General features: G+C 57.3%; 102 protein-coding genes, 2 tRNA genes, 1 other RNA gene and 1 pseudogene (1 of these 106 cut by a window edge). 68 read left to right on the top strand and 38 right to left on the bottom strand.

All coding sequences use genetic code 11. The features are described 5' to 3' along the window. The 3 genes from DA915_RS16335 to DA915_RS16325 form a co-directional block, all read right to left on the bottom strand. Nucleotides 1-521 carry the 5' portion of a class I fructose-bisphosphate aldolase gene (locus DA915_RS16335; RefSeq protein ID WP_003506191.1) on the bottom strand. 505 nt of this gene lie to the left of the window's left edge, so the window shows 521 of its 1,026 coding nt (coding positions 1-521); the start codon lies at nt 519-521; the stop codon falls past the left edge of the window. A 191-nt stretch (nt 522-712) separates the two neighbouring features. Next, nucleotides 713-1,915, bottom strand: coding sequence for a phosphoglycerate kinase (gene pgk, locus DA915_RS16330; RefSeq protein ID WP_020810343.1), 1,203 nt, complete (start codon nt 1,913-1,915; stop codon nt 713-715). Between the two features lie 74 nt (nt 1,916-1,989). Then, complete coding sequence (locus DA915_RS16325; RefSeq protein WP_192886577.1) at nt 1,990-3,855, bottom strand: potassium/proton antiporter; 1,866 nt, start codon at nt 3,853-3,855, stop codon at nt 1,990-1,992. A gap of 476 nt (nt 3,856-4,331) precedes the next feature. Here DA915_RS16325 and DA915_RS16315 point away from each other — a divergent pair, with 476 nt between their 5' ends. Then, complete coding sequence (locus DA915_RS16315) at nt 4,332-4,508, top strand: hypothetical protein (protein WP_020810341.1); 177 nt, start codon at nt 4,332-4,334, stop codon at nt 4,506-4,508. A 181-nt stretch (nt 4,509-4,689) separates the two neighbouring features. Here the strand turns inward: DA915_RS16315 and gap are convergent, their stop codons facing one another. Beyond that, nucleotides 4,690-5,700 carry a type I glyceraldehyde-3-phosphate dehydrogenase gene (gene gap, locus DA915_RS16310; protein ID WP_003506200.1) on the bottom strand — a complete coding sequence of 337 codons (1,011 nt, stop codon included), beginning with the start codon at nt 5,698-5,700 and terminating at the stop codon, nt 4,690-4,692. Between the two features lie 63 nt (nt 5,701-5,763). Further along, entirely contained in the window at nt 5,764-7,746 is a 1,983-nt protein-coding gene (gene tkt / locus DA915_RS16305; protein ID WP_107676603.1) for a transketolase, read from the bottom strand. Nucleotides 7,747-8,071: 325 nt separating this feature from the next. On the opposite strand from tkt, the gene DA915_RS16300 reads away from it, so the two are divergent. The 7 genes from DA915_RS16300 (at nt 8,072) to DA915_RS16265 (ending at nt 12,933) form a co-directional block, all read left to right on the top strand. Next, nucleotides 8,072-8,344: a DUF4164 domain-containing protein gene (locus DA915_RS16300; RefSeq protein ID WP_003506205.1), complete on the top strand. Its 273-nt coding sequence runs from the start codon at nt 8,072-8,074 to the stop codon at nt 8,342-8,344. Nucleotides 8,345-8,354: 10 nt separating this feature from the next. Next, complete coding sequence (locus DA915_RS16295; RefSeq protein ID WP_003506206.1) at nt 8,355-8,732, top strand: cell division protein ZapA; 378 nt, start codon at nt 8,355-8,357, stop codon at nt 8,730-8,732. 79 nt (nt 8,733-8,811) lie between these two features. Continuing rightward, nucleotides 8,812-8,970, top strand: a non-coding RNA gene (ssrS, locus tag DA915_RS16290) — 6S RNA. Between the two features lie 229 nt (nt 8,971-9,199). Next, nucleotides 9,200-10,462, top strand: coding sequence for a hemolysin family protein (locus DA915_RS16280; protein WP_003506208.1), 1,263 nt, complete (start codon nt 9,200-9,202; stop codon nt 10,460-10,462). Further along, the gene (locus tag DA915_RS16275; RefSeq protein WP_107676602.1) at nt 10,462-11,079 is read left to right on the top strand and encodes a 5-formyltetrahydrofolate cyclo-ligase; all 618 of its coding nucleotides are present in this window, start codon (nt 10,462-10,464) and stop codon (nt 11,077-11,079) included. Before DA915_RS16280 ends, DA915_RS16275 begins: the two co-directional genes overlap by 1 nt. Nucleotides 11,080-11,151: 72 nt before the next feature. Next, nucleotides 11,152-11,976 carry a TIGR00282 family metallophosphoesterase gene (locus DA915_RS16270; protein WP_003506212.1) on the top strand — a complete coding sequence of 275 codons (825 nt, stop codon included), beginning with the start codon at nt 11,152-11,154 and terminating at the stop codon, nt 11,974-11,976. Nucleotides 11,977-12,090: 114 nt separating this feature from the next. Next, nucleotides 12,091-12,933, top strand: coding sequence for an MBL fold metallo-hydrolase (locus tag DA915_RS16265; RefSeq protein ID WP_107676601.1), 843 nt, complete (start codon nt 12,091-12,093; stop codon nt 12,931-12,933). Between the two features lie 38 nt (nt 12,934-12,971). Here DA915_RS16265 and DA915_RS16260 read toward each other — a convergent pair whose 3' ends face one another. After that, on the bottom strand, nt 12,972-13,475 hold the full coding sequence (locus DA915_RS16260; protein WP_003506216.1) for a pyridoxamine 5'-phosphate oxidase family protein: 504 nt from the start codon (nt 13,473-13,475) through the stop codon (nt 12,972-12,974). A 196-nt stretch (nt 13,476-13,671) separates the two neighbouring features. Here DA915_RS16260 and DA915_RS16255 point away from each other — a divergent pair, with 196 nt between their 5' ends. Then, nucleotides 13,672-14,418 (top strand): YebC/PmpR family DNA-binding transcriptional regulator, encoded by a 747-nt coding sequence (locus DA915_RS16255; RefSeq protein WP_003497595.1) that lies wholly within the window; start codon nt 13,672-13,674, stop codon nt 14,416-14,418. A gap of 52 nt (nt 14,419-14,470) precedes the next feature. On the opposite strand, the gene DA915_RS16250 is transcribed toward DA915_RS16255, so the two are convergent. Continuing rightward, a complete protein-coding gene (locus DA915_RS16250) occupies nt 14,471-15,472 on the bottom strand; it encodes an LLM class flavin-dependent oxidoreductase (protein WP_031233679.1) in 1,002 nt (333 codons plus the stop codon). 144 nt (nt 15,473-15,616) lie between these two features. Beyond that, on the bottom strand, nt 15,617-17,926 hold the full coding sequence (locus DA915_RS16245) for a methyl-accepting chemotaxis protein (protein WP_107676600.1): 2,310 nt from the start codon (nt 17,924-17,926) through the stop codon (nt 15,617-15,619). A 251-nt stretch (nt 17,927-18,177) separates the two neighbouring features. Here DA915_RS16245 and ruvC point away from each other — a divergent pair, with 251 nt between their 5' ends. From ruvC to DA915_RS16125, 24 genes are all read left to right on the top strand, one after another. After that, nucleotides 18,178-18,690, top strand: coding sequence for a crossover junction endodeoxyribonuclease RuvC (gene ruvC / locus DA915_RS16240; protein ID WP_020809619.1), 513 nt, complete (start codon nt 18,178-18,180; stop codon nt 18,688-18,690). A gap of 32 nt (nt 18,691-18,722) precedes the next feature. Beyond that, on the top strand, nt 18,723-19,340 hold the full coding sequence (gene ruvA, locus DA915_RS16235) for a Holliday junction branch migration protein RuvA (protein WP_003506224.1): 618 nt from the start codon (nt 18,723-18,725) through the stop codon (nt 19,338-19,340). A gap of 126 nt (nt 19,341-19,466) precedes the next feature. Further along, a complete protein-coding gene (gene ruvB / locus DA915_RS16230; protein WP_046799901.1) occupies nt 19,467-20,507 on the top strand; it encodes a Holliday junction branch migration DNA helicase RuvB in 1,041 nt (346 codons plus the stop codon). Continuing rightward, nucleotides 20,508-21,428: a metallophosphoesterase gene (locus tag DA915_RS16225; RefSeq protein ID WP_107676599.1), complete on the top strand. Its 921-nt coding sequence runs from the start codon at nt 20,508-20,510 to the stop codon at nt 21,426-21,428. A gap of 110 nt (nt 21,429-21,538) precedes the next feature. After that, entirely contained in the window at nt 21,539-22,120 is a 582-nt protein-coding gene (locus DA915_RS16220) for a DinB family protein (protein ID WP_003506229.1), read from the top strand. After that, a complete protein-coding gene (locus DA915_RS16215; RefSeq protein ID WP_003506231.1) occupies nt 22,117-22,641 on the top strand; it encodes an NUDIX hydrolase in 525 nt (174 codons plus the stop codon). The genes DA915_RS16220 and DA915_RS16215 overlap by 4 nt, the downstream gene beginning before the upstream one ends. Then, nucleotides 22,638-23,174: an NUDIX hydrolase gene (locus tag DA915_RS16210; protein WP_107676598.1), complete on the top strand. Its 537-nt coding sequence runs from the start codon at nt 22,638-22,640 to the stop codon at nt 23,172-23,174. The genes DA915_RS16215 and DA915_RS16210 overlap by 4 nt, the downstream gene beginning before the upstream one ends. Continuing rightward, nucleotides 23,171-23,611, top strand: a complete 441-nt coding sequence (gene ybgC, locus DA915_RS16205) for a tol-pal system-associated acyl-CoA thioesterase (protein WP_107676597.1) — start codon at nt 23,171-23,173, stop codon at nt 23,609-23,611. Before DA915_RS16210 ends, ybgC begins: the two co-directional genes overlap by 4 nt. Before the next feature lie 261 nt (nt 23,612-23,872). After that, entirely contained in the window at nt 23,873-24,592 is a 720-nt protein-coding gene (tolQ, locus tag DA915_RS16200) for a protein TolQ (RefSeq protein ID WP_003497570.1), read from the top strand. Between the two features lie 61 nt (nt 24,593-24,653). Continuing rightward, on the top strand, nt 24,654-25,115 hold the full coding sequence (tolR, locus tag DA915_RS16195) for a protein TolR (RefSeq protein WP_003506238.1): 462 nt from the start codon (nt 24,654-24,656) through the stop codon (nt 25,113-25,115). A gap of 9 nt (nt 25,116-25,124) precedes the next feature. Next, nucleotides 25,125-26,294 (top strand): hypothetical protein, encoded by a 1,170-nt coding sequence (locus tag DA915_RS16190; protein ID WP_107676596.1) that lies wholly within the window; start codon nt 25,125-25,127, stop codon nt 26,292-26,294. Nucleotides 26,295-26,314: 20 nt separating this feature from the next. Next, nucleotides 26,315-27,622 (top strand): Tol-Pal system beta propeller repeat protein TolB, encoded by a 1,308-nt coding sequence (gene tolB, locus DA915_RS16185; protein ID WP_003506242.1) that lies wholly within the window; start codon nt 26,315-26,317, stop codon nt 27,620-27,622. 213 nt (nt 27,623-27,835) lie between these two features. Beyond that, nucleotides 27,836-28,369: a peptidoglycan-associated lipoprotein Pal gene (gene pal, locus DA915_RS16180; RefSeq protein ID WP_026364038.1), complete on the top strand. Its 534-nt coding sequence runs from the start codon at nt 27,836-27,838 to the stop codon at nt 28,367-28,369. 158 nt (nt 28,370-28,527) lie between these two features. Next, nucleotides 28,528-29,547 (top strand): tol-pal system protein YbgF, encoded by a 1,020-nt coding sequence (ybgF, locus tag DA915_RS16175; RefSeq protein WP_003506245.1) that lies wholly within the window; start codon nt 28,528-28,530, stop codon nt 29,545-29,547. A gap of 27 nt (nt 29,548-29,574) precedes the next feature. Continuing rightward, nucleotides 29,575-30,912, top strand: coding sequence for a tRNA lysidine(34) synthetase TilS (gene tilS, locus DA915_RS16170; RefSeq protein WP_107676635.1), 1,338 nt, complete (start codon nt 29,575-29,577; stop codon nt 30,910-30,912). Between the two features lie 154 nt (nt 30,913-31,066). Further along, nucleotides 31,067-33,013, top strand: coding sequence for an ATP-dependent zinc metalloprotease FtsH (gene ftsH, locus DA915_RS16165; RefSeq protein ID WP_003506249.1), 1,947 nt, complete (start codon nt 31,067-31,069; stop codon nt 33,011-33,013). Between the two features lie 189 nt (nt 33,014-33,202). Beyond that, nucleotides 33,203-34,555: a phosphoglucosamine mutase gene (gene glmM, locus DA915_RS16160; protein WP_003506251.1), complete on the top strand. Its 1,353-nt coding sequence runs from the start codon at nt 33,203-33,205 to the stop codon at nt 34,553-34,555. A gap of 188 nt (nt 34,556-34,743) precedes the next feature. Next, entirely contained in the window at nt 34,744-35,589 is an 846-nt protein-coding gene (locus DA915_RS16155) for an outer membrane protein (RefSeq protein WP_003506253.1), read from the top strand. A 212-nt stretch (nt 35,590-35,801) separates the two neighbouring features. Then, entirely contained in the window at nt 35,802-36,980 is a 1,179-nt protein-coding gene (locus tag DA915_RS16150; RefSeq protein ID WP_107676595.1) for a phosphoserine transaminase, read from the top strand. An 83-nt stretch (nt 36,981-37,063) separates the two neighbouring features. Further along, on the top strand, nt 37,064-38,659 hold the full coding sequence (gene serA / locus DA915_RS16145; RefSeq protein WP_003506257.1) for a phosphoglycerate dehydrogenase: 1,596 nt from the start codon (nt 37,064-37,066) through the stop codon (nt 38,657-38,659). Between the two features lie 222 nt (nt 38,660-38,881). Next, complete coding sequence (locus DA915_RS16140; RefSeq protein WP_107676594.1) at nt 38,882-39,949, top strand: Tim44 domain-containing protein; 1,068 nt, start codon at nt 38,882-38,884, stop codon at nt 39,947-39,949. 490 nt (nt 39,950-40,439) lie between these two features. Then, nucleotides 40,440-41,630 (top strand): OpgC family protein, encoded by a 1,191-nt coding sequence (locus tag DA915_RS16135; RefSeq protein WP_107676593.1) that lies wholly within the window; start codon nt 40,440-40,442, stop codon nt 41,628-41,630. A 207-nt stretch (nt 41,631-41,837) separates the two neighbouring features. Then, entirely contained in the window at nt 41,838-43,034 is a 1,197-nt protein-coding gene (gene mnmA / locus DA915_RS16130; protein ID WP_060723158.1) for a tRNA 2-thiouridine(34) synthase MnmA, read from the top strand. A 135-nt stretch (nt 43,035-43,169) separates the two neighbouring features. After that, nucleotides 43,170-43,246 (top strand) — tRNA-Met (locus DA915_RS16125). 606 nt (nt 43,247-43,852) lie between these two features. Here DA915_RS16125 and DA915_RS16120 read toward each other — a convergent pair. Continuing rightward, nucleotides 43,853-43,927 (bottom strand) — tRNA-Gly (locus DA915_RS16120). Between the two features lie 253 nt (nt 43,928-44,180). Between DA915_RS16120 and DA915_RS16115 the strand changes: the two genes are divergently transcribed. The 6 genes from DA915_RS16115 to pbpC all read left to right on the top strand — a co-directional run bounded on the left by DA915_RS16115 (nt 44,181) and on the right by pbpC (nt 54,300). Further along, nucleotides 44,181-44,690 carry a prolyl-tRNA synthetase associated domain-containing protein gene (locus DA915_RS16115; RefSeq protein ID WP_077998630.1) on the top strand — a complete coding sequence of 170 codons (510 nt, stop codon included), beginning with the start codon at nt 44,181-44,183 and terminating at the stop codon, nt 44,688-44,690. 54 nt (nt 44,691-44,744) lie between these two features. Next, complete coding sequence (trxA, locus tag DA915_RS16110; RefSeq protein WP_107676592.1) at nt 44,745-45,713, top strand: thioredoxin; 969 nt, start codon at nt 44,745-44,747, stop codon at nt 45,711-45,713. 68 nt (nt 45,714-45,781) lie between these two features. Then, on the top strand, nt 45,782-46,453 hold the full coding sequence (locus tag DA915_RS16105; protein ID WP_003506267.1) for an LON peptidase substrate-binding domain-containing protein: 672 nt from the start codon (nt 45,782-45,784) through the stop codon (nt 46,451-46,453). Between the two features lie 10 nt (nt 46,454-46,463). Next, the gene (locus tag DA915_RS16100; protein WP_003506270.1) at nt 46,464-46,652 is read left to right on the top strand and encodes a Trm112 family protein; all 189 of its coding nucleotides are present in this window, start codon (nt 46,464-46,466) and stop codon (nt 46,650-46,652) included. 116 nt (nt 46,653-46,768) lie between these two features. After that, nucleotides 46,769-52,225, top strand: a complete 5,457-nt coding sequence (locus tag DA915_RS16095; RefSeq protein WP_107676591.1) for an alpha-2-macroglobulin family protein — start codon at nt 46,769-46,771, stop codon at nt 52,223-52,225. Continuing rightward, entirely contained in the window at nt 52,222-54,300 is a 2,079-nt protein-coding gene (gene pbpC / locus DA915_RS16090; RefSeq protein WP_192886574.1) for a penicillin-binding protein 1C, read from the top strand. Before DA915_RS16095 ends, pbpC begins: the two co-directional genes overlap by 4 nt. 89 nt (nt 54,301-54,389) lie before the next feature. Here pbpC and DA915_RS16085 read toward each other — a convergent pair whose 3' ends face one another. From DA915_RS16085 to DA915_RS16065, 5 genes are all read right to left on the bottom strand, one after another. Continuing rightward, nucleotides 54,390-54,689 (bottom strand): hypothetical protein, encoded by a 300-nt coding sequence (locus tag DA915_RS16085; protein ID WP_035213555.1) that lies wholly within the window; start codon nt 54,687-54,689, stop codon nt 54,390-54,392. 410 nt (nt 54,690-55,099) lie between these two features. Then, a complete protein-coding gene (locus tag DA915_RS16080; RefSeq protein WP_107676590.1) occupies nt 55,100-56,941 on the bottom strand; it encodes a TniQ family protein in 1,842 nt (613 codons plus the stop codon). Between the two features lie 21 nt (nt 56,942-56,962). Beyond that, nucleotides 56,963-57,937 (bottom strand): ATP-binding protein, encoded by a 975-nt coding sequence (locus DA915_RS16075; protein WP_107676589.1) that lies wholly within the window; start codon nt 57,935-57,937, stop codon nt 56,963-56,965. A 1-nt stretch (nt 57,938) separates the two neighbouring features. Beyond that, a complete protein-coding gene (locus DA915_RS16070; protein ID WP_107676588.1) occupies nt 57,939-60,140 on the bottom strand; it encodes a DDE-type integrase/transposase/recombinase in 2,202 nt (733 codons plus the stop codon). A gap of 47 nt (nt 60,141-60,187) precedes the next feature. After that, nucleotides 60,188-60,832 carry a hypothetical protein gene (locus DA915_RS16065; RefSeq protein WP_107676587.1) on the bottom strand — a complete coding sequence of 215 codons (645 nt, stop codon included), beginning with the start codon at nt 60,830-60,832 and terminating at the stop codon, nt 60,188-60,190. 633 nt (nt 60,833-61,465) lie between these two features. Between DA915_RS16065 and DA915_RS16060 the strand changes: the two genes are divergently transcribed. Beyond that, nucleotides 61,466-64,789, top strand: a complete 3,324-nt coding sequence (locus DA915_RS16060; RefSeq protein ID WP_107676586.1) for a metallophosphoesterase — start codon at nt 61,466-61,468, stop codon at nt 64,787-64,789. Between the two features lie 440 nt (nt 64,790-65,229). On the opposite strand, the gene DA915_RS16055 is transcribed toward DA915_RS16060, so the two are convergent. Both DA915_RS16055 and DA915_RS16050 read right to left on the bottom strand, forming a co-directional pair. Next, the gene (locus DA915_RS16055; protein WP_107676585.1) at nt 65,230-65,436 is read right to left on the bottom strand and encodes a hypothetical protein; all 207 of its coding nucleotides are present in this window, start codon (nt 65,434-65,436) and stop codon (nt 65,230-65,232) included. A 215-nt stretch (nt 65,437-65,651) separates the two neighbouring features. Then, nucleotides 65,652-66,737, bottom strand: a complete 1,086-nt coding sequence (locus DA915_RS16050) for a hypothetical protein (RefSeq protein ID WP_153064578.1) — start codon at nt 66,735-66,737, stop codon at nt 65,652-65,654. 274 nt (nt 66,738-67,011) lie between these two features. Between DA915_RS16050 and DA915_RS16045 the strand changes: the two genes are divergently transcribed. Both DA915_RS16045 and DA915_RS16040 read left to right on the top strand, forming a co-directional pair. Continuing rightward, nucleotides 67,012-67,677, top strand: a complete 666-nt coding sequence (locus DA915_RS16045; protein WP_153064577.1) for a hypothetical protein — start codon at nt 67,012-67,014, stop codon at nt 67,675-67,677. 165 nt (nt 67,678-67,842) lie between these two features. Then, nucleotides 67,843-68,427: a hypothetical protein gene (locus DA915_RS16040; protein WP_107676582.1), complete on the top strand. Its 585-nt coding sequence runs from the start codon at nt 67,843-67,845 to the stop codon at nt 68,425-68,427. 140 nt (nt 68,428-68,567) lie between these two features. On the opposite strand, the gene DA915_RS28715 is transcribed toward DA915_RS16040, so the two are convergent. Together DA915_RS28715 and DA915_RS16030 are read right to left on the bottom strand one after the other, a co-directional pair. Next, the gene (locus DA915_RS28715) at nt 68,568-69,065 is read right to left on the bottom strand and encodes a hypothetical protein (protein ID WP_192886571.1); all 498 of its coding nucleotides are present in this window, start codon (nt 69,063-69,065) and stop codon (nt 68,568-68,570) included. 382 nt (nt 69,066-69,447) lie between these two features. Then, nucleotides 69,448-70,365, bottom strand: coding sequence for a CAAX protease (locus DA915_RS16030; protein WP_107676580.1), 918 nt, complete (start codon nt 70,363-70,365; stop codon nt 69,448-69,450). A 384-nt stretch (nt 70,366-70,749) separates the two neighbouring features. On the opposite strand from DA915_RS16030, the gene DA915_RS16025 reads away from it, so the two are divergent. The 3 genes from DA915_RS16025 to DA915_RS16015 are packed head-to-tail and all read left to right on the top strand — an operon-like array spanning nt 70,750 to nt 74,113. After that, nucleotides 70,750-71,430, top strand: coding sequence for a VWA domain-containing protein (locus DA915_RS16025; protein WP_107676579.1), 681 nt, complete (start codon nt 70,750-70,752; stop codon nt 71,428-71,430). Beyond that, the gene (locus DA915_RS16020) at nt 71,427-72,197 is read left to right on the top strand and encodes a PP2C family serine/threonine-protein phosphatase (protein WP_107676578.1); all 771 of its coding nucleotides are present in this window, start codon (nt 71,427-71,429) and stop codon (nt 72,195-72,197) included. The genes DA915_RS16025 and DA915_RS16020 overlap by 4 nt, the downstream gene beginning before the upstream one ends. Beyond that, nucleotides 72,194-74,113, top strand: a complete 1,920-nt coding sequence (locus tag DA915_RS16015; RefSeq protein WP_244600746.1) for a helix-hairpin-helix domain-containing protein — start codon at nt 72,194-72,196, stop codon at nt 74,111-74,113. Before DA915_RS16020 ends, DA915_RS16015 begins: the two co-directional genes overlap by 4 nt. Before the next feature lie 56 nt (nt 74,114-74,169). Here the strand turns inward: DA915_RS16015 and DA915_RS16010 are convergent, their stop codons facing one another. The 4 genes from DA915_RS16010 to DA915_RS15995 form a co-directional block, all read right to left on the bottom strand. Next, the gene (locus tag DA915_RS16010) at nt 74,170-74,658 is read right to left on the bottom strand and encodes an HIT family protein (protein WP_107676577.1); all 489 of its coding nucleotides are present in this window, start codon (nt 74,656-74,658) and stop codon (nt 74,170-74,172) included. 103 nt (nt 74,659-74,761) lie between these two features. Then, nucleotides 74,762-74,896, bottom strand: coding sequence for a hypothetical protein (locus DA915_RS16005; RefSeq protein WP_371412718.1), 135 nt, complete (start codon nt 74,894-74,896; stop codon nt 74,762-74,764). A 91-nt stretch (nt 74,897-74,987) separates the two neighbouring features. After that, nucleotides 74,988-76,601 (bottom strand): hypothetical protein, encoded by a 1,614-nt coding sequence (locus DA915_RS16000; protein ID WP_107676576.1) that lies wholly within the window; start codon nt 76,599-76,601, stop codon nt 74,988-74,990. A gap of 9 nt (nt 76,602-76,610) precedes the next feature. Continuing rightward, nucleotides 76,611-79,052 (bottom strand): hypothetical protein, encoded by a 2,442-nt coding sequence (locus DA915_RS15995; RefSeq protein ID WP_153064575.1) that lies wholly within the window; start codon nt 79,050-79,052, stop codon nt 76,611-76,613. Nucleotides 79,053-79,387: 335 nt separating this feature from the next. On the opposite strand from DA915_RS15995, the gene DA915_RS15985 reads away from it, so the two are divergent. After that, nucleotides 79,388-79,630, top strand: a complete 243-nt coding sequence (locus DA915_RS15985; protein ID WP_107676573.1) for a hypothetical protein — start codon at nt 79,388-79,390, stop codon at nt 79,628-79,630. Between the two features lie 138 nt (nt 79,631-79,768). Here DA915_RS15985 and DA915_RS15980 read toward each other — a convergent pair whose 3' ends face one another. The 4 genes from DA915_RS15980 to DA915_RS15965 all read right to left on the bottom strand — a co-directional run bounded on the left by DA915_RS15980 (nt 79,769) and on the right by DA915_RS15965 (nt 84,140). Then, complete coding sequence (locus DA915_RS15980) at nt 79,769-81,364, bottom strand: hypothetical protein (protein WP_107676572.1); 1,596 nt, start codon at nt 81,362-81,364, stop codon at nt 79,769-79,771. Between the two features lie 224 nt (nt 81,365-81,588). Further along, nucleotides 81,589-82,113, bottom strand: coding sequence for a GNAT family N-acetyltransferase (locus DA915_RS15975; RefSeq protein WP_107676571.1), 525 nt, complete (start codon nt 82,111-82,113; stop codon nt 81,589-81,591). 466 nt (nt 82,114-82,579) lie between these two features. Then, the gene (locus tag DA915_RS15970; protein WP_107676570.1) at nt 82,580-83,377 is read right to left on the bottom strand and encodes an NYN domain-containing protein; all 798 of its coding nucleotides are present in this window, start codon (nt 83,375-83,377) and stop codon (nt 82,580-82,582) included. Nucleotides 83,378-83,507: 130 nt separating this feature from the next. Next, on the bottom strand, nt 83,508-84,140 hold the full coding sequence (locus DA915_RS15965; RefSeq protein WP_107676569.1) for a hypothetical protein: 633 nt from the start codon (nt 84,138-84,140) through the stop codon (nt 83,508-83,510). A 124-nt stretch (nt 84,141-84,264) separates the two neighbouring features. Here DA915_RS15965 and DA915_RS15960 point away from each other — a divergent pair, with 124 nt between their 5' ends. Continuing rightward, on the top strand, nt 84,265-84,789 hold the full coding sequence (locus tag DA915_RS15960; protein ID WP_107676568.1) for a hypothetical protein: 525 nt from the start codon (nt 84,265-84,267) through the stop codon (nt 84,787-84,789). Here the strand turns inward: DA915_RS15960 and DA915_RS15955 are convergent, their stop codons facing one another. Then, nucleotides 84,790-85,482, bottom strand: coding sequence for a helix-turn-helix transcriptional regulator (locus tag DA915_RS15955; RefSeq protein ID WP_107676632.1), 693 nt, complete (start codon nt 85,480-85,482; stop codon nt 84,790-84,792). It abuts the gene before it with no gap. 239 nt (nt 85,483-85,721) lie between these two features. Here DA915_RS15955 and DA915_RS15950 point away from each other — a divergent pair, with 239 nt between their 5' ends. From DA915_RS15950 to DA915_RS15940, 3 genes are read left to right on the top strand one after another with little or no spacing between them, the layout of a single operon-like run. Beyond that, nucleotides 85,722-86,207, top strand: a complete 486-nt coding sequence (locus DA915_RS15950; protein WP_138983492.1) for a hypothetical protein — start codon at nt 85,722-85,724, stop codon at nt 86,205-86,207. Between the two features lie 32 nt (nt 86,208-86,239). Next, the gene (locus tag DA915_RS15945; protein WP_003506635.1) at nt 86,240-86,983 is read left to right on the top strand and encodes a hypothetical protein; all 744 of its coding nucleotides are present in this window, start codon (nt 86,240-86,242) and stop codon (nt 86,981-86,983) included. Nucleotides 86,984-86,995: 12 nt separating this feature from the next. Next, complete coding sequence (locus DA915_RS15940; protein ID WP_153064574.1) at nt 86,996-87,865, top strand: hypothetical protein; 870 nt, start codon at nt 86,996-86,998, stop codon at nt 87,863-87,865. A gap of 145 nt (nt 87,866-88,010) precedes the next feature. Here DA915_RS15940 and DA915_RS15935 read toward each other — a convergent pair whose 3' ends face one another. The 4 genes and pseudogenes from DA915_RS15935 to DA915_RS15920 all read right to left on the bottom strand — a co-directional run bounded on the left by DA915_RS15935 (nt 88,011) and on the right by DA915_RS15920 (nt 90,999). Next, entirely contained in the window at nt 88,011-88,853 is an 843-nt protein-coding gene (locus DA915_RS15935) for a hypothetical protein (protein WP_107676566.1), read from the bottom strand. 525 nt (nt 88,854-89,378) lie between these two features. Then, nucleotides 89,379-89,741, bottom strand: a complete 363-nt coding sequence (locus DA915_RS15930; protein ID WP_107676565.1) for a hypothetical protein — start codon at nt 89,739-89,741, stop codon at nt 89,379-89,381. 162 nt (nt 89,742-89,903) lie between these two features. After that, a pseudogene (locus tag DA915_RS15925) lies at nt 89,904-90,071 on the bottom strand (flagellin); the annotation flags it as partial. A gap of 277 nt (nt 90,072-90,348) precedes the next feature. Continuing rightward, entirely contained in the window at nt 90,349-90,999 is a 651-nt protein-coding gene (locus DA915_RS15920; RefSeq protein WP_153064573.1) for an AsnC family protein, read from the bottom strand. 171 nt (nt 91,000-91,170) lie between these two features. On the opposite strand from DA915_RS15920, the gene DA915_RS15915 reads away from it, so the two are divergent. Then, nucleotides 91,171-91,749, top strand: a complete 579-nt coding sequence (locus DA915_RS15915) for a recombinase family protein (protein WP_107676562.1) — start codon at nt 91,171-91,173, stop codon at nt 91,747-91,749. Between the two features lie 35 nt (nt 91,750-91,784). Here the strand turns inward: DA915_RS15915 and DA915_RS15910 are convergent, their stop codons facing one another. Next, nucleotides 91,785-92,267, bottom strand: coding sequence for a hypothetical protein (locus tag DA915_RS15910; RefSeq protein WP_107676561.1), 483 nt, complete (start codon nt 92,265-92,267; stop codon nt 91,785-91,787). Nucleotides 92,268-92,363: 96 nt separating this feature from the next. Between DA915_RS15910 and DA915_RS15905 the strand changes: the two genes are divergently transcribed. Further along, the gene (locus DA915_RS15905) at nt 92,364-93,926 is read left to right on the top strand and encodes a hypothetical protein (protein ID WP_107676560.1); all 1,563 of its coding nucleotides are present in this window, start codon (nt 92,364-92,366) and stop codon (nt 93,924-93,926) included. An 82-nt stretch (nt 93,927-94,008) separates the two neighbouring features. Here the strand turns inward: DA915_RS15905 and DA915_RS15900 are convergent, their stop codons facing one another. Further along, on the bottom strand, nt 94,009-94,488 hold the full coding sequence (locus tag DA915_RS15900; protein ID WP_107676559.1) for a hypothetical protein: 480 nt from the start codon (nt 94,486-94,488) through the stop codon (nt 94,009-94,011). 117 nt (nt 94,489-94,605) lie between these two features. Here DA915_RS15900 and DA915_RS15895 point away from each other — a divergent pair, with 117 nt between their 5' ends. After that, entirely contained in the window at nt 94,606-95,274 is a 669-nt protein-coding gene (locus DA915_RS15895; RefSeq protein WP_153064572.1) for a hypothetical protein, read from the top strand. 73 nt (nt 95,275-95,347) lie between these two features. Further along, nucleotides 95,348-95,911, top strand: coding sequence for a hypothetical protein (locus tag DA915_RS15890; protein WP_192886570.1), 564 nt, complete (start codon nt 95,348-95,350; stop codon nt 95,909-95,911). 74 nt (nt 95,912-95,985) lie between these two features. On the opposite strand, the gene DA915_RS15885 is transcribed toward DA915_RS15890, so the two are convergent. From DA915_RS15885 to DA915_RS15875, 3 genes are read right to left on the bottom strand one after another with little or no spacing between them, the layout of a single operon-like run. Further along, entirely contained in the window at nt 95,986-96,852 is an 867-nt protein-coding gene (locus DA915_RS15885) for a protein-L-isoaspartate O-methyltransferase (RefSeq protein ID WP_107676557.1), read from the bottom strand. 55 nt (nt 96,853-96,907) lie between these two features. Then, nucleotides 96,908-97,423 (bottom strand): hypothetical protein, encoded by a 516-nt coding sequence (locus DA915_RS15880; RefSeq protein WP_137453711.1) that lies wholly within the window; start codon nt 97,421-97,423, stop codon nt 96,908-96,910. After that, nucleotides 97,395-98,366 carry a hypothetical protein gene (locus DA915_RS15875; RefSeq protein WP_244600745.1) on the bottom strand — a complete coding sequence of 324 codons (972 nt, stop codon included), beginning with the start codon at nt 98,364-98,366 and terminating at the stop codon, nt 97,395-97,397. Before DA915_RS15875 ends, DA915_RS15880 begins: the two co-directional genes overlap by 29 nt. Before the next feature lie 157 nt (nt 98,367-98,523). Between DA915_RS15875 and tssI the strand changes: the two genes are divergently transcribed. The 8 genes from tssI to DA915_RS15835 all read left to right on the top strand — a co-directional run bounded on the left by tssI (nt 98,524) and on the right by DA915_RS15835 (nt 107,528). Then, nucleotides 98,524-100,791 carry a type VI secretion system tip protein TssI/VgrG gene (tssI, locus tag DA915_RS15870; RefSeq protein WP_107676555.1) on the top strand — a complete coding sequence of 756 codons (2,268 nt, stop codon included), beginning with the start codon at nt 98,524-98,526 and terminating at the stop codon, nt 100,789-100,791. 13 nt (nt 100,792-100,804) lie between these two features. Further along, nucleotides 100,805-101,920 carry a DUF2169 domain-containing protein gene (locus DA915_RS15865; RefSeq protein ID WP_107676554.1) on the top strand — a complete coding sequence of 372 codons (1,116 nt, stop codon included), beginning with the start codon at nt 100,805-100,807 and terminating at the stop codon, nt 101,918-101,920. Next, nucleotides 101,917-103,620 carry a DUF4150 domain-containing protein gene (locus DA915_RS29280; protein WP_244600744.1) on the top strand — a complete coding sequence of 568 codons (1,704 nt, stop codon included), beginning with the start codon at nt 101,917-101,919 and terminating at the stop codon, nt 103,618-103,620. Before DA915_RS15865 ends, DA915_RS29280 begins: the two co-directional genes overlap by 4 nt. A gap of 15 nt (nt 103,621-103,635) precedes the next feature. Next, entirely contained in the window at nt 103,636-104,805 is a 1,170-nt protein-coding gene (locus DA915_RS15855) for a hypothetical protein (RefSeq protein ID WP_236773526.1), read from the top strand. Nucleotides 104,806-104,843: 38 nt separating this feature from the next. Then, entirely contained in the window at nt 104,844-105,050 is a 207-nt protein-coding gene (locus tag DA915_RS29400; protein ID WP_107676553.1) for a helix-turn-helix domain-containing protein, read from the top strand. A 160-nt stretch (nt 105,051-105,210) separates the two neighbouring features. Next, nucleotides 105,211-106,218, top strand: a complete 1,008-nt coding sequence (locus DA915_RS15845) for a serine hydrolase (RefSeq protein WP_107676552.1) — start codon at nt 105,211-105,213, stop codon at nt 106,216-106,218. Nucleotides 106,219-106,363: 145 nt separating this feature from the next. Further along, nucleotides 106,364-106,828, top strand: a complete 465-nt coding sequence (locus DA915_RS15840; RefSeq protein WP_107676629.1) for a GNAT family N-acetyltransferase — start codon at nt 106,364-106,366, stop codon at nt 106,826-106,828. Nucleotides 106,829-106,964: 136 nt separating this feature from the next. After that, complete coding sequence (locus tag DA915_RS15835; RefSeq protein WP_107676551.1) at nt 106,965-107,528, top strand: chloramphenicol phosphotransferase CPT family protein; 564 nt, start codon at nt 106,965-106,967, stop codon at nt 107,526-107,528. A gap of 34 nt (nt 107,529-107,562) precedes the next feature. Here DA915_RS15835 and DA915_RS15830 read toward each other — a convergent pair whose 3' ends face one another. Continuing rightward, nucleotides 107,563-108,642 (bottom strand): NAD(P)/FAD-dependent oxidoreductase, encoded by a 1,080-nt coding sequence (locus DA915_RS15830; RefSeq protein WP_244600748.1) that lies wholly within the window; start codon nt 108,640-108,642, stop codon nt 107,563-107,565. Nucleotides 108,643-108,863: 221 nt separating this feature from the next. On the opposite strand from DA915_RS15830, the gene DA915_RS15825 reads away from it, so the two are divergent. The 6 genes from DA915_RS15825 (at nt 108,864) to DA915_RS15800 (ending at nt 114,648) form a co-directional block, all read left to right on the top strand. Beyond that, the gene (locus tag DA915_RS15825; RefSeq protein ID WP_107676549.1) at nt 108,864-109,262 is read left to right on the top strand and encodes a hypothetical protein; all 399 of its coding nucleotides are present in this window, start codon (nt 108,864-108,866) and stop codon (nt 109,260-109,262) included. A 250-nt stretch (nt 109,263-109,512) separates the two neighbouring features. Further along, nucleotides 109,513-109,743, top strand: a complete 231-nt coding sequence (rpsU, locus tag DA915_RS15820; protein WP_107676548.1) for a 30S ribosomal protein S21 — start codon at nt 109,513-109,515, stop codon at nt 109,741-109,743. 245 nt (nt 109,744-109,988) lie between these two features. Then, nucleotides 109,989-110,615: a DUF930 domain-containing protein gene (locus tag DA915_RS29270; protein ID WP_244600742.1), complete on the top strand. Its 627-nt coding sequence runs from the start codon at nt 109,989-109,991 to the stop codon at nt 110,613-110,615. Nucleotides 110,616-110,745: 130 nt separating this feature from the next. Next, complete coding sequence (locus DA915_RS15810) at nt 110,746-111,846, top strand: flagellin (protein ID WP_107676547.1); 1,101 nt, start codon at nt 110,746-110,748, stop codon at nt 111,844-111,846. 165 nt (nt 111,847-112,011) lie between these two features. Beyond that, nucleotides 112,012-112,629 (top strand): hypothetical protein, encoded by a 618-nt coding sequence (locus DA915_RS15805; RefSeq protein ID WP_107676546.1) that lies wholly within the window; start codon nt 112,012-112,014, stop codon nt 112,627-112,629. Between the two features lie 45 nt (nt 112,630-112,674). Beyond that, nucleotides 112,675-114,648 carry an AAA family ATPase gene (locus DA915_RS15800; protein ID WP_107676545.1) on the top strand — a complete coding sequence of 658 codons (1,974 nt, stop codon included), beginning with the start codon at nt 112,675-112,677 and terminating at the stop codon, nt 114,646-114,648. Here the strand turns inward: DA915_RS15800 and DA915_RS15795 are convergent. Continuing rightward, entirely contained in the window at nt 114,604-115,179 is a 576-nt protein-coding gene (locus DA915_RS15795; protein WP_153064571.1) for a type II toxin-antitoxin system VapC family toxin, read from the bottom strand. The two genes, DA915_RS15800 and DA915_RS15795, sit on opposite strands and share 45 nt — an antisense overlap. Nucleotides 115,180-115,343 lie beyond the last annotated feature (164 nt).

Genomic DNA, 115,343 nt, shown 5'->3' with positions numbered 1-115,343 from the left:
GGCACGATATCCGCCTGCTGGCAGAGAGCGGCGTAACGGGCGAGCGACTGGGAGTTTGCCTTGATAGAACCCCAGCTCGGACGCTGTTCACCGATGGTGATGACGCCGCGCCACTTGGCGAAGCGGGCACCGGCGTCATGATATTTGCGCAGGCGTTCGTAAAGACCGTCGAGGCCTTCGGTGATGAATTCGTGCGGGTGGAAAGCCATCGGCTTCGCGCCGATATCCACCTTGATGCCGGGCAGGCTGCCGGCCGCCTTGATGATATCAACGAAAGGCGTGCCATCGGCGGCCTTCTGGAACAGGGTCTCTTCGTAGAGGATGACGCCGGAGATGTATTTCTTCATGGCGTCGTCGGAGCGGAACAGCATTTCGCGGTAGTCGCGGCGGGCGGTCTCGGTGGACTCCAGATTGATGCTGTCGAAACGCTTCTTGATCGTTCCTGTGGATTCGTCGGCTGCGAGCAGGCCCTTGCCGTCGGCAACCATTTTGATGGCGATGTCTTCGAGACGTTCGGTCATTTGCTATTCTCCCAAGGCACAATAAATTTCCGATAACAGAAGTTCCAGGGCAGGGAAATGGCACGCTAACTCATTGAAACGATTGAAATCATTTCAATCGTTTGAAACTTTTCCTCAAGGTGCCGCTTACCAAAAGACAAGGCCGGACAAGCATGGCTTGTCCGGCCTTGTGTCAGGCAAGTGGGGTAAGTTTACTTGGCGGCGGTCAGGATGGCAACGCCCGGCAATTCCTTGCCTTCCATCCATTCGAGGAAGGCGCCGCCTGCCGTCGAGATATAGGTGAAATCGTCCGAAACGCCGGCATGGTTGAGTGCGGCCACGGTGTCACCGCCGCCGGCGACGGAGACGAGCTTGCCGGCCTTCGTGCATTCCGCTGCGTGTTTTGCAGCAGCCACAGTCGCCGCGTCGAAGGGCTCGATTTCGAAAGCGCCGAGCGGGCCGTTCCAGACCAGCGTTTCCGCGCGGGAAATCCAGGCCTTGATGCTTTCAACCGATTTCGGGCCGACGTCGAGAACCATGGCGTCGGCGGGAATGGCGTTGATATCGACGGTTTCATTGGCCGCACCGGCCTTGAATTCGCGGGCGACCACGCCGTCTTCCGGCAGAACAATCGCACAGCCGGATGTCGCGGCTTCGATCATGATCTGCTTTGCGGTCTCGGCAAGATCGTGTTCGCAGAGCGATTTGCCGACTTGTGCGCCGCGTGCGGCAAGGAAGGTGTTGGCCATGCCGCCGCCGATGACGAGGGCATCGACTTTCTTGACGAGGTTCATCAAGAGATCGATCTTGCTCGAAACCTTGGCGCCTCCGACGATGGCGACCACCGGACGGACCGGCTGGCCGAGGCCCTTTTCCAGCGCCTCAAGCTCGGCCTGCATGGTGCGGCCGGCATAGGCGGGCAGGTGGCGCGCAAGACCTTCGGTGGAGGCGTGGGCGCGGTGGGCGGCGGAGAAAGCGTCGTTCACATAGATATCGCCGTTGGCCGCCAGAGCCTCGACGAAGGCGGGATCGTTCTTTTCTTCGCCCTTGTGGAAGCGGGTGTTTTCCAGAAGCAGGATATCGCCGTCGTTCAGTTTCGCGACGGCATCCGCCGCAGGCGCACCGACGCAGTCGGTCGCGAAGGAAACGGCGTGATCCAGCACTTCCTCGACGGCGGGCACGATCTGGGAAAGCGACATGTCGGCGACCGGTTCGCCCTTCGGGCGGCCGAAATGTGCGAGCAGGATGACTTTCGCGCCCTTTGAGGACAATTCCAGAATGGTCGGCGCAACACGTTCGATACGGGTTGCGTCCGTCACCTTGCCATCCGCGACCGGCACGTTGAGATCAACGCGAACGAGAACGCGCTTTCCGGCAATGTCGTTGAGGTCGTCGAGGGTCTTGAAAGCGGGCATAGGTCGATCCTGATTTGTTGCGAGTTCGGCACGGACCATACTATGCCTGATTGACGACGCAAGCCGGTCAGGCCTCATTTTCTCTCACTGTATTGGCCGGGGCGGGGGGCACTTTCTTCAACGCCGGCGAGGCGTGGCTGACGCTTCTGCGCCAGATAATCTCGCACACGGTTGAGGATTTCCGAAAAGCTGATGAAGATCGGCAGGCTGGTGGCCGGCTCCACCGGTTCGAGCGAGATTCCGACGCCGGTGATTTCCTCATGCTCGTCCAGTGTGCGGACGATCAGGACGATGGAGCCGAGGCGCACACGGTCGGCATAATCGGCCTTTCCGGCAAGGCGCGCCTCGATGAGTTCGGCGACGCTCATCGCCTGTTCGGCGGGCGAAAGCAGGCCGGGGCCATAGGCCGCGTCCAGTTCCTTCGCCGGGCGGGCGGGCGAGATCGCGAAGGTGCCGAAGAAATCGGCGTCGTCATCGGCAACCGGCAGGGCGCTGGCGAACAGCCGGTCGATCAGGCGGGAATAGCCGGGTGCGATGAAAAGATAGACGAGATCGTTTTCACGCAGCCGCCCGGCATATTGGTAGCGGATCGACTTGCCGTCGCGCACCACCAGCGAGGGCATGGCCCAGCGGGGAATACGTTCACCCTGCATGATGGCGCTGCCCTTGGCGACCCGGTAGGAAATCAGTTCATGATTGGCGGTGCCGGGAAGGTCCACCTCGAGCTTGTCCACCTCGCCCATGCGCGGCGGCACGATCAGCCCGAGCCTTGTTGCCACAGGCTTGATGGTCCAGCCCTGCACAAGCAGCGAGACCAGCACGATGATGAAGGCGGCGTTGAAATAGATCTGCGCATTATCAAGCCCGCCGAGAATGGGCATGATGGCCAGCAGGATGGAGACCGCGCCACGCAGACCCACCCACGCCACGAAGGATGTTTCCTGCTGGGTATAGTTGAAGGGCATGAGGCTTAGCCACACCGCGAGCGGGCGGGCGACGAAAATCAGGAACAGCGCAAGCAGGACGGCGGGAATGGCGATTGCCGGAAATTGCGACGGCGTGGCGAGCAGGCCGAGCATCAGGAACATGATGATCTGGGCAAGCCAGGTCAGCCCTTCGTGGAAGCGGCGGATGGTTTCCTTGGCGAAAATCCTGCGGTTGCCGGCAACGATGCCCGCCACATAGACCGCCAGAAAACCACTGCCGCCAAGCGTGCCGGTGAAAGAGAAGACGAGCAGCGCCAGCGCCAGCACGAATATCGGGGCAAGCCCGCGGTCGGCGGCGAAACGGTTGACGACGGTGGCGATCATGACGCCGCCAAGCAGGCCGAAAATCAGGCCGAGGCCCATTTCTTCGACGAAGAGCAGCAGGAAACCGCTATCGATACCGGCCAGCCCCTGACCCTTGGCAATGATCTCGACCAGCGCGACGGTGAGGAAGATGGCCATCGGATCGTTGGTGCCGGACTCGACCTCCAGCGTCGAGCGGACCTGATCGCGGATATGAATGCCGCCGATGCGCAGCAGGAAAAAGACGGCCGCCGCATCCGTGGAGGCGACGATGGCGCCGAGCAGCAGCCCCTCCAGCCACGAGAGCCCGAGCAGCAGGGCGGCTGCGCCCGCGAAGAACACGGAGGTCAGGATGACGCCGCCGGTGGCGAGCGCCACGGCAGGTGCTGCCGAAAGCCGGAAGGATTGTATCGACGTGCCGAAACCGGAATCGAAAAGGATGACGGCGAGCACGAGCGAGCCGAGCATATAAGCGAGCGGATTATTGGTGAACTCGATGCCAAGGCCATCCACCCCCGCCGCCAGGCCGATAACAAGGAAAAGCAGCAGGAGGGGCGCGCCGAAGCGGAAGGCGATGAGGCTCGAAAAGGCTGCGACGAGAACGAGAACAGTTGCCACCAGCAACAGAAGATAAAATGATTCCACGTCCATCGCCTCATTCAAACCGCGTTGACCGCTGCAATGAATGCTCTGCGCGTCTGCAGTCAATGCGCCACGGGTTGCGGTCTGTCAGCGCTGTTTCGGGTGGCGTTGAAAGGCGACGCAAGGCGGGTGTATCGAATGATACGGCAGGGCCGAAGTGCATTGCGCACGACCGTTATCCCTGTGTCTCTTGTCCGTCTCAAAGTGGACCAGACAAAGGCAGGAAATGGGAATTTTTTCGGCTCGCGGGCGAAAAAATGGATGGCAAGGAGAGCGGCAGATACCCCCGCAGAAACAATTCATCTTCCGGCGTCTCAACGTAACATAGAGACAATGCAGCTGCGTTAGTTCTCTCGTCCGAATTGCTTTTCAACATTACCGGAGCGATCGGATGAAGCGGATAAATATTACTGGACTTATTATAGTATTGGCGGCGGGCTCGATTGTTTCGGGCTGCTCGAGCACGGAAACAGACGGCTGAAAACATGGCCGCGCAACGCGAGCGCTGCCGCTCCTTTGGTTACCCCGAAGGCTCGCGGGATGCTGCCGACTGCATGATGAAGCTTTCCATGCAGCAAAGCGAGTTGAGGCAGCAGACTTTCGATACGATCTGGAGCAATGCCGGCTCGCGGGACCCAATCATCATCAACAACAGAAGGTGACGGTTGCGCGCCGGCGCTGGCAGCGGGTTGGCCCCTCTTGCCCAACGATGGTTTCGATCCGAAGCGCCCCGCCTTGCTTCCGGATCGATGCCGACGGGTTTCCTCGTTCCCGTCGGCATTTTTACAAATAAAAAGCCGGCAGGATTGCTCCTGCCGGCTTTTTGATCGAACTGAGTTCCGCTTAGATGGTCTTCGCGAATGCGACGGCCGTGTCCGACATGCGGTTGGAGAAGCCCCACTCGTTGTCGTACCAGGACAGGACGCGCACGAACTTGCCTTCCATGACCTTGGTCTGGTCGATCGCGAAGATCGAGGAATGGCTGTCATGGTTGAAGTCGCGGGAGACCAGCGGCTCTTCGGTGTAGCCGAGGATGCCCTTCAGCTTGCCATTGGCGGCGGACTTGATCGCTTCGTTGATTTCCTCAACCGTCGTGTCGCGCTTGGCGATGAACTTGAAGTCGACGACCGAAACGTTCGGGGTAGGAACGCGGATCGACGTGCCGTCCAGCTTGCCTTTGAGGTGCGGCAGAACGAGGCCAACGGCCTTGGCTGCACCCGTCGAGGTCGGGATCATGGACAGGGCTGCGGCGCGGGCGCGGTACAGATCCTTGTGCATGGTGTCGAGCGTCGGCTGGTCGCCCGTGTAGGAGTGGATCGTCGTCATGAAGCCATGATCGATGCCAACGACGTCATCGAGAACCTTAACGACCGGCACGAGGCAATTGGTGGTGCAGGATGCGTTGGAAATGACCAGATGGTCCTTCGTCAGCTGGTCGTCATTGACGCCGAAGACGACGGTGAGGTCTGCGCCGTCAGCCGGAGCAGAAACGATAACACGCTTTGCGCCTGCCGTCAGGTGAGCAGCGGCCTTGTCGCGGGCGGTGAAGATGCCGGTGCATTCTAGCGCGATATCGACGCCGAGTTCCTTGTGCGGCAGCGTTGCCGGATCGCGAACGGCCGTCACCTTGATCGGCTTGCCGCCGCCAACGATGATCGTGTCGCCTTCGACCTTTACGTCGGCAGGGAACTTGCCGTGGATCGAATCGTAGCGAAGCAGATGGGCGTTGGTTTCAACCGGGCCGAGGTCGTTGATGGCAACAACTTCGATATCGGTACGGCCGGATTCGACGATGGCGCGCAGGACGTTGCGGCCGATGCGGCCGAAGCCGTTAATGGCAACTTTTACAGTCATTTACAGTCTCCCGAACAAGATATGTGCTTGGTCTTTGCGGAAATGTGAGGGCTTGGGAAGCCCTCACGCAAGTTTTGCCTCGACTGCGGCGACGACGGCTTCCGCCGTGATGCCGAAGTGCTTGAAGAGATCCTTCGCCGGGGCAGATGCTCCGAAGGAATGCATGCCGACGAAAGCGCCATCGTTACCGATGAAATAGTCCCAGCCCTGACGAATGGCGGCTTCGACCGCGATTTTGACCGGAGCCTTGCCGATGATGGCGTTGCGATAGGTTTCCGGCTGTTCCTTGAAGAGCTCGAAGCAGGGAACGGAAACGACGCGGACGGAAACGCCGTTGTCCTTCAGCGTTGCGGCGGCCTTGAGCGCCACTTCGACTTCCGAACCGGATGCGAAGATCGAAACCTTGGCGTCGCTGGCGGATACGAGTTCGTAAGCGCCGTAAGCGGAAAGGTTCTTCTCTTCATATTCCTTGCGCGAGGGTGCAAGGTTCTGGCGGGTGAGTGCCAGGGCAGACGGACGATGCTTCTGCTCAAGCGCCAGCTGCCAGCATTCCGCCGTCTCGGTTTCATCCGCCGGGCGGAAAAGGAGGAGGTTCGGAATGGCGCGCAGCGCTGCAATCTGCTCCACCGGCTGGTGGGTCGGGCCGTCTTCGCCGACGCCGATGGAATCATGCGTCAGAACGTGGACGACGCGGATACCCATGAGTGCGGCAAGGCGGATCGACGGACGGCAATAGTCCGAGAAGATCAGGAAGCCGCCGGCATAGGGGATGAGGCCGCCATGGAGCGCGATGCCGTTCATCGCCGCCGCCATGCCATGCTCGCGGATGCCGTAATGCAGATAACGGCCGGAGAAATCCGTCGGGGTGATGGACTTCATCTGGCTGGTCTTGGTGTTGTTGGACGGCGTCAGGTCAGCCGAGCCGCCGATCATTTCCGGTAGGATGCCGTTGATGACTTCAAGCGAGTCTTCGGAAGCCTTGCGGGTGGCGACGGTCGGGTTGTTCTCGATGATCTTCTTCTTGAAGGCATCGATGGAGCTATCGAAATTGCCGGGCAGGTCGCCGGCGAAACGGCGCTTGAACTCGGCCTTCTTGCCGGCTTCAGCGGCCTCGAGACGGGCTTCCCAGTCCTGGCGGGTCTTGGTGGAGCGCAGGCCGGCGAGACGCCATGCATCGAGCACATCTTCCGGAATGACGAAAGCTTCCGCTTCCCAGTTGAGGCTCTTGCGGGCAGCGGCGATTTCTTCGGCGCCGAGCGGGTTGCCGTGTACCTTGTGGGTGCCCTGCTTGTTGGGCGCGCCGAAACCGATCACGGTCTTGCAGGCGATGAAGGTCGGGCGGTCGGATTTCTGCGCGGCCTCGATGGCGGCAGCAATCGCATCCGGATCATGGCCATCGACGCGGATGGTGTTCCAGTGAACGGCCTGGAAGCGGGCGATCTGGTCGGTGCTGTCGGAAAGACCAACTTCACCGTCGATGGTGATGTTGTTGTCGTCCCAGAACAGAACGAGCTTGTTGAGCTTCAGGTGGCCGGCAAGCGCGATGGCTTCGTGGCTGATGCCTTCCATGAGGCAGCCGTCGCCGCAAAGCACATAGGTAAAGTGGCTCTGCAGGTCGGAGCCGAATTCCTCTTCCAGCTTGCGTTCAGCGATAGCCATGCCGACGGCGTTGGCGATGCCCTGGCCGAGCGGGCCGGTCGTCGTTTCGATGCCGGTCGCATGGCCATATTCGGGATGGCCGGCGGTCTTGGAGCCGAACTGACGGAAACGCTTGATCTCGTCGATCGTCATGTCCTCGTAGCCCGTCAGATAGAGCAGCGAGTAAAGCAGCATCGAACCATGGCCTGCCGACAGCACGAAGCGGTCACGGTCAGCCCAGAGCGGCGCCTTGGGATCGAATTTCAGGTAACGGGTGAAAAGAACGGTGGCGACATCAGCGGCGCCCATCGGCAGACCGGGGTGGCCTGAATTGGCCTTCTCCACTGCATCCATGGCAAGAAAGCGGATCGCGTTTGCCATCCGGTTGTGTTTGTCGCGAGAAATCATGGCTTTTCCGTCTGTTTCCGGGTGAAAGGAGATAGTTTTACGCAACTATCCAAAAAGCGGGTTGATCCATAGCAGGTGAGGCAGGCAAGTCAATAAATCCACGGGCGTTTGCGGTTCCCTTAGGGAGAAAAAATCGTTTAGAAAATCGGGTGTCCTGACAAAATCCGTGCGATATGTGTCGCCGCCTCTTCGTTCATCCACAGAGCAAAACGCCTCAATGCACTGGTTTGATTGACGGGATGGTAAATCGGGTAATAACCTCGTGATTGTTGAAAAGGCCTGAAACCGGACGATTCGGCCGGTGGCGTGCAAGTTGGAAAAAACGATGTCGGCTGAGAAGACCGTACAATCTGCGCTGACGGAGCTGAATGCTGCCATCACAAATCTCGAAAATGCCATCGATATGCGTATCGAACGGCAAAGGGAGACGGGCGAGATCGATAATGAGGTCAAGCGGGTCCATGTCGACCGCGCAAGGCTCGCACATGAGCTTGATCAGGCCGAATTTCGCGCCAATCGTCTTGAAGAAGTCAACCGCGAGGTTTCCCGCCGGCTGGTAACGGCCATGGAGACGATCCGCGCGGTGCTGGATCGATAGGAGCGGGTTCATGGCGCAAGTCACAGTTATGATCGACGGCAAGGCCTATCGCATGGCGTGCGAGGCAGGGCAGGAAGACCATCTGACCGATCTCGCAACCAGGTTCGACCGGTATGTCGGGCACCTCAAGAGCCAGTTCGGTGAAATAGGCGACCTTCGCCTGACCGTCATGGCCGGCATCATGGTGATGGACGAGCTTTCCGAACTCAACCGCAAGATCGAGAAGCTGGAAGGAGAGGTCGCATCCCTTTCCCGCAACCGTGACGGCATGGCCGAGCACAGGGCGAAATCGGATGAAGTGGTGGCGCTCGCCATCGGCGATCTGGCCGACCGGTTGAACGGCATTACCGAAAAACTGCTGGCGCGGCCGAAGCCCGCGGCGCATTGACTGCGCAAAGAGTTCTGAGGCGGCAAAATTTCGCTCGGTGCCCTCTGGTGGTTTCCCCCGATCCGTCCTATATCTTGGATGCGTTCTGCGCTTCCCGACAGGAACCACAATCCCTGGGGCCATACTCGATCCAAAGGGAGCTGTCCCTGGCCAGTCCCGTGGGACTGGACACACGGCGCCCACCTACTTTTGTAGGCACCCAGGATCGTAAATCTCCATCGGTCGCCGTGGATCGCGCTTGAAGTTTCGGATCAACCCCGATGCTTCACCATATCCTTGATATATTCGACAGTGATTTTTCATAACTGCCGGACGCGGCTTTTTTATATTGCCGTCATTGCAATGGCGGAACAATTCCCTATTATTCGGATTGGTATGTCTGTCATGCCCTTTAAAAAAGGGCGCTGCGGCCAAAACCGCGACGTGCCGTTCAACAGCCCAAAGAGCTAAACTTGTTTACTGAAATTATGATCGTGGTCCTGCTCACCGTATTGAACGGTGTGCTTGCCATGTCCGAGCTTGCCGTTGTCTCCTCCAGACCGGCGAGGCTCAAGGTGCTTGCCGCGCAAGGCAGCAAGGGCGCCACCATGGCGCTCGGCCTTTCCGAAAATCCCGGACGCTTTCTTTCCACAGTGCAGATCGGCATCACGCTGGTCGGCGTCCTTTCCGGCGCTTTTTCCGGTGCCACGCTCGGTGCCCGCTTTACGGCGTGGCTTCTGGAACAGGGTGTTCCCGACCGTGCCGCCGATGCGCTTGGCGTCGGCTCGGTGGTCGTCGCCATTACCTATCTGTCGCTGATCGTCGGCGAACTTGTGCCCAAGCAGATTGCGCTGCGCGATCCCGAAAAGGTCGCCGCCCGCGTCGCACCCACCATGATGCTGCTGTCCAAGGTCGGCGCGCCGCTGGTATGGCTGCTCGACAAGTCGGGCAAGACGGTTCTTGCCCTTCTCGGCCACAGCGGCGAGTCCAACGCATCGGTCACCGATGATGAAATCCGCACGGTTCTGGCCGAAGCCCATAGCGCTGGCGTGATCGAGACCGAGGAATCGGCGATGATCACCAGCGTCATGCGCCTTGCCGACCGCAATGCGCGTGGCCTGATGACACCGCGTCGTGATGTCGAAGTGGTCGATATCGAAGACAGCGCCGAGGAAATCCGAGAGCAGCTTCGCCAGACGCAGCGTTCGCGCCTTCCGGTACGCAACGGCGCTTCGGATGAAATTCTCGGCGTGCTTTTCGCCAAGGATGCCTTCGATGCGCTGGCCTCCGGCAAGGAGCTCAACATTCGCGAGCTTCTGCGCGAAGTTCCTGTCGTGTCGGATCTGACGAGCGCTGTGGACGTCATCCAGTCGCTGCGTCGCTCCACCGTACACATGGTACTGGTCTACGACGAATATGGCCATTTCGAAGGTATCGTCAGCTCTGGCGACGTTCTGGAGGCCATCACCGGCGCCTTCCAGGAAGATAATGACGAGGAGCCGGCCATAGTCGAGCGCGAGGACGGTTCGTTCCTCGTCGCCGGCTGGATGCCCGCCGATGAGTTCGCTTATCGCATGGGCTTCAAGATCGACGAGGATGCCGAGTTCGAAACCGTTGCCGGTCTGGTTCTGGACGAGTTCCGTCGCCTGCCGGAACTGGGCGAACATGTGACCCGCAACGGCTGGCGTTTTGAAGTCATCGACCTCGACGGCCACCGCATCGACAAGGTTCTCGTGAGCCGGGCTGCCTGATGCCCGGCGATGTTGCCGAAAAAGCGAGGCTGCGCGGCGAAAGGCTCGCCGCGCGCGATGCGCTAACGCTGACGGAGCGGCAGCAGAAGAGCCAGTCTATAACGGCCCATGGCGCCTCCGACATTGCCTTTGCGCGTGGCACCGTGATTTCCGGCTTCATGCCGATCCGATCCGAGGCCGATACACGGCCGCTGATGGAAGCATTGCGGACAAGGGGCGGGCGTCTCGTTCTTCCCGTTGTGCTGGATCGTGAAACCATCGTCTTCCGTCGCTTCGAGGCGGATACGCCGCTGGTGAAAACCGGCTTCGGCACGACTGGCCCGGGCGAGGATGCGGAGGTTGTCGATCCGGATATTCTGCTCGTGCCTCTCTCGGTCTTCGATGGGCGAGGGCAGCGGGTCGGTTATGGCGCGGGCCATTATGACCGCGCCATTGCGCGGTTACACGCGAGGGGCAAACAGCCAGTTCTCATCGGCGTCGCCTTTGATTGTCAGGAAGTGCCATTCGTACCGGCGGAGCCGCATGATGTGTCGCTTCACGCCATTCTGACGGAAAGTGGCCTGCGCTGGTTTTCCGCTCCGTTGTCGATCTCCGATAGTGGGCAAAAGGCGCTTTAGCACTTTTTAAAAGATGGATTACCCGCTAGAGGGGACGAAATATAGAAACATGCGCAAGATCGGGGCGGGTGAATGAGGCTTCTTTTTCTCGGAGATATGGTTGGCAAGACCGGACGCACTGCTGTCTGGGAACGATTGCCGGGGCTGATTTCCGATCTGAAGCTCGATTTTGTGATCGTAAACGGTGAAAACGCCGCCGGCGGCTTCGGCATCACCGAAGATATCTATCTCGAGACCATCAATGCCGGCGCCGATGTTGTCACGACCGGCAACCATGTCTGGGACCAGAAGGAAGCGGTTTCCTTCTGCGAGCGCCATGACCAGTTCCTGCGGCCCGCCAATTATCCTGACGGTACGCCGGGCAAGGGCTCGGGCCTTTTTTATGCCCGCAACGGCGCACGCATATTGGTCGCCAACATCATGGGGCGGGTCTTCATGCATCCGGAACTGGACGATCCCTTCAAGTCTGCGGAAAATATTCTTGCCGCCTGCCCGCTGAAGGAACAGGCCGACGCCATCATCTTCGATTTCCATGCGGAAGCGACGAGTGAAAAACAGTGTTTCGGCCATTTTGTGGATGGCCGCGCGAGTTTCGTTGTCGGCACCCACACCCATGTCCCGACGGCGGATGCGCAGATCCTTAATGGCGGCACGGCCTATATGTCGGATGCCGGCATGTGCGGCGATTATGACAGTTCGCTCGGAATGGAAAAGGAAGAGCCGATCAACCGCTTCATTTCCAAGATGCCGAAGGGCCGTTTTGAGGCTGCCAGCGGACCGGCGACGATCTGCGGCGTCGGCGTCGAAATCTCCGACCGCACCGGGCTTGCAGAAAAGATTGCGCCGCTGCGCATCGGTCCCCGGCTCTCGGAAACCCTGCCCTCCTTCTGGGCGTAATCTCTCCCTGAAGCGTTCACAATGACGAGAGTGTGAGCCTTCCGGCACTCTTGTAACTGGACGCTCCGCAAAACCTGCCTCATCCTCCCAACCTTCGCAAGTTCAGGGAGTGGCATGATGCTGCGCGTGCTAATGCTTGCAATATCGGGGTTGATCGCCTCATCGGGAGCGGCCTTCTCCCAGACGGAAAGCCGCCCGCCCGTCAGTCAATGCCAGGCGATCGCCAGCAACATTCCCGGCGTCATGTTTGCGAGCTTCAGTCCGCCGGGTGTTCAGCTGGCTCAGGCGGCGGCGAAGGAAGAGGTGAAGATCAGCTTCATCGGCCATTCCACATATCTGATCGAAAGCCCAGGCGGGGTAACGATCGCCACGGACTATAACGGCGTCTATCGCCCGCCGGTCATGCCGACGGTAGTAACGATGAACCGGGCGCATTCGACCCACTTCACCCTTAGTCCGGACCCTGCCATTCAATATGTGCTGCATGGCTGGAGCAATACGCCGGGAGAAAAGGCCGAACACAAGGTTCTGGTAGGCGATGTCTATATTCGCAATGTCGCAACCGATATCCGCAACCGCTGGGGCGATTATGAATCCTTTCAGGAAAATGGCAATTCCATCTTCATCTTCGAGGTTGCGGGCCTGTGTATCGGTCACCTCGGCCATCTACATCATGAGTTGACGGATACGCATTATGCCGAGATCGGCCGTCTGGATGTGCTGATGGTGCCGGTGGATGGCGGCTTGACCATGGGCGCTGACAGCATGAGCCGGGTGGTCAAGCGCCTGCGCTCGGCGCTGATCCTGCCGATGCACCGTACCGGCCCGCCGCTGGAGCAGTTTCTGACAATGTTTGGCGAAAGTTTTCGCATTGCCTATGCGACCGACCCGGTGATCCGGGTTTCGATGAGAAATCTTCCCCGCCAGCCGCAGATACTCGTGCCGAAAGGCATGTAACATGGCGGTGGCGAGGAAAGGCCGTAGGAGATGTTGGATCAGGCAAAGTTGAGATGCTGGCGAACGCCGACATCTGGCGTCTTGTCATCCGACATGTTCGCCTTGGCGATTTCCCAGCCGAATTTAAGCGTGCTGTCCGTCGAAGCCCAGATATCGGCATCGTCGACATGCAACGCCAGCATTGTCAGCTGTGGATCGCTCTTGCCATGTTCATACCAGGCGGCCGTGACGGAATTCCAATATTCCTCGATCTTGGTTTTGTCGTCGCGCACTTCAAGAATGCCTGAAAGGCAGGCATGGTAGTCATGGTCCTTCCCCACCACGCAGAAATGCGCCCGGGAACCGGATTTCAGCGACTTCACCAGATCGGTGTCTTTTTTGGAGAAGAACCAGATCGTGTTGGTCTTGGGATCAGCGTGAGGCGCCATGGGCTGCATGTGATTATGCAGGCCTTCAAGACCGAGCATGCCGGCGTGGACGGAGTTGATCTCGTCCCAGAGCTGACGGGCCGGGGCTTCTCTTGCTTCAGTCAGGCTGACCATTTGTTTTCTCCTTCCGGTCTGATGCTGCGATGAAGAGAAATCATGTGCCCTTCCGTCGCGTTCATGAGCAGAACGAAGAGCGGATAAATCAGTTCCTTCTGTTGTTGCGGCAAGAGAAAGCGCTTGCGGGGTTGAACGGCGGGCGTATCGCACTTATAAGGCCCGCAATCTCCAAATTAAGACAATCAGGTTTTCCATGGCTGGTCATTCACAGTTCAAGAACATCATGCACCGCAAGGGCAAGCAGGACTCCGTACGGTCCAAAATGTTTTCCAAGCTTGCGCGCGAAATCACCGTTGCGGCAAAGGCGGGCATGCCCGACCCGAACATGAACGCGCGCCTGCGTCTGGCGATCCAGAACGCCAAGGCCCAGTCCATGCCGAAGGACAATATTGAGCGCGCCATCAAGAAAGCTTCCGGTGCAGACAGCGAAAACTACGATGAGGTCCGTTACGAGGGTTACGGCCCGGGTGGCGTCGCCGTCGTCGTCGAGGCCCTGACCGACAACCGCAACCGCACCGCCTCAAACGTACGCTCCATCTTCACCAAGGCTGGTGGTGCACTCGGCGAAACCGGCTCGGTCTCCTTCTCTTTCGACCGCGTAGGCGAAATCACCTACAAGGCGGAAGTGGGCGACGCCGACAAGGTCATGGAAGCGGCCATCGAAGCGGGCGCTGACGATGTCGAATCTTCCGAAGACGGCCACACCATCATCTGCGGTTTCGAAGCGATGAACGAGGTTTCCAAGGCGCTGGAAGGCGTGCTCGGCGAAGCCGAAAGCGTCAAGGCCATCTGGAAGCCGCAGAATACGGTGCCGGTGGATGAAGAAAAGGCGCAGTCGCTGATGAAGCTCATCGACAATCTCGAAGACGATGACGACGTGCAGAGCGTCTATTCCAACTTCGAGGTTTCCGAAGAAATTCTCGCCAAGCTTTCCGCCTGACGTTTCATGTTTCAAAAAAGCCCCGGCAGCGATCCGCTCCGGGGCCTTTTGTTTACGCGGCCTTCTTTATGGAGGTTCGCACGTCGGCAAAAATCTCGACCGACCGCAGCCGCTTTTCGATGTCATGGATCGGCATCGAGACAATCAGCTCGTCCGCCTGCGTTTCCGCCAGGAAGCCATCGAGATGGCGTTCGATCGTCTCAGGCGAGCCGACGGCCGCGAAACGCAGCGTGTGTTCGACAGAGAACCGCTCCATCTCGTTCCAGTAATCGTCCATGCTGTGAACCGGTTTCGGAAACTGCGTGCGCACATTGCGGCGCAGGTTGACAAATTGCTGCTGCGACGAGGTGAAGAGATGCTGCGCCTCCTCGTCCGTATCTGCGCCGACACCCATTACACCCACCATCACATAGGGCTTGTCCAGCACTTCAGAGGGCTGGAAGCGCTCGCGATAGATATGGATCGCTTCCATCAGCATATCGGGCGCGAAATGCGAAGCGAAGGAATAGGGCAGGCCGAGCGCTGCGGCGAGATGCGCGCTGTAGGTGCTGGAGCCGAGCAGCCATAGCGGCACGTTGGAATTCATGCCCGGTACGGCAAGTATTGCCTGATCCGGCTGCGGCGGACCAAGATAACGCTGGAGTTCGACGATATCGTGCGGGAAGTTTTCCGCGCCGGCATCGAGATTGCGGCGCAGGGCTCGCGCTGTGCGCATATCAGTTCCCGGAGCGCGGCCTAGACCGAGATCAACGCGGCCGGGAAGGAGCGCTGCAAGCGTGCCGAACTGCTCGGCGATAACGAGCGGGGAATGGTTGGGCAACATGATGCCGCCGGAACCGACGCGAATATGTTTCGTGGCCGCGCCCACATGGGCGATGACGAGCGACGTTGCCGCGCTGGCAATGCCGGGCATGCCGTGGTGTTCCGCCAGCCAGATGCGGTTATAGCCGTGTTCTTCGGCCTTGATCGCCATTCGGCGGGAATTTTCGAGCGCCTCACTGACGCTCTCGCCTTCGCCGATCGGCGAAAGGTCGAGAATGGAAAAGGGTATCATCCGACGCTCCTGCGAAATTTAAATCTTTGCTGCGGATGTAAGGCGCGTGTCCCGATTTACCAGTGAAGTCGCGCAGAATTGAAGGATGGTTCAAAAAAATTGGGGCCTCCGAAGAGGCCCCGGTATTTTGCCGGCTGGCCTGTCTCAACCCATCCGCCTGAATTGCCTGTCCTCGCGATGCCCCGCGGCCTCGTTCTCCGGAGCCAATACGAACTGTCCGAGCCTGCCGTCCATTTCACCCGCTTCGGAAGCGAGATTGTGAATGGCGGCCGTCGTCTCTTCCACCATGGCGGCGTTCTGCTGGGTCATGGTGTCGAGGCTGGAGACGGTACTGTTGATTTCCGAAAGCGTGTGCGCCTCCTCGCGGGTAGACTCCATGATCTCTTCGATACGCGTGCTGATGGTCTGCACGTGTTTGCCGATGCCGGTCAGCGAAGCACCTGCCTTTTCCACCAGCACCACGCCCGAGGAAACCTCGTCGGTGGAGCGCTTCAGCAGGCTGGTGATTTCCTTTGCGGCGGCGGCCGAGCGCTGCGCCAGTTCGCGCACTTCCTGGGCCACGACCGCAAAACCCTTGCCTGCGTCGCCTGCTCGCGCCGCCTCCACGCCGGCATTCAGCGCCAGAAGGTTGGTCTGGAAGGCGATTTCGTCGATGACGCCGATGATCTGGTTGATCTGGCGTGATGAGGTCTGGATCGCCTCCATGGCGGCGATTGTCTGCTCCATGACGCGGCTGGATGCCGTTGCCTCCGTGCTGGCGTCGCGGGCGATCCGCGTTGCCTGTTCGGCGCGTTCGATCTGGTCGCGGACGGCTTCGGTGATCGCCTTGATGGCGCTTGCCGTTTCGGTGATGGAGGCTGCCTGCCGTTCGGTACGTTCGGCGAGCTGGTCGGCCCCCACCCGCATTTCCTCGGAACCGCCACGAATGGCGGCGGAATTGCCGCCGATGGCCTGCATGGTTTCGCTGAGCCGGGCAAGCGCCGTGTTGAAGTTATGGCGCAGGCTTTCGAGATCGTCGGGGAAAGCGGTCTCGATACGATAGGCGAGGTTGCCATTCGCCAGCCGGTCGAGCCCCTCATCCAGAGATTGCACGACCATTTGCAGGGTGCCTGCCTCGGCCTCCCGTTCCGCAAGATGCGCGCGCCGGGCTGTTTCGGCTTCTTCCCGTGTGCGTGATGCGGTCTCTTCCATGTCCCGCTGCAGGATAAGTTTTTCACGGAAACTGCCGAGCGCACGCGCCATGCGGCCGATCTCGTCCTTTCGATCCTGATTGCCGATTTCCGCATCGAGACGGCCTGCGGCCACTTCGCCGGTCAGTCCGGCAAGCTTTTCCAGCGGGGCGAAGAGACGCCGCGCGAAAAAGGCCGTCGCTGCACACATGGCGGCCAGAACGCAAAGGCCGATCACGGCAAGCGTGCCGGCAATCGAGATGGAGCCGGCGTTCAACTCGCTGCGCAGCATGCTTTCCACCGCGAGATATTTTTCGTCGGCGAAAGAGAAGGGGCGGGCATAGGCATTGGCTTCGCCATCCGCGCGGTCGATCTTGGCAATGGTCATGCCCGCCGCGTTCAGGGCCTCGCCGTGGAAATCGTAGATGGCCGGGTCAAGGCTGATCAGCCTGTCGCCCTCAACACCGATAACCTTGCCATCGGCTGATATGATCGCGGATTGTTCCGAACTGCCCGCCGCGATGCCTTTCGTCAGAATCTGACTGAAAACGCCTTCCTTGACCTGGAAGAGGACGATGCCCTTGAACGCGCCGAATTTGACAACCGGAACGCCGAAATAAATACCGGCCTCTTTCGTCGCAGCATCAATCCGCAGGCCGGAGAAACTGGTCTGCGCCACGTCGTTGACCGCCTTTTCGGCGTTCGCCGCGCCGCGGGCGAAGGCCGTGCCAAGGCCGCTTTCCGCCCAGGCGCCGCCTTTGACGGTTTCCCCGAAGGCCGGTCCCTTCAGATAGGAATAATAGACCGTACCGGCGGGATCGATGAAGAGAACGTCGCTGAACGGCGTTCCCTTGATATAAGCGCCTATATCCGTCTGGGTCTTCTCATGGGTGGAGTAATAAAAGCCGCTGGGGCTTTCCGGCTTGATCAGCTTTTCCTTTTCGCCGAAGGGGTTTTCCTTGACGAAGACGCGCTGCAGTTCTGCCTTTGCGTCGCCGGAGTTTTTCTGCACGGTGGCCCAGCCGCTGCGCATGGAGACAACAGCCATCTGCAGGGATTCGATCTTGGCAATGGAATCCGCCTGCGTTTTCAGCTGCTCTAGGCGTTCCTGAAGCATATCGCCGCGGAAAACCAGAATGCTCTCCATGGATCTCGACGCCTGCTCCTCAAGAACGCCGCTGCTGCTTTGATAGCCGAGAAGTGTCAGAGCCCCGGTCGAGATCGCCATCAGCGCCAGGAAAATCGCGAGCACTTTGGTGGATATGGAATGAAAACGGTTCAGCATGGCCGATGCAGCCCTCAATGCCGGATCAGTTCCCGCGCCATGCATGGATGGATGGCGCCATTGGACGGCTGATATGGCGAACATATTGTGCTGCGGATCATCATGTCCGCAGCTCCCCTTTTTTGATTTTGTGGAGAACAATGCGGTACGCGGTTTAAGCAGAGGTAAATGCTGCACTGCAAATTTGATCAATGTTGTCGTTTTGTTCACTTATCGCTGGCAGGGTCGCAGCCGGAAAGATAAGGTGCCTCATGCAAAAGACGATTCGAATCATCGGCATTGACCCCGGATTGCGGCGCACCGGATGGGGTGTCATCGACACCCTTGGCAACAGCCTGCGGTTTGTCGCCTCCGGTACCGTGACCTCGGATGGCGATATGGATCTCGCCTCCCGGCTGTGCCAGCTGCATGACGGGCTGGCTGACGTCGTGCACAGCTACCAGCCCGACGAGGCGGCGGTGGAGCAGACTTTCGTGAACAAGGATGCGGTTGCAACATTGAAACTTGGTCAGGCGCGCGGCATCGCCATGCTGGTTCCGGCGCGGGCAGGACTGCCGGTGTTTGAATATGCGCCGAATGCGGTGAAAAAAGCCGTCATCGGCGTCGGGCACGGCGAAAAGCAGCAAATTCACATGATGCTGAAAATCCTGATGCCGAAGGCCGAATTCAAGGGTAACGATGCGGCGGACGCTCTCGCCATCGCAATCTGCCACGCGCATAATCGCGGCGGCGACAGGATGGCGCGGCTTTTGGCGGCCGGTTGAATATTTAAAGTCTCATTGCAGCGGGCGGCATCATGATCGGAAAACTGAAGGGCAGCATCGAGGAAATCGGCGCGGACTATGTGCTGGTGGATGTGCACGGCGTCTGTTACGTCGCTTATTGTTCGGCGCGCACGCTGTCGAAAATCGGCTCCGTCGGGGAGGCGGTGGTGCTGTTCATCGAAACCTATGTGCGTGAAGACCAGCTGAAGCTCTTCGGTTTTCTTTCGGCATTGGAGCGGGAATGGTTCAACCTGCTGCAGAGCGTGCAGGGCGTGGGTTCGAAAGTGGCCTTGGCCGTCCTTTCCACGCTTTCGCCCTCCGAACTCGCCAATGCCATCGCGCTTCAAGACAAGGTGATGATTTCGCGTGCGCCAGGCGTTGGGCCGAAGGTGGCGGTGCGTCTTGTGACCGAGCTTCGCAACAAGGCGCCTGCCTTTGCGGGAGAGGCTTCCGCCTCGATCGGGCTCAAGCAGGAGCTTGGTGAAGGCGTTGCATCCGCGCCGGTGGCGGATGCCGTTTCCGCGCTCACCAATCTCGGCTATTCGCGCGACCAGGCCGCCAATGCGGTTGCTGCCGCGCTGAAGAATGGCGGGGAGGGCGGTGACAGCGCCAAGCTTATCCGCCTCGGGCTGAAGGAGCTTTCGCGGTAAGGCCGCCTGGCATGCGGACGTGGAGCCCCGGTTATCCTGAATTTCGTGAAGCGCGTTGATGCGATAGTCGTGATATAGGGGCGGTGACCACCTGATGAATTCGGTTAGAACAATGGAATGCCCTGAATGAGCGATGCGGAGAGACTGATTACCCCGGAAAAGCGTGGCGAGGATATCGACACCACGCTGCGCCCGCAGTCGCTGGATGATTTTACCGGCCAGGCGGAGGCCCGTGCCAATCTCAAGGTGTTCATCGAGGCCGCCAAGAACCGTGGCGAGGCGCTGGATCATGTGCTGTTCGTCGGCCCGCCCGGCCTCGGCAAGACCACGCTGGCGCAGATCATGGCCAAGGAACTTGGCGTCAATTTCAAATCCACCTCGGGGCCTGTCATCGCCAAGGCGGGTGATCTCGCCGCACTTCTCACCAATCTGGAAGAACGCGATGTGCTCTTCATCGATGAAATTCACCGCCTCAATCCTGCGGTGGAAGAAATCCTTTATCCTGCCATGGAGGATTTCCAGCTCGATCTCATCATCGGCGAGGGGCCGGCGGCGCGCTCGGTGAAGATCGATCTTTCCAAATTCACCCTCGTTGCCGCCACCACCCGCCTCGGCCTCTTGACGACGCCGCTGCGCGATCGTTTCGGCATTCCCGTCCGGTTGGCTTTCTATACAGTTGACGAGCTGGAACTGATCGTCCGGCGCGGCGCGCGACTGATGGGGCTGAATATGACCGATGAGGGCGCGCGCGAGGTGGCAAGGCGGGCGCGTGGCACGCCGCGCATCGCCGGGCGGCTGTTGCGCCGTGTGCGCGATTTCGCCGAGGTGGCGCGGGCGGAGGCCGTTACCCGCGAGATCGCCGACGAGGCTTTGACGCGGCTGCTTGTCGACAAAATGGGCCTCGACCAGCTCGACATGCGTTATCTGACCATGATCGCCGTCAATTTTGGCGGCGGCCCGGTCGGCATCGAAACCATCGCCGCCGGCCTCTCGGAGCCGCGCGATGCGATCGAGGATATCATCGAGCCCTATATGATCCAGCAGGGTTTCATCCAGCGCACACCGCGCGGGCGCATTTTGACGGGCACAGCCTGGAAACATCTGGGCATGCAGCCGCCCAAGGATCTCGAGGCGGCGCAGTTCCGGCTGACGCTGGAGGAAGATTGATTGATTTCCCGCCGTGCCTTTCTGAAGGTTCTTGGGGGTGGCTTTGCGGGTGCCATGGCGCTCGGTTCTTATGCTTTCGGCTTCGAACCACTCCTTCGGCTTAACGTGACCCGCTATGCGCTGATCCCGCCCGGCTGGCCGTCGGGTCTCAAACTGCGGCTGGTGGTGCTTGCCGATATTCACGCCTGCGAGCCATGGATGTCGGCCGCCCGGATTGCCGCGATCTGCAATCATGCCAACAGTCTCGACGGTGACGTAATGCTGCTGCTCGGTGACTATACCGCTGGCATGAATCTCGTGACGCGCTATGTCCATTCGAGAGATTGGTCGAAGGCTCTTGCGGTATTAAGGGCACCCCTCGGTGTTCACGCGATCATGGGTAATCATGACTGGTGGGAAGACCGGTCGGCACAGAAGGCCGGTGGCGGTGAAACATTCGGTCACAAGGCGCTTGCCGATGTTGGCATTGCCGTCTACGGCAATCGCGTCTTGCGGCTGGAGAAGAATGGTCAAGGTTTCTGGATCGCAGGACTGGAGGACCAGCTTGCGTTGTTGCCGGGCAAAAAATGGGATCGCCGAAGTATGCGCGGTCTAGATGATCTCGACGGCACGCTCGCGCAGGTGACAGACGAGGCGCCGGTGATCCTTATGGCGCATGAACCGGATATCTTTCCCAAGGTGCCGCCGCGTGTGGCCTTGACGTTGTCCGGGCATACCCATGGCGGACAAATACGGTTTTTGGGACGTTCGCCTGTGGTACCGTCGCGCTACGGCAATCGCTATGCCTACGGCCATGTGGTCGAGGATGATCGCAACTTGATTATCTCGGGCGGCCTTGGTTGCTCCATCGCGCCCGTCCGATTTGGCGTTCCGCCGGAAATCGTGGTCGTCGATCTTGGGCATCGGCCTGAGCTTTTCTGAGCCGTTCGCTAATCGAACAGGAAGACGACGCAAAAGTTATGAAAAACAGATCGGAGCTTGAACGCGCTGATTGAATGACGCCATCATTCGGCGTCAAGGGAGGGATGCCGATGCCTTACGATCCGCTGCGGGTTTTCCGCAAACTTGCACGCAACAACCGGCTGGCCAATTTCCGGCTGCATCAGGCCTGTCTTCAGCTTTCGCAGGAGGCGTTTGTCGCTTCCCGTGTCAGTTTCTTTCCCACGCTCAGGGCGACGCTGAACCACATCTACACCGTCGACCGGTTTTATATCGATGCCCTCCAGGGCGGCACGCTCGGCCTTGCCGCTTTTGCCGAAGAGGAGCCCTTCGCCACCATGTCGGATCTGCGAGCCGCTCAGATGGAGCTTGACGAGGCGCTGATCGCATTTGTCGATGGTTTGGACGAAGACGGCCTTGCGGCCGACGTCAATATTCACCGCGGCAGGCGTATCCAGCGGGATCGCTGTGACGATGTTCTGTCCCATCTCTTCCAGCACCAGACGCATCATCGCGGGCAGGCGCATGCGATGTTATCAGGGACCACGGTTAAGCCGCCGCAACTGGATGAATTCATTGTGGGAGATGATGCAAAGACGAGAAAAGACGAGATGGATGCGTTAGGGTGGACAGAAACCGATTTGATGTTTCCAGCCCGCAGGCCAGCACCATGACACACGATACCAAGCAGGACACCCGCATCCGCATCAAGTTCAAGCCGAAGCGCATTTTCCAGATGCGTGTCGCGGGACTGGCGTTTCGTGATGGCCATGTGCTGGTGCACCGGGCGTCGCATGAAAAATTCTGGACCTTTCCGGGTGGCCGTGCCGAAATGGGCGAACGCTCCGAAGAAACGCTGGCGCGTGAAATGGTCGAGGAGCTTGGCGTTGAAGCCAAGGTGGGACGCCTTCTCTGGGCGGTCGAGAATTTTTTCCACTACGAGGGCAAGGACTGGCACGAACTCGGGTTTTATTACCTGATGGACCTGCCGGAAACGCTGGCCTTTCATCCGACTGACATCATTCACCGCGTTCAGGACGGCGATAACGAACTGGAGTTCCGCTGGGTTGCGGCAACCCGGCAGGCATTGACGGAGCTTGATATTCCGCCCTATTTCATCGCCGACGAAATAGAACACCTGCCGAAGACCACACGACACCTCGTCTGGCATGACGGCGATCTGGACGATAAATGATCTCTGCGCCTGAACGCCACATGATCCGGCTGGACCGGAAACCGCAGCTTTTCAGCATGCGGGTTGCGGCGCTGATCTTGCAGAATGGCCATCTTCTGGTCCAGCGCGGCACGAAGGACAGCTACTGGGCCTTGCCCGGCGGCCGTGCCGAAATCGGCGAAAGCTCCGAGGAAACCATCATCCGCGAGATCGGCGAGGAGCTTGGCCGGGATTGTTCGGTCGAGCGTCTCCTTTGGTCGGCCGAAAATTTTTTCGCCTATGACGATTATGCGGCGCATGAACTGGGATTTTATTATCTTATTTCGCTTCGCCAGCCTCTGCCGTTCCATGAAAGCGATATCGTGCATCGGGTGCTGGATGGCGTCGAGGTGGAGTTCCGCTGGCTGCCCACGCAGCCATCAGCGCTTTTGAAGAGCGATCTGAGGCCCCGTTTCATCGCGGAGCGTATCGAGGCGCTGCCTCAACGGCATGAGCATCTTATCATCCGCGAAGGTCGTTCCGATGCTGCCGAAATTCTCAAGGAGATAGTATGAGCGAGCTTGTGGTTTCGCTTTCGGGTGAACTGATCGAACATGGCCACCGCCTGACGCAACGGGTCTATTATGAGGATACGGATTTCTCCGGCCTCGTTTATCACGCCCGTTATCTGCATTTTCTCGAGCGCGGCCGCACCGATTACCTGCGTTGCCTCGGCTGCGAACAAAGCACGCTTTTGACCGCCGATGAGGAGGGGCTGGTCTTTGTCGTGCATCGCATGGAGATCGATTTCAAAAGCCCGGCGCGGATGGATGACGTGTTGACGATCACGACCATCACCGAAAAGGCCGGCGGCGCGAAAATGGTGCTCAATCAGGAAATCCGGCGGGGCGAAACCCTGCTGGTCGCGGCCAAGGTCATCATCGCCGTCATCAATGCCAATGGCCGCCCGAGGCGTCTTCCGGAGGCGGTTGCCGAAAAATTCCTGAAGTAATTGACGGCTCCGTCCAGTAAATCCATCCGGCGTGGCTCGGCTGTAACACTCCTTTAACCATAATGGTGTCTTACTTTAGCAACTGGCATTTGTGCGGCGCACGCCTTCCTTTCACCAAATTTATTGGCAAGTAAGGCTTACTGGCAAGTATCGGGGTATGGCTAAGGGGTTGGCGGCTGCGGCTGCAGGACTTCGAGCGTTAACACGCGTTTGAATCGCCCGGTCCCGTACCGGGCGTTTGGATTCGGGGATTGGATATTTATGGAACAGGCAGGTTTGGCAGCGGCGACGCACGATGTAAGTCTCTGGGCGCTGTTTATGCAGGCGGGCCTCATCGTGAAGCTCGTGATGATCGGACTTATCGCCGCCTCGGTCTGGACGTGGGCGATCGTCTTCGACAAATATGTGAGCTTCGGCAAGGCAAAGCGCCAGTTCGACCAGTTCGAACAGGTCTTCTGGTCGGGCCAGTCGCTCGAGGAGCTTTATCGCACGCTGGCGGAACGCCAGAATGGCGGTCTTGCGGCAATTTTCGTTTCCGCCATGCGGGAATGGAAGAAATCATTCGAGCGCGGCGCGCGTTCGCCCATTGGTCTGCAAATGCGTATCGACCGGGCGATGGATGTGACGATCGCGCGTGAAGGCGAACAATACGAGGCGCGCCTCGGTTCGCTCGCCACCATCGGTTCGGCTGGTCCCTTCATCGGTCTCTTCGGTACGGTTGTTGGTATCATGACCTCGTTCCAGGCGATTGCCGGTTCGAAGTCCACCAACCTTGCGGTCGTGGCGCCGGGTATCGCTGAAGCGCTTCTGGCAACGGCCATCGGCCTTGTCGCGGCTATTCCGGCGGTTATCGCCTACAACAAGTTCACGGCCGACGCGCACAAGCTTTCCGCCCGCATGGAAGGTTTTGCCGACGAGTTCTCCGCGATCCTGTCGCGCCAGATCGATGAAAAACTTCAGACGCGGCAGGCCGCCCAGTAAGCGGCCGCACGATGTGCATGCTGTGCAGTAATTTGCCGCAAGGCAAAATGGAGTAGATGATATGGGTATGTCAGCAGGTGGCAGCGGCGGCGGTTCCGGTGGACGCCGGGGTGGGCGCGGCGGACGACGCAAAGGCGGCGCGATCAGCGAGATCAACGTCACGCCGCTGGTCGACGTCATGCTCGTGCTGCTCATCATCTTCATGGTGGCGGCGCCGATGATGACTGTCGGCGTGCCGATCGACTTGCCGCAGACCTCCGCCAATGCGTTGAACTCGGACACGCAGCCGATCACCATTTCCGTTAATGCCAATGGCCAGATCCATCTGCAGGAAACGGAAATTCAGGCGGCCGAAGTGGCCGACAAGCTGCAGGCGATCGCCACGACTGGTTATAACGAACGCATCTTCGTGCGTGCGGATTCCGTTGCCGCCTATGGCGTCGTTGCCGACGTGATGGCGCGTATCCAGGCGGCGGGCTTCAAGAATATCGGCCTTGTGACCCAGCAGAAACAGGACAATTGACGTAAAACGATGAAGGGCAGCCTTACCACATCCGCGATCGTGCACGCGTCGCTTCTGGCTTTCGCCCTCGTTTCCCTGGGCTCGCCGGAACCGCTTGACGTGTCGCAGGCCGAGGCCCTGCCTGTCGAGCTGGTGCCGATCGAGGAATTGACCCAGATCCAGCAGGGTGACAAGAAGGCACCGAAGGCCGAAAAGTCCGCTCCTGTTCCGACCACACGTCCTGACATCATCGAGAACGCCCAGAATGTCGGCAACAACACGGCCGATCTTGACGCGCCCCCGACGCCTACCACCAAGCCTAACGACAATATTAGCGCGGCGGCTCCGCCCAAGCAGGAGAAGCCGCAGCCGGTCGTCGATACCAAGGCGAACGAGGTGAAGGAAATCGTCAAGGAAGAAACCTCGGCTCCCAAGCCGCAGGAAATGGCCGCCTTGCCGCAGACCAAGCCTGAAATCGCGCCGCAGCCGAAGACGGAACCGCCGCCGCAGGAAACCAAGGCCGAAGAGCCGCCGCCCGCAACGCAGGAGCCGGCCGAAATTCCCGTACCGCAGAACGTGCCGCGTCCGAATTCCCGCCCGGAGCCGCCGAAGCCGGAGGAGCCGAAGCAGGCCGAGACCAAACCCGCCGAGCAGAAGCCCACGGAAAAACCGGCCGAGACCAAGCCGGATCAGGCGAAATCCACCGATAAGCCTTCCGACAAGAAGCCGGGTGAGAAGAAGCAGGAGACTGCAAAATCCGCCTCTTCGAAGGAAAGCGATTTCAACGCTGACGATGTTGCAGCGCTTTTGAACAAGCAGGCGCCTTCCGGCGGCGGCGCCAAGCGCTCCACCCAGCAGGCAGCCCTTGGCGGCAAGAAATCGACCGGCGGCTCTACACTCAGCCAGACGGAAATGGATGCGCTGCGCGGCGCAATCCAGAAAAACTGGCAGATCATTCCCGGCATGGCGGATGCCTCGGACGTTCGCGTCCGGGTCACCATGAAGCTTGACCGTGATGGAACCATCATCGGTCGGCCCGAGATCGAGGCAACCGGCGGTTCGGAAGGAACGCGCCGTGCTCTTTCCGGCGGAGCCTATCGCGCCATCATGCGTTCTGCTCCGTTCACGAACCTTCCTGCCGACAAATATGACGCATGGAACGAAGTCGTCGTGAACTTCGATCCCAGTGAATTGCTATGAATGCTGAAAGGCCTGGCAACATGAAGATATTTTCGCCGATCCGGCTGGTGCTCGCTGTCGCGGCCCTCATGTCGGTTTTCTCCGCACCGGCTTTTGCGCGGGTGGAAATCAACATCAACAAGGGCAATGTCGAGCCGCTGCCTATCGCCATCACCGACTTCATGTCGAGCGATGGTATCGGTGCGCAGGTTTCCGCGGTCATCGCCGCCGACCTGCAGCGTTCCGGCCTCTTCGCGCCGGTCAACAAGAACGCCTTCATCGAAAAGATCAGCAATCCGGATCAGCAGCCGCGTTTCGAGGACTGGAAGGTCATCAACGCCCAGGCGCTCGTGACCGGCCGTGTCACGCGTGAAAGCGATGGCCGCCTGCGCGCCGAGTTCCGCCTGTGGGATACTTTCGCAGGCCAGCAGATGACCGGCCAGCAGTTCTTCACGCAGCCGGAAAACTGGCGCCGTGTCGCCCACATCATCGCCGACGCGATCTATGAGCGTGTCACCGGTGAAAAGGGTTACTTCGACACCCGCGTCGTTTTCGTCTCCGAAAGCGGCCCGAAAACCGCCCGCAAGCGCCAGCTCTCGATCATGGATCAGGACGGCTTCAACGTCCGCAATCTTACCAACTCGAACGACATCGTCCTGACGCCGCGTTTTTCGCCGAACCGTCAGGAAGTGACCTACATGTCCTTCGAAGGCCAGCAGCCGCGCGTTTACCTGCTGCAGCTGGAAACCGGGCAGCGCGAAGTGGTCGGCAACTTCCCCGGCATGACGTTCTCGCCGCGCTTCTCTCCTGATGGCCAGAAGGTCATCATGAGCCTGCAGCAGGATGGCAATGCCAATATCTACACCATGGACCTGCGCTCGCGCACCACGACGCGGCTGACCAATACGTCGGCGATCGATACGGCGCCGTCCTATTCGCCTGATGGTCAGCGTGTCGCCTTCGAAAGCGACCGCGGCGGCCGCCAGCAGATCTACGTCATGAATGCCGATGGTTCCGGCCAGCAGCGCGTCTCCTTCGGTGATGGTTCCTATTCCACGCCGGTCTGGTCCCCGCGCGGCGATCTGATCGCCTTCACCAAGCAGTCGGGCGGCAAGTTCTCGATCGGCGTGATGAAGACCGACGGTTCGGGCGAGCGCATTCTGACCAGCGGGTTCCACAATGAAGGCCCGACCTGGGCGCCGAACGGCCGCGTGCTGATGTTCTTCCGCCAGAACGCCGGTGCCGGTGGTCCGCAGCTCTATTCGATCGACCTGACGGGCTATAACGAACAGCTCATCAAGACGCCGACCTTCGCTTCGGATCCGGCATGGTCGCCGCTTCTGGACTGATATGACTGTCATGATGGCGCCGGCATGAACCGGCGCCATCATGTGTTTTACTTGATACCATGGGGAAGTGTGCCTCTTTCTTGCCGCAAAGTGTTGTGAGGGAGCAAAAAAACTGGGACATTTCCTTTCTGTTAACCATAAGCGTTTGCCGGCTATTAACCGCGATCAGTTAGTGTCCGGAAACGTTATTGAAATCCTAAGGAGAGACCGGCGATGAGCCGTACACACACTTCGGCACTCAGCCCCATGCAGAAACTGGCCCGTAACCCGGCTGTCATCGCCATGACGCTCGCGCTTGCTCTCGCAGGCTGCGCGAACAAGAAGAACATGCCGAACAGCGCCGGTGAACTCGGCCTTGGTGGCGCGGGCTCCGCAACGCCGGGCTCCCAGCAGGACTTCACGGTCAACGTCGGCGACCGCATCTTCTTCGACACTGACTCCACCTCGATCCGCGCCGACGCCCAGCAGACCCTGCAGCGCCAGGCCCAGTGGCTCGCCCGTTATCCGAACTACGCCATCACCGTTGAAGGCCATGCCGACGAACGCGGTACGCGTGAATACAACCTTGCGCTCGGCGCCCGTCGTGCGGCTGCAACCCGCGACTTCCTGGCTTCCCAGGGCGTTCCGGCAAACCGCATGAAGACGATCTCCTACGGCAAGGAAAAGCCGGTCGCGGTTTGCGACGACATTTCCTGCTGGTCGCAGAACCGCCGCGCCGTGACGGTTCTCGGTGGCGCGGGCATGTGATTGCCTGACGTTATTGTGATCTTGAATGGGAGGCGGTCTTCGGGCCGCCTTTTGTTTTTTTCATAGTTTGGCCGAAGTTAAGTTGCTTTTTCGGTTGATATGGAAAAAATCCGGCTTGCGCCATTCCGGTGCAAATCAGTTAAGGCAGGACGAATGAGATGAAGAAACTTGTCGTGGCGGGAATGCTGGGGCTTGCAGCCTGCACCGGCTTGAGCGGCGCAGCCGTTTCGGGTCCGCTGTTCGGTGCGGGGGGTAGCTTCGGCACGATCAACTCTCAACAGCAGCTCCCGGTCGTCCGGGTTCAGGCCAATGAAGCCTATAGGGTTCAGCAGCTTGAAGAACAGATCCGGCAGCTCAATGGCCGTATCGAAGAAATGAGCTTCCAGCTTCTGCAGATGCAGGAAACGATCCGCAAGGCGCAGGAAGACAACGAGTTCCGCTTCCAGGAACTGGAAGGCGGCAATGCCGGCGGCAAGGGTGCAAGCCCGACCGCTGCACCGAAAAAGAAGGCGGAAGCCAGTCCGGTCAATCCGGCCTCGCCGCCGACCGACGACGTTGCAACGATCATCGAAACGCCACCCGAGGGTGGCGCTTCCGTTTCTCCCTCTGCTCCCTCCAGTGCTCCGACAGGCGCACCGGGAGAGACAACGCTCGGCTCGATCGAGCTTGATTCCAAGGGAATGCCGATTGGCGGCACGCTCAATTCCGGCGCCAGTAATTCCTCCGGCAACCTTCCCGGTGTGACCACCGGCAACAGCGCCCGCAAGACCGATCCTGTCAACACGGCGGCGCTGACCAGCGAAGGCGACATCTATCAGGCCGCCTACGGCCATGTCCTTTCCGGTGACTACAAGCTGGCGGAACAGGGTTTCCAGCAATATCTGCAGGGTTACCCCAAAGGCACCAAGGCCGCCGATGCGAGCTTCTGGCTGGGCGAGGCGCAATATTCCCAGGGCAAGTTCAACGAGGCCGCCAAGACCTTCCTGAACGGCCATCAGGCCTATGGCAAGTCTCCGAAAGCGCCGGAAATGCTGATGAAGCTCGGCATGTCACTTGCCGCTCTCGACAATACTGAAACCGCCTGCGCCACGCTGCGCGAGGTGCCGAAGCGCTATCCCAATGCTTCGAAGACCGTGCTGACCAAGGTCGCCAGCGAACAGAAACGGCTGAGCTGCTGATTTTCCCCTGCCATGGCGGGTATTTCCATGCCGGTTGATGCCCGCACTCCGAATGAAAAGACAGTTGCGCCGCTCGCGGCGGCACAGTTTTTTGTCGGAAATCTACAAAACCCCGCCCATATCCTCGTCGCAATCTCCGGCGGCAGTGATTCCACCGGCCTGTTGCTGGCATTGCATGAGGCAACGGCGGGAGTGGGTAAGGACCGTTTGCGGCTTTCCGCCGTCACGGTCGACCATGCGCTGAGAGCGGAATCCGCCGATGAGGCGTGCAAGGTCGCCATGCTCTGCGCCGAACTTGGCATCCCCCACGTTACCCGCCGGTGGGATGGTGCCAAACCGGCCTCCGGCCTTTCCGAAGCCTCCCGACTTGCCCGCTACCGCCTGATTGCCGAGGTCGCCCTTGAGACTGGCGCCGATCTTGTCGTGACGGGGCATACAATCGGCGACCAGCGTGAAACCGTGGCGATGCGCGCCGCCCGCAACGGCGGCAGTGATAATCTCGGTCTCTCCGGCATGGCGGACGCGGTTTTATACGATAGCCGCTACTGGGTCATGCGGCCGTTCCTGATGTGTGAGAGACAGGCGATCCGTGACTACGTGTCGTCCCGCGAGCGCGGTTGGTTCGACGATCCGAGCAATGAAAATATCAGATATGAGCGGGTGCGTGTTCGGCAGGCGCTTCCCGTCTCCCCCACGTTGATCGATGCGGAGGCCTCTTTCAAAAGACGGGCGCTTTCCGACAAAACAGCCGTTTTCCTGCGCGATCACACGCAGATTTTCCATGCTGCTCTCGCCAGACTGGCCGACGATGCCGTCAATCCCGATCTTCCCGAGTTCCGGCACGGGTTGGCGGCGCTGATCGCCATCCTTGGCGGAAGGGCATATTTTCCGGCCGCAAGCGGCATGGAGCGCGTTTTGCGGTTTCTCAAAACGGGTGAAAACGGGCGAATGACAGTTGGCCGTGTTCTTCTCGATCGGCGGCGGGATGGGCTTTATTTGTTGCGCGAGCAGCGAAACCTGCCGGAGCTTCATGTCGGCGCGCATCAGCAAGGGCTGTGGGACGATCGTTTCCTTGTGAAGAATGGATCGGCTTTTCCAATCCTTGTCAAAGCGGGCAGGGTTGGTGATGCCGTGGAAATGGCCGCGCATTTTCCGTCGGCGCCATCAGGGGTGACAAAACCGGTGATGGCGGGTCTGCCGCAAATTGCCGCAGCGGCCGAAGGGGAGGTTTCCATGCCGCAGGCCGTCACCATCACGCCGAGGCTTGCACCTTTCGATCTTTTCCTGCCGCGCTTCGACCTTGAGTTGGCAAATGCAATCGCCAATTTATTCGGACGGACGGCCTATCCACAGCCACCGGTTTAAATCCGGCCTCTTTTTCGTGAATTGCCATGGAAGAGTTTTTACACCAAAACGCATCAGATAACGCGCTTTGCCTTGGCAACGGCGGATGTCGTCCTTATGTTAGGGGCACATAATAGCGGGCAGCAGATATGCCCGTGTGAGTTCGGGGAGTTCGATGAACCCAAATTTCAGAAATTTCGCCTTGTGGGCCGTGATCGCCCTCTTGCTGATCGCGCTGTTCAGCATGTTCCAGACCTCGCCGACGCAAACGGGCTCGCGGGAAATCCCGTACTCCCAGTTTCTTCGCGATGTGGATTCCGGGCGAGTTCGCGACGTGACCGTCACCGGCAACCGGGTTCTCGGAACCTATACCGAAAACGGCACGGCCTTTCAGACCTATTCCCCCGTCATCGACGACAGCCTGATGGAGCGCTTGCAGAGCAAGAACGTCACCATCGTGGCGCGTCCCGAAAGCGATGGTTCCTCCGGTTTTCTGAGCTATCTCGGCACGCTTCTGCCGATGTTCCTCATTCTCGGCGTCTGGCTGTTCTTCATGCGGCAGATGCAGGGCGGTTCCCGTGGCGCGATGGGCTTTGGCAAGTCCAAGGCCAAGCTTCTGACGGAAGCGCATGGCCGCGTGACGTTTGATGACGTCGCAGGTGTGGACGAAGCCAAGCAGGACCTCGAGGAAATCGTGGAATTCCTGCGCGACCCGCAGAAGTTCCAGCGCCTCGGCGGCAAGATTCCGCGCGGCGTGCTGCTTGTTGGCCCTCCGGGTACCGGTAAAACGCTTCTGGCGCGTTCCGTCGCCGGCGAAGCCAATGTGCCGTTCTTCACCATTTCCGGTTCGGACTTCGTGGAAATGTTCGTCGGCGTCGGCGCAAGCCGCGTGCGTGACATGTTCGAGCAGGCTAAGAAGAATGCACCCTGCATCATCTTCATCGACGAAATCGACGCTGTCGGCCGCCATCGCGGCGCCGGTCTTGGCGGCGGTAACGACGAGCGCGAGCAGACACTGAACCAGCTGCTGGTCGAGATGGACGGTTTCGAGGCGAATGAAGGCATCATCCTCATCGCTGCCACCAACCGTCCCGATGTTCTTGACCCCGCACTTCTGCGTCCAGGCCGTTTCGACCGTCAGGTCGTCGTGCCGAACCCTGATATCGTCGGCCGCGAGCGCATCCTCAAGGTGCATATCCGCAACGTGCCGCTGGCGCCGAATGTCGATCTCAAGATTCTGGCCCGCGGCACTCCCGGTTTTTCCGGTGCGGACCTCATGAACCTCGTCAACGAAGCCGCCCTGATGGCTGCCCGCCGCAACAAGCGCGTGGTCACCATGCAGGAATTCGAAGACGCCAAGGACAAGATCATGATGGGTGCGGAGCGCCGCTCCTCCGCCATGACCGAGGCCGAAAAGAAGCTGACCGCCTATCATGAGGCCGGCCATGCCATCACCGCGCTGAAGGTTGCCGTGGCCGATCCGTTGCACAAGGCGACGATCATTCCGCGCGGCCGTGCACTGGGTATGGTTATGCAGCTGCCGGAAGGCGACCGTTATTCCATGAGCTACAAGTGGATGGTGTCGCGCCTGGTCATCATGATGGGTGGCCGCGTTGCCGAAGAATTGACCTTCGGCAAGGAGAACATCACGTCAGGCGCGTCTTCGGATATCGAGCAGGCCACCAAGCTTGCCCGCGCCATGGTCACGCAATGGGGCTTCTCCGACGCTCTCGGCCAGGTGGCCTATGGTGAAAACCAGCAGGAAGTGTTCCTTGGCCATTCCGTCTCTCAGTCGAAGAACGTCTCCGAGGCGACAGCGCAGACGATCGACACCGAAGTCCGACGTCTGATCGACGAGGCCTATACCGAGGCACGGCGTATCCTCACGGATAACCACGATGGCTTTGTCGCAATTGCCGAGGGTCTTCTCGAATACGAAACCCTGACGGGCGACGAGATCAAGGCGCTGCTGAGGGGTGAGAAGCCGGCGCGCGATCTGGGTGACGATTCTCCGGGCAGCCGTGGTTCGGCGGTGCCGAAAGCCGGTGCCAAGAAGGACGGCCCGAGCGAAGCAAAGGGTGACGGTGAGGCCGAAGGCGGCATGGAGCCGCAGCCGCATTGATCGTCCACGCATGTTAGAAATTGTAAAAGGCCATCCGGGTTTCCGGGTGGCCTTTTCATTTTGGTAACAAGATATAAGCCATTTTTGCGGTAATTTACGTGCTGTTTATCGTGGTTTGTGGCATTTAGCCAAAAACGCTTCCGGCTGTTTTCAGTTTTTGCCGGAATGCCCGAAAGATTTGGAGTTCAAATGGCACGCCGTTATTTCGGAACCGATGGTATCCGCGGACAATCGAACGTATTCCCCATGACGCCTGATCTGGCGATGCGTGTGGGCATTGCCGTTGGAACGATCTTCCGCCGTGGCCATCATCGTCATCGTGTGGTCATCGGCAAGGATACGCGGCTTTCCGGCTATATGCTGGAGAACGCACTGGTTGCCGGTTTCACCGCCGCCGGCCTTGATGTCTTCCTGCTCGGCCCCATCCCGACGCCCGCCGTTGCCATGCTGACCCGGTCGCTGCGCGCCGATATCGGCGTGATGATCTCGGCTTCGCACAATCCCTTCTCCGATAACGGCATCAAGCTTTTCGGACCTGACGGATACAAGCTCTCTGACGAGCTGGAACTGGAGATCGAGGATCTTCTCGACAAGGATATCTACGCCCAGCTCGCCAAGCCGAGCGAGATCGGCCGCGCCAAGCGCGTGGATGGTGACATCTATCGTTATATCGAATTCGTCAAACGCACCCTGCCGCGCGATGTGACGCTGAGCGGGCTTCGGATCGCGATCGACTGCGCCAATGGTGCTGCCTACAAGGTCGCACCCGCTGCGCTCTGGGAACTCGGTGCGGAAGTCGTCACGATCGGCAATGAGCCGAACGGCATCAACATCAATCTCGAATGTGGCTCCACCCATCCGGAAGCTCTGCAGAAGAAGGTGCATGAAGTGCGGGCCGATATCGGCATTGCTCTCGACGGTGATGCGGACCGTGTCATCATCGTCGATGAGCGCGGCGAGATCGTCGATGGTGACCAGCTGATGGCTGTCATCGCTGATAGCTGGGCCGCCGACAACACGCTGCGCGGCGGCGGCATCGTCGCGACTGTCATGTCCAATCTCGGGCTGGAGCGCTTCCTCGGCGACAAGGGCCTCACCCTTGCCCGCACCAAGGTGGGCGACCGTTATGTCGTCGAGCACATGCGCAACCACAATTTCAACGTCGGCGGTGAACAGTCCGGCCATATCGTGCTGTCGGACTACGGCACGACGGGCGATGGCCTCGTCGCGGCATTGCAGGTTCTCGCCAAGGTCAAGCGCTCCGGCCTCACGGTCAGCGAAGTCTGCCGCAAGTTCGAGCCGGTGCCGCAGCTTTTGAAGAACGTGCGTATCTCCGGCGGCAAGCCGCTGGAAAATCCTGTTGTGCAGCAGGCGATTGCGGATGCGGAAAGCGCATTGGCCAATAATGGCCGCCTCGTCATCCGCCCCTCCGGCACCGAGCCGCTGATCCGCGTCATGGCGGAAGGTGATGACAGCGCGCAGGTGGAGCAGATCGTCAACGATCTCGTCGGCGTCATTGCCAATGCTCGCTCGGCCGCGTGAGCCGAGGCGTCAGTAATGTCCTAACAAAGCCGGCTGCCCAGCCGGCTTTTTCTTTGACTGTTTGCTAATAAATATAGTGAATGATCGTGGTTAATCGGGACTTAACCATTTTATGTCAATCTCCATGACTGAACAGTTCACTGGCATCTGCTGCCGAAACCGCACGTGCCTCTTCTGGAGTGGAAGTCATGAAAAACGCCCTGGCCGGATTTCTGGCCGTCCTGCTGACCGGTACCAGCGCTATCGCTGCCGATCTTTATCAAGCCGAGCCCGCGCCGGCCTATGTCGAGGCCCCCGAGGTCGCGATCACCCAGGCGAGCGGCTGGTATCTGCGCGGCGATGTCGGTTATTCCTTCAACAAGCTGCGCGGCGCCCATTATTATCAGGGTGGCCCGGGTGGCTATCTGCAGGATTTTGATACAGCGACAATCAAGGACAGCTATGTCATCGGCGGCGGTGTCGGTTATCAGTTCAACAACTATTTCCGCAGTGACGTGACCTTTGACTATATGGGCAAATCGGATTTCAGAGGCTCCACGAGCGGCTTCTGTGGCTCTGTTCCCGGTCGTTGCGTCTCGGCGGATCTTAGCTCCCTGCGAGCCTACACGCTGATGGCCAACGCCTATGTCGATCTCGGCACCTATGGCCGCGTCACACCCTATGTCGGCGGCGGTATCGGCGGCTCTTACGTGAAATGGGACAAGCTGCGCAACACGTCGTGCAGCGTCAATGGCCTTGGCTGCGACCCGACCACCGAACATGGCGGCAAGGGCAAATGGCGCTTTGCCTACGCTCTGATGGCCGGTGCGTCCATTGACGTCACCTGTAACCTGAAGGCCGATATCGGTTACCGTTTCCGCCACATCAACAAGGGCGATATGTTCGCTTATGAGAATGGCGGCGGTCCGGGCCGCGACAAGGGCCTCTATTCGCATGAAGTGCGCGTCGGCGGCCGTTATGTCTTCAATGGCTGCGACACTGCGCAATACATGCCGCCCGCTGATATTCCGCTGCAGCCTGCCGTTTATAAATAAACGTCACGCACCGCTGGTACTTTCAGACCGTCCGCATCCTCCGGGTGCGGGCGGTTTTGTTTTACCGGCATCGGACACCGCGCATGACGCATATGGACCAAAATTCTTCTGCGCAGCGACATATTCCGCTTGACTGGGATCGGCGACAGGAATAGCAACGGCGTCAGGACACTCCACCCTAACGTGGAGCGCCTATCTGGAAGGGTAGTCAAATGACAGATATAGTGAAGCCGGACGTGCGTCCGGGCAATACGCATTTTTCCTCTGGTCCCTGCTCGAAGCGTCCCGGTTGGTCGCTAGATGCTCTCTCCGATGCACCGCTCGGTCGCTCGCATCGCGCCAAGGTTGGCAAAGCCAAGCTGAAGCAGGCCATCGATCTCACCCGTGAAATTCTTGATGTTCCTGCCGATTATCGTATCGGCATCGTTCCCGCATCCGACACCGGCGCTGTTGAAATGGCGCTCTGGTCGCTGCTGGGCGAACGGGGCGTCGATATGCTCGCCTGGGAAAGCTTCGGCGCTGGCTGGGTTACCGACGTCATCAAGCAGCTTAAGCTGAAGGACGTGCGCAAGTTCGAGGCCGATTACGGTCTGCTGCCGAATCTCGCCGAAGTCGATTTCGACCGTGACGTCGTCTTCACCTGGAACGGCACCACCTCTGGCGTTCGCGTTCCCAATGCCGACTTCATCCCTGCCGACCGTAAGGGCCTGACCATCTGCGACGCCACCTCGGCGGCCTTCGCGCAGGACATGGACTTTACGAAACTCGACGTCGTCACCTTCTCCTGGCAGAAGGTTCTGGGCGGCGAGGGCGGCCATGGCGTCATCATTCTTTCGCCCCGCGCCGTCGAGCGCCTGCTGAGCTACGCGCCGGCATGGCCGCTGCCGAAAATCTTCCGCATGGTCTCCGGCGGCAAGCTGATCGAAGGCATCTTCACCGGCGAAACCATCAACACCCCGTCCATGCTCTGCGTGGAGGATTACATCGACGCGCTGCTGTGGGCGAAGAACCTCGGTGGCCTGAAGGCGCTGATCGGCCGTGCCGACGCCAACGCCAAGGTCATCTACGACTTCATCGAGAAGAATGACTGGATCGCCAATCTGGCCGTCAAGCCGGAAACCCGCTCCAACACCTCCGTCTGCCTGAAGATCGTTGATCCCGAGGTGCAGGCGCTGGATGCGGCCGCACAGGCCGATTTCGCCAAGGGCGTCGTTGCCCTGCTCGAAAAGGAAAATGTCGCCCTCGATATCGGCGCTTACCGTGACGCACCGTCCGGTCTGCGCATCTGGGCCGGCGCGACCATCGAGACGGCCGATATGGAAGCCGTCATGCCCTGGCTCGCCTGGGCTTACCAGACGCAGAAGGCAGCACTTTCCAAGGCTGCCGCCTGATTTTGATACCGGCCCTGCGCTGATGCAGGGCCGCCAATTTCCCGCTTTTAAAACTGCACCGCTTTTCAAGGAGCCCGTGAACCATGGCACCTCGCGTACTCGTATCCGACGAACTGTCGGAAACCGCCGTCCAGATTTTCCGTGATCGTGGCGTCGAAGTCGATTTCCAGCCGAAGCTCGGCAAGGACAAGGACAAACTTGCCGAAATCATCGGCAATTACGATGGTCTCGCCATTCGTTCCGCCACCAAGGCGACCGAAAAGCTGATCGAGGCGGCAACCAACCTCAAGGTCATCGGCCGCGCCGGCATCGGCGTCGACAATGTCGATATTCCGGCAGCCTCGCGCCGCGGTATCATCGTCATGAACACGCCGTTCGGCAACTCCATCACGACTGCGGAACATGCCATCGCGCTGATGTTTGCCGTTGCGCGCCAGCTTCCGGCCGCCGACAGCTCTACGCAGGCCGGCAAGTGGGAAAAGTCGAAATTCATGGGTGTCGAAATCACCGGCAAGACGCTCGGCGTCATCGGCGCCGGCAATATCGGCTCCATCGTCTGCTCGCGTGCGCTTGGTCTCAAGATGCATGTTCTGGCCTATGACCCCTTCCTGTCGCCGGAGCGCGCGCAGGAAATGGGCGTCACCAAGGTTGAGCTCGACGAACTGCTGGCGCAGGCCGATTTCATCACCCTGCATGTGCCGATGACGGACAAGACGCGCGGCATCCTCAATGCCGAAAACCTTGCCAAGACCAAGAAGGGCGTGCGTATCGTCAACTGCGCCCGTGGCGGTCTGGTGGATGAAGCGGCTCTTGCCGAAGCCATCAAGTCCGGCCATGTCGCCGGCGCCGGTTTTGACGTGTTCGAAGTCGAACCCGCCACCGAAAGCCCGCTTTTCGGCCTGCCAAACGTCGTTTGCACGCCGCATCTCGGCGCTTCTACCACAGAAGCGCAGGAAAACGTCGCTCTTCAGGTTGCCGAGCAGATGTCGGATTATCTGGTCAAGGGTGCCGTCTCCAACGCCATCAACATGCCGTCGATCACGGCGGAAGAAGCACCGCGTCTGAAGCCGTTCATCCGTCTGGCGGATGTTCTCGGCTCCTTCGTCGGCCAGGTGCAGGAAAGCGCCACCAAGGAAATCGAAATCCTTTATGATGGCGCAACCGCCAACATGAACACCAAGGCGCTGACCAGCGCCCTCTTGGCCGGTCTGATCCGCAGCCAGGTTGCAGATGTGAACATGGTTTCGGCCCCGGTCATGATCAAGGAAAAGGGCATCATCCTTTCTGAAGTCAAGCGCGACAAGACCGGTGTTTACGACGGTTACATCAAGCTGACGGTCAAGACCGAAAACCAGATACGTTCGGTTGCCGGCACGGTGTTCTCGGATGGCAAGCCGCGCTTCATCCAGATCAAGAACATCAACATGGATGCGGATGTCGGATCGCACATGATCTACATCACCAACACCGACGTTCCCGGCATGATCGGCTTCATGGGCACCACGCTCGGCGAAGCTGGCGTCAACATCGCCAACTTCCAGCTCGGCCGTGAAAAGGAAGGCGGCGACGCCATCGCGCTGCTCTATGTTGACGGCCCGGTTTCCGAAGAGGTGCTGGACAAGCTGCGCGCCAACCCGGCCATCCGCCAGGTCAAGCCGCTGACGTTTAACGTCGACTGATCTATCGTTCCTCCCAAGGGGACAATAAGGACCGGTGCAGGGGCAACCCTGCGCCGGTTTTTGTTTCTCCAGTTGCCCATTTTATGGCAATCCGCGCCGGTCTCGCGCTTCGGTTGCATATCACAAAAAATTTAAGCCGAGTGCTCTAAAAATGATGATCATGAGTTGCTATATCGCCTGCTGAGATGCCGCTCATGGGAGGGCGGCCAACAGGAGATAACGATGTTTGCTGCCTTTCGGCGCTTCAAGGGTTTGTTCGCAGTCGCCGCGCTTGGTATCGCGGTGTCTTTCGTAGCTGTTGATATGGCAGAAGCACGCCGCGCCAGCGGCGGTTTCGGCAGCCGCGGTACGCGGACCTATTCGGCTCCGCCTTCGACCAGCACCGCACCCGGCCAGACCGCGCCGATCAATCGCAGCATGACGCCCAATACCAATCAGGCAGCACCGAGTGCTGCTCAGCCGGCCCGTCCCGGCGCGCAGGCACCGCAGCAAAATCGCGGCCTGTTCGGCGGTATGATGGGTGGTTTGATGGGCGGCCTGTTGATGGGTGGCCTGTTCGGCATGCTTCTCGGTGGTGGCTTTGGTGGCATGGCCGGTTTCTTCGGCATGCTGCTGCAGGTGGCGCTGATCGGTCTCCTCGTTATGCTCGCCATGCGTTTCTTCGCATCGCGCCGTCAGGGTCAGCCCGCTTATGGCTCGGCCGGCGGTTCGCAGCGCACGGATCATTCAAGTTCCTCCTATAATGGCAGTTCGCAGGCGGGTCCTTCCGCATCCTCGTTCAAGATTCCGAAGATTGGTGCTCTGGCCGGTGCTGCGGGTGGCGCTGCGGCTGCAACGGCAAAGCCCGTGCCCCACGCCAATGCCATCTCGGAAGGCGATGAAATCGGTATCACGCAGGGTGACCTCGAAACCTTCCAGAAAATGCTGGAAGATGTGCAGGCTGCCTATGCGGCCGAGGATTACGGCACGCTGCGCAAGCTGACGACGCCGGAAGCCATGTCCTATCTCGCGGAAGAACTGAGCGACAACGCGACCAGCGGGGTGAAAAACGACGTGCGCGACGTGACGCTGCTGCAGGGCGATGTCGCCGAAGCCTGGCACGAAGAAGGGCAGGATTACGCAACGGTTGCGATGCGTTACTCCGCCATCGACGTGATGCGTGACCGCACGTCCGGCAAGGTAGTCGAAGGCGATGAACAGCATCCGTCCGAAGCGGTCGAGATGTGGACCTTCGTCCGTCGCCCCGGCAACGATAACTGGCAGGTCGCCGCCATTCAGGCCGCTGCCTGAGGCAACAGCCCGAGTTTTATCGAACGAAATGGCCCGGAGGTTCACGAACCTCCGGGCTTTTGTTTATCAGGACGCAAAGACGTCGACCGTCCTGAAATTTCGTCCCGGATACTCCTTGCCCTGGGCAGACGCGGCAGGGCAAAAAACCGATTGATAAATCTAACGGGTGATATCTCCGCCGATCATTGGCTGCAATTTCCGCTTCACCCTGCTATGCAGGGCTTTGAGCCCTGTTTGTCGTGGCATGTCGCCGGTGCATGGCTCGACCGCTTCACGGAATTGCCTTTTTTCATTCATCCGGCATTCAGTCCCCGCATCCTAACCAGAAAGCATACACGTCAATGTGACTTTTCGCGCCGGTTCTAAACCGCTTTGGGAAGGGAACCACAGCCGCAAAACAGCGTTGACAATCCAATTCCCGGCCCGCCTCCCGCAAGCCGGGCTGGGTGGCCGGGCAATGCACGGCCCGCGAGAACGGAGAGCTATCGAGATGAAACGCTTTGACCTGATCGACGGGATGCGTGGTTACTTCCTCGTCTTCATGCTGATCAACCATCTGGTGTTTGCCGGCGGCTTCTGGCTGGTGGAAATCAATCACCGGCAGTTTGCCTTTGTCGAGGACGCGCAGGGCTTCGTCTTCCTGTCCGGCCTGCTGATCGGCATGGTCTATGCGCGCAAGATGATGAAATATGGCTATGACGCCGGCAAGCAGATGATCTGGAACAGGGCGATGGAGCTTTATCGTTATGCGATGGGTCTCGTCATCGCCGTGCTGTTCTTCCGCATGGTCATCCCGCATGCGCCCTATATCTGGTACAATTGGCTGGGCATGACGACGTTCGACGATCCGCTGCGTCTGGCGGCGATTGCGACATTCCTCTTCCAGCCGACCTTCATGGATATTCTGCCGCAATATATCGTCTACATGTTGTTTGCGCCGGTCCTTGTTAAGCTCTGCCTTGACGGCAAGTGGGCCTATGTTATGGCCGGTTCCCTGCTGGTCTGGATGGCGGGCCAGCTTGGTCTTCAGCAGATCGTGACGACGCCGCTCAACGAAGTCGTCAAGGGTGCGGACGAGCAGGGTATCCGCGTCAGCTTCAACCTGCTCGGCTGGCAACTGGTTTTCTATTCGGCGCTGGTGATGGGCGCGATGACGGCGCAGAACCGCATTCCGTGGAAGGCGATCTTCTCGCCGCAGCACACATGGCTTCCAAAGGCTGCGCTTGTCATCTGCCTGTTCTTCATGCCGCTGCGCATCGCCACTGCCTGGGGCCTGATGCCGGAATTCATGATGGGCAAGTTCTCCACCATGGAAATCCGCGCCGATTTCGGCCCGGTTTACCTCATCAACTTCCTGGCGGTTGGCGTTGGCCTGACCTGGCTGGTGATTGCCGGTCCGCACCACCACCGTCCGCTTGTGCGCTCCATTGCCGAGGGCGTCATCTGGGTGCTGTCGTTGAAGTTCCTGCAACTGCTCGGTCGCCATTCGCTGCAGGTCTATGTCTGGCATGTGGCGATCGTCTACGGCGTCTATTATCTCGACGGCCGCACGGCGGAACTGTCGCAGCTGAACAAGACGCTGATCGCTTTCACGGCCATCGGATTGCTGGCCTTGCCGGCCCTGTGGCGGGAGCGCGAAAAGTGGTTCGGCAGCAGCGGCCAGAAGACGGCCGGCGCTTAACAGCCTGTCGCGGACCGAATCTGATTGCTTTGCGTGGCGGTTTTCCGCCCCGTACTTGCGTGCGCGGCCATTCCTTTCTATATGCAGCCCTTAAATCCGCAGGATGGCGAGACAGGACGGCCCGATTGATGGCCATGGTTTCTCGCGGCGGATGACCGACAGGCGGCGGGGCCTTTACCCCCGTTATGACTGACGATGGGAAAAAACGTGAATACGCTCGATTTTGACAAGAGGCCGGAAGATACCCGGATCGTTGTCGCCATGTCCGGTGGCGTCGATTCTTCCGTGGTGGCCGGTATCCTCAAGCGCGAGGGCTATGATGTCCTCGGCATTACCCTCCAGCTTTACGACCACGGTGCCGCCGTGCACCGCGCCGGCTCCTGTTGCGCCGGGCAGGATATCGACGATGCGCGCAGGGTCTGCGAAACGCTCGGTATCCCCCATTATGTGCTGGATTACGAAGCGCGGTTCCGTGAAACGGTCATCAACCCTTTTGCCGAAGCTTATGCGATGGGTGAAACGCCGATCCCCTGCGTCGCCTGCAACCAGACGGTAAAATTCGCCGATCTGCTCGCTACGGCACAGGAACTGGGTGCCGATGCACTGGCGACCGGCCATTATATCCGCTCGCGCCCCAATCCCGTTGCCGGACAGCCGGGCCGTCGCGCGCTCTATCGCCCTATCGACAGCGACCGTGACCAGAGCTGGTTCCTGTTTGCGACGACGCAGGAGCAGATCGACTATCTGCGCTTCCCGCTGGGCGGTCTCTCCAAGGCCGAAACGCGGGCGCTGGCGGAAGATATGGGGCTTGTCGTCGCCAAGAAAGCCGACAGCCAGGACATCTGTTTCGTGCCGCAGGGCAAATACACTGATATCATCAACAAGCTGAAGCCGAATGCGGCATTGGCGGGCGACATCGTCCATCTGGACGGCCGCGTGCTCGGCCGCCATGACGGCATCGTGCATTATACTATCGGCCAACGCCGTGGCATCGGTGTCGCGACCGGAGAGCCGCTCTACGTCGTGCATCTCGATGCGCGGGGCCGCCGGGTCATCGTTGGCCCGCGCGAAGCGCTGGAAACCCGCCGGGTCTATCTGCGCGACATGAACTGGCTGGGCGATGGCGAGCTGGTAAATGATGCAGGGCAGGGCTTTGCCTGTTTCGCCAAGGTGCGCTCCACCCGTCCGCCAACCGAAGCGATGCTGCATGCAGACGAAAACGGCATCTATGTGGATCTGATGACCGGTGAGGCCGGCGTCGCTCCTGGCCAGGCCTGCGTGCTCTATTCCGCACCGGGGGCCGATGCCCGCGTTTACGGCGGCGGTTTCATCGAACGGTCGGAACGCTCAGTGGATGCCGAGGCATCGCTCAAGGCGCTTCTGGAAAAGCCGGTTGCCGCCTGAAACCATTCGCTTTTTGCAGCAATGCGGAAAGCGAATTTTTTGCGCATCTTGCGCTTGACACTTTGGGGAGCGGCACCTTATAAGCCGCTCATCCTGATGGAACGGCCGGTCACATGACTGTCACGTTTCCACTGTGGCGGGGTAGCTCAGGTGGTTAGAGCAGCGGAATCATAATCCGCGTGTCGGGGGTTCAAGTCCCTCTCCCGCTACCACTTTCCTTCATATGAAAAATCCAAACCGCGTCGTTCTGCGCCCGTGTTTCGTTGCTTTTCCGAGCGGGAAAAACGATGGATCAGATGGTGTTTGCCAGTAAGTTTCGCCCAAAAAAAGGGAAACCCGCTTACTACAAAAATGCAGCCAGCGGGTCTCAACCTCTACCCCCTCCCACAAGGGCGGCTGCACAAAAGCACATTGAATGAATTATGGCAAGATCAAGGCGACCATATTGTTGCGGTGGAGGGCCCTGTTCTCCAGTTTATTGGTGGATGGCAGAGGACATGGCTCTTCCCCTGTTTATCAACGCAGGAGAACGTCCGGCGCATATGAGCCGTTCCAGGGTTGATGCTGTTATTTTCGCGCGTGGTGACGCCAGCAAAAAAAGATGCCCGCTCAAGGCGGGCAATCAGAGGGGAACTGAGGTTAGGAGCCTCGTGTCTGAAACGGACATCTTCAACATAAGTTCCGATTGCGGGATAATTTCCGCAGCGTCGTGCCGACAGGAGTGCTGCGAAGGCAAAGTATTCCAGGCCGCATCGCCCGGAACGATTCGGTGTGCGGAAAAATGGCACTTTCCTGAGGATTCAATCTTTAGGGAAATTTGGAGCGGGCGAAGGGATTTGAACCCTCGACCCCAACCTTGGCAAGGTTGTGCTCTACCCCTGAGCTACACCCGCTCAAATCCACCGGTCCGGGGTAGTTCGCTGAACCGTGGGCCGCCAAGCGGCGACGGGCGCTATATCGCTCAATCGATTCTGGAATGCAACAGGGAAATGACAAAAACGCGAAAATTTCTTTGAGAAATGCGACAAGCGGCGGAAATGATTGAGAATTTTTCATTCCGCTGTTTTTTCCTGCGTTGCCAAGCCTCAGTTACCCCCTTAATCAGGAAACAAGGAAAACGGAATCGACAGAGGCGGGCGGCAGGATATGGCGGAAAATTCCCAGAAGACGGCAACGGAACTGTTCGAGTTTCTCGACGGGCTTGGCATTTCCCACACCACGAAACAGCATGAGCCGGTGTTCACCGTCGCCGAATCCCAGTCGCTGCGCGACCTCATTCCAGGCGGTCATACAAAGAACCTCTTTGTAAAGGACAAGAAGGATCAGTATTTCGTGCTGACGGTTGAGGAAAATGCGGCCGTGGACCTGAAAAGCGTTCACAAGACCATCGGGGCGGCAAGTCGCGTGTCCTTCGGCAGGCCGGAAAAAATGTTGGAATATCTGGGCGTCGTGCCGGGTTCGGTCACGGTGTTCGGAGCCATCAACGACACGGACAGGCAGGTCACATTCGTGCTCGACAGCGATCTTCTGGAAAACGAGCTGGTAAACGGCCATCCGCTTTCCAACGACCAGACGACAACGATCGCGTCCAAAGATCTCATTCGCTTTCTCGAGGCAACCGGACATGCGCCGCTTGTCTTGAAAGTCAGCGAGTGAGATACGATCTTTGCTTCAAATAAGACAAATGACAGAAGTTTACGGGAGACCGGCATGAGCGGCGACAATAATCCTTACGGCGGTTCCTATAGCGGGCAGATGACCGCAAGCGCGCATCACAATGGCGAGCTTAACGGTGCGGCCTCCGGCCACATCAAGGACACGACGACGGCTGCCTTCTCCAAGGACGTTCTTGAAGAATCCCGTCGCCAGCCGGTTCTGGTGGACTTCTGGGCGCCCTGGTGCGGCCCGTGCAAGCAGCTGACGCCGGTGCTCGAGAAGGTCATCAACGAGGCGAATGGCCGTGTGAAGCTCGTGAAGCTGAACATTGACGATCATCCGTCCATTCCCGGCCAGCTCGGCATCCAGTCCATTCCGGCAATCGTCGCCTTTGCCGACGGCCGGCCCGTGGATGGCTTCATGGGTGCCGTTCCGGAAAGCCAGATCAAGCAGTTCATCGAAAAGATTGCCGGACCTGACGCGGGCGATCCCAAGGCTGAGATCGAGGCCGTTCTGACCGACGCGAAGCAGCTTCTGGCAGATGGCGATTTTAACGGCGCAGCGCAGCTTTTCGGCGCCGTCATGCAGGCTGATCCGGAAAATCCCGCAGCGATTGCCGGTATCGCCGAATGCATGATCGCGGTCGGTCAATATGAGCGGGCCAGCGAGCTGCTCTCGTCCCTGCCTCAGGAACTCAATGACGATGCGGGCATTCAGCTCGTTTCGAAAAAGATCGCGCAATATGAGGAAGCCCGCAAGATCGGCGACCCCGTGGCGCTGGAGCGCGAGCTGGCGCTTGATCCCGATCAACACGAGGTGCGGGTGAAGCTTGCCAAGGTGCTGAACGCGCAGGGCCGACGCGACGAGGCGGCGGATCATCTGCTCTACATCATGCGCAAGGACCGCACCTTTGACGATGACGGCGCGCGCCGTCAGCTTCTCGAGTTTTTCGAGGCCTGGGGTTTCAAGGATCCGGCAACCATTGCCGGCCGCCGGAAGCTTTCGGCGATACTGTTTTCGTAATGCGGGCATATCCCGGCCAGGGCGGTTGCTCCGCCGGCCGGGCAGCAGTGAACAGGGGGCTTGATCCCATGCACGTCGGAAATGCGAGATATGTGAAGAACGACGACCTGCCGGAAACCGTGCCGGTCTTTCCACTTCCCGGTGCCCTGCTGCTGCCGGAAGGCCATCTTCCGCTCAATATTTTCGAGCCGCGATATCTTGCCATGATCGACACGGCACTGGCGGGTCACCGGCTCATCGGTATGGTGCAGCCGGCGCTTCACGTCATCGAGTCCGGTCTTGAAGGCGGGCCTCTGAGCGCAGTCGGATGCCTCGGCCGTATCACCTCCTTTTCCGAAACCGGCGATGGCCGTTACATCATCTCGCTCACCGGTGTGTGCCGTTTCCGCCTGCTGGAAGAGGTTGGGGTGGGCGAGCCCTATCGCAGCTTCCGGCATGCGCCTTTCATCGCCGATCTCTCGGGCGAATACGACGAGGAGGCCGTGGATCGTGAAAACCTGCTGCGGGTATTCCGCTCGTTTCTGGATGCCAACCAGCTGGAAGCCGACTGGGAAAGCGTTGAAAGGGCCGGCAACCGTGTTCTCGTCAATTCGCTTTCCATGATGTCTCCATTTGGACCCGCCGAAAAACAGGCGCTGCTGGAAGCGCCTGATCTGAAGACGCGAGCCGAAACATTGATCGCCATCACCGAGATCGTTCTTGCGCAGGGATCGGGTGAGGGCGGCAACGTGCTGCAATAGGATCGCCGCCATGGACGACAGGATGAGCAGTGTCGACCCCAAGCTGCTGGAGCTTTTGGTCTGTCCTTTGACGAAGGGGCGTCTTTCCTATGATCGCGCCCGTAACGAGCTCATTTCCGAAAGCGCCAGACTTGCTTATCCAATCCGCGACGGCGTGCCGATCATGCTGATTTCGGAAGCGCGCAAGATAGAAGACTAACCTCCCGGTCATCACCTCCACACATTGCGTGTCGCGAATTGACGAAGATGCGTTGACAACCATGCGTGGATTTGACCAGAGTCCGGCCCGACATATCTGATGCGGGGAGAATACTGATGTCGTTGCGCGCGCTCGTCCGGATTTCGTTGGTTGCGGCCTCGGCCGCCCTCATTTTTCCGCCAGCCATGGCGGCGGAGCCCTCCCGCAAGGTTGTTACCACCCAAAACGGCGATTATTTCGGCTTCGATCTTCGCACTGAGCAGAATGTCTCGCTGGAGCAATGCGGCGAGATTTGCGTTGGCGATACCGTCTGCAAGGCCTTCACCTACAATCCCAAGGTGAAATGGTGCTTCCTCAAATCGGATTTCAATCAGCTGAACGCTTTCCCCGGCGCGGTTGCCGGCAAGATCGTGGAAGTGGTAGCGGAAACCGATATCGGCGCGCCGCAACGCCTGTCCTTCGTCACTGACAGTCTGCAGCAGGAAGCGCGCCGGCTGAAATCCGGCCTTGCGGCGAATGACGGTGAAGGCGGACAGGGCGTGGAAGCCCTCGTGCAGACGGCGCGGCAGCAGGCAGCCGCGGGCAATATTCCCGATGCGGTCACGACCTATAAACAGGCGCTTGCTATCACGCCTGACGACGGCGCGCTCTGGGCGGAGCTTTCCGAAAAGGCGGCGCAGGTCACCGATAATTATTCGATTGCCGGGCAGGCCGCTTCCGCCGCCATCAATGCCTACCAGCTGAGCCGCACCGTCAGCGCCCGCACCGAGGCCCTGAACCGGCTGGCGAAGGCTTTCGAAAGAACCCAGAATTATCGCGCAGCACTCAATGCCTATAAGGAGAGCCTTGCGCTTACCGACAATGCGCAGACCAAGGCGGCCTATGCCGATCTGCGCACGCGACAGGGTTTCCGCGTCATCAATAATACCGTGGATACGGATAGCGTCAGCCCGCGCGCCTGCGTGCAGTTTTCCGAGCCGCTGGTGAAGAACAACGTCGATTATTCCTCCTTCATCACGCTGGATGGGGCAGCCCCCAAGGCCATCGAAGCGAAGGGCAGCGAGATTTGCGTCGAAGGCCTCACCCATGGCCAACGTTACAAGATCGCGCTGCGCGCCGGTCTGCCTTCCTCGGTGGAAGAACCGCTGGAAAAGCAGGTCGATCTCGATATTTACGTGCGTGACCGTGCCGCCAGCGTGCGCTTCACGGGTGAGAATTTCGTGCTGCCGGGTACTGCCCGTCGTGGCATTCCAATTGTCTCTGTTAACGCCGACAAGGCTGACCTGAAGCTTTATCGCGTTGGCGACCGCAACATCACCTCGCTGCTCGCAAACTCGCAGTTTCTGACGCAGATGGACGGCTACAATGCCGACCGCATCGAAAACGAGATCGGCGAACTCGTCTGGCAGGGCTCGATCGATATCCAGCCCGATCTCAATAAGGATGTGGTGACGAGCTTCCCGGTGGATGAGGCCTTGCCGGAGCGCAAGCCCGGCATCTATGTGCTGACCGCCGTGCCGCCTGGCACCGCGCCGGAAACGTGGGATTCACGCGCCACACAATGGTTCCTGGTCTCCGATACCGGCATCACCACCTATGCCGGAACCGACGGTCTGAATGTGTTCGTCCGAGCCCTTGGCAGCGCCAAGCCGCTTGCGGACGTGGATTTGCAGCTGCTCGCCAAGAACAACGAGGTGCTGGGCACGGCAAAGACCGATGCGGACGGCCGCGCGGTGTTCTCGGCCGGCCTGATGCGCGGCACTGCGGCGCAGGCGCCTGCCATCCTCACCGCGCGTAACGGCGACAAGGACTACGTTTTCCTTGATATGACCCGCGCAGGCTTTGACCTCTCGGATCGCGGCGTGACGGGACGTGCAGCGCCGGGCGCGATCGACGTGTTCAGCTGGACCGAGCGCGGCATTTACCGCGCCGGCGAGACCGTGCATGCCGCAGCGCTTGCCCGCGATGTCGACGGCAAGGCAATCGAGGATCTGCCGCTCACCTTCATCTTCTCGCGCCCGGACGGTGTCGAAGACCGGCGCTTCGTCAGCGACGGCAAGGCGCTGGGCGGCCATGCGGTCGATCTGCCGCTGCAGGCGAATGCCATGCGCGGCACCTGGACATTGCGCATCCATACCGATCCGAAAACGGCTGCGATCAGCGAAAAGAGCTTTCTCGTCGACGATTTCGTGCCTGACCGCACGGAATTCGACCTCTCGAGCAAGGCGAAACAGATCGATCCGGGCGCGGAAACGGCAATCGACGTCGATGGCCGTTATCTCTATGGCGCGCCGGCCGCCGGTCTGACGCTGGAAGGCGAGGTCGCGATCAAGCCGACGCGCACCAGCGCCGATTTCGAAGGTTATTTCTTCGGTCTGGCTGATGAGGAAAGCGAAGAGGAAAACCGCACCGCGCTTGCCGATCTGCCGGTGCTGGACGAAGAGGGCAAGGCGAGTTTCAATGTTGACCTCACCGATCTGCCCTCCACCACGCAGCTTCTTTCCGCCAACATCACTGTGCGCATGCGCGAAGCCGGTGGCCGCGCCGTGGAGCGCTCGCTGACGCTGCCTATCAAGGCGGAAGCCTCTGTTATCGGGATCAAGCCGCAGTTTTCGGGCGATCTCGCCCAGAATTCCGTCGGCCGTTTCCATATCATCGGCGTCAGCGCCGATGGCGCCAGGCAGGCGATGAACGGCCTCAACTGGAAGCTCATCAAGGTCGAGCGGAACTATCAATGGTATCGTCAGGGCAATTCCTGGCGTTATGAGCCGGTGGAATATACCAAGCAGCAGGAAGCGGGCACCTTGTCCGTCGATGCCAATGGCGGCGAGATTTCCGTGCCCGTTACCTGGGGCCGCTACCGGCTGGAAGTGGAGGGCGCGGGTAATGGCGCACCGGTTTCCAGCGTCGAATTCGATGCCGGTTTCTACGTCGAGGCAAGCTCGACGGAAACGCCGGATGCACTGGAAATTGCCCTCGACAAACAGAGCTACAAGATCGGCGATACGGCCAAACTCAAGGTGTCCTCGCGTTTTGCCGGTGAGTTGATGGTGACATCAGGTTCGGAAAAGCTGATTGCCGTGCAGAATGCCGAGGTCGGTGAGGATGGCGGCGAGATCGACATTCCGGTCACCGAGGAATGGGGTGCGGGCGCTTACGTCACCGCCACGCTGTTCCGCCCCGGCGACGCGCAGGAAAGCCGCATGCCGATGCGCGCCATCGGTATCAAATGGCTCGCCGTCGATCCGGCTGAGCGCAAGCTTGCCGTAACCCTCGGCGCGCCGCAGAAAACACTGCCGCGCCAGCCGCTTGAAATTCCGATCACGGTTGCGGGCGCTGGCGTCGGCGAAAAGGCCTATGCCATCGTTGCGGCCGTCGATGTCGGCATATTGAACCTCACCCGCTATGAACCGCCAAAGCCCGATGAATGGTATTTCGGCCAGCGCCGGCTGGGGCTGGAAATCCGCGACCTCTATGGCCGGCTGATCGATGGTTCGCTTGGCGCCACCGGCCGGCTGCGCACCGGCGGTGATGGCGGCGGGGCGGCCCTTCAGGGCAGCCCGCCCACCGAAAAGCTCGTAGCCTTCTTTGCCGGTCCGGTCGAACTCGACGCTAACGGCAAGGCGACGGTGAGCTTCGATATTCCGCAGTTCAACGGTACGGCCCGCATCATGGCGGTGGCCTGGACGAAGACAGGCGTAGGACATGCCGTCTCCGATGCCATCATCCGCGATCCCGTGGTAGTCACGGCCAGCGCGCCGAAATTCCTCGCCCCCGGCGATGTCTCCCAATTGCGGCTCGATATCGCCAATACGGATGGCGAGGCCGGCGATTACCGGCTGGATGTGACCAGCAACACGGCCTTGACCGTCGATCAGGGAGAGATGTCGCAGACATTGGCGCTGCAGAAAGGCGGCAAGTCTTCGCTGACGGTTCCGTTAACAGGTGAACAGCCCGGCAATGGTGCGATCACCATCAAGGTTTCCAATGCCGCGGGTGTTTCGCTGGAGCAGGTTCTGAACGTTCCTGTGCGTCCGGCTGTCCTGCCGGTGACGACACGGCGCGAAATCAAGATTGCGCCGAACAGCAGCCTGACGATCAATGGTGATCTTCTGGCCGACAGCATGCTGCTCGGCTCCTCCGTCGCCGTCAACGTCACGCGCTCGCCCGCCTTTGATATTCCGGCGCTGGTGATGATGCTGGACAAATATCCTTACGGCTGCGCCGAGCAGACGACGAGCCGCGCTTTGCCGCTGCTTTATGTCTCGGAACTGACGAAGGACAGCGGCATGGCTGAGGACCCTGATACCCGCAAGCGGGTGCAGGAAGCGATCTACCGTGTGCTGTCCTTCCAGTCGAGTTCGGGCAGTTTCGGCCTCTGGTCGCCTGGTTATGGGGACCTGTGGCTGGATGCCTATATCAGCGACTTCCTGACCCGGGCGCGCGAGCAGAATTACGACGTTCCCGAAGCGGCCATGGTGCAGGCGCTGAACAACCTGCAGAACGGTCTTTCCTATGACAGCAATGTCAAGGATCGCGGCAACGAGATCGCCTATTCGCTTTATGTGCTGGCGCGCAACCGCAAGGCGGCGATCAACGATCTCAGATATTACGCGGATACGGCGCTCGCCGATTTCCCGACGCCGCTTGCCAAGGCGCAGGTTGCCGCAGCCCTTTCGCTTTATGGCGATCAGGCCCGTTCGAAGACCGTGTTCGGCGCTTCGCTCGATATGGCAAGCCGCGCCACCAATGTCAGCTTCGCACGCGCCGATTATGGCTCGGCCCTGCGTGATGGTGCGGCGACACTGGCGCTTGCGGCCGAAAGCCGTCCGGTTCCGGCCGTCGTGCCGCAGCTTGCCGGTGCCGTGGCCAAGGAATGGGAAAAGAAGCCCTATACCAGCACCCAGGAACAGGCATGGATGCTGCTTGCCGCCCGCGCGGTCAAAGGCGAGGACAAGGATATCCGTCTCGATGTGAATGGTGATTTGCAGACTGGCGGTTTCGGCAAGCGGATGAGCGGCGATGAATTGCTGGCAGCTCCCTTGAAGATCGCCAATGCCTCGGCCGATCCAGTCACGGCTGTTGTCACCACCGTGGCCCCCCCGGCCCAGCCGCTCGCTGCCGGCGGCGAAGGCTTCACCATCACCCGCACCTATTATTCCATGGATGGCGAGGAGGTGAATCCGAGCGAGGTCACGCAGAACGAGCGTTATGTTGTGGTGCTGAATATCGTACCGAAGAATAACTGGCAGTCGCGCATTCTGGTGACGGATCTGCTGCCCTCCGGCTTCGAAATCGACAATCCCAGCCTCGTCAATTCGGCGGAACTGTCGAATTTCGACTGGTTGCCGGAAACGGAAGCGGCCCATACCGAGTTCCGTTACGACCGTTTCGTGGCGGCCTTCGACCGCTCTGCCGGTGACAGTTCGGAGATTGCGCTCGCCTATGTGGTCCGTGCTGTTACCCCCGGCACCTATGATCATCCGGCAGCTTCGGTTGAGGATATGTACCGGCCGCAATTTGCCGCCCGCACGGCAACCGGCCGCATGGAGGTGCGCTCGGCAACCCCATGAGCCGGAAAAAGGCAATCATCGTTGGCATCGTGACGGCCGCGTTGCTTCTGGGCGGCGCGGCTTTCGGTCTCGATGCGCTGGACAAGGCCTATCCGCCGCCGCTGGAGGCCGCACGGCAGCGATCTTTCGAGGTGCTGGATCGCGATGGCAAACTGCTGCGGGCCTTTGCGACAGCAGATGGCCGCTGGCGGCTCAAAACCACGGCGGCCGAGGTCGATCCGCAGTTCCTGCGCATGCTGGTCGCTTACGAGGATCAGCGTTTCTACGATCACCACGGTGTCGATCCCTGGGCGCTTCTGCGCTCCGCGTGGCAATTGGCCAGCAACGGCCGGATCGTTTCCGGCGCATCGACGTTGTCCATGCAGGTGGCGCGGCTGATCGAGCCGCGCGCCGACCGGTCATTCTCGGCGAAATTGCTGCAGGCCGTGCGTGCGCTCCAGATTGAAAGAAGGCTCAGCAAAGCTGATATCCTCGATCTCTATCTGAATATCGCGCCCTATGGCGGCAATCTCGAAGGCGTCAGGGCCGCAAGCCTTGCCTGGTTCGGCAAGGAGCCGGGCCGGCTGGATACGGCGGAGGCGGCTCTTCTGGTGGCGCTGCCGCAATTGCCGGAAAAACGCCGCCCGGATCGTTTTCCGGAGGCGGCGAAGCAGGCGCGGGAGCGCGTATTGCAACGGCTTGCCGTCGAGCGAGTGGTGGGGGACGGGGAGGCGGAGCGGGCGACTCTTGCGAATGTGCCTTCCAGCAGGCGCGATCTTCCGTCCTATGCGCCGCATATGGCCGTTGCCGCACGGGCGAAATTCCCAAATACTGCCGAAGTGCGCTCCACGCTGAGGCTGCCGATTCAGCGGGAACTGGAAGATGTTGCCCGCCATGCAGCGGAAAAGCTGAGCGACAAGGTCTCCGTCGCCATCGTCATGGCCGACGCGCAGACCGGCGATATTCTGGCGGAGGTTGGTTCGGCGGATTATCTCGATACGGCAAGACGCGGTTTCGTGGAAATGAGCCGGGCCGTGCGTTCGCCGGGCTCCACCCTCAAGCCGTTCATCTATGGCCTCGCCTTCGAAAATGGCCTTATCGGGCAGGAAACCATCATCGAGGATCGCCCGGCTGATTTTTCCGGCTACCGGCCACGCAATTTCGACATGCATTACCAGGGTGATGTCAGCATCCGCCAAGCGCTGCAATTGTCGCTCAACGTGCCTGCTGTCAAGCTGCTCGATGCGGTCAGTCCCTCGGCGCTGATGGTGCGGTTCCGGCGGGTGGGTGTCCGGCTCGTGCTGCCCACCAGCGAAGCGCCGGGGCTTGCCATCGCCCTTGGTGGTGCCGGCATTTCGCTGGTCGATCTGGTGCAGCTCTATGCCGGGCTTGCCGGCGGTGGTGATCCTGTACGGCTTGGAGATGGTGTCCGCTCTACCCCGGAACGGCTGGAGGGCGACCGGTTATTCTCCGATGCCGCGATCTGGAATGTCTCGGATATTCTCTCCGGCGTGCTGCCCCCGCTCGGCATGAAACAGCGCGGCATCGCCTACAAGACCGGCACCAGTTATGGGTATCGCGACGCATGGTCGGTTGGCTATGACGGGCGGCACGTCATCGGCGTCTGGGTTGGCCGTGCTGACAATGGCGCGGTGCCGGGCGTTGCCGGATACGCAACGGCGGCGCCGATCCTGTTCGAGTCTTTCGCAAAATCCGGCGTGGCGGTGACGCCGATGCCGGCCGCGCCCTCCGGTGTCGCCCGCGTTGCCGTGAGCGACCTTCCCGCCAACCAGCGGCGTTTCACCACAACGGCCAGCGGCCTGCTTGCGGCATCGAGGCGGGAAAGCGCCCCGCGTATCGTTTACCCGCCGGAAGGCGCGCGGGTGGAGCTCTCCGGCCAGTCAGGCATTTCGCCGCTGGTGCTCAAGCTGCAGGGCGGGCGTGCACCCTTCCGCTGGCTCGCCAATGGCTTGCCTTTGCCGGATGCGTCCCACCGCCGCAACAGCGAATGGCGACCGGAAGGGCAGGGATTTTCCACACTCACGGTGATCGACGCCGATGGCCGTGCTTCGAGCGTCAGGATTTTCGTCGAATAGCAGGGACGTCCAACTCAACAAAGGGTCGCCCCTGAGCTTGTGTCGTACAGAGCCGCGAGCGTCTCGTCAGTTCTTTTTCGCCGTCTTGCCTATTGCGCCACATCGAATGAATGGCGGTCGATCCGCTCCTGAAGCGAAGCTACGACGGCTTGCAGAAACTCCCGGCGCCTGGGGTTGGTCGTCGCCGTCAGTGTCACCTGTAACCGGCTTCTGATCCTGTTCAGAAAGCCAACGTGATTAAAACTATCGGCGGCGATATTGACCTCTACCTCGTCCATGTAATGCGCCAGATGCGGTTCCAATACGAGATTTGCATCCGTCTGGTAGCAGGCAGCCATCTGTTCCCCAAGCGTAGACACCTGCACATATGGACCATATTCGTCGATCATCAAATCTCCTTCCTCTAGCGCAAACAATTCTGAGAGGCGCTTCATCATCACTGATAGGAAATAGGAAGCAATTGCCGGCTTTCAACGTTCCCTTTTGAAGCTTTGAATTTTCCGTGTTCGTGAAGGATTTCGCCGATACTTCGGTCGAGGTAGAGACCTGTCAAACGGCTGGCGGCTGCGCTGGATGAGGTTGCGCTCAACCTACTGATTACGCTCCGTTGATTTGTCGCTACGACGATAATTTTCCTTGATTTAATTGAGGAATTTTAGAGGACCTCCCAAAGGTCAGGGCGAATTGCGCCGATAGGTGTGTCCAGAAACTGAAGTGCCGGAACTGCAGGCAATAAAAAAAGCCCGCCGAAGCGGGCCTTTCAAACTGCATTACGGAAGATTGACGAGGGCAATCCGCGTTATTGCCAGTGCGCTACGTCCGGTCGTCGGTAGAATCTCGAGTTTCTACCGGTCGGTTCATAAATGGGTCGCACTCCCTCGGCCTCGAGCTTTTGACGAAGGATACCGGGAAATACACCAGCACGATCTGACAAAAGAGCGAGACAAATATGCTCGGCGATGAAGGCATCCACGGAATCAGCGAGGATGTATTGTTGCTCACGTCGAGTGGCAGGATTAATTCGGGTTTCCGTCTTTAGATAACCGAGGCGAAGCAGTTCGCTGATCGTGCCTCTCGCTGTCCCGATCCGGCGTTCAGTGTCTCGGACATTGAGGTGTCTATGACCATCGTTGCCATTCAACGATGCCACTTCAGGAATAGAGTGGTTCAAGCAGGCTCTGACTTCCTCCCAATCTACGAGGAGGTTCGAGAGCGTCGCCCGACCGCCTTTGAAATGGAGGCTTTTCAGAGAACCTTCCAAGCCCAATTTGAGGATGGTCTCGGTTTGGCAACCACATCTTTGTGCTGCTTTGTCCAGCCGCACTAGGCCGTCTGTATTTGAACCGTTTAGTAAGCGCCCGAAAAGCGCTTTATTAAATGCCTCGAATTCGGACCGTTGGACACGCGAAAACACACGTGCACCGTCTTTCGGCTGCTCCACGCGGCGCAGAAGACCTGCATCGAGAATGGCCCGCATGCGGTCGTCCCTGATTCCGAGAGCTGTGCGGATTTCAACACTGGTCATCGTGTCCAGCGCATTGGACAATACCTCGTGGCCCCGACGCGCATCGAAGTAAATCTGGGCGCTCGTCAGCTGTGAGGGTGCAATGAGATTAGCTTCCAGAAGGAGGTCCTGGATACGGTCTTCCATCATGCCATATTCGAGGCCTGCCGATCTGATCGAATGCAGATGGCGTTTTCGGGTGGGCAGTACAAAGGCTTCATCAGGACCCAACGGAAGATTTCGCTCGGCGATGTCCTGAAAAATCTCGGTTACGAGGGAGAATTCAGGCTTCTTGTGATTGCGCAGCAGCCAATCTCGCAACGGCCCGAAAAAGGAAGCCATTTCGTAGACCATAGGTTTTGATTGTTCGATCGCCTGGCAAATAATCTTCTCAATCAGATCGCGTCCAGCGGAGGCGGAACCGAACCCGCACTCGACGTCGGAATGAGACGCCAGGTCGCAACGATCGTATGCGATCTGGTGCATCTTCTGGAGGCGACCGAAATGACGGCAAAGATCAACAGCCACATAGGTTTCGAAATTGTCGAGAAAATCGTTGACAGGGAGACCGTCGATCCTTGCGACCACGTATCGATCGACTTGAGACGAGGAGGCTGCGCTGGTGTCGATCGCCTCCTCTCTGATCGTCGAAACATTCTTGGCTACGAATGAGGCGAAGTCACCTTGCTCTTGCGCGGATACTGGCGTTTCCTTGATCGCACACGCATGCTTAGGGCAATTCTGTAACGCCCGGGTCATCCACGCTGCCCGGACGTAGGGCCGTGAGAAAGGACGGCCGCTGCCGTTTTCGAGATCGCCCACGACACATTTCGGGCAGTACCGATGATTTCGTCCCGGTCGCATATCACGGCCCATCAATGCGTGACCAAGCTTCCACGTCGCTGCGGCGGTGACGGACGCGATAGAGTACGCTGCGAGACGCGCTTCTTCGACACCTGACCAGTGTGTGAGTAATGCCATCGCTTCGGGATCGCCCGAGGCGATGGCAGTGGCGTTTGTGTCCGTCGTGGCGAGAAACCCCCGCATTGAACGATAGCCATTTGCGTGTGCGAGGCGGGATGCCAGGCTCAGGGGCGTTTCGGTTTTGTGAAACTCGACGGTGACGGGGAGTGCCATGACGCGATACCTTTCTGGCTATTACTTCTTCTTTTTCGAGGGCTGGGCGACGAGGTCCGTCAATGCATTGCTGCGATCAATGTCGCGCCACCGGGGTGAGGTGATGATGTTGTCGCCGCGAAGACTGCCCGACGCACGGTCGTAGAAACCTGCGAAGTCGCGAGCCGTGAGATTTCTGCGGTTTCGCCCCAGGGTTGCGAAACAAGCCGCTCGTACCATTTCGATCATCGTACCCAGCCCACCACCTGTGGAGGCTACCAGGCGTCCCAGGAAGTCGTCGGTCATCAACTCGTCCGCCAGCACAAGATCGCAATGGTCGACGGCCACGTCGCACAGAAGCTTTTCGATCAGCGGCTTGTCAGAAGGAAAACGCACCGGCTCGAACCGCATGACCAACGACCTGTTCGCAAGCTGGAGATCACTGGTTACCAGCCTGGCCAGGTCCGGCACGCCGCTGTAGATCGTGTGGAGTGGCCAGTCGGGAATGGCGATCAGGCTTTTCAGGCGATCCTGAAGAGACCTTACGGCTGCAGCCGTTGGTGCCCGCAAGAGGTCTTGTGCCTCATCCAGATGCAGAAAGAGGACGCGACGTTCTCTGAGCTGTTGTTTGACTGTCTCGTAAAGTTCATGCTCATTTGCACGATTGCTCGCGGGCAGACCCATCTCGTGAAGGATACGGATTGCCAAATCTTTGGTGGAGCAGGGTTTCGGCACCTCGATACTGATCAATGGACGCACCGTTTCGCCAAACTCGTTCTGGTACGGCTGAAACGATTTGATCCTCGTGAACGCTCGCTCCAACGAGGTCGATTTCCCACTACCGGACTGGCCGATCACGATGAAGGATCGTCGTCTTGAACCACCGCCGGCAAGGCAATCGAGGGCATGGTCCTCGAATTCCGTAAGGCGCTTCACGAGTTCTAGGCAACGGCCTGTCTCAAAGTAGCGGTTGGTTTCCCGGACACGCAACGCGCGCAGTTCGTTGGTAGCAGTCATTTTAGTACTCCTCGTCATAGTGGAAGCCGGAAAGTGCGTCAGGCGCTTGCGTGGCGGTGGTTTCGTTCTCTTTGATTTCTTCAGCCTCGGATTTTTCGAGGGCGAACAGGTCGGGCCGCTGGATAACCATGCCGATCCGCAGCGGATCGTCGGGCAGCGGGCCTTCGGCGAGGAGCGGAACCCGATCTTCAGATGGCGCGGCCATCCACGCTCCGAACAGTTCCGCATCCCAACGGTCGAAGTCTTTTGCAGTTGGAACGCTGGGAGAAAGACCGGCGCGAAGTGTCGCGGCATCACCGATGGCGCGAAGACGATTGATAGCGTCGTACATCACCGTCACGCCCTGCTCGGCAGCTGTGGCGTAGCTGGCACGCAATTCCTTGCGCGCGGCCATCCATTCGGCGAGCGTTACACTGTCATCGAGACCGACGGTGTTGCGAACGACGAACCAGCCCTTGTCGCCTTTAACGGCGATGTGGGCGGGGCATTCCGGATCGTATTTGATCTCGACGTCGACCTGGTCGAACCTAGTGCGGAGCCGCTGGATTTCGGCATCACAGTAGGTGATGCCGAATACGGTAATACCGTAGTCGGAAATCCGGCGGGTCGTTTTGATGCCGAAAATCTGGAGCATTTCTTCGGCATCTGGCGGGTAGAGGATTTCGTATTCTTTGGAGGCCTCGACCCACGCATTATGCGGGGTGTTGCCGCCAAGGCCAGAATGCGGCTTGTTGTGGTAGATGTCACAGACCGCGAAGATGAAAATCTTGATCAGTTCGTCGACCAGCAACGCGGCATGAACCTGCGGATCGTAATCACCCTTTTCTACGACCGAAGAGAAAGTCCGGCCCTCGAAATACGGGGCGATCAGCACGCCGATCGAATGGAAAAGGCTTTCGATAAACGGGCGGCAGCCAGGATCGCCGGCGGGCGGACGAGTACCGTGAATACGCGCCGCACGAAGCACCTCGGCGGTTCGTTGTGCGGTGAATTCCGCGCCGTTGTCGGTGTAAATGACCCGGGGCCTGATTTTCCCGATCCATGGCGTCTGGGCGGCCACGTAGGACGACAGGTGTCTTTTGTCGGTCATGATCATGCGGATCGTGGCAACGGCGGACGCGGCGTTCGGGTTCGTGCTCGCTTTCAGCGCAAGGATGTAACGTGTTGCGACGTCGATCGCGGCACAGAAGCAGATGCGGACGCGAGGAATACGCTCCTGTACCATTTCCGGAAGGGCGTTCCAGATACCCGTTTCCACGAGAAGCGAGATCAGATCGACGGTGACAAAATCCATCTCGATCCGCTGGCCAGGAGCGACCACGTGGAAACTCCGACGGATCGCCTTGAACTTCTGGATGGCGTACTTCTCGCCGTGACGGCTCGCGATGACGTGGAACTTGTCGAACTTCGCGATCATCGCTTCGAATTTTTTGCGGGATACCTTCCCGATTTTCTTCGGGTTTGGGAGGTCGGCATTGTGCTTCTGAAGCTCAGCCAGGTACGAGCGATAGACATGTGCCTTGGTCGGGCGGCGGCGATCCAGATAGGCCATCGCCATCTTGTGTGCGAACGCGATCGTAGCTGGTTTCAGAGCGAACAGTTTCGGGCCCGGACCGTGATGCCGGGGAAGAAGAGCCATCACATCACCGTCGCAATTGTGGTAGTCGTCGTAGTCGCGTTTGAAGGTTTTGACGCATGGACAGGGGAAGATGACAACCTGACTCCCCTGATCGGCTCGGTCATCGACGACGAGGTTGAGCAGTGCTTTGTTGATTTCCCGGTTCCATGCCAGCAGCTTCGGCCCGAGCTTTTTCTCGGACATTGGAAGAAGCCTGCCGATGCGGTCGCATTCTACATCATATCTGTGGATCAGCTTTTCTCGATGAAGGGCGAGATCACGATCTTCAGCCTTGAATTCGTCCCATGGCTTGTCGCCAAAGATGGCGCGGATTTTTTGCTGAGCAGGACTGTTATAGCCATATCGGATCGATGCTTTGTTGCTGTCGAGCGCGGCGTAGATTTCCTGGTGGGAAAGGAAAATCTTATATTCCACATCGTTTTCCGAGCGGAGCTGATAGCCCACGTCGTCGCGGCTTACAGGAATGAAGAAGGCGTTCCTGACCTTGTCATGGTAGCGATCCATTCGGTCCATGCCGATGAGTGAATGGAGAAATTGGCGAGCGGGCAGGGTACGGGATTCCATGACGGTCCTTTCTCTAATGGATGGAATTTTGATTTGGTTGGGAACGGCTAGGCGCAGACGCGCAGCCAGGATCGATCATCGATACGGCCCGAGTAGACCGGTGCGATCAGACGGAGATCGATCAGACGCCAAATGGCGGTCCGGCGTTTGCCACGTGCATGGACGTCACGCAGGAGGTCACCAAACCGGAACTGGCCCGGCAGACGTTTCACCACATCCACGAGGCTGGCACATTCGGCGTCATCGTGGTGGAGGCGGGAGGTGAGGATGAAGTAGGCATTTTCGAATGCCTCTAGGGTTGCTTCCTCGTTCGTCATCAAGGTGACGGCGTCCGCGACGCGCGGCGTCAACTTTCCGAGTGGGCCGACCCCTGTGATACCGGCGGCGCAGATGCGATCAAGCAAGTCGATCATTTCGGCTCGCTTGCGGGCATACTTCACCGCAACGGCGACCCGTGTGCCGTCGTTGAGAACGATGAAGTAATCGAAGGTGTGCTCACGAAGAACGCCGTCGGCATCTGTGTAGTGAACCTTCGGGTATTGCGACTGGAGTTCGCGAAGCCCAGACAGGGTCTGAAGCACGGAACTGACGCGATGCTCGAGTTCGCTCTCGTGATAGACGCCGTTGCCGTTGAAGAACGTGTGACCACGTGCGGTTTTCGCCTGTTTGTCGGCGGGCACGCGCAAGGCCAAGCCAAAGTGCGGCTCGTGCCAATAGTCTTTGCCCGACGCGGTGCCGGTCGGATTAGCGGACGCTCGGTATTTCCAAGCCCCCGACCAAAGTCGGGCCGGCGTTCTCCGGCGACAGGTTCATAGATGCAGACGGAAGGAAGCCGAGTCCCTCGCGTTTCTGATAGAGGTATTGGGTGATTTTATGGGAGTGACGCATTCCGATCTCCTGCCTCGTATCCTGCGATAATCTCGCTGGCCGAGGTTTCCGGTCGGAAGTCCCTGGCTCAGAGAGAAGCGAAACCTATAGTGGCTGCTATCGTCATCCTGCGTCCTCAATACTGCTCACGCTGTCGGTGAGCGGATATCACGTCGAGGCAGGGCTCTTAGGGTCCAAACGTAAATGAAAAGTAAATTTCTGCGAAATATTCTTCCCGGTTACTGCACAGTGTAAGGAAGCAGGCAAGCCGGGGGCAATTAATCACACCATCTCGAGTACTATGAGATTTGACCATCCTCATTGGCCTCGACGTAGCGATACTGCTTCTATGTCCATGAATTGCGCGCGGGGCGTAGACGCGTACTAAATCTCTGGTTGATGGGTTGCGAGACCTGCAAGATTCGAGATGATATTTGAGCCACCAGATGTAAGTATTCATGCGGCGAATCATAAATCCGAGGTTGTGCGAATTGCAGTCGTTAAATTGGCTATTGTTGAGTGACATTCATGTTGGCATGGGCGATCTGGACGTTCTTTGGCCGACGGCCAAGCATGCGTTTTTTGAAGACATAAAAAAGCTGCATGCGACGAACGGTGACATCGATTTTGTGATTTTCGCCGGCGACCTCGCCTACAAAGGCGTCACGCCGGAATATGATCGTTTCAATGTAGTTCTTGGTGAACTCTGGAGCGTTTTTGCGGGATTAGGCTTTAACCCTCCTCTTGTAGCTTTGCCTGGTAATCACGATCTCTCACGGCCCTCGGATTCGAACCCCGCAGCGCCGATGTTGAAGCAATGGTGGGATCAAAAATCCGCTCGAGACACTCTTTTCAAGGGAACTAACCACTATCGAGATTTAATTTCCGACGTATTTTCAGCGTACACAAATTGGTCGAAGTCGCCGCTACCCCACGGCATAAAGCTCCTCGCGGACAATGAGGGACTACTTCCAGGCGATAGTTCCACGGTTGTTGAGAAAAATGGTTTACGCGTTGGTGTTGTTTGCCTGAACTCAACCTGGCTGCAACTAGGCAACGAGAACTATGAAGGGAAATTGCATGTGGATTCGCGCCAGCTTCTTGCGTTGACGAAGGGCGACCCCACAGTTTGGTGCCAGTCAAACGATCTCAACATTCTTGTGACGCACCATCCGCTGGGCTGGTTGGAACCGAGTAGCCGCAAGCAGTTCGAGAGTGAGATCAATCCACCTGGCAGGTTCGATATCCATGTCTACGGCCACATGCACGAGGCTGCTTCCGAGGTCACATCTAGCAGTGGAAGCCAGCAGAGAATAACGTTTCAATCGAGGTCGGTTTTCGGGCTGGAATACGTTGGCGATAAGGTCGCGGAGAGGTCACACGGTTACGCGTGGTTTACCTACAAGCGGGAAGAGGAGGTAGATCGCCTGTTCTGTAAACCGCGCGCTCTTTTCAGGCAGAACTCTGGAAAGGCAAAAATCGTACAGGACCACAATTTCGAACTCGACGATGCGGGCACTGTCACATTGCTTTCCCGTCAAAGTAAAGCTTTGAGCCCAACCCCAAAGCCAAAAATAAAAGAAGAAACGTCGTCACCTGCTTTAAACGAGGTTACGGCGGGGACGAGTACCCTTAAAAGTCTAAGGTACTACCTCCATCCATCTGCGGCGCACAAGCAAGTTCGCCTCATAGAGCATCGTAAGGCTGGAGAAGCAATAAACAGCGAACGGGCGGTTTGGATCGTTTCTGATTGGGGAATGGGCGGGGACGAATTTCTCTACACCGTGCAAGAGGATCGCAACACACCGGTCCCGCCTACATTCGCGTTGGATTTCAGCGATTTTGCAGGAACGGAAAACTTCCTCGACGTAATCAAAGCTACTATTGGTGTGTCGTTCGAAGTGCTTTGCCAGGAACTTGCCACCGCCGGGCCTTCGTACTTGGTGATAGACCACTTTCCCGTTGGCAAACCATTTCAACCCGGGGCTCTGAGCTTGGAGGCGCAGATTGAGAATCTCGTCGGTATCGTGAAGGATTATGCGCAATCAGCTGTGGTGGTCGTAAGGGCCAGAAAGTCGCCAGGCAACGTGAAGCTCCCGGTGGTAGAACTACGACCGCTGGGAGAGGCGGACCTCCGAAGTTATGTCGCGGCCCACGAAAAGGGTGGGGCGAAGTATATAAACGAAAAATCTATTTCGGCATTGTTCAGCGTCACCGACGGCGTTCCGCAGCGGGTTGACCAAGCTCTCAAAGACCTCCAACTGATCTCATTGGCTGAACTCGTTCAAAGCAATGCTGACGTGGTTGCATCGTCCACGGAAGAAGAACTAGCGCCGCTTGCACTACGTCGGGTGATTTCCCAGTTGTCTACCGCGGCGGAGGTTGCCCGGAAAAGGTCATTCGACCTCCTCAAAGCGCTGACAATGTTTCCCCGGGGTGAGCAGCTCTCCAGACTTCACCGCTTCAATGGTCCGCACCCATTCAAGGTCGACCATGCAAGGGAGCTTTTGGACGAAGCTCTCGTAGACGTCGCAAACGATCCAACTCTGCAGGACGTCGAAGTCGATTCAGATCGTCGAGTCCTCGCTATTCCTCGACCAATACGTGAATACATCGTCGGCCAACTGAGCGTGGAAGAGTTCCGGTCGTTGAACAAACGCGCGGCTGACCTGTATTTCGGCAAGCAGTGGGAAATTGGCAAATTCAAGGTCGTGCAGAACTACAGGTTTGACAGACATGATGCGAGCGCAATCGACATAGCGAACGCTGGCACCATCATTCTCAGGTTGATGAAGGACGCCCTTGATGATGCGAACCTGCGCGCGATGGAAAAGGCGCTAAGCCTCGCTGTATCGTTTGTGTCTTCATTAAATGACGGAACCCATTACAGAAGTGTTGTTTTGTTCGTTGATCATCTGCTTCCCCTGATTTCCTTGGATAAAACCACAGACAAGATTGTTCGCCTGAAGCGTATCTGGGGGCGGGCACTGCGCATGGTCGGCGAGTTTGAACGGGCCATCGAGGTGCTTGAGGAAATACAGGGCCACAAGTTCTCAACAACTGACGAACAAAGCCTGTATTTGAACATCGCACTTGCCCATCAGTCGTCGGGGAATGATGCACAGGCGAGGAAAGCGGCCGATAAGGTGCTTTCTATCGATAGGCAGACAAACAGCGCGCTTCACGCACGCGCTATTCTTATCGAGATGGCAGACGACGATCCAATGCGTTTCGCGAAGCTGGCAAAGCTTGAGCAACAAGCCCGCCGCCGCGGCGCAACAACAGTGGCAAATAACATCGCGTTGTTTCTTGCCACGAACAAGGCGTCCAAAGTTCGGCTTGGTGGGCTGGAGCATATTATCCAAACCGCAGCCAGGGATAACGATTTCTACAATGGAATCCGTGCAACGTTGAAGGTTGCCGAGAATATGCTGTTGGCTGGCGAAAAACCCTCGCCGGCAATGAAAAGCCGTCTGATCGCCGCTTACCATTACCTGTTCGCAGAACGTTTTGCGGGGATGTTCGATCGATGCCATGATATCTTATGGAAAATTTACAGAGCAGATAATGACCTCGACAATCTGCTCAGTCTTTTCCGCCACAGTTCCTTTCAATGGCGTCTTCGCGGTGATCAAATTCGCGAAAGCAGGTGTTTGGACCAGTTGGCTACCGCGCTAAACGAAAATGGCATGATTGTTATCAGGACGGTCGAATTGTCTTACTACGAAACTCGGCAAGGACAGATTACCCAGCAGAGTGGCCTCATCGAGCGGGCAAAATAGCGTGGCGGACACCCCAATGAGTTGAGCCAACCGAACCGAGCCACTCCACCGCTGCTGTTGAAGCCCCCTGTTCTATGCGGCAGGTGAACGAGCGGCAAAGATATGCCCGGGTGAGCTCGGTGCATCGATGGCAATTGCTTCTTTTCTAAACCACGACTTTTCTGCGGGGATGTTGACGACAGAATTTGCGTCGGCCGGATATCATGCGGTCCAGGCCAAGCGGCGAGGTGCAGTGCCATCCCAATTCAGTCTAAGGGGATCGTTAGCGGTGCATATTCTGAAGCCGACTTGTATAAGTCCTCTATGAAACTCGCGGTGTCTCAAAGACATGTTTTATCGGAACACAGCTTGTCCTGCTAGCGAGGGCGGTGAAAGAAGGCTCTTCCTATTCTGCACCAGAACGATTGTCGCACGTTCTACGTTACGGTGCCCTTTCATAGTCATTGGGCCGAGCAGGATTTCGGACTCGGGAAAATGATCTTGACGGTACCAAGCTCACCGTCTCCGTTGAGGTTGAACTTGGCAATGCTCTCCACCTTGCCAATCCGCACCGGGGCGCTCAATAGGTGTCTGATCTCGGGGTTGTCGTACTCATCGGCTTTCTTCGCAGCGCCCTTCGAAGCCTGGGACAACTTGTTCGGGGACATGCCCTACTCCGTGTACTCCCAGCTCGCATGGGCTGGAATGGCCGCTACAGACGCAATCGACGCCGCCAGCCAGATGTACCTCATAATGCGCGCCCCGGCTGCAGGGAAACATGTGGATCAGCTCTAGCCGCAATGTCAATCAGCACCCTGCCGTACTCTCTGGGTGAGGACCGAGGCGCTGTATAAATGTCGCGCGCCTCGGTCCATTCCTAGAACTAGAGGCCGCCAAACTTCGGCATCATGACACCGCGAACGGCTTCCGGGATTGGTATAGAATAAACTCCAGCCGCGGCTGATACGGTCATAACGCCTTTATCTACTGCAAGATCAAACCGGAACGGCGCACCCTGATGACACCCCCAATTGCGCAGCCTATTTGTGTTCTCACGGCGCAAAAATCTGACCTCAGCTCCCACTTTATCTCTCGCTCGCTTCAGCGTCTTGATCGCCTTCGCAATCTGGTTCGCGATGTCCGCTTTAACGGGGTGAGCGCAACCGGAAACGTATTCTGGAGAAAAGGCCCCAAGTGACCTCAGCTTCGCCTTCGCTTCCTCGATCACCTTGACGTAACTGCTGCGGTTCGGAGCGAGGCCGTCATGGCCGTCGATCGTGCCGTAATGCACCTGCATCGATTTAGAACGGCTTTTCAGGCTGCCATCCTTGTCAACGTAAGGCTCTCGGATGTTTTCCCAGACCTTCATTTCACCGCCGCGAATGTTCTCGAAGAAGCGACCACGGGCTATCGCGTCTAGCGCGTTCGATAGCTTGGGGAAGAACTCGTCTGTACCGCGAGCGATGTCGACAAGATTTTCGCAATCAGACAACCATCCCGGTATGAGGTCCAGTCTGTCGAGGATGAAATCGCGATCGCGGGTCTGTTGTTTGCGTATTTCGTAGTCGGCGACAGCTTCGGCATGTATGTGAGCGTCGAGGCTTTTGAAGCATGATGGGCCAATGAGCCTGATGACCTTTTCATCAGGGAACCAAGCGATCTTGCCGCTGCCGAATTTGCGGTTGTTGGGAGAACAGCAGGGACACGGAGAGAAGTGTCCAGCCTGCGTATACTTGTCTGGGAGGTCGAACTCGCCAGCATAGTAGATATGGGAACCTCTTGGCGGTTTTGTGTGAGTATGTCCGCGCCAAGTCCACGGTTCGCCCGTGTCACGGATATGCGTCCTTATTTCTCTTATCAGTTCGACCGACGGTGTTTCCGCAAACTCAGGTTTTGGCTCCCAGACAGCGTCAGGAATATCGAGCCATGTTTCACTGGATTCTTGAGATACCAGGCCTTCTTCAGCCAATCGCGCCTCCATCTATAGTTGACGACGGAAGTCAGATACCACTCTTCTACCTTCGCTTCAAAGGCAATTAACCAAGTATTGACGGTTACAACAGGAAAATTACTACAAGTGCGAAATGAGACCGGCGACAAGGAATGTTTTGCGACTGTGAAGGACGCCCACTTTTTCCGAATCATGAAAACTGCTACACATGTTCGCGTAACCGCAAAGGGGTCGAAAGCTCTGGCGCAGCGGTGGAAGCCGCAACAACAACTGAGAGACAGGAGTTACCGATATGCGATCTTACTCGCAGATATTTTCATGCCTTCACGACGAGGCAGAACCCGTTGGTCACCTTGGCCGAGGAACCCATTATTCCGTTTTCCGGGTGCCTGAATGGCGTGACGTCACCAGAATGCCGCTCACCACAGCACAAATGCACGATTTCGCGGTCATATGGGACGAAGACCACGACGAGCGCGTCATTGCGATCGCCGAACGTCTCTACATAAACGGCCTTTTTTCCCCGGTTCAATTCATTGGCGAACGCAAAGGCATGCTCACGATTATCGTGGCGGCCAAGTTTCAATGGTCGGGGGCAGAGGCGGATTGGAAGAACTGGTGCAATCAAGTTTCGAAACTCTGCAATGACGTCTACGGGGACAGTTGGTCAGTCGATTTCGGCGGTTTCGACAAGTCTCTCGGCTCACCTCAACAGACACACCCCAACGGCATTATCAATGATCGCGAAGACAAGGTAATCATCTACCTTCGAAACATCGACAACCTGTGGAACCTCGGCACTTGGTCCTTCAAAGACCGCGCGCTTTCTGAGGCGCAACCGTCTCCTCCGGTACTGACGTCCCCGCTGTCTTTCGGCACGATGCCGCCCGCGCCCATCGCGCAGCCCGTAATGCCACCTATGCCGCCACTAAACGACGTCGGCTGGAATGAGCGATGATATGAATAAAGCCCTCCTAGTCTGGAGGGCTTTATCTTTCCCTCGACAAGCGCGGGCGTCGTCGAGGCACATCTGAGAACAGGCGGACTTCTGATCCGCAGAAGCTCCCACTTCCCTCTCCGAGAAATTCATGTTGAAACACATGAAAGGGTCTGGAGGGGCGCGATGGATAAACTGTTTTCTTTTCTATTTCTCGGTGCCGCCGCTGTCGTGGCTTACGGCTATTATGATGCCAACAGACAGACGAATGCCGACGGCGACCTGCGTGCAGGTGTGACGACGCCGTGGGGCCTGTATTTCGATTCTCATGAGGCTTACAGCCCCATGGAAAACGGCCAATTGTTTCTGAAAGTGACTTGGCAACAGCCAGACGAGGCTCGCCGCATCTCGAGCATCCACGTCAAGGGAAGCGTGGTCGACGGGGAAACGACCGTTGAATCCTTCGATGCTCCATGTGAGCGGGCGGGAAGCCCTTGGCTCGGCGCGGGTCGGTGGACTTGGCAGGGAAGCGTCAGCACGGACAGAATTTGCTTCGTCAAACTCAAGAAGATACTGGCTCCAACTACCGGCGACAGCTTGGTTAAGATGGGCGAAGCCGACGCCCGACTAGCGAACATGCGGGTCAACTACACCGCGACGGTAAAGGCCGTGAACAAGCCAATGCGCTTCGTGTCATGGATTAATGAGACGGCCGCGTCAGCCTATCAATACGTCAGCCAAGCTATCAGCGCACCGTTTCAACGACAGTAATCGCCGTGGGCCATGTCCCGTAGGGTAGATGCCCAGCGCAATTGATCAATAATAGCTCCTACTAACACCATCGCGCCAACGCCGCTAAATAATCTTCCAATGCGCCACATGTATTTCTCCGATAAATCCAACGGAACGCGTTACACTAATGCAGATGCTACGGCAGCCATCATAGTCGCAACCATCAACCAAAACGCGACGCTTCTTAGATCACGTTGTTCGTGTTCGTCCCGCCGTCTCAAAATCGCATTGTGCGTGTCATAAAAGCTTTTAATAACTCTGCCGCGATCAAGGAGGCCTTCTGTTTCTTGTAATGAGAATTCAGGAAGGTCTAGTGAGCGGCGAAAAGCTTGGTGCATCTTATCGCAAAGAGATGCGTTGAGGCGCTGGGCTGCAAATAAACCGTGTAGCGTACCTATGAGGGTGTAATTTCCTTTTATTTCTTTCCCCTCAAAACGCTTTTGAAACTGGTTCTCTGCCTTGGCGATTATTTTCAACGCTGCCTCTCGGTCGGCGACGTTTCGCTTCAACTGCAATTTTGTGAGCAAGTCCAGCCAATCGAAAAGCAGAACAAGTGCTGCGAAGAAACCAAGCACAGCACTGGAAATCGCGAAGACAGTCTGCACCTTTACACCCATATGTTTGTATATCGGAAAAGATACTCTCATAAGCTAAGTCATGGAAAAAGCCCGCGTGATGCAACAACCCACATGAATTATTACCGGTGCCAAATGGATCGGATACGTGTTCCCATAGATACACCGCATTATCCGAGCGGTCTCGCCCGTTCATGACGGCGTGGGAGTTCACCAAGCTTATAGACAACGCCCGTGCTTTGTCCGCTTATCCCGGCGCGTTTTCCGTTTCGTAATCGCTGCTATCGATTTGGAAGATGCAGACGCCTCTGCCCGACTATGGAAACAAGGCGCTTCGAGAACTTTCTGTCGAAAGTTCTGCGGAGCTCCTAGCATCGCGGGCCATCCTGCTGGGCATCGGGGACGACCGGCATTTCCGTATCGATCATATCTCCTGTGGCACGAGTAGGAAATTTCGTCTCCGATCAGTGTAGAGTTTTATGTTCGCAACGGCCCCGCCATTACCTGTGGCAGCGCGAATGATACCGTTGAAATTTTTAACGTTGTGGGTTCTCGTCCTATACTTAAAGCGCTCAAGCTCAGGAAGCGAACATGCCAAACGAGCTTGCGTAAACAACCCGTTCCTTTGAAGCATCAATTGGGAATCTGGAGAGAACACGTTGATCAGCTTTTCGACGGCGTCAATCTTTCCGTTGACATAATTGATCGCGTCCTGCTCGTTCAGCACTGCGAACATCTTCCAGACAGGTTCGTGGTGGGACAACCTATTCCTGAAACGCCGTACGGTTTGGATGTCATGCCGCACGGCATCGAGTGTCTTTCCGGCTTTTGTGTAAGGCCAATCGCCTTTTAAGACACTCCCCAAGAGTAGCGGCCAGATTGATCCACGGCTCATAAATTCGCGGTCGAGAATATATTCCCACGTCGAAAACTCGGTCCCGGCTACAATTTCATCGTGTGTAGGGAAGTGGGCGTGGATACCGTATCGATCGCGTTTTTCCCGTTCGGCTGTCCGTGTTGCACTTTTGAAGTTTCCGCGGATGTTTTTCACCACGTCGGGGACTGGTCCGCCAGCAACAAACGACTTGTAAGGGAGCGTCGTGGCACTCCACCAAAATCGGCCCAGGTGCTGTGTTACGGCCTGATCAATCAGGTTCCGAATCGTGATTTCTATGTGGTTCAATAGTGGGTAGAGGTTGGCACATGCATTTAAATTCCACAGATAGACGCCGACAAGTTCCAAATCCGATTTCACCTCGAAGACGCTTCTATAGCTTTTCAAACGTTCTTCGGTAATTATGGTGGGGATCAGATGCGGATAAAGGTTTACTGTAACGGGCATTTGCCGATCCGTTGTTGTGTGACCTTGACACCTTCGCACGCGTACGCTAACTAAAAGTTATTGAGGCTGGCAATCGCTTCCAATGCGCAGACGCGTAAGACCGATCGCAAATGCCTGACTACAATCCTACCCCGGCCTTGAGCCGGGGTTTTGTTTTTTAGGTTTGCGACGGCTCCAAGCAACTCCTACTTTCACCATGGATGGAAATTTGATCGGCGACATCAGTTGTCGCCTCAGAGCTTTTCGGTCTCAAGCTCTGCCTGTGTGTCCATACGGCTATCAACGACCATGGCCCCGGTGGAATATTCTTATCCAATAATGATCGCGCTTGTTTTCTTGACGGCCTGCAATCATGAATTGACCAATAGAAGTTGGGAGTGATTCATGAGCAATCCATTCGAACAGCAGCCCTTTGACGGCGCAGAATTCATCGACAACCCAGAACCACGCTGCCCATGCCTTTTACTGTTAGACGTGTCGGGTTCTATGCGAGGAAAACCGATCAGGGAACTGAACGAGGGCCTAACCCAGTTCCGAGATGAACTTTTCGCCGATTCCCTCGCAGCGAAACGTGTGGAAGTCGGCTTGGTCACCTTCGGTCCTGTCACCGTCGTGAACGACTTCACGGGCGTACAGAGCTGGATAGCGCCTGAACTGCGCGATCAGGGCGATACGCCCATGGGACGTGCGATTGAGGAGGGGCTGAACATGCTCCGCGAGCGCAAGAATTCTTACAGACAGAACGGTATTTCGTATTATCGCCCGTGGGTTTTCCTGATCACAGACGGCGGGCCGACCGATAGCTGGCAGAACGCCGCCCAGGCCGTGAAGTCTGGTGAGGCCGAGAAGGCCTTCAGTTTCTTTGCTGTTGGCGTCGAGGGGGCGAATTTCGAAATCCTCTCCAAGATCAGCGTTCGCGAACCCCTTGTTCTCAAAGACATGCGCTTCCGCGACCTGTTCAGCTGGTTGTCCAGCTCGTTGAGTTCAGTCTCTCAGTCGAACCCCGGGGATGCCGTACCTTTGTCCAACCCAGCTGCTCCTGATGGGTGGGCCTCGATTGCATGACAGGTGCGTGGCGTTGGGCGGGTGCTAGATCGAAAGGCACCTCGCACCAGAAAACAGGGCTGCCCTGTCAGGATTACGGATGCGCAAATGAGGTCGACGGTCCTGACGGCCCCGTCTTCATAGCCGTTATTTCCGATGGCGCAGGCAGTGCGCGCCATGCGGATGTCGGATCGAAGATCGCATCGATCACCTTGTTGCGGATGGCTCGCGACTTTCTTCGTCAGTCGCCGCGCTCAGAACTCGGCGAGGAAACGACATGGGAGTGGTTGGACGCCATCCGAGATAGGATCAATGCCGAAGCCGAGCGCCTCAGATTAAAGCCGAGAGACTTCGCCGCCACCATCATCGTGATCATTGCCGATAGCTCGGGCGTGACAATCATCCACGTGGGTGACGGGGCCGTTGTGGTGAAAGATTCCAACAGCGAGACGTGGTCCGTCCCATCCTGGCCGTATCAAGGCGAATACGCCTCTACGACCAGCTTCATCACGGATGATCCCCAACCCAGGCTCGACTTCGTGGCGATGGATTGTCCTATCTCGGCATTTGCAATCTTCTCGGACGGAATCGAACGCATGGTGCTCGATTTCGCCAATCGTACTCCGCATACCCCCTTCTTCGAAAGAATGGTGAAGCCGGTGATGGCGCTATCGAACCCAGGTCGGGATGCCGCTCTGTCGACAGCTCTCCAGAGCTATCTGTCCAGCCCAGCGGTTTGTGAACGGACCGATGACGACAAAACACTGATCCTTGGAGCCCGTCTGTGAGCGATACGTTTTTCGCCAACGGGAAGAAGTTGATCCTTGGTCCTTTGCTCGGGAAAGGTGGCGAAGGTGCCGTCTATAATATTTCGGGTAGCTCTGACATCGCCGTCAAAATCTACAACGATGGGAAGGCACCTGAACGTCACGAGAAGATCGTGGCAATGGTAGCAGCGGGACTATCCAGCACAAGTGCCTATGTCGCATACCCGCTTGAGGTCGTGACCAGACAGAACGGAAAGTTCGCAGGCTTCACAATGAAGAAGGCGGCAGGCTTCAAAACGGTTCATGATCTCTATGGACCGGGAAGCCGCCGTGCGGAATTTCCGACCGCAGATGTCCGTTTTCTTGTCCGCGCCGCGTACAACCTGTCAGCAGCCATAGCCAGCACCCATAAGTCGGGGTGTGTCGTCGGCGACATCAACCATTCAGGCATTCTAGTTTCCACCCAAGCGCTCGTCACTCTGATCGACAGCGACTCCTTTCAGTTCAGGGACAGCCGCCGCACATATCGTTCCTTGGTCGGCGTTGCCGAATATACCCCGGCAGAATTGCAGGGTATATCGTTCGAAAGCTCAGATCGCACGACCAATCATGATGCCTTCGGGTTGGCAGTATTGCTTTTCCAACTCCTCTTCCTCGGCCGACACCCTTATTCCGGACGCTACCATGGTGGCGGGGATATGGACATCAAGACCGCCATTTCGCAGAGGCGTTTTGCGTACAGTGCCAGACGTTCGGAAACGCGAATGGAACCGCCACCATACGTCCCCGCGCTGGATGACTTCGGTGACGAGGTGCGAGATGCATTTGAACTCGCATTCTCCAGCAAAGCTGAAGCGGGTAGTGGGAGGCCATCGCCAGTGGATTGGGTCGGTGTCATCGACCGCCTGCAGTCGAACCTTGTTGTATGCGGGATCGATCGATCGCATCACTACCACAAAAGCAAGGCCAGCTGTCCGTGGTGCAAGCTGGAGCATGGAATTGGCAGATCGCTGTTTGCAGCGCAGTTGATCACGCCGACTTCTATGACCAACATCGGTGAGATCATCACTCGGATCAGTCGGCTAAGTTCACCGCCTCGCCCACCCAGCGCCGAAAATATCATGCCGCCGATGCGGGACCTCAAGGTATCTGACGCTGCCAAATCGAAGAAGAGCGGCCGAGCGATGAGCATGGCTGCCGCGCTCGTGGGATGCGGTGTTGGTCTTTACGTAGCGGCGGCGATTCAAGGGCTGGTCGGTATTATCATCGCCGGTGCGTCTCTCATGTATTTTTTCTCCGCCAAGGGCGACGAGGGACCGTTTGTAGCTGAACTGAGGGCCAGTACCACCGAGTGGAACAGTAAGCGACAGATATGGGAAAAGCGAGCCGGGCCTGAGCAGTTCGAGGAAAAGAAAGCCCACTACCTTAGGCTGGCGTCAGCTCACGCCGGACTTCCTCAGCGAGAGAAGGATAAGCTTGCTGAACTCGAGCGTAAGAAACGCGATCTGCAAATGCGTAAGTATCTGGAATCGCATCTGCTCGACCGGGCAAAGGTCGCTGGTATTGGCCCAGGGCGTAAAGCAACACTCGCTTCCTTTGGAGTGGAAACTGCTTGGGATGTGAAGTCCAGGCGGATTACGAACATCCCCGGGTTCGGCCCCGCCATGCAGGAAAAACTCAGGCAGTGGTCGAAGTCGGTTGAACAGAAATTTGTGTTCAACGCCAATATTCCGACCGATCCCCAAGCGATCCGAGACGTCAAAAATGACATCGTGAAACAGCGCGCGAAGCTTGAACGCGACTTGATCAAGGCTCCTGCTGACCTGCAACGCCTTATCGACGAGGCCACCCGACTGCGAGAAAATCCACCTCCCGAGCTCGTGGCCGCATATAGGCGCTTGAAACAGGCAGAGTTGGACAGCGGTCGACTGGGATAGAAAAAATATGAGAAATGTTGCCACTAGGTGGCGTGAAGCCGAAGCCGCCTATTACCTCACGAGAACTGAATTGTCTGACGTAGTGTCGCGATGGCCTCTGCTACAGACGGCCCCCTGATCAGTGGCGGATCAGGCCGCTCACAGAATTCCCGCCATACAAACAATGAGAGCTCTGCGCCGTCAGTTTGCGTGTCCTCTGGTCCGTTCGAGAGTTGCTGGAGGACTCTATAGCGGTGATCCGCCCAGAAGAGGTCTTCGACCCACTCATAGATTGGAATAGCGTGGAAATGGATCGGATACCCCAGGGAATGCCCGTAGCGGCCGATGTAAATCCTGGTCGCGCCCAGGCTCTTCAAGGCACGCTGAACAACCGCGAAGACCCGCCCCATCGAGCTTAGCGCCTCGACGGAAAGATCACTTAAATCGTTCGTGGCTTTCGTCGAAGCTATGATGAGATAGCCGGGAAGCGCCGAGTTGACACGATGGTTTATAGACCAATGAGCATTTCGGGCGATATGAAGGTGCGGTGGAATATCCTGGGTCATCACATTAATTTATCAGGGCAGCTTGTGGCCGCAACGTCTGGTGTACGGCGCAATCCAGTTGGGGCAGAAGGAGCCGTTTGCCGCTGATGGAAATGCCGAACATTCACCCGTAGGCCAGCCTGAGCGTAGCCATGTCACCGCTGCTGAGCGCCGCCAGGTTGGCTTCGATTTTCTCGATCGGCCAGTCCCACCAGGCGAGACGAAGCAGTTCGTCGATGACTTCGCTGGGATAACGCATTCGGATAATAGATGCTGGATTTCCGCCGACAACCGCGTAGGGCGGTACAAGACTGAGGAAGACAGCCGAGCCTCATAACAAGATGCGGTGCTCAGGTTGGGTTGTGAACGGCGAAACGACCCTCGTCTGTCCGTCGAATGATCCCGGAAGAAGCTGACAGGGCGAGCATCGTGTAAAGCCGATCTGGCGTCGGCACAAAATTTCCCGCTCCCCGCTTTCTGACCCGCATCCATCCAGCGCCCTCCAAACCAATACGGAGCCGCTGTTTGCCGTCGCCGCCACGGACCGCGGACCAATGCACATGCTGTCCGATCACCCAAGCCTCGATAATCTCCGTCCAAATGGATGCGCGCGGTCTTCCCGATATCGCCTGGAGGCGCTTCGCCATGAGGTACATCGGCAAACGATCGGGCCGCCCGTCGAGTACCTTTCGATGCGCTTGCGGGATGTCGATTGGGGAAAGCGCGTCGACGACCGACTTCACGACAGCCAGGCTGCGGACTGCTAGGCCTGGAATTCGGGTAATGTCCCGACGTTGTGCCTCTTTAAGGGCACCCATGAGATCAATAACCGCTGTCCCTTTTCGTGCAGCACTCGCTGGCCAACCGGCCCCTCGGCCCGCCATCTCGATCGAGTCCACGTAAGCACCAACGGTCGCGGCTTCGCTATACGCTTCATCGAAATCAGCGGCGGCCTCATCGGCTCGTTCGACCAGTTCCTCCGTTGGAACGGCCCGCGGCAACCCGCCCTCGCTTTCTTCCGAAAGCACGCGCTCGGTCCAGAGCAACATTGCCTCCGTGGCGAGCCTCTGAAGCTGGCGAGCCTGAAGATACGACAGCATGATGGCGGAAAGGGCTATACCCTCGCTATCGCCTTCCAGTGCGGCTGGCAATCTGTTCTCGACGAACCGCCTGCGAATCTCGTCTTCGCTGGATGGTCCGAGCTCCTTGAGTACCCCGACCAGGTAGTCGATAGTCGCCTTGCGTCGGCGCATCGCTAACGACGCGCCATCCGCGCCACCTATAGAGTGGAACATCAAGCGGAAAACCCGACGCTCGACCTCTGACGAGTCATCAACCGAAAGCTCTTTCGCGAAATCCTCGATATCGGAGGCACTGACCGATGGCGGCGTGACAGCGAACAGATGCGGAGACAGTACCTTCTGCACGCGCCCCTCGAAATCAAGAACCGCAGGCATCACCTGGTCCGGAACGACACTCTCGTCAAGACTAAGGTATCGCAGGGCCTTGATAGAGGGGCCGTATTCCGTCGGAGCCATGATATTCGTGCGGGTTCGCTTGTATTCGTCCCATACCTTACCTTCGAAAAGGAATGACCCACCATCAGGCGTTCGCGCGATAGTCCGTTTCAAGGACACCGATCCGCGAAACGGGCGGTCGTCTAGGAAGTGGGACCAAGCATAGAACGCTTCGTATCGCTCCATCAGATCACTGATGACCTTGGGATCGTCAACACCTTCGGATGCCGCCTGAGTTGTTGCCTTCCACGCAGCCCAGGACATGAAGGTATAATATCGCACGTGCTGGGTGACGTTGTTGATGCCCGGAGCCACGTGATCCATGAGATCAAGGTTGATCTGCCTTAGACCGATCGGATCGACCCCGCTTTCATCGACCTGAAGGTCGGAGACGATCCGGACACCAGACTTCTCGTCCATCAACCTGTCTATGTCGGAGAGTTTCATCACGCGCTCCTAAAGTGACACGTCTATGACGAGACGTCCGCATGTGAAGTTTTCACACATCGCGAGTCGGGTATGTTTGAACTTTTTGGCCTTATAGCCCGAGAAACGCAGCCCGCACCGCGAGCAACCGGGTTTATCGGACGACTTCACTTGCGACCACACAATACGGTCGTCTCGACCTTGCCGCGCCGAATATCGGGCAATAACGCGTTTTTCATCGACTGTGGCTCCCTCCGGAGAAACGTACGGGCCATCCTTTGTTTCCAGAGCCTTCCGGAGATCGTTCATTCGGTTCCATGGCGTTCTGGTGCCGAGGATGGTCCACCATGCGTCGGACCACTGAGCCTGGGGTGTCCCCGGTGCGAGTGCCGCCTCGTTGAGTCTTCCGGCGGTCGGCTCGCCTCGCAGTGAAAACTCCTCATTCACCTCGCCACCGTTCCAAGCCTGAAGATATGCGTGCATATCCTGGCTCTTGGTGGGGTCACCGATAGCCAATCTGCATACTGTTACGGCCACGCATTCATCCAGCCCGGAGAAATCGACATCAGCTGGTCTCGATCCCGCAACGGCCTGCAGCCACTTCGTCAACAATCGAGGGATAAGCTCCTCGCCGAGCGAACTGCGCGGTGCGATCCTGGCGATCATATCGAAGATCAGGAAGAGGCCAGGACTGCGGGACGGTCCCGGAACGCGCGTCACCTCTTCGAATAGGCGGCTAAAGGCCAGTTCCATGACCTGTGGCTTCACCCTCTTGGGCTGTTCGCCTCCCGTGTTCCTGCCTGATCCCTTCGCCCGCTTAACTGACGGGTTTTCGGGAGATACGTCATCGTCGTCGGCATCGTCCCCGCTATCGTCGTTGGCGGCCGGAAGCGTCGTGGCGAGCATGCGAACCAGCGCGTCGATCAAGTCGTTGCCATTGCTGACGACACCCGACCCCTTGCTGGTCCCCTCCAACAGCGAAAGCGCGTCTCCACTCCCGAAGGCATTTGCAATATTCAAGCCGACCGATTGCTCGCGGTCCGGTCTGCCGCCCCCAGTCCGTTCCGCCGCCTCAACGAAGGCCCGAGGGTCTTTTGACACGTAGTCCATGATCGCGGTGAGGTCGTTAAGGGTTTCTAGGCCTGCGATCATACGGCCGATCGATCTCGCGATGGGGCCACGCCTGTTCATCGCGTCGATGAACCCGCGCAAAATGAGCCAACCACGTATTTCAGTCGTTTCCCTAGACAGGATCACCTGAACGGAGGAGGCTACGCGAACGGGATCGAACGATACGGGCGGCCCAAGGGCAAAATTACCTTGTTCGTCGATGGTCACGTCCGGCCCGGTTTCCCTGCGCGCACCCCATGCCAGCACCGCGCTCCAGGTCCCGGCGTGGTTTCCACCGCCCATGACACGGCCTCGGATCGAGCCGCTTTCGTATTCCACGGATAATGAGGCGCGTTCCTCTTCCTGCGGAGCTTCTTCCCCCGTGGTCTCGCAACTCTGGGCACTCGCGAGCGTCCATCCAAACAGGGGCGCGTTGTCATGGATGCGAGCGACAACAGCCTCTACGTTCGCCGTGCCGAGGGCTTGGATAGTGGCGTTGGCGCTTCCGCTAACTATGAGGCGACCGCGGCGGCAGCCGATATCGAAGACCTTTGAATGCAGGGATCGTCCGTCGTTGAACTCATCGCACGAAACGGGCCGGGCGCTCAAACCAGCCGCTGCGGCGGCTACAAAATCGAACACCGACGGCGCTCGCGGCGGAACGGCCACGCTGATTTTCTGACATCCAGTGGCTGCGGACAGCGCAGCGACACCGTTGTGGGCCGAGAAAAACGGAGAGACCACCGTAAGTTCTTCCGCGCCGCCCAGTTCTTGGACAAGTGCCGCGATCTGCTCAGTCAGCGGGCCAGCCATCGTGTGCAGGAGACGACTTGTCCCCGCGCCCGCGACGAGCGATGCCTTGCGAGCCAAAGCTACAAAGCTATGTAGGTCGGGCGGGCGGAGGCATTCAAGAAGGCCGTTCGGTCTGGCTTCCTTCTGTATCGCCTCGATCAGGTCGGCAAGTCCAGAGAAACACGAGGAGTCCCGGCCAGGTCTCAAGACCTCGAGAACCTCATTGTTGTAACCCCAGCCGCCGAATGTAAGGTTCCCTGAGCCGACAGTAGCGCGTACCTCACCATCCTTATCCGCGAATAGGCCAATTTTCGGATGAAACACACCGGTCTTGCACTTAACTGTGACCAGATCGTAGTCCCGACCGATTCCAACTGCGCCGACATCTGCCAAGGAAGCGCGATATCCGGCGAGATCGGTAACGACCGTGAAGTTGCGGTAGCTTTTGTTGACGGCCGCCAGCGGGATGGCCTCGAGGAAGGAGAGGCTCAACGAATATGTCGTGAAGAACACCGACGACCATGGATGCGATGCCAATAGATCGCGCGGCGAAAACCAATGCTCTGACAAAAATTCCCCCGAATCCCAACCTGCTCCGACGAGTGATGTACAACTTTTTCGCGTAGGCTGGAAGAGTGCACCCGGCAACTATGGGATCAGGATTTCTTCAGTCTTACTGTGGCGACTTTTGGTTGGCCCCCTGTTCGTTCTACATCCAATGTGCCGGAATCCTCGAACAGATCGCTCAGTCTCGCATATCCATAGTTACTTGCGTCGATGCGCGCCGACACGGGAGGTTCATACGACCATCTTCTTCCGCTGATGTCTCGACGGCCTAACGGCGCATCTCCCAGCGCGGCTTTGTCCAGCTTGCCGCTTGCGGCCATTCCGCAAGCGTCCGCGTAGTGATCGCGCATGACGAAGGCGGCGAAAATGATCCAACCGAACTGATGGTGTCGACAAACGCGATGAAGCTGGTCGAGCCGATCACGCGAAAGGTTAGTTTTCATGAACTCGCTTACTTTGATGGAGACGACATCGATGAATTGATCGCAGCGCGTACGACACTGATGGACGATGAGCAGGCTGACATCCTGGAAAGGGCCATCAGGGTAGGCAAGGACGGCACGGCGCTAGAACCTTGGTGAGATGGAGTGGAAATGGCGTTAGGCGGGCTCTTTCGCAACATAGATGCCGCTAGTCGGCATCCGTGCTTTAACTACTGTCACGACCCTGCGCATGCGTCTAGCGGGCCATCACTTCCTCCAGAACTGGACTGCCGTGGGTTAGTCGACGACGATCGCAACCTTCGACGACCAGAATTCGCCCGGCGCTTGGATGAAAATGGACGTCACGCCACTGATCGATGAGTATTTCTCCCGGAAGCGTTCGAAGGACGCCTCCAGCTTCGCGTCGTTGAGTTTCTCAATTATCGCTTTGCTCGACTGCTTACCGACTAACGACCTGATGCCGTCGACGTCCTCCGTGTTCACCGTCATCGGGAAGAAGACACCGACCCACGTGCCCATGAGATCAAGGGCCGAGACATAGGCCGTTTTTTCGCTTTTGAGTTCGATGGGCGGTTCGCTGTCGTCCACGACACTGAACATGCCATCGGTCGTTTCCAAAACGCGCGCGAGGTAGCTCAATTGTCTACTCTTGTCGCGCGCTCGAGCCATCGGAAACCCTATGTCCTCCAGATCGGCATACGACAAGATTTTGCGAACCAGGCCTGCAAGGTTTGCGTACTGGTCAAACTTGTCGAAGGCTCGCGGCGGTTCGTCGACTTCCATGGCGAGCGGTTCGCGATCGTCTGCAAACAAGGTGACACGGAACCTCCCGCGGGCGAGGATGCCGTTGAATAGAAGGTAGTCCTCCCATGTCTTGGCCGTGTGGTGATCGGCCAGAGAAAAGTTATCAGGGTACCTGTAGGTCCATCCGCCGCCGCCAAGGATGATACGACCGAGCGGGGTTTGCGCCGAGAGCCTGATGTTGTCTTCGCTCAAGATTGGCGGGCCGATCATCGCAATGCTAGCTATTGTCTTCACCGTTGTTCCGGTGACCGTCGACTTGAGTTCGAGTGTACCATGGAGGCCGTGGTGCGGTTCGAAATGCAGGGTGCCTGGACCAGAAGCGTCCTCGACGGGGAGCGGAATCGAAAATCGGTTCTCGAAGAGATTGACGTTGTCGGCGGATAGGGGGGATAGGCCTAGAAACTGGTCCGCGAGATCATTTTCCGACCTCCTCGTCACGCTGAAGTGTAGTGTGAACCTCGACTGGTCGAAGCCGAGTTCGTCCAATTGCCGTATCTTTTCCTTTGCATAGTCGGCCATGCCTGCGCCAGGCAACGCCATCAATGTCTGGGCGAGTTCGGTCTTTGAGGCCTCGACCCATGAGACATTCGGCACCTTGATCGAGATCGAATTCTTATGGGGCTGAACGTGTCCCCTTGTCGACGCACGCCGCATGCGCTTGAGGATCGACGCGAGCTGGTCATCCAATAGGTGTATGATCGCCATCGATTTGATGGTGTCGTCAGCCCCAATCCTGAAAACGCATATAATCGCCGGCCTGGTATCTTTCGTGAGGCGCTCGGCGACCGACATCGAGATGCGTACGGTGCTGTTCTTGGCAAGGATTGTCTTGACCTGAGCGATGATCTGCGTGGGCGCAGGCCGTTTGTCTAGGGATCGCTCCGGCGTCGCAGGCTGCAACGATGTCTCGACGACGAAGTCTTTTCCAGTCTTGTCGGGGAACACCGTGCTACACTTCAGCTTGGCCTGCAAGCAGAGGGCATTGAAATGCCCTTCGCCGATCGCGCCGAGTCGATCGAGCTCTTCGCCCTCCACCGGCTCGTCGCGTTGTCCATGTTGAAGATGCATTCGGTGCCTCCGAACCTGCCGCGCTGATAACAACCTGCGATAGATACCTCTGACTAAGACTTACTACTAGCCTTTGCTAGGATTTCCACGCCAAAGATGCCGGCGGCGATTGGAAATTTTACACGAGTGGAAAATCGGAGTTCGCGGCTCGTGCTGTTGAACAGGCGGCTGCCCTAGCAGCGGCGAGAGCTTGCAATTCGATGAGTGTTCTTCTGCTGAACCAATCACCGTTTGTCGCTGATGTAGAGGTAACGGTCGACAAAGACGCCGCTTTCCCCGAGCTGTTTCCGATAAACTTCTTCTCTGTCGTGCACTCGTAGCGCGACTTTTTGCGATGGTATGTTTTCGGGGCTCGTGATGCTGACCACTCTCGGTAAACCGAGGCTGTGAAATGCATAGTCGCGGCAGGCGATTGCTGCCTCGGTTGCGAAACCGTTTCCCCAGAAATCACGCCATAAATGATAGCCTATTTCTGGCTCGGGACCCGCGGGGGTTTCCTGTAGTGTAATCCCGCAATCGCCAATGACTTCTTCAGAGGAGGTATCGATGACAGCCCAAAGGCCGAAGCCATGTCGGTCGTAGCTATCGAACGCGAGTTTTTGAAACCATGTGCGGATTTCCGAGGGTGACTTGGTACCCGGATAAAACCGCATACATTCGGGGTCGGCGTATATCCTCCCAAGCGAAACGAGATCGGTCTCCTCGATCCTGCGTAGACACAGTCGCTCCGTTGTCAGAATGATCGACACGCTACCTCCATTTCTCCTGCCCATATTACCCCCTTGGTGGACAGAACGCGGCATTGACCAGGGTTTCAAATCGGAACGAACGCAAACGTTCATTTACCACAAGGCGGATTGTCGAATTCCGCGCCGCGTATATGTCGTCTTTGCCATTATGTATCCGGGGATAACAACAACCGATGAGGTGACATGATGTCAATCAACTCGGGTCATGCTCGATATTTCCCGCGACCCACACCCACTACCGTCAGCCCATTGGAACGGGCTATCATGCAGCTAGAGAAGATGATCGACTCGCAAAGACTGAGTGCGCTACCGGCACCGTTTGCCCTTCACAAAGCCAAACGCATTCTCGAACGATGCCACCAAGGGAGGCCGTCGCCGAGTGGCGCGCATGAATGCATGCCAAGCTGAGAATAGCGGTCGGACATCGTTTGCGCGCCCCCGTAAGTTATGCACGTCAACGGTGCAGTCAAGGTCTGCTCAGTTTGACCATGACGACCTTGGCGTGATCGCCGATTCGTTCCACATCCAGTATGCCAGAAGCTTCGGCCAGATCGCTCAGCCTCGCATATCCGTAGTTCCTAGCGTCAAAGTCAGGTGACTGCTTGGCTAGATGCGCACCAACACGAGCGAGGTTCGCACGGCCATCTTCTTCCGCTGATGCGTCGACGGCTTTGCGGAGCATCTCCAGAGCGGCTTTGTCCAGCTTGCCGCCGGCGGCCACGCCCTGTGATGCAGGAGCCTTTTCTGGCCCGAGTTTTCCGTTTGACACTGAAGCTTTAGGCTTTGCCGCCGCTTTGGCTTGGGTGATGGCCGGTGCGTCGCCTGCGGTCACTGAACTGAGGACATCGACGTAGATGAATTTGTCGCAGGCCGTGATGAATGGACGAGGCGTCTTGCGTTCGCCGAAACCATATACAGTGATACCTTGCTCTCTGATGCGCGACGCCAACTTGGCAAAGTCACTATCGCTGGAGACTATGCAAAAGCCTGAAAAACGCCCGGTATAGAGCAAGTCCATGGCGTCGATGATCATCGCGCCGTCGGTCGCATTCTTGCCCGTCGTATAAGCAAACTGCTGCACGGGTTGGATAGAATGCTCTAGGAGACACTCTTTCCAACCATTGAGATTGGGCTTCGTCCAATCTCCGTAGATTCGTCTAACACTAGCCGTTCCGTAGTTGGCGAGTTCGGCCAGAAGGCCCGAGATGATCTTCGGAGACGCATTGTCGCCATCGATTAGTAAAGCCAGCGGGTCGGTTGCCATACATACTCTTTCCTTCGTCGCGAGACCACGACATCCTGATTTTACGTTTCTTCGTGCCTTTCCAGGTTGAGAATAGGGAGTAAAAACTTAGCCGGGTCTTCAACATGGATGCCATCCTCGTAGAACCGATTCAGTATTTGTCTACCGACTGGTATATAACTCTTTCCGCGCACTTGGCGAAGGACTGGGCTTGAGTAGCATCACCAGGCATCCCTGTTTCTGTTGCGGAGAAATCCATCTCCGCGACGATGACCCTACCAGTGGACGTCAAGACGTACGCATATAGGCGGGAATCTTCGGACATTTCTGACGTCATGCCAAAAACGGACGGATTGTCGAACCGAGTGAACGCAGCGTGCCCTGCCGTCTCGTGCGAGCTGATCTCTTTGGCCAAGGTGTTGTCGTCACTCGTTCCTACATATGCCTTTTTCACGGGAATGACGGTTTCAACGTCCTTCTTGTCCGTCTTCGATAGGAAAGACGATAGAAAGTGAATCGGGACCTGTTTTTCTGTTACGGGAGGAAATCGCAATCCGTAGGTGAAAGCGAGATGATATTCAAATCCGTCCTCATCCCAATAGGCACTGTATTCCAATTCGCAATAGAAGATGCGCTTTGGATCAGACAGGTAAGGCTTCGATTGGAAATCAGTATGAACCGCGGCATTCTTTGCGTTTACAATTTGTGGCTTGACGGCACCTGCTGATGCCGCGGACAAAATACCCACGGCGCTCACGAAAATTGCGGCTTTAAATATAGACATTCGATCCCCCAGAAAACGACATCAAATGTCGCCCCAATTTATGGAGATTTTCTCAACGATCATTTCCTAAAGTAGCGTGTTCAAGCGAAGTAGATGTTTGGGTAAACACAGAGGTTTCCAGGGGATGACACGTATAGCCGTCGCAACGTTGGTCGCATTTATGATGTTCGCTACATCAGGTAGCGCAGCATGGTTTGCGCGATTGGACAGCGGAGACCGCCTCGCGATTACGGGAATCGCTACTGACAAAGACGGTGTTTCATCCACCGTCACGTTGACATGCGCCGATGGGTGGTTTGCAGTTGAGGTTTTAACGCGGTCGAACGCACAATTGGTTGATTTGTCCTCTTACTCCGGAACGAAAGTCGCAATCTCATACAAGGTAAGAGGCGGCGAGGTTAAAAAAATGCAAGTCGAAGGCGTTCCTAAGCTCGTCGCAGGCGGTATCCTTGGCATCGTCAGCGATTTATCGGTTGAACAATCGAGGGCAGTTTTTGCTTCTATTGCCAGAGGATATCCCCTCGATATTGAGATTGCGCATCCCGACCTGATATATGATGTCGGAAGAAAACATATTGCGGCCGAAAACTTTTCGCAGGCAACAATTGCGATTAGTGACCATTGCCAAGGACTGAAATCGACCGGTTGATTATCCGGATGTCGGTTCCGCCATCTTCTCAGCATGAGCCGTCACGAGCATGGCAATCAAATGCACGGTATTCCGCGCTCCGTACCTGATCTTCAAACGCTCGATGCGGTGTTCTACCGTTCGTGGCGACGCCCCCAGCGTTTCGGCGATTTCTTTCGCCGTGGCCCCTTCTATCAAAAGCTGGACGATGGCTTCGTCGGCGACATCGAGTTTCTCATGTTGCTGGGGCGAGCTAAGCAGGAATTGGGCGTAGGACGATGAGATGACCCATTGCGGTCTCGACGTATTTTTCTGCGGGATGAGAATTCGATCATAACCGAGGTTGACGCCGAATAGCCGCGTCTTGACCAATTCCATGGATGGCTGCTGCGATTCCATGACCTGGCGAAGTCTCGGAATAACCGCATCTTCCATGTATTTCTGGTCTTTGAAATCTTCGACATAACAGTCGGCGAAAATTTTACTGATGTTCAAAATACGAGAAGTGAACCCGGAATGCCTGATGGCTTTCATGTGCCATTTCTTTGGATTGTCGCTTGTCACTGTGAACAGGGTCAGTCGCATCTTGATCGAAAGATGGCCGAGGATGTCGTTGTAAACTGCCTCCGGCCTGGCGACATCTTCGGGGCTGGTTTGGAGCCAGTTGTCTATCATCGTGCGCGTAACCGCACTGAACGGTGTCTCTTTGGCCATTGTCGAAAATATGAAATCCATAAATTGATGTCTGCCAATAGTCGGATTCCATGATGCCGCACAGGGTGTTTTTACCCTGGCCTTTCAGCGTCATGTTCACGATGTGCCGAAGAACGAAGTCCTGAATTTCGTCGCAGGGTAAATTCCCCCTCGGAAATTCTCTCATCGGTAAGACGGCTCCCCGATTGTCCGCGACGGGGCGATTTCGGCCCCATCGTATTATCTACAAGGGGCTGGTTTTGACACATACGCATGAAAACCCGATTCCGTCCGTGGACAGGAACAAAGTCGTAATTTCGGCAGTACTGGCTGCGCTCTCGGTTGCGACAATTTCACTTCCGATCGCCAATCTCAAGGTCATGGGTTTCAGTGGCGGCCTGGCGCTTCCTTCGCCTCATCTTCTTGGCGGCGTCGCATACCTCCTGCCGTTGGCCTTTTTCGCTGGTATCGGCAGCCGACTGGCACCGCAATTGCGACCATATCAACGGGTCGTCGAGATTGCAGCTCCGGCGGTCGCCGTAGGGAGCGCGATCTACGTCATCGCAACGCTGCTGAATGGCATGGATGAGATGACTAACGCGAATAGGCAAATGTCGCAGATGCTGGGCTCAGCGGCCGCGCGTCAGTTTTCGATGTCTGGCGGACTGTCACTGGGCAGCGGTAGCGTTGCACTTGGACTGCTCGTACTCGGCAGCGTGTGGCAGGCCTGGACTGGTCGTCGATAATCGCGAAATCCGCGTTTCTTCTGGAGCATCAAATGAAAAACATCATTTTATCGGCCCTGCTTTTAAGTGCGGCGACGGCGGCTTCCCATGCCGCAGAATTCGACATTAACGGAATGGCGCTCGGCATGAATGCCGATCAGGTTGTCGCCAGGTATCAGGAACTGCGTCCAGACGGCCAATACAGCTTCTCGAAATGGAAGCTTCCGGAAGGCACTGAGTGGGTTGCGAACGGACGGACCTTGTACAATGACCTGAGCCGTCCTGACGACATGGAACACGAACGCATGCAGTTTGCCTTCACGGGGCCCGGAAGCGGCAACAAACTCTTCGCTGTTCGTCGTGAACTGAAATTCAGGCCATCGGAACGTCCCTCCACGGACGCGGTCTATGCAGCAGCCGTGGAAAAATACGGCGAACCGTCATATGCGAACAAAGACGGGAACAGCATCTGGGCGGCTTGGAAATTCACATCTGCCGATGCGCCTGCTGAGAAAATCAAGTCATCGCTCGGCTGTATCGGGACGAATGACTTCCCAGTAGGACTGGATGACCATACCGCGGGAAAAGCCAAAAAGAGCGCGGCCTTCTGCGGCTTGTACATTGAGTTTTCAGTCCGCGGGTCCGAGACCGGTCTCGCAACTGAACTCGACATGGGTATGATGAACCACCTTGATCTCGTCCGTGATTTCGACGTCGACAACCAGGATGCCCGAAAAAGGATAGATGCTGCGAGGGCGAAGAACACGAGTAGCGCCGCTCCCGCACCCAAGCTCTGACAGAGCCCACACTTGAAACCACGTCATGATTTGCGCGGTCGCCTGCCGCCCATGCCGCGCGACACGAGTGCCGACCGCCTTTCCACGGTGGTCGGTATCGTCAAGATTACAGGAGTTCGCCGCATGCAATCGACCGTCATCACATCTATCTTTCTGCTGTCGATCTTGGCTTCGACCGCCGCTGCGGACAGGGCCGCTAGTCGTGAAGAGTTCCGGGGGCGCTGGTCACGGGACTGCGGCAATGACCAAACCTGCCACCTCGATATCGATGACATGAAATCGAGAACGGTGGTGCAGGTCACCTTCTCAATCGAGGGCAAGGGCGCAACGTGCGCCTGGTCGGTTGATGCGGTCTACGATAAGGGGTTCGGTGGTCCTGTGGCTCAAGACCCTCACGGCAACTACTATTTCTATCTGACGCGTCAAAAGGACGGTCGCCTCTATTCATCCGGCACGATGTTGCCGACCTGCGGCCCTCAACCGACCGATCAATACTTCACCTCGGACGCGCAGACGTCGGTCGACAACCGTGAAGTCTTCGACCACAACGGATCGGTGGTGATCGTGTCACCCAGTAAGGGAACCATCATCTATCGCGATCCCCAAAAGTCGATCGCGGGCACCGTCAAACCAGGTGCTTTACTATTCAAAGCCAACTCGCCTTGGGACCCGTACAACGATAATGCTGTGATCCGTGGAACCGCTTATGTCTTCAAGGAGGGCTGCGATCCTGCTCAGTATAGGGTTTCTGGCCATCAGCAAGGATGGCACACCCTTGTTTTAAAAGGGGCTGCGCCTGTGCGGGAGAAAAACGGGTGCAAGGTTGTCGACTACAAAATGAACAGTAATTCCACCCTCAAGTTTGTCAGTTGGGGCGACTGATCCGTCACGAGATGCGGCCGTCACCTTCTCATGGTTAACAGTGGAACTATCGAGTTTGACCTTGCACGCGCCTTCATCTTCTCAATACGGCGACACGTCGCCGCGGTAGTCCGCCAAGCCCAGCGAACCGAAGATCGGCAGCAGACTAATCTGCTACAACGATGTCGTGCCGCGGCTTTCTATCAACCTTAAATTCCGGCCTAACATAGATCGCTTGAGATATCGCGTGATCAAATGCCCCCAGATGGTGATCGAAATGATCGAGCAACCGTTCGCAGGCCTCAACGCACTTCTGCTGGTTTGAGATTGGTCGATGATGATAGAGGCTATTCCTCATATCTAGGATTTCCTTCGTCAGATTGATGAAATCCTGCTTGACGATTTGAGGAATATCTCCCTTTTTTCCTCGGAATACCTGCATGATTTGAGCCCAGGAATGTTCGCCTAAGTATCTGAGCTGGCCGAACGTCGCTTCGCTCAAGAACTCCAATCCGCAAGTTATCGTCGAAGCATTTTTCCCCTCTTTGGCGTTGATCGACATGATTATCTTACCGACGGAGTTCGAGAATTTGCTGCCTGGAACAGGGACCCCGTTGATGTCGGCAACGTCTTTGAATTCTTTTCCCGAGTTAAGAGCTGCACAATAAGGCAACCACCATTGGTCGGTCCCGAAAATGCGATACATCTCACAGGCAAGTTGGCCCCGAAGTGCTCCCTCGGTTGCCATAAGAAACGGAAACATTGCGGCCATTTCTTTGGTTTTTCGGTTGTAGATTCTCATAAGTGCTGCGCGGCTAGGCTCCTCTTGCGAGACTGCAGGGTCCTTGTCGGTAGCCTCGACGGCCTCAACGAGGCAGTCCCTGAGAAGCTCAGGGTGGCATCTTCTCAAATCCGTCAAAATCGGTTGGTACTGGTGAGATTGAAGGGTTTTCTTGAAATATTTGCCCAGCAATTCCAGAATTGCGGCTTGATGATTAGGCGTAGACATTGGGCCTCGGTATTGACACACGCGTATCGGACACTATTATCACAGTCACTCGGTCGGCGGCGACATTTCGATGAAGCGAAGCTCGGTTACGGGACGCCGGAAGAGTCTAAACAAACTTTTGGGGGTGCTGCGGAAACGTATGTACCCCCGCCCAATTCTGGGCACATCATTCTATCTCCTATTTAAAATCCTTATCTCATTCGACTGTCGGTGCTTTGCGCCGCAAACCTCTGCGCTCATTTCAGGTCGCTATCGTCCGGGTAGCCTCTACGCTCACAGTTATTCAAGGCCTAGATGGCGACGATGATCACCATTACCGATCTATTTCCGACGACGAGGGTGTGATTCTCGTCGCCAAGGATGTGGACCGATCGTCACGTCATATCGTCGAAACCGCCAACAGCGGCAACTACGGATGCGTCTGATTACGTCTGTCGCCAGCCACGTGACTGCAACCCACTATGAGCTGCCCTCATCTGACTCGGCCGGTCGCCGTTAGCTGGTAGCTACGGCAATCCCTCTTCGTCAACCGGCGGTCGGCTGTCGAGTCCGGAACCACAGATACAGAATGCCAATTGGCGCGATGACAATTGCGCACGCCCAGAGGAGGAGGTTTACAAGCAACTTGAGCATGAACAGGACGATCGCATTCATAAAAAGAATGTTGTTCCCGAGGGCGAGGTTGCGGAGTTCATCCCAAACCAACTTGGAGAAAGGAAAAAGCAACGTACTCGCCAATGAAAATATGACCAACGCGACAGGTGACCCGGTTTGAGCCTCAACGCTCAGCATGCTCATCATCAGGGCAAACACGACGACACCCATCAGATAGGATCGAATGAGGTAGGACGGCTGCACTCCGCCAAAAATGCGACGCAAGAAATTCATCTTCGGTAATTGCCTCTCCAATTGATAGAAAACTTTGCCTCCAACACCTTTCTAGTAGGCGAGAGGATTCGGTCGACGTTCCCCTGTTTTGCGACGCCGCCATTTCGCGCTGTAGCAGAAATGAAATCTGTCGCCACACCCTGTGGTTCTATTTTTGTTGATTTACTGAAACAACGTTAACGCATTCTGCGGCTGCGCCTGCAACGCGTTGAGCTTGGTGGACGCCTCATCCATGTCTGCGTCGACAAGACGTCCGATGCTTCTGTCGATTGAATCCGACAGGCGGGATACAAAGCCTTTTCGCAAGTCGATGCGGGTTCGTACAGCTCCAGGTTACAGCAAAACGACCGTCCACGGAGGTTCGTACGCAACGCTTCGACGACTGGACATTGCGTTGCGTCGTTGCGGCTGGAACGGACCATAAGGTGCCACAAAAAGCATCCTGCGAAATCGCCCAGCCACTGATGGTCGATCAGGGCGGCAAGCCTGTCGAGGTGTTGAACCTCGCCATTTCCCGCGCCAACGACAAGGCAGGCAAGGCGAACTGGGTGCTCTTAGCCTGCACCGTCCCGGATACGGAATTGTGGGCTTCCCAGTTGAGTGAAACCTACGAAGCCGAGTCTAGGTTTTTGACGATCAATAGTGGAACTATCGATTTTACGCCAGCACGCGCCTTCATCCTCTCAATGCGGTGCTCCACGGTTCGTGGGGAGAGTTCGATAATGTGGCCGACCTCGCGCGCGGACAGCCCTTCTCGCAGTAGCTGGATAATTGACAGATCAATGTCGTCGAAACGAACGTCTTGCACGACGGCTGAGATGGAGTGGACCTCACCGAGAATGACACACCACGTCTTTTTTGCCGACGGATCGGGTACGACGATGCCGCTGGCGACAACCCTCGTATCCTGAAATACTCGATCGATCCTTCCAGTAATCGGTCGCCCGTCTCCGACCGCCTTTTCGCAGGCTTCAATAATGTGTCGCTCGAGACCCCTCGAAACGTCACGGAGGCTACCGGCCGCTTGGAGACCTTTGGCGTCTACCAGACTCGTTGGAATCCCATATTGTTGGACGAAATCCATGTACCAGTCGGGCGGTGCTCTCGCCATGTCAACGACGATTAACGCCATGTTGACTTTGAGGAGGTCTTTCACGGAACGGCAGATTACGTCTGAAGAGACCGATTGGCTCGAGCTTTCCAGCCACGCGTCCGTGAGTCGCCTCACGAGATCGGAAAATGAGACATTAGGCTTCAATTGATGTCCGTCAAAGCGGACAGAAACGAACGGTTTTGTCACGACGGACCTGAGGCTGTCGTTCTACGCGTAATTGCCTCTCATTGTTAAATTCAAGACTTGAACGAGAGACTGGATGCCCCTCCCGCGAAACCGTTCGTTTCTGTCAAGTCGTGATCTGGAATGTGTGAAATGGAAGGCTTCATCGGCGACATGACAAGGATCGGTTACGCGCGCGTTTCAACAGTTGACCAGCATCTTGATTTACAGAGAAACGCACTACGTCTGGCGGGGTGCGAACGTATATTCGAAGACCACGGCGTCTCAGGAAGCCTCCAGCAAAGAGGCGGCCTGACTTCGATGCTGAAGGCGCTTCGACGCGGCGATATTCTGGTCGTCTGGAGGCTTGATCGTCTCGGAAGGTCGATCACCCATCTGATTTCCATGGTCGAAACTCTGAAACGCCGTGGAGTCGGCTTCGTGTCCCTGACTGAAAGCATAGATACGTCGTCGGCGGGCGGTCAGTTGATATTCCATATCCTCGCCGCGCTTGCCGAATTCGAGAAGTCGCTGATCCGAGAGCGAACCATCGCCGGCATTGCGGCTGCGAGAGCACGAGGTAAATTGCCCGGGCGGCGTCCTGCGCTTACCGAGGGACAATGCAGGGAAATCAGTGCTGTTCTGAATGCCGGCGCATCCGTTCGGGAAGTCGCTCGAAAGTACAACGTTCATCCTCGGACGGTCGTCCGGGGGATACGCCGGTTGGCGTGAAGCTGAGTTGGTCCGCCTGCCCAAATCCTCCGGGATTAAAGAACCTGTGGCAATGCGAGCGCGAGCGCAGATGATAGGACAATAAACACAGCGAGAACGATCGACTTCATCGCGCTCCTATCTCTCCTCCTTCTTACGATAACTACGAGGAGAGCCAACAAAAAGAGAACCAGCAAGCCGTAATAAGCCGCTCGAAAAACATTGACGAATTGATCGCCGAATGAAGCGTCTTCCAATGGCTTCGGTTGGAGGTCTGCAACCCCGAGAAGAACGATGTAGTAGGCGATGAAGACCGATTGGATGATGGGGTTGCGTCCCCAAATCGCAATCACTGATATGAGGGGGCCGATACCGGCAAACGATATGATTGCATATCCGAGAACTGGGACGGCGGTTGTTTGCCAGAACGCGGCGGAATTCTCGACACTAATCGCAACCCATAAGCAGATTGCAACGGGCACTGCGCATAAGGCGAAAGCCCATTTCAATTCGTATGATGTGACAGTTCCAGGCTTCATGGGGCGACCTCGCATCTAACGTTTGACAGAGATAAAATCACCATATAGTTGTATTAGTGTTTACTTATTGATGATTGCACCACAAGGAGTGTAGAAATGCTTCCAGTGACATCAAGCGTACTCAATCTTTATCTCTTCGGCCAAACAGGCACGCCGAGCGACCTCCTCCAAAACACATGGTCCAATCGCTCCAATGAAGTGGGCGAAACTGTAGATTTGGACACTGCACAATTTATGACAACAGGTGCCGGCCGGTTTGCAACGGGAGCACAGTCGGCCCTCGTGCAAGCATTTTTCAATTCGGGCAATACTTTAGCTGAAGGTATATACAGTAAGGCGCAATTGGCCGGAATACTCGGGTTGTCCTCCTATGGGATAAATTTCCAGGCATACGAATACGCTGACGCCACAAATGATTGGGCAGAGCGTACTTTTATTTTTGGATCACAGGCCTTCAAGCTGGATGACGATGTTGTTTTCCGCGTCGCCGCTGACGGCACTCGCACCATTGAAAATTATCGAATAGTCCCGAATGAAGCTGTTCAGGAGAATTTCGATTTTGTGTCCAGCAACCCTCTCACGATATTGGGCAACATATATCTTGAATCTGTGATTGATCCCTCGACCATCGGTCGGACGGTCAACATCAATTTTACGGGACCGGGGCAGGCTGCTACGACCTACACTGAGAGCGACTATTTAGCGGATTTGGGAAATGTGGCGGCGTGGCAGGCCAACAGTCCGAGTATATTGGACCTTCCATCTGCAATGACATCATTGGCAACTGAAGCGTTCCAAGATGGGATTACCGCCTTTCTCTATAATGATAAGCCCGTAGTCTATGGCAGCGCCGAAGACGATATACTGACGGTTCCTGATAATCCATTCTGGTACAGCTATTACCAAAACGGTGTTGTGATGATTGGAGGGGACGGAGACGATGTAATTACTGGCACCTCAGCTGATGACTTGTTCATCGGAGGCGAGGGTGCTGACATTTACGATGGGGCAGGTGGTTATGATACCGTTTCTTATATCGCCTCGGCATCCGTAAACATCAACCTCGACGATATGTCACAAAATACGGGCGATGCCGAAGGTGACGTGTATAACGGCATATCGCTAATTGTTGGCAGTAAATTTGCTGACAGTTTCCGCGGCGTACAAGGTGAAGAAAATCACTTCGATGGCGAAGGTGGTGAAGACACCTTCGTTTTTAATGATCGGCTGGATACGGCGACGGGTGGCGCTGGAGCGGATATTTTCAAAATTGAATCGTATCTCAATTCACCTACGATTGGCTGGTTTCCAGCCTTCTTCGTGCATATGGACGAGTACGACTTTAATGCTCCCGAATATTTTAACTACGCCGTAGTGAAGGACTTTAATCCGGGAGAAGGTGATAAGCTCGATTTCTCGCAATTTTTTGACCTCGCCGAAGCCAGATTGGATGTTCCTGACGGTTCGTATCAGGCTGTGATTGATACCCTGGTGCAATTTGAAAAATTAAGTTGGCAGCAGGGAAATAACGCCGTCGTGCGTTTTGCTCTGACAAGCTACACCGACAATCCAGAAGATGGGTACGACGTATGGTACGCGGGCGTTGTTCTTGAAAATTTTGACGCTTCGAGTTTAAACGGCGGTATGTTCCTGGTCTGATAGTCGTTTATCCATAAGCACGGATGGTCCCCTCTGGTCGTTCCCGCCGCTGACGATGTCAGTGGCGGGTCGACGGTATATGTCAGTTTGCCTTCAGCGTGGCGGTGTAGCTTGAGGGGGTGTCCGCATAGGTACGCAACAGGTACGTTCCCGCATCCACTTCGTACTCGATGCTGGGTTCATGGGAGAGGGCGGTACTGATCAGAACGCCATCGACGCCCCAACTGCCAACCACGCGCAGATCGAATGTGACATCTGGTTGGTCTACCGCGATCCTGATGCGAGCGGCGTTCGCGAGCGTGAAGGCGAACCATGCGTCCTTCATCGGCCCTTCGCCAGTTCGCCCCTCGAAGATAAGGACTCCTTCGACCTTACCCAAATAGGCAGGCTGGTCCGTTGTGCCTGCGGCGACGTAACGAGATTCTGTGAAAGCGGGCGTATCTGCCGCGCCAAGGAGCGCGATGACGACCGACAACAGGCGCAAAATTGCTAGAAGTCTTTTCGGCATCATTCCCTCTCCGAACAGTCCGCTTCCATAGAGGTGTTCCAGGAAGCCGTTCATGCACAAACCACCTCTGCTGGACATGTTTACATCAGCCTTCTAGGGTCCGCTGCGGGTCAAAGCGAGTGGCATGCTGCCGTTCAGGCATATTCGGCGAAAAGAGGAGAGTGGGTGCCCTTGAACAGCGTAACGTCAGCAGAGTGGCAGGAATTTGTGACCCAGAGGTCGAGGAAGCTTCCCGACCCCGCCGTGACCGAGGCCCTGTTGAGGTTTCAGCTGGTTCCCGGAGGCCCCCAAAACGAAACTGCGGACGCGTGCATTCATCGCGGCGATCTCACGATTGACGGGGATTTCGTCCCGTCTTCATGGATCACTGTGATCGACGGAAACCTGCATGTCAGCGGCAAAGTCTCAACACGCATCGAAGGGGGCGATGGCCATGTTACCCTCGTTGTCTTTGGCGATCTGAACTGCGGCAGCATCGACAATGACTGGGCCAGCATTGTCTTCGTCACCGGAGATGCCGTCGTCAGGGAGTGGGTTTTCGCGTCCAGGGAAGACTCGTCGATGGTTGTCGGTGGCGATTTCAGGACGCCGATTTTTATCGGTGCCGATATCTGGGTATCTGTCGGCGGCTCGGTCGAGATGGAATACGGTTATGGGTATGCAGTCGCTCTTGCACGGTTCGCTGATGCCTATGGCGCACCCCAGGTACGGCCGACATATGGTTGGCGCGAGTTGACCATGAAGCTCGGCTTGGGGCAGGGTCGTATTCGCGAGGAGCAGCTTGTGGAATTACTGGAAGAGCGTTTGCGAACGACAGGAAGCCTGTTGCGCCCGGTATGAACGCCGGGGCATGATCCTCAACTGGCTGCATCCATCCCGCAACGTTTACTTTCGGACGCGGCGGTCTGATCCCATGGACGATGACGAACCGGAGAAGAAAATGAGGAGCGCAGAGCGAGCAAGTCCGCTTCGGCATCTTGAGATATTGACCATTGGCAGCTTCTGCGCTGCATTTTTGAGTTTCGGGATGGCCACGGCGATGCCGGCGGACATGACGGCGGAGCGTCTTCTCACTATCTGTGAAGCGCCCACCGTGCAGACCGCGATGATCAAGGGTGACGAACTTGGCTGGCCGCGGCTGACTGATGCGGAAACAGAGGAATGGCGTCGTAGTTTCGTCGCCTATAATGGCGGTTCGGTGGACCTTGTGGGCTGGCGGCAAGAGAAGGCAGGCGGAGCCGAGTCATTGTCTTTTTGGATTGCCATTGGTCCGAACGGACACAAAGCATGCGCATATTCCACACCAAGACCTGCCGGTTTCCTGGATGCGTTATCGGAGAAGCTTGGTGCACCGGATAATCTGGACAAGAATGACGCGATCGAAAGTACGACAGCCTGGTGGAAACGAGGTGCGGTCGATTATTCTTTTGCTCAGGTCGGTTCTTCCGCCGTTATCAATATCAACTCAAATCGATGAGATAATGGGAACACCCGAAGCATATTTTACGTCGTTACCGAGCAGAAAAATAGACGGAAAAGGTGTCGCGCGTGTCACTTGCCTGACTCGATTGCTGTGGGCGTAGTGGGTTCTGAGGAAAACCAGACGTCCGGATAGATGGCAATTGCACTTTGGTCGGGGAAGCGGTCAGCCTTTCTCCAGATAGACCGTATAGTCCGCGCCTCGTCGAAATTGGCCGGCACTCTGGAAGGAGCAACCTCTCTTGAAGCGCCCACGCATGGAATAAACCATGCCGGCATCAACGGTTTGGCACTGAAGCCGCCGCTGTCGGCCCGAACCAGCAGCGTCAGGGCAACTTCCTCGCTTGGTCGCCACGGAAAGATCATCCGACCGCCGGGCTTGAGTGCTCGTAGCCAGTCAATTGGAGGTGCTGCCACTCCAGCATTCACATAGATCACATCGGATTTAGGGAGCCGCTTTTGGGTCGCGTCAGCGTTGATCACGCTTACTCCCTCGAAGGGTTCAAGATTAAGTCGAGCTTTTTCAGCCAAGCTCTTGTCGATTTCGAAGGCTGTTACTGTACCTGTTGGCAACACGAGCATCGACAGGATCGCTGAGTAGTATCCCGTTCCCGCACCGATATGCGTGACCGCTTCTCCGCGTTGCGGTGCAACTGCTCCGAGCCAGGCCGCATGAAGCGAAGGCTCCCCGTTGTTGATTCCTTTGTCTGCATCAAGCGCCACCAGGACGTTATGGTAGAGGTAAACGGGATCAGCACTCGGCGTATCGAAATACCGGAGGTTGATCATGACTTTCCAGGGACCAGGCGGGAAGAAAGCTTCGCGGGGGACGACCTCGAAAGCCCTTTCGAGCCGCGGGTTGGACGACCTGCTCGCTTCTACCATCAACCGCGCGTAAAACCCGCGTATTTCTTCGATGCTGGCTCGTTCATTTGCCATGAGCTGGTCTCCTGTCGATGTAGAAAATATCTGACAAACCAATCGGAATTTGCCTTCAATCCGATATTCGGCGTTCGTTCAGGAAGTTTTCGATCTTTTTCGCTTCCTTCTCGTGGGCCGGCTGTTGCCCGGGGGAAAGTTTCTTTGGCGCGACCTCTTTCGGGGTATCAGGGGCTACGCCTGTCCCTGCTGTCTCAGCCGTGAAGTTGAAGCGTACGTCGCCATCGATTGGAAGGACGGCGATCTTTGCTTCGCATTTCAGGATCGCACGAACACCCGCTTGTGCGAATGCCTCATTGAGTGGCCCATCTCCTTTCGACACGACTTTCGGCACGCCTTTCAGTTTCCCATCTTCGAAATGTGCTTCGATGATGGCGGAGGTTGTCGCGCCGGCAGGAACCATAAAGCAGCCGAGGACGGCTTTCTGTAATCTGGCCTTGTCGTGATCGGAGGGTTCCGCTGCCATCGAGACTGATATCAGGAGCGGAAGAGCAAACGATGCCATGACAGTGGGCCGCCAGTGCTGCTTTTCGATTTTGCATCTATATGGTTTGCTCTTCGTGCCGCGCATAATCGATCGCTTCCGTTCGTTGTTCCGCATGTGATCGTAACCGCTCCTCGGGCACGATAACCAGGACGTTGAAACCTTGGTCGATATCAAAGGTCTGCGGGTCGAGCAGTTCGTTTACATGCTCCGAGCTGAACCAAAGCCAGATATTTTGATCGTAGACGGTCGCGACCGCTTCTTTCATGACACCTTTGATGGCTTCGATGATTTCGACCCCGGCCCCGCCTCTCGTATTGAGGTGCATAAGCTTTTTCCGCGCAGGACTACCCGCATCGGAAACAGCGATGGACACCCTGTCCGTCGAATAGCTTTTCACCCGGACCCGCAGCCGCTTCGGGCGCGCCGCATCAAACCGTTCATTGATCGCCCCGATGCGTGCTTCGATTTCCGCGTCGCCAAGACGCGACTCGGGCATAACGTCGTCCAAAGGCACAAGCTCTTCGCCAAAACGATGCCGCGCCACTTCGGCAGCGTGATGGGCATAGGCGAGATGGGTTACTGGCAGCGCCTTCAACCATTTGCGGCGCTGCGTTATCGCCATCGACTTTGCCGCCTCCTCGCCCAGTTTGGCGACGGAGAAGTTTTCTCTTTTCTGTCCCTCACTCGTCATCAGCGTTGCCTGCCAGACATCCCCGTCAGCCGTATCAACGCGCCTCACGCCGGAAATTCCGCTCCGATTGTTCTTACGCAGAAGTACGGCCTGCTCGTGATTGGTGGCAGGCGGAATTGCAAGGATAATGGCATCGCGGTAGGCGCGTGCCTGACGATAGGCGGCATCGCCCGACCCGTAGACACTGTCCTTGAACAGCCTGACGATCCTGTGGCCGCGCCGCCTTAGGCTTACCCACCAGCCAGCACCGCGGTGTGCCCCGGCGGCTTCTTCTCGACGCAAGCCATAGTGGTCGGCGTCGTGTTTTGTCTGTTTCGGCCTTGCTCCAACCGGCACGTCCACCCCCTCCTGTCAAATTTCATGGGTAGTATTTTGCCCTATCCGGGTTGCAGAATTCATGTTGAGTCCATGGTTTCGCCACAATGTTTGATTGCATTCTGTCGAGATTTTGGCAGTTGATTGATTTTTTTCCGATCTTCCATCGAGGTTTGCCATGAATGATCAGTCTTCTTCTTCCGATTTCGTTCAGGCAAGCCGTGTGCTCAAGGTCAAGTCTCCGTTAGGGGAAGACCAGCTTCTGCCGGAACGACTTGCGGTTGACGAGGGTGTTTCGCGGCTTTTCGAGATTCACCTGAACGTGCGGGCCAAGAAGGACGCGGTCAAGCCGGAAGAGTTGATCGGCCGGCTTGTCGATGTCTCGGTCGAGATCGAGCAAGGTGATGGCGACGAAGGCAGCGGCATCCGCCGCCCGTTCAACGGCCTGGTGACGGAGCTGCATGAAGGCCCGCCTATCACACGCGGCATGCGCTCCTATGCGCTGACGATCCGCCCGCAAATGTGGCTTCTGTCACGCCGTTCCGATTGCCGCATCTGGATGGACAAGACGGCGGTCGAGATCGTCGAGACGCTGTTTTCCGAACACGGTATTCCCGCACCAGATACGTCAGGCATCATCTCGCCGCCGCCTGCACAGCACTACAGCGTACAGTTTAACGAGACCGATCTCGACTATCTCACCCGCCGTTTCGAAGAGGACGGCCTGTTCTACTGGTTCAGCCACGAGGATGGTTCCCACAAGCTGCATGTGGCCGATAGCGCCAGCGGCTGGCTTGGGCCGTCGCCGGCCGCGCAGGGTGAGGGGACAGTGCGTCTGGCGCAGGGCTCGTCGGATCGCAACCACATCAACGACTGGGCGCGGCGTTTCTCCTATGTCTCGGGCCAGCGCGCGGGCGCAGACTGGAATTTCGAGACGCCGGGCATGGTGCCGGGCACGATGACGCCATCGCTGGTGCAGATGCCGGATGCGACGAAGCGCGAGCTTTACGAATATCCGGCCCGCATCAAGACGGTGGAAGAGGCCGAGCGGGCGCAGAAACTCAGAACCCAGTCCATCGAGGCCGATCACGACCGGGTGTTCGGTTCGTCGACCACGCGCATTCTGGAGGCCGGCCGCCGTTTCACGCCTTTCGAGGTTGCCCATCCAGAGCATGCCTATGAAGAGCATGTGATCATTAGGGCAAGCCATAGCATTGTTGATCTCTCCTATGAGACAAACAGCAACGAGCCGGAATATCGCAATCACTTCGAAGCGATCCCGGCTCGTGTGCCGCTGACGCCGCACCGGGCCACCAGAAGGCCTCGCATCGAAGGCACGCAGGTGGCGATCGTCGCCGGCCCTGAAGGCGAAGAAATCCACCCTGACCAATATGGCCGCATCAAGCTGTGGTTCCCGTGGGACCGCAAGGCGAAGAAGGATGGGACGGATACGTGCTGGGTGCGGGTCAGTCAGGCATGGGGCGGCGGTACATGGGGTGCGCAGGTTATCCCGCGCATCGGCATGGAAGTGATGGTGGCCTTTGTCGATGGTGACCCGGACAAACCGCTGGTCATAGGCGTGGTCAACAATCCCGCCAATTCCGTGCCCTACGATCTGCCCGCCAACAAGACGCGCATGGTGCTTCGCTCCAACAGTCACAAGGGCGACGGTTTCAACGAAATCACCTTCGAGGATGAGGCCGGCAAGGAGAACCAGTTCTTCCACGCCCAGAAGGACCAGACCACCCGGGTGTTGAACGACCGGACCAAACGCATCGACCGGCACGAGGTCGCCTCGGTCGGCGGCAACCGTGCGGTGGAAGTTTCCGGCAACCAGAAACACGAGATCGGTGGTTCGGTGAACACCGTTGTCGGCGGCACGGGGCCGATGGCGATGATGGCCATGGCGGGTGTGCAGGCGCTCTCCGGGCAGACAGCGGGTCTCCTTTCACAGGCCGCCCAGATCGCCGGCGGCGGTGGCCCGGGTGTCGCAGCCTTCGCCACCACGCTCGCCTCTTCCGCGCTCGGTTTTCTTGGTGCTGGCGGTATTTCCTCGCGCGAGGGCGTGGTCTCCGGTCCAAGTCCGCGTGCGGATGCGGGTACGGCGCTCGCCGGCTCCGGCTCGGGCGTCGGTTCCGATGCTTCGGGGCTATTTCCGCTGCCGGGCATCATGAACACGATCGTCAGCACGTTCAAATCCGATAGCGTCGGTGTGGCGCGGGCTGAACAGATCGGGGTCAGCAAGGTTACGAATGTAGGCCAGACGTCGCTGGAGAGCGTCGGAAAGTTCAAGAAGATTGCAGTCGGTGAAGAGTTCGTCATCGAATGCGGCGATTCCAAATTCATCATGAAGGCGAATGGCGAGGTCATCATTCTTGGCAAGACCTTCAACTTCGTAGCGACGGATCATTTTCAGCTTCGCGGCAAGCCGATCGATCTGAACTGACGGAGGCCGGGTCTTGGAACTTCAGAACCGCCTGCCGTTTCCCGCCATGGCGTTCCGTCAGTTCGATGCCGAAGGAGGGCTCGATTGTATCGTCTCCGTGCGTGCAACATTCATGCATGCCCAGGGCGGTTCTCTGGATATCGCAGCCGAGCAGGAAAGTTTTCAGTGGGAGGACGCCTATGAGGGCGATCCGCACCAGACCGTCCTCCTGCGCCAAAGCGATCTTACCCCGGACAAGCCCGGGACGGATATAACCTTTCTCGGGAATGCGTGGTCTGCGAGCGGCGAGCCGGAGAAATCCTGGCGTGCCTCCATCCGCGTTGGCGGAATTTTCAAGCAAATCGAGGTTTTCGGCAGACGCTTCTGGCAGCCTGTCGTTAAGGAGAAATGGGCAGGTTTTTCCGCCAGGGAAGCCAAACGTGTCATAGCGGATTGGAAACTGAGCGATCCTGAACCGGCTGGAAGCGTGGCCATATGCTGGCGCAACGCTTATGGCGGCGCGATCCCTGGCACAGGTGACGCGGGGACGGAAACACCGATTGACGTGGAGCGCCGAAACCCGCTTGGGTGCGGCATCGTCAATCTTGAGATGCCTGCCGACGCCGGGCCTGTTCCAGCTCCGCAGATCGCTACCGTCGGTGAGCATTCCGATTGGCGGAGCACGCCGGAACCGCAGGGATTTGGGCTTGTTTCGCCTTGGTGGCAGTTCCGTCAGCAATATTCCGGAACCTATGACGATGGTTGGCGGGAGGAGAGGCACCCCCTCTTGCCGCGTGATTTTGATCCACGCTTCTGGCAGGCGGCCCATCCTGATCTCATCGCGACGCCTCACCTCAAGGGTGACGAGAACTACGAGCTCGTTAACCTGAGTTCTGAGCATCCGGTCGCGAAAGGCTCGTTGCCTGGCCTTACCCTCGGTGTCCATTGCTCTCGCGAAGATCGCGATGAATGGCATGTGCTGAAGCTCGATGGCGTGCAATTCGACTGGCGCAATGACGGACGGGTGCTTCTGACCTGGCGCATCAGGTTTCCTCTTCCCGATGCCGGTGAAACAAAACTTACCCTGACGCGCGTTCGTCTGAAGTCGTCCGAAACCGAAGCGGCTCTGACCGAGAGGGAGACAGCATGAGCATCCCCCGCGACAATTATATCGGAGAGCCCCAATATCCCGGCACATGGACGACGGGGACACCGCGTGAGGGACTGCGTGACATCGATGAGGCGCGTATCGTCTCTTTGGCACCTGATGTATGCCTGACACCGGTTGGCTCGTCGGTGGTGCCTATTCCCTATCCGGTCGTGGATTTTTGCGGCCATGATAAAAACTACACGTCGTCTGTTCGGTTCACCGGCAAAAAGGCAATGGTGATGCGTTCGTGTACGACACATGTGCACGGCGATGCGCCCGGTAGCCGTAAGGGGGTAAAATCCGGCACGGTGGAAAGCATCTGCGAACCCATCGGGCATGCTGATCAGGTCCGTGCCGAAGGCTCGCATGTCATTCGCCACCTCGATCGTTTTTATATGAACAGCAGGAATACCCAGGGTGAGGCGATCTTCGTCCGCGGCACGCAGACCTATGATCCTCCCAAGGATGATGATCCGGTGCGGGGGTCGCTTAGATGGCAGGATGATGCGCCTGTGCAGTTGGCGCAAGCTGCAACCGGAACGATGACCGATGCCGGTAACAATGGATGGTTCTCGTCCAATGGCAATAATACTCGCGCACTCACTGGTACAGCCACAGGTACTGTAAATGGTGGTGGAGCACACGCTCCGTCGACATCTCGACCGATTCCCAAAACTCCCAGTCTGCCAAAGGTTGGTGGTGGGAAACTCTTGCGGAAAGGTATCTGGGCCATGGTGCTCGAGGATATGCTCCGCGACCTCTCAATGCCGGAGGATGAGCGGGCCACTGAGGGGCGTGCCTTGGGCGCGATAATGTCCAAACCAGGGCAGGCGGTAATTGTTCAGGACAAGCTTCTTGGTGGCCGCCAACCTGTCACTTTTGGGAATATTTTGAAACGCGAGACTTGGGATTTCTCCGGAAAATACGGTATTGCCATCGATCCAGAAGAAAGGGTGCCGCTGGCAAACGATATCCTGTCATCAATATCCGGCAAACCAATGGACGTTCGAACGATGTCCGATGCGGAAGTAAACGGTTTGCTGGCCCCCTTCCAAGGTCTCTCTGACGAGGAAATCGAGCAAAAGCTGAAAGACATCAGAGAAGCCCGACAGCAAGAGGAGCAAGAAAAAAAAGAAGACCCCAAACCTGGTCCTCAACCAGTCCCTCCTCCGCCGCTCGGTCCAAGTACCAGGATCGATGGTAAGAAAAGACGACGTAAAAAATGTCTGATCGGTCCGTACGACGAAATTAAAGAGGAGTGTTCTGGCGCGGGCGACTATGCCCACCACGTCGTCGCCGACATGACATACCGTCTGGGCGATCGTCCAGGGAAAGTAACGACGGAAAGAGTGCCTAATGCTCCTACCGAAGGTGAAGGGGAGTCAATCTGTCTGACTGAGGCCCAACACAGCCGAAAAAACGGCTCTGGCGGTGTGCATGAACTGACCAGAAACGAGCTGAAAGGGATTGATCATCCGGATTATCCGGGAACAGCTCCTATGGAAGATATCTTGTTGGCGTCTCAAGATGCGCTGCTGGCAACAAAAGGAATCGACAAAGCCTGCGCAGAAGCAGCAAACGCGCGGGCGGAAGAGCAGGTGAAGAAGAAGACAGGTCTTTCCGCTCCGGGAAGGACGAAGGAAAAACCGCTTCCAACAGGCAAGATCGCTGATGTACTTCGTGCTGGAAAATATCCGTAAAAAGGAGAGACCTTCTTGGACGACACTTTGAATGACGAGCAAGATTTCGAAGAGCTGTACGGCAAATGGGAGCCCAAACTCTATCAGGCATCCATGGGACACACTGACCGCCACTTCGCTGCTCTGTTGGGCGGACCGCGTTGGGACGATCCGTACACGATCATTCTCATACGCGACGCCGTTGAACAAACATTCTCGCGGTCGGATGTTCGCAGGGAGTTGCGCGACATCCGCGTGATACCGTCGTTGAAAGACGATGCAGGGCCTTCCTATGTCACGATCAGCCTTCAGGGCGATATTTACGTCGTCGGTCCAGACGGTTCACAGCATTTCATCATCCCCGGAACTCAAGCCGAATCCGAGACCGCATCCGAAGTCGATTTCCGCTCCATTCTTCCTTACGACAATCGTTGGCTTGTGGCAGGCAGCGGGAACTTCTTGAAGCTCGGAAAAGGCGAGAGCTGGGAGGATGTGTCGCCGTCGCTTACAACTGAATATCCTTACTCGGAGACTGAATGGGCCATTCTCGGCGAGAATATCAAGGGTGAAATCTTTATCGTTGCGATCCAAAGACCGAACCAACGATATTTCAACCTTTACCCGGGCCATCCCCTATATCGGAGTGACATGGCGGAAGACGAACGCTTCAAACTGAAAAAAAGACTGAGAGCTGAAAAGGGTACCCATCCGGTTCTAACTACGCTTTACACAGGAACACCCGGCAGTTGGAAACGTCAGGAATTGCCTGAACGGATCGCCAGGACTTCACCACCATATGCATCGTTAGCCGCTGTCGCTTCCGACAATCGAGGCAATGATTATTTGGTGGGCTCCGACGGTTTGGTTATGATAGGAACACCCGAAAGCGGTTTCTCTGAGATTTCATCGTTGCCAGACCGCGAAAAGCATTATTCTGATGCTGCTTATCTCGACGACGAATTGGTCCTCATTGCTGACTCGGAATTGTTTCGCTTCGATGGACATTTAGCAAAAACCTTCACACCAAAGGTGAAGCTCCAGCTCGGGAGCAAACGGGTTCAGCCATCAGCGATTTTTGCCCGGGAAGGCAGACTGCACGTATTTGATTACGGAAACCGTATCTTTTCTCTCGTTGAGGGAGAATGGAGAGAGTATGCGATTCCAAACGAGTTACTCCAGCGTCCTTTCAAAGCCAGAAAGCCGTAGATTGTCGGAGGGCGTGCGCGCCGTTGCTGATCTAAGCAATCACCGACACGAAGCGCAATGGCAGCGCGGATATTGCGGCTGCAAACGCAAAAGGGAAAGTACCTGGGCGGCGTCCCGCGCTGACTAAGGTGCAATGCAGGGAAATCCGCACCATGCTGAATGCCGGCGCATCCGTTCGAGAGATCGCTCAAAAGTACAACGTTCATCCTCGCACGGTCCTTAGAGGGATACGTCGATTGTCATGAAGGTGTCGGCAAGGCCGCTGCGTTGTTGTCAAGCTATGGTGGCCTGCCTGTCCAATTTTGTGGATTGTGCGGAAATCGCACCGATGGCTGTCGCCCGTATTGATGTGCCGGAAAGCCGCCATTATTGGATGTTCATTCCTTCGTCGGAGAGGGAGACGTTATGTTCATTCGACGATTCGCATTCCTTTTTTTTCTTGGGATTTTCATTGCGGGTGCAGCCCGCGCCCAGACATGGGAGGACATCGATCCGAGGACCGCCGGCTGGTCCACGGAGCGGCTCGAGGCGGCGCGTCTGCAGTCGAAATCTCTCAAATCTACCGCAGTGATGATCATCCAGGATGGACGGGTGATCGCTCGTTGGGGTGACACTTCTCGCAAAGTAAATATGGCATCCGTTCGCAAGAGCCTGCTCAGCGCTCTTTACGGCATTGCGGTTGCCGAGGGGCGGATTAAACTTTCAGCCCGTCTTTCCGGACTTGGCGTTGATGACAATACTCCCAGCCTTTCGGCTGAGGAGAAAACCGCGACGGTTCGTGATCTGCTCATGTCGCGGTCGGGTATCTATCATCCAGCCGGTCACGAGACCGCCGACATAAAGCGCAAGCGGCCTGCGCGCGGAAGTCACCCGCCTGGGTCGTTCTGGTTCTATAACAATTGGGACTTTAACGTTCTGGGGACTATCTATCGACAACAGACTGGCGAGGACATCTTCGCAGGATTCGAGAAGCGGATTGCTCGACCGATCGGAATGGAGGATTTCTCGATCAAGGATGGTCGATACGATCTCGAAAAGCTGTCCGAGCATCCCGCCTATCCAATCCAGCTCAGCGCCCGCGATGCAGCCCGGTTTGGCCAGCTTTTCCTTAATGACGGAAAGTGGGGCATCAAGCAGATCATCCCAGCGGCGTGGGTCAGGGAATCGACGACTACCTATTCGTGGGCAAAGCGGATACGGCAGGGTTACGGCTACATGTGGTGGACGCTTCCAGAAGATACTTGGGGTCAGAACGCGTTCTACGCCTCCGGCTACGGCGGGCAGATTATCGCGGTCGTCCCGTCAAAACGTCTAGTGGTGGTGCAAACTGTCGATTTACGACAGAACCCGAAGGGGGTTCGCACCAGCGCGTTCATTGAACTCCTAAAAGAGATCGCTTCCGCTTCACCGTGAAGAGTATGGTACTGCACAGCAAATATAGCTCGATTGATGCCGCCGGCTTCGTGATGTTTCTGGCTCAGAAGCAGATTGTCCGAACAGCACTCCGCCTCCGCTATCTCCAGACCAGGTCACTATGACCGCGAAGAGCCAGGAAATCATGACGATCAGACTTATAGCTGCCAGCGAGGCAAAGAAATCTGAATTACGAGATATGCTTTCTGGTTATCTGGTAGAGTTAAGTCAGTACGGGGATGTCGACCTCGAATACCCTTACTTTGACTGTTACTGGACCGACGACGGCCGTTGGCCCTACCTAATTGTCAAAGACGGAGATACCGTTGGGTTCGCTCTGGTGAACACTTGGTCGCCCTCGGGAAAAGGCACCGACTTTGCAATCGCCGAGTTTTATGTGCTGCCCTTGTTCCGGAGTGCCGGAATCGGGCGACAGGCATTCTCCTGCCTCCTCGATGGCCGCTCCGGTATCTGGGAGCTTAGCGTCATGTCGAACAACGAACCCGGGAACGCATTTTGGGAGCGAATGTTGGCTGCCTCGGACATTTCGGAGATCGAGAGGGTCGATTTGGGAAGCGAACTGGCGTTCCGCTTCTCTACCAGGACATAGTTGTTTGTCTGGTTTGGACCAAAGGCCGATTCGACGGATTACGCCAATAGTCGCCTTGGGAGGAAAGCGCCATCAGCGGTCATTGATGTGTCATATGCCTGCATTAATTGCGGCCTGGAAACCGGGAGACGAAAGGATGGCACACGTTATTTTTCTTCATGGCGCGTCGAGCAGCGGCAAGTCAACCATTGCGAGGGCATTGCAGAAACGCATCGAGAAACCATTCTGGCACGTATCGATCGATCATCTGCGCGACGCTGGCGTGCTTCCGACCGAACGCTTCAAGAGTGGTGATTTTCGCTGGACTGACGCTCGCATGGCCTTTTTCCACGGGTTCCATGGATCGCTGCGGGCATATGCCGATGCGGGTAACCATCTGATCCTTGAACACATTCTCGATACCGAGGGATGGCTGGAAGAACTCGTTGATCTTTTGGCGGAGCACGATGTCTTCTTCGCCGCCGTACATTGTCCGCTCGAAACTCTGGTCAAGCGTGAAGCCGCGAGAGGTAACAGACCGGTGGGTAGCGCCAAGAAGGATTTTGAGACGATTCATTTCGGCAAGCGGTATGACATTGAACTACAGTCCGAGGACGGCGCTGATGCAAATGTCGAGAGGCTGCTCGTCGCTTGGAGAAAAAGCGATCGCTCGTCAAATTTCGCGAGCCCCGAAGTCCCCTTAGGCCGGCTGCCGTTGTGACGTAGATGCGCCAATAGGAGACATCGTTGCCGCGTCACCACGTTCCGGAGATCAGTCTGAAAAACCAAGCTGCAATGTGTGGGAATCGTGCTGCAAACTTCCAGTAGCTATTTCTAAGATATTGTACACTCCGCCATTTCGTCGACAGCATGAGGTAGTCAAAATGTGTGAATCGGAGGACTGATCGTGCGCGATTGCGCAACGTTTCTTCCACCTCAGTCTGGTTTTGCGCTAATGCGCGTCCAAGCGTAACGCCATCCCAAACAGCCAAATTAAGGCCTTGGCCGCCAACAGGAGATTGTACATGGGCCGCATCCCCAATAAGCCATACGCGACCCATTTGTGGCGAAGGCACGCGCCGAAGGGAAACTCGAAACTCCCTTTCATAAAGCAACTTGGCATCTCGAAACATATGAGAGAGCCTCGAGGCCACACCCTTCGCATTGAATATGCCCTGAATGACACCTCGACGAGGTTGTGAAAGAAAGAGGCCAACCCCATCTGCTTGCAGAAACAGTTGCGCTTGTGTGTCTTGAGGCCACTCCTGGGTCTCTATCTCGGCTACCGACCACTCTTCGGGATAGTCACATCCGACGAATGGGACGTTGAGGAATGATCGGACTGCGCTTTTGCTCCCGTCAGCGGCGACAAGCCAATCGGCCTCGATGACTTCGGTCTCTTGGCCGTTACTTACATTAGCTTTAATGCCATGGGCATTCTCCACTACGCCTATGAATGTTCGACCGTACTCAACCTTTACACCGTAAGAGGCCAAGGCATCTTCCATGGCCTGCTCAAGCATGGCCTGCGGATAAAGATGCGCGGGCGGCTCGCCATTTACATTCGGAACCCGAATATCCGCCACCAAGCTCGCATCGTCGTGAAATACGAAGCGCCTCATGGGTATGGCTTCCGAGATCACCTTTTCGGTTATCCCAAAATCCGCCAATTGGTGCCAGACGCCTTGAGCGACCCCGGTCGCCTTCTGCACCGATGTCCTTGAAACTCTCTTCTCAACTATCCTGACGGCTACTCCGAGACGAGCGCAACTGAGTGCGCAGGCTAGGCCGCTCGCGCCGCCACCGACGATCAAAACCCTTGCGAAGTGAACCACGGTAACCCCGACGAGTTGATCCAACACGTCTCTGCGTCAGCCAAACAAGATTGCTGCCATAGCTTTACCAGCAGCATATCGGTAGCCAATCAAATTCTTCGTTGTGATACAAGCGTCGTGGAGATCGGCGCTATGTCCGCAAGGGGCCAACTGTGGACATTGCATCCGATGAGCCACCGACATACGGTCGACCATCCTGCGCAGTCGGTAAGGAGGATGCCATGAAAACAGACTGGAATGTGATCAGAGGCATGATGAATGCAGCAATCGATGCCTGCGAGCGTATCGAGGCATCAGGGTATGTTGAGACCGATCGCGATGCCACGATCAATATCGGAGGCCAACAGGTTAGCGTCCAAGACATGCTCGTGAGCGCGTGGACTTATCCGGAGAACCTTCGTTATCAGATTATACGCGAACGCCACGAAACGGGCCCCGATCTACCATACGTGCCAGAAACCGCGCGCATTCTGCTGGCGATGTCTCAAGCTGCGGCTGAACTGGTGAATGCGGGTGAGGTCACGCCTGCCCAAGGAAAACTTCAGGAAATGATCGCCTGGTTCGACAGCCGCTTAGTTCCAGGCATTGAAGCTGCGACGGCTACTCGCCGAAAGGCGTGACGTGCATCCGGCCGAGAAGAGGCGAGACGCAGCGTCTATTTGTAAATAAGACGTCGTTCCATGAGATGGCCGAAACTTCCGTGTTATCCAGAGGAACGCCGTGACAATTGCACGATGTGGGGTTGGCTATGACCTCGCACGGTCACTTGGCCTTCGGAAAAAATCCCGCCACAAAGAGGTGGGCAATCTTGGATTCGACGTCAAATTGCGTATGGTGGCGCACCATTTTTTACGACCTCAAGAGGCCCATATGCAGGTTTTAGTACGCGATAACAACGTCGATCAGGCACTGCGCATTCTCAAGAAAAAGCTTCAGCGCGAGGGCGTTTTCCGCGAAATGCGGCTGCGTGAAGCCTTTGAGAAGCCATCCATCAAGAAAGCGCGGGAAAAAGCAGAAGCAGTCGGGCGTCGAAGGAAGCTCGCCCGCAAGCAGATGCAGCGTGAAGGCCTTCTTCCTACGAATCCTAGAAAAGGCAAGTGACCACGATTGGCGTGGCGGTGGCCATTCGATCATCCTTTCGAGCCATCACTTCTTATTGACGAAACAACGTCGATATCGCCCTGCATCTGCGACCTGCAAAACGCTGATGGCGAGTTGCTGCTGCGTCTGCAGTCCGGCCCAAGCCAACAAGCGTTGGAGCTGTAGTCTTGCCGATGAAGGGAGAAAATGGTCGGCATGCTCCTAACGTTAGAGTGCCCAGCCTCGCAATTTCAGTGGCGCTGCACATGATCGCCGCCTTGGCCGTTGGCCTCTTGGCTACAAGGAAATCGCTGCCTCCGCCCACCGAGCAAAGCATCGTGGTCGAAATTTTATATGAACCCCAGGCGGTACTCGCGCAGCCCGCTGGTGTTCAAAGGGAAAGTGAGCCCAGCGCCTTACCCCCAGCGATTGACCACGCACCTGAGCAAAATGCGGAATCCGCGCTGACCAGCGAGTCCTCCCCTCATGAAGACGGGATGGTTCGCGCGAAAGAGTTATATTCGGCGAAAGTGCTGGCAGACCCGCGAAGCAAGCAAGCTTTGGCTGCACTGAGGCAACTCGGCACGGATGATCGCATCACCCAGCTCTGCAACGTCGAGGCCATGGAGCAGGTCCATATATGGAAATCCGAGTTCCAGCCGGATTTCGTTGTCGCGTATGCCACGGCCGACACAAAGCTTTCCGGTCTTACACTTCAAGCAGACGGCGCAGCGGTCCGAAGCAAACGGCATTGGTACGACATGAAGTTTCGATGTGTGGTAACCCAGGACTTGGAAAGGGTAGTTGCCTTTGAATTCTCGCTGGGCGGGGAAATCCCTAAGAGCGAGTGGGAAACACGTTCGCTTCCCGTCGCCGACGGTTCATCGGACTGATTGTTGAAATCTCTGCGAGAGGGGTATTTCTACCCTCTCAATTTACCGTGGTTTTAACGCCGATATCCGAAATCTGTCGGTGAAGCCGCATATGGCTTCGTTGCTACAGATTGCGGACATCGGATTTTGAATGACCAGTATCCTGACAAACGGTTCGGCGATGACGGCGTTGAGTACGCTTCGCGGGATCGGCGCACAGCTCTCCAGTGCATCGCAACAGATGTCATCGGGCCTCCGGGTCTCAACGGCGTCCGATAACGCCGCCTATTGGTCGATCTCGACATCGATGCGCTCTGACGTTGATGCGATGGAGGCCGTCACCGACAGTATCGGGCTGGCGATGGGGATCGTCGATACCGCATATGCGGCGATGGAAACCGTGCGGCAGTCCTTCGTCGAGATCAGGAACCTCGCCATCGCCGCCAGCGACATGCCGCAACCCGGCATGCAGGACGCGATCAAGCCGACCTTCAGCCTCGATCCCGAATACGCCAAATCGGACGTCTACAAGATCGATATGCAGATACAGCAGCTCCAGGATCAGGCCAGAGCGGCGATGCTGTCGGCGTCGTTCGCGGGCGTGAATATCATCTACCACGGCAAGAACGAAGACGTTGACGCCAGCAAGCAGGTGTTCTCCTTCGTCATCGGATATGCGGACGGCAAGGTGCAGACGATGGACGTAAGCGCCATGGACACCCTGCTTCTGAATGACGACTTCGGCAGCTACCCGACGACGTATCCAGGTGAGTTCAACCCGGAAAAGACGCTGTTCGACGGCAGTGACATCATCGACGCGCCGGGATCGTTCACTCCCGCCGCGATCTACTGGTACAACATCCCGGTATCGAACCCCGCTACGGGCGATCCTGAATCCTACCCGGTCAATCCCACCTATATCCTCCAGTCGATCGAGAACCACGTCGTCCGTTTCGGGTCGGACAGGCAGGGCCTATACAGCAACCTCGTTGCCAACATCGACAACAAAATCCAGCAGCTGACTTCCAAGATGGCTTATGTGGGGTCAGTGCAGTCGGCACTCGACCTGTACGACGAAAACAACAGGAAGCGGATCGACTCCGCGACACGGGGCGTCGGGCGGCTGGTAGACGCCGACATGGAGGTCACTGCGGTCAAGCTCAGAGCGCTTGAGACCCAACAGCAGCTAGCAACCAATGGATTGCAAATCGCCAATTCCCAACCGTCCACACTTCTACAGCTTTTTCGATAGCAATTTCGACGCAATAAAATCTACGGGGATATCTTGACCTTTGGATATTTGTTCACTAATTGTTCTCGCATGCAAAAGATGACCCGCCTCATACGAATAGGTTGATCCCGTTTCGCTGCGACAATTGCGGCGACTATCAGCCATGTTTAGTCTGAGGTTTTCAATATGGGTATCGCACAGCGCGCGAGATCGGTTCGCGCCAGCCGTCATTCGGCATCCATCCGTACATTTACTCCCGTCGCCACCATCAAATGCGAGGGGCCATCAATTTTTCGGTCCCAGATGGCGCGTGACACCGCGTGCCTGCTGGATGTCAATCCTGCCGTCGTTTCGTGGCACTGCATGCCTGTTTCCCTGGATTGTGGCAACGTAGCTCATGTCCCGGATTTCGGCATCGTGGATGATGATGGTGGAAGGATGCTCATCGACAGTCCGGATAGGGTGTTGCCTATCGACGCCGAGGCAATTGCGGCCGTCGCTGAGACAGCGGGCACGCGTTATCGCCGTCTGCTTGCCGACGAAGTCTACGAGGGTGCACGGCTTCGCAATACGAAGGATTTGCTTAGGTACGGCGGCACCGTTCTGGCGCTCGGTGATCGTTTACGATTGCTGGCTGTCCTCGAAGAGCATGGTAACCTGACGATTGCCGAGTGCCTAACGGTTTTCACCGAAACCAAGCCAGTTGCCGGATTGGCCCAGATGATCTTGCGCGGTTTCGTCGAAGTCGATCTCGATACGGAATTACTCGGCCCTGAGACCATGGTGCGGAGAATACGGACCTGACCGTCCCGTCAGCGTCATCATCATTCCCCGTGTTCCGAGGCATACATGCAGTCTTATAGCGATAACCTGATCGCCAATCGCGATCCGTTCCATAGCTCGAAGTACGAGCTTACCTTGCCGACCCATCTAGCCATCATCGCAATGTCGAGATCGATCCGCCAGTTGCTGAAAAGGCGATCGTCGTTCGTCGCGGCTTTCGTCATGCCGCCGAAGGCAGACATCCATGCCCACAAGATGGCCGCCAAATGGTTGCTTGAGGGGACCGTTCCGGTCGGTGGCGAGCATGGCAACAACTACGTTCTCTTCATCGGCGAAGAGGCCGAACTTGCCGACGATTTCCAGGCGTTCAGAAAACTTCGAGAACTCAAGCGGGCGATCATTCTTCTCCAGGACGAGGAGCTTCTGTCTGATGAGGTCCGCATCGTCGCTGATATCGTGGTCTCTTTGGCCCTACCGGCTCCGAACGATTATCGGATTGCGGCGCAGCGGATGAGGCTCGGGACTATCACGAATGCCGATGCCGATTTTTTGGCAAAGCAATCTCCCAAAAGGGTCGAACTCGGTTGGCGGCGCGGACGATCCGTGGCTGTGAGCATCGGGCGTCTCCGTCGGTATCCTCATATCGAGACAGGAAAACGTCCCTCTGGCTCCTTGTCGGCGGGGCCGAGCCTGCACGACCTATCCGGATACGGTGAGGCTAAAACATGGGGTCTCGAACTCACCGAGGACTTGGCGGCATGGAAGGCTGGGAATCTCTCCTGGCACGATGTCGATTGCGGCGTCCTGATTTCGGGGCCACCGGGATCGGGCAAGACGTCCTACGCGGCGGCTCTGGCAAGAACCTGTAACGTTCCCCTAGTCCTCGGATCAGCGGCTCGATGGCAGGCGACCGGTCACCTCGGTGATATGCTGAAGGCAATGCGGAAGGCGTTTGCCGAGGCTGCGCGCCAGGCACCGTCGGTCCTTTTGATTGATGAATTCGATAGTTTCACCAGCCGCGACGACAGAACCGGCAGTAGCAACGACAACTACCATCGTCAGGTCATCAACGCTCTTCTGGAACTTTTGGACGGCGCTCAGTCACATGAAGGCGTTATCGTAATCGGTGCGACGAACCGCCCGGAGATTATCGATCCGGCGCTTCTTCGAGCAGGACGCCTAGAGCGCCATTTCTGCATTCCTCTCCCGGATGACACAGCGCGCCATGACATCTACCGTTTCTATCTTCGGGGAGACCTTGCCGACGAAGCTCTGGACGACGTGGTGTCGGCAAGTGACGGCTGGTCTGGTGCCGACATCGAACGGTGTGTCCGTGATGCCCGACGCCATGCGAGAAGAGCAAAACGTTCGATGTTGCTCAGTGATCTCGTCGCTGCCTTGCCGCCAGTCATGCCGATCCCGATGGCGGTACAGCGCTGTGTCGCTGCCCACGAACTCGGACATGCCATTCTCGGTGTTTTGCTCGACACAGACCCACTGATGTCGGTTTCGATTCAGAGAAGCATTCAAGTCGGCCGGTCCTCGCAATCTCTGGGCCACACGGAATTCGAAGAGCGGCTGTTTAGTCGGAAGACTTCGACGCACCTCCGAAACAAGATTGCTACATTGCTTGGCGGTATCGCCGCAGAAGAGTTGCTATTCGGCGAATTTGGGAATGGAGCCGGTGGCGATCCCTCCGCAGACCTCAATCGCGCGACAGACTTGGCAACAATGTTGGAAATCAAGTGGGGTCTTGGGAAAACGCTGTCTGTCGAACCTGGCGACAGTCCACGTGAATTGTCGGCATTCCGTCACCGCCGCAAGGCTCTCAGCAAATCAGTCGAGGCGACATTGCAGGCGGAGTTTCGGCGCGCGAAATCCCTGCTCGAAGAACATAGGGATGCCCTTCTCGATCTTCATGCCGGTCTTTTGCGGGAGGGCAGTTTGGCCGCCGCGGTGGTCAGAACTGCCGTAGAAAGGAGCGAGAACTTCGTTCTACCTCATAAAGCCAAAACCGCTGGATACGAACTCGGGCAATAATGGTGGCGATATTCCTCTATGGTCAGCAGGTGGCATAAATTTGCAGGGAACGTACCATTGGGTTTCCACAGGATGAAACACGCCAGGTAACGCGAAGTGCCTGTGGATCAGGATGAAGTCTTTCACATTAAAAGTGGCTATAGGCATCTTATGGGTGATCGACAGAGCCGCGAAAAGGAGATCGTGTCCGATCTTATCCTTTTTCTGCTCTGGACTTGGCGTATATAGATGGCGAAGTGGCCCGATGGTGGTCATTTCCGCGTAAAGGTCTGCGGCCTTGGACGTGAGTTCCGCGAACTGGAAGTTCACGGAGAGAATGTCATCGATCCAGTTGTGAAGACGTGCTGCTTTTTGTGGATCGTGTTTCGAGGCCAGATGGGCACCCCGCCTCAACTCTGATATAACCGGGAAGGAGATGGCGAGTGAATCTGTTCCCATGGCTTTCATCCAGGAGCGCAATCCAGGCGGAGGTCGTTGCAAGCCGGCGTTGCTCAGGATGTTTGTATCCATCAGAAAAATGGGGTCTGCCATTTCGAAATCCTCGGATGTAAACGGAATCACCGGAGGACGTAACCGGCAGGTGCCGGTTTTCGGTAAACATCAACGTATAGAAGTCGTAATTCGAAAATTGGAGAGACGGTGACAATGCCACGGAACTGGACGATCGATGAGGCATCCGCCGACTTGCCGGGTCT

The sequence above is a fragment of the Agrobacterium sp. LAD9 genome (assembly GCF_003031125.1).
GTDB lineage: Bacteria > Pseudomonadota > Alphaproteobacteria > Rhizobiales > Rhizobiaceae > Agrobacterium > Agrobacterium radiobacter.
Note: the sequence above shows the minus strand (reverse complement) of the source record. Positions and strands in the feature narration are given on the sequence as shown.

Excerpts from the sequence above, each read along its gene's own strand:
- DA915_RS16070 (WP_107676588.1), bottom strand. The coding sequence starts at position 60,140 with ATGGAATCCCGTACCCTGCCCGCTCGCCAATTTCTCCATTCACTCATC.
- DA915_RS16060 (WP_107676586.1), top strand. The coding sequence starts at position 61,466 with ATGCGGCGAATCATAAATCCGAGGTTGTGCGAATTGCAGTCGTTAAAT.
- DA915_RS15825 (WP_107676549.1), top strand. The coding sequence starts at position 108,864 with ATGAAAACAGACTGGAATGTGATCAGAGGCATGATGAATGCAGCAATC.
- DA915_RS15840 (WP_107676629.1), top strand. The coding sequence starts at position 106,364 with ATGACGATCAGACTTATAGCTGCCAGCGAGGCAAAGAAATCTGAATTA.
- tolR (WP_003506238.1), top strand. The coding sequence starts at position 24,654 with ATGGGTATGTCAGCAGGTGGCAGCGGCGGCGGTTCCGGTGGACGCCGG.
- DA915_RS15930 (WP_107676565.1), bottom strand. The coding sequence starts at position 89,741 with ATGAATTTCTTGCGTCGCATTTTTGGCGGAGTGCAGCCGTCCTACCTC.
- DA915_RS15910 (WP_107676561.1), bottom strand. The coding sequence starts at position 92,267 with ATGAAGCCTGGAACTGTCACATCATACGAATTGAAATGGGCTTTCGCC.
- pgk (WP_020810343.1), bottom strand. The coding sequence starts at position 1,915 with ATGCCCGCTTTCAAGACCCTCGACGACCTCAACGACATTGCCGGAAAG.
- DA915_RS16315 (WP_020810341.1), top strand. The coding sequence starts at position 4,332 with ATGGCCGCGCAACGCGAGCGCTGCCGCTCCTTTGGTTACCCCGAAGGC.
- DA915_RS15800 (WP_107676545.1), top strand. The coding sequence starts at position 112,675 with ATGCAGTCTTATAGCGATAACCTGATCGCCAATCGCGATCCGTTCCAT.
- DA915_RS15965 (WP_107676569.1), bottom strand. The coding sequence starts at position 84,140 with ATGTCTATATTTAAAGCCGCAATTTTCGTGAGCGCCGTGGGTATTTTG.
- DA915_RS16245 (WP_107676600.1), bottom strand. The coding sequence starts at position 17,926 with ATGCTGAACCGTTTTCATTCCATATCCACCAAAGTGCTCGCGATTTTC.
- DA915_RS16135 (WP_107676593.1), top strand. The coding sequence starts at position 40,440 with ATGAAACGCTTTGACCTGATCGACGGGATGCGTGGTTACTTCCTCGTC.
- DA915_RS16150 (WP_107676595.1), top strand. The coding sequence starts at position 35,802 with ATGACAGATATAGTGAAGCCGGACGTGCGTCCGGGCAATACGCATTTT.
- DA915_RS16080 (WP_107676590.1), bottom strand. The coding sequence starts at position 56,941 with ATGGCACTCCCCGTCACCGTCGAGTTTCACAAAACCGAAACGCCCCTG.
- DA915_RS16100 (WP_003506270.1), top strand. The coding sequence starts at position 46,464 with ATGGACGACAGGATGAGCAGTGTCGACCCCAAGCTGCTGGAGCTTTTG.
- DA915_RS16325 (WP_192886577.1), bottom strand. The coding sequence starts at position 3,855 with ATGGACGTGGAATCATTTTATCTTCTGTTGCTGGTGGCAACTGTTCTC.
- tolQ (WP_003497570.1), top strand. The coding sequence starts at position 23,873 with ATGGAACAGGCAGGTTTGGCAGCGGCGACGCACGATGTAAGTCTCTGG.
- tkt (WP_107676603.1), bottom strand. The coding sequence starts at position 7,746 with ATGATTTCTCGCGACAAACACAACCGGATGGCAAACGCGATCCGCTTT.
- DA915_RS15960 (WP_107676568.1), top strand. The coding sequence starts at position 84,265 with ATGACACGTATAGCCGTCGCAACGTTGGTCGCATTTATGATGTTCGCT.
- DA915_RS16045 (WP_153064577.1), top strand. The coding sequence starts at position 67,012 with ATGCGATCTTACTCGCAGATATTTTCATGCCTTCACGACGAGGCAGAA.
- ruvC (WP_020809619.1), top strand. The coding sequence starts at position 18,178 with ATGCAAAAGACGATTCGAATCATCGGCATTGACCCCGGATTGCGGCGC.
- DA915_RS29270 (WP_244600742.1), top strand. The coding sequence starts at position 109,989 with ATGATCGCCGCCTTGGCCGTTGGCCTCTTGGCTACAAGGAAATCGCTG.
- tilS (WP_107676635.1), top strand. The coding sequence starts at position 29,575 with ATGCCGGTTGATGCCCGCACTCCGAATGAAAAGACAGTTGCGCCGCTC.
- DA915_RS28715 (WP_192886571.1), bottom strand. The coding sequence starts at position 69,065 with ATGGGTGTAAAGGTGCAGACTGTCTTCGCGATTTCCAGTGCTGTGCTT.
- DA915_RS16040 (WP_107676582.1), top strand. The coding sequence starts at position 67,843 with ATGGATAAACTGTTTTCTTTTCTATTTCTCGGTGCCGCCGCTGTCGTG.
- DA915_RS16000 (WP_107676576.1), bottom strand. The coding sequence starts at position 76,601 with ATGAAACTCTCCGACATAGACAGGTTGATGGACGAGAAGTCTGGTGTC.
- DA915_RS16280 (WP_003506208.1), top strand. The coding sequence starts at position 9,200 with ATGATCGTGGTCCTGCTCACCGTATTGAACGGTGTGCTTGCCATGTCC.
- ruvA (WP_003506224.1), top strand. The coding sequence starts at position 18,723 with ATGATCGGAAAACTGAAGGGCAGCATCGAGGAAATCGGCGCGGACTAT.
- DA915_RS15970 (WP_107676570.1), bottom strand. The coding sequence starts at position 83,377 with ATGGCAACCGACCCGCTGGCTTTACTAATCGATGGCGACAATGCGTCT.
- DA915_RS15905 (WP_107676560.1), top strand. The coding sequence starts at position 92,364 with ATGCTTCCAGTGACATCAAGCGTACTCAATCTTTATCTCTTCGGCCAA.
- DA915_RS15805 (WP_107676546.1), top strand. The coding sequence starts at position 112,012 with ATGGGTATCGCACAGCGCGCGAGATCGGTTCGCGCCAGCCGTCATTCG.
- DA915_RS16105 (WP_003506267.1), top strand. The coding sequence starts at position 45,782 with ATGCACGTCGGAAATGCGAGATATGTGAAGAACGACGACCTGCCGGAA.
- DA915_RS15810 (WP_107676547.1), top strand. The coding sequence starts at position 110,746 with ATGACCAGTATCCTGACAAACGGTTCGGCGATGACGGCGTTGAGTACG.
- DA915_RS16055 (WP_107676585.1), bottom strand. The coding sequence starts at position 65,436 with ATGTCCCCGAACAAGTTGTCCCAGGCTTCGAAGGGCGCTGCGAAGAAA.
- serA (WP_003506257.1), top strand. The coding sequence starts at position 37,064 with ATGGCACCTCGCGTACTCGTATCCGACGAACTGTCGGAAACCGCCGTC.
- DA915_RS16005 (WP_371412718.1), bottom strand. The coding sequence starts at position 74,896 with ATGCGTTATCCCAGCGAAGTCATCGACGAACTGCTTCGTCTCGCCTGG.
- glmM (WP_003506251.1), top strand. The coding sequence starts at position 33,203 with ATGGCACGCCGTTATTTCGGAACCGATGGTATCCGCGGACAATCGAAC.
- DA915_RS16075 (WP_107676589.1), bottom strand. The coding sequence starts at position 57,937 with ATGACTGCTACCAACGAACTGCGCGCGTTGCGTGTCCGGGAAACCAAC.
- DA915_RS15835 (WP_107676551.1), top strand. The coding sequence starts at position 106,965 with ATGGCACACGTTATTTTTCTTCATGGCGCGTCGAGCAGCGGCAAGTCA.
- DA915_RS16140 (WP_107676594.1), top strand. The coding sequence starts at position 38,882 with ATGTTTGCTGCCTTTCGGCGCTTCAAGGGTTTGTTCGCAGTCGCCGCG.
- DA915_RS15955 (WP_107676632.1), bottom strand. The coding sequence starts at position 85,482 with ATGGCCAAAGAGACACCGTTCAGTGCGGTTACGCGCACGATGATAGAC.
- DA915_RS15915 (WP_107676562.1), top strand. The coding sequence starts at position 91,171 with ATGGAAGGCTTCATCGGCGACATGACAAGGATCGGTTACGCGCGCGTT.
- DA915_RS15945 (WP_003506635.1), top strand. The coding sequence starts at position 86,240 with ATGAAAAACATCATTTTATCGGCCCTGCTTTTAAGTGCGGCGACGGCG.
- DA915_RS15880 (WP_137453711.1), bottom strand. The coding sequence starts at position 97,423 with ATGCGCGGCACGAAGAGCAAACCATATAGATGCAAAATCGAAAAGCAG.
- DA915_RS16010 (WP_107676577.1), bottom strand. The coding sequence starts at position 74,658 with ATGACCCAGGATATTCCACCGCACCTTCATATCGCCCGAAATGCTCAT.
- DA915_RS16190 (WP_107676596.1), top strand. The coding sequence starts at position 25,125 with ATGAAGGGCAGCCTTACCACATCCGCGATCGTGCACGCGTCGCTTCTG.
- DA915_RS16275 (WP_107676602.1), top strand. The coding sequence starts at position 10,462 with ATGCCCGGCGATGTTGCCGAAAAAGCGAGGCTGCGCGGCGAAAGGCTC.
- DA915_RS16270 (WP_003506212.1), top strand. The coding sequence starts at position 11,152 with ATGAGGCTTCTTTTTCTCGGAGATATGGTTGGCAAGACCGGACGCACT.
- DA915_RS15935 (WP_107676566.1), bottom strand. The coding sequence starts at position 88,853 with ATGTCTACGCCTAATCATCAAGCCGCAATTCTGGAATTGCTGGGCAAA.
- tssI (WP_107676555.1), top strand. The coding sequence starts at position 98,524 with ATGAATGATCAGTCTTCTTCTTCCGATTTCGTTCAGGCAAGCCGTGTG.
- rpsU (WP_107676548.1), top strand. The coding sequence starts at position 109,513 with ATGCAGGTTTTAGTACGCGATAACAACGTCGATCAGGCACTGCGCATT.
- DA915_RS16255 (WP_003497595.1), top strand. The coding sequence starts at position 13,672 with ATGGCTGGTCATTCACAGTTCAAGAACATCATGCACCGCAAGGGCAAG.
- pal (WP_026364038.1), top strand. The coding sequence starts at position 27,836 with ATGAGCCGTACACACACTTCGGCACTCAGCCCCATGCAGAAACTGGCC.
- DA915_RS16295 (WP_003506206.1), top strand. The coding sequence starts at position 8,355 with ATGGCGCAAGTCACAGTTATGATCGACGGCAAGGCCTATCGCATGGCG.
- DA915_RS15980 (WP_107676572.1), bottom strand. The coding sequence starts at position 81,364 with ATGCATCTTCAACATGGACAACGCGACGAGCCGGTGGAGGGCGAAGAG.
- DA915_RS16215 (WP_003506231.1), top strand. The coding sequence starts at position 22,117 with ATGACACACGATACCAAGCAGGACACCCGCATCCGCATCAAGTTCAAG.
- DA915_RS16115 (WP_077998630.1), top strand. The coding sequence starts at position 44,181 with ATGGCGGAAAATTCCCAGAAGACGGCAACGGAACTGTTCGAGTTTCTC.
- DA915_RS15890 (WP_192886570.1), top strand. The coding sequence starts at position 95,348 with ATGGACGATGACGAACCGGAGAAGAAAATGAGGAGCGCAGAGCGAGCA.
- DA915_RS29280 (WP_244600744.1), top strand. The coding sequence starts at position 101,917 with ATGAGCATCCCCCGCGACAATTATATCGGAGAGCCCCAATATCCCGGC.
- DA915_RS15845 (WP_107676552.1), top strand. The coding sequence starts at position 105,211 with ATGTTCATTCGACGATTCGCATTCCTTTTTTTTCTTGGGATTTTCATT.
- DA915_RS16300 (WP_003506205.1), top strand. The coding sequence starts at position 8,072 with ATGTCGGCTGAGAAGACCGTACAATCTGCGCTGACGGAGCTGAATGCT.
- trxA (WP_107676592.1), top strand. The coding sequence starts at position 44,745 with ATGAGCGGCGACAATAATCCTTACGGCGGTTCCTATAGCGGGCAGATG.
- tolB (WP_003506242.1), top strand. The coding sequence starts at position 26,315 with ATGAAGATATTTTCGCCGATCCGGCTGGTGCTCGCTGTCGCGGCCCTC.
- DA915_RS16265 (WP_107676601.1), top strand. The coding sequence starts at position 12,091 with ATGATGCTGCGCGTGCTAATGCTTGCAATATCGGGGTTGATCGCCTCA.
- DA915_RS15885 (WP_107676557.1), bottom strand. The coding sequence starts at position 96,852 with ATGGCAAATGAACGAGCCAGCATCGAAGAAATACGCGGGTTTTACGCG.
- DA915_RS16025 (WP_107676579.1), top strand. The coding sequence starts at position 70,750 with ATGAGCAATCCATTCGAACAGCAGCCCTTTGACGGCGCAGAATTCATC.
- DA915_RS16095 (WP_107676591.1), top strand. The coding sequence starts at position 46,769 with ATGTCGTTGCGCGCGCTCGTCCGGATTTCGTTGGTTGCGGCCTCGGCC.
- gap (WP_003506200.1), bottom strand. The coding sequence starts at position 5,700 with ATGACTGTAAAAGTTGCCATTAACGGCTTCGGCCGCATCGGCCGCAAC.
- DA915_RS16210 (WP_107676598.1), top strand. The coding sequence starts at position 22,638 with ATGATCTCTGCGCCTGAACGCCACATGATCCGGCTGGACCGGAAACCG.
- DA915_RS16155 (WP_003506253.1), top strand. The coding sequence starts at position 34,744 with ATGAAAAACGCCCTGGCCGGATTTCTGGCCGTCCTGCTGACCGGTACC.
- DA915_RS16220 (WP_003506229.1), top strand. The coding sequence starts at position 21,539 with ATGCCTTACGATCCGCTGCGGGTTTTCCGCAAACTTGCACGCAACAAC.
- pbpC (WP_192886574.1), top strand. The coding sequence starts at position 52,222 with ATGAGCCGGAAAAAGGCAATCATCGTTGGCATCGTGACGGCCGCGTTG.
- ybgC (WP_107676597.1), top strand. The coding sequence starts at position 23,171 with ATGAGCGAGCTTGTGGTTTCGCTTTCGGGTGAACTGATCGAACATGGC.
- DA915_RS16020 (WP_107676578.1), top strand. The coding sequence starts at position 71,427 with ATGACAGGTGCGTGGCGTTGGGCGGGTGCTAGATCGAAAGGCACCTCG.
- DA915_RS15795 (WP_153064571.1), bottom strand. The coding sequence starts at position 115,179 with ATGGCAGACCCCATTTTTCTGATGGATACAAACATCCTGAGCAACGCC.
- ftsH (WP_003506249.1), top strand. The coding sequence starts at position 31,067 with ATGAACCCAAATTTCAGAAATTTCGCCTTGTGGGCCGTGATCGCCCTC.
- DA915_RS16250 (WP_031233679.1), bottom strand. The coding sequence starts at position 15,472 with ATGATACCCTTTTCCATTCTCGACCTTTCGCCGATCGGCGAAGGCGAG.
- ruvB (WP_046799901.1), top strand. The coding sequence starts at position 19,467 with ATGAGCGATGCGGAGAGACTGATTACCCCGGAAAAGCGTGGCGAGGAT.
- DA915_RS16085 (WP_035213555.1), bottom strand. The coding sequence starts at position 54,689 with ATGATCGACGAATATGGTCCATATGTGCAGGTGTCTACGCTTGGGGAA.
- DA915_RS15900 (WP_107676559.1), bottom strand. The coding sequence starts at position 94,488 with ATGAACGGCTTCCTGGAACACCTCTATGGAAGCGGACTGTTCGGAGAG.
- DA915_RS16030 (WP_107676580.1), bottom strand. The coding sequence starts at position 70,365 with ATGCCCGTTACAGTAAACCTTTATCCGCATCTGATCCCCACCATAATT.
- DA915_RS16260 (WP_003506216.1), bottom strand. The coding sequence starts at position 13,475 with ATGGTCAGCCTGACTGAAGCAAGAGAAGCCCCGGCCCGTCAGCTCTGG.
- ybgF (WP_003506245.1), top strand. The coding sequence starts at position 28,528 with ATGAAGAAACTTGTCGTGGCGGGAATGCTGGGGCTTGCAGCCTGCACC.